Source organism: Streptomyces thermocarboxydus (assembly GCF_024760485.1).
GTDB classification, from domain to species: Bacteria; Actinomycetota; Actinomycetes; order Streptomycetales; family Streptomycetaceae; genus Streptomyces; species Streptomyces cellulosae.
In genome coordinates, this window is record NZ_CP058273.1 from 5,872,161 (window position 1) to 5,985,026 (window position 112,866).

The window sequence follows — 112,866 nt, forward strand, 5'->3', positions numbered from 1 at the left end:
TCCTCATGGGCCTGTGTCCGGTCGCCGCCTCGCTCATCGCCGTCGTGCCGCGCCCGGTGCTCGGCGGGGCCGGCGTGGTGCTCTTCGGGTCGGTCGCCGCCAGCGGCATCCAGACCCTCGCCAAGGCGGGCCTGGACAAGGACAACAACGTCCTCGTCGTCGCCGTGTCCCTCGCCGTCGGCGTCATCCCGATCAGCGCGCCCGAGTTCTACCACGCGTTCCCGGAGACGGCCCGTATCGTCCTGGACTCCGGCATCTCCACCGGCTGCGTGGTCGCGGTCCTGCTGAACCTCGTCTTCAACCACCTGGGCCGGGGCGGTCGTGAGGCCGCCGACGTCACCCACCCGATGGAGACGGGCGAGGACCTCGCCTCGCAGGGCAAGGCGCCGGCGGCCTCCTGACGGTCCGGCGGCCCGGTCAGGACCGGGCCGCCGCCACCTGCGCGCGCAACTGCGGCAGCATGTCGTGGTAGACGCCCGGGCACTCGGTCGTGCCGTAGTCCTTGTGCCCGAAGATCTGCGAGGACGCGATCCCGTACTGGTCGCAGGCGTACGCGCACAGCGCCACCAGCACCTCCCACTGCGCCTGCGGCGGCTGCGCGCCCGCGTGGTACTGGCCCTCGCAGGCGATGCCGACGGCCTGCGTGTTCTGTCCGGAGGTGTGGGCGCCCAGCACGAACGTCCGCCCGCCGTTGAGCGCCGACAGGCTGCCGGTGCGGCCCTCGGTGATCCAGCCGCCCCGGCTCACCAGGAAGTTGTAGCCGGTGTCGACCCAGCCGTTGTCGTCCATGTGCAGGTCCTGCACCCAGTGGGCGTGGGAGTGGGCCTGTGCGCGGGAGTAGTCGGTGGTGTTCGGCGACACGGTGTGGTGGACCACGAGCCGACTGGGCCGGTACTGCAGGACGCTGACGGTCCCCTGCGGGGACCGGGCGCCCCAGACCTTCGTGCCGTCGATGTCGGGCTGCACGGCGGCCGCGCCGCGCGCGTGCGCGACACCGGACACGGCGCCGGCGGCGAGTCCGGCCGCGCCGGCGAGCAGGAGACGGCGCCGGAAGAGGTTGCTGGGCTGCACGATCACTCCTCGGGAGAGGGGGTGTGGGGGGAATACGGAGAGGGGCCGGCGTCCGAGGACGTCGGCCCCTCCGCGTGGCCGCGTGCGTGAGGGCCTGTCAGCCCGTCACGTGTTGTTGGCGAGGGCCAGCAGCCGGTCGCGGGAGCCGTTGAACTTGTTGCGGTCGACGCTGCCCGAGACGCCGGAGACCGACCCGGCGTCGGTGTACTGCCACACCGTCCAGGTGGGGAAGCCGGCGGGGAGGGTGGGCGACGAGGCGGACGTCCAGTGCGCCACCCACAGCGGGCTCTTGGCCGACATGCCGGTCCAGCTGCCGGTGCAGGTGTTCCACCAGCTCGCCGTCGTGTAGATGACGACGTCCCGGCCGGTGCGGGACTTGTACGTGGTGTAGAAGTCGTTGATCCACGTGCGCATCTGCGTGGTGGACAGGCCGTAGCACATGGCCCCGTACGGGTTGTGCTCGATGTCCAGCACGCCGGGCAGCGTGAGGTTGTCGCGTGACCAGGCGCCGCCGTTGCTCGCGAAGTAGCCCGCCTGGGTGGCCCCGTTCGAGGCGTTGGGGAGCGCGAAGTGGTACGCCCCGCGGATCACGCCCGCGGAGTGCGCGGCGGGGTAGTTGGTGTTGAAGCGGTCGTCCTTGTAGTTGGTTCCCTCGGTCGCCTTGATCCAGGCGAACTGGATGCCGGCGTTGCGCACGGAGGTCCAGTTGATGCTGCCCTGCCAGTGCGACACGTCGATGCCCTGCACGCCGTCGGTGGGGGCCAGCAGCCCGCGTGACGGATCCTCGGCGGCGGGGTTGCCCTCGTGGATGCGGGCGCCGACGCCCATGTAGGCCTGGCCGGGCTTGACGGTGAGGGGCTTCGGGTCGGGCTGCGGTGCGGCGTTCGCTCCGGTGGCGGACGTGGCCGTGAGCGCGAGGGCGGCGCCGAGGACGCCGAGCGCGGTGGCCGTGCGTCTGCCGAGGCGGGAAACGTGGGGGAGTACCTGCATGGACTTGCCTCCTGAACACATGTGGGGATGAGACGGAGGTGACGTCGGCCGCTGCCACCTGGGCAGTTCCTTACTTCTTTGACGTGCGCGCGTCATTAGTTACGCACGTAGATTGACAAGATGTAAAGAGTCTCCTTGCTTCTCTGGTGGTCTGGTCCACTGTAGGAGCGGATGGCCAGGAAACTTGGGAGCCGAACGGAGGAAACTTTCATCGGATGAAAACATGAACCGGGTCCCGGAGACCCGGAACCCGGCCTTCACCTCAGGCTTTCGAACCGCCCTTCGGTCCGCGCATCCTGACGACGCGTCCGCAGCACGACCGCCGCCAGCCCCAGCGCGCCCGCCGCGATCACGGACGCCACCCGGAACGCCAGCTGGTACCCCTCCGCCGTCGCCGCCACCACTTCGGCGCCCTTGCCAGCAGGGCGCCGGTCCGACCGTCCGCGAGCACCGACAGCGCGGCGAGTCCCAGCGAACCGTGTTACCCCGCAGGCAGTGAACGCGCACGCGTGCCCGGTCCGGGAAGTTCTTGACAGGGTCGCCGGCAAGTGGAGCGTGCAGATCCTGGTGGCGGCGGCCCAGGGCCCCGTCCGCTTCACCGAACTGGAGCGCGGCATCGAGGGGATCAGCCGCCGCATGCTCACCCTGACGCTGCGCCAGCTGGAACGCGACGGCCTGGTCAGCCGCACCGTCCATCCGACCGTGCCGCCCAAGGTGGAGTACGCCCTCACCCCGGCCGCGGAGGAGCTGTACGAGACCCTGCTGCGGCTGACCGACTGGGCCGAACGCCACCGGGTCTACATCGCCGAGTCACGGGCGGCGTACGACACCGCCCACGATCCCGAGTTGGTGGACGCCTAGTCCAGGGTCTGTCCGGCGGATCGCTGATCCGGTGCCGGCAGGGCCTTCAGCGCGAGGGCTGTGCGCCGCGATGACGACGTGGCGTTTCCCTCTGGGCCGTCGCTTCCGGCTCGGAGGGGGCGATGTCGGCGATCAGGTTCTCGACCAGGGTCTTGATCTCGTCGCGGATCGGGCGGACCGCGTCGACGCCCTGTCCGGCCGGGTCGTCCAGCTTCCAGTCCAGGTAGCGTTTGCCGGGGAAGACGGGGCAGGTGTCGCCGCAGCCCATGGTGATGCACACGTCGGACTCCTTCACCGCGTCCACGGTGAGGGCCTTCGGGACCTCGGCGGAGATGTCGATGCCGACCTCGGCCATCGCGGCGACGGCGGCAGGATTGATCTGCTCGCCCGGGGTGGAGCCGGCGGAACGCACCTCGACGCGGTCCCCGGCGAGGTGGGCCAGCCAGGCAGCGGCCATCTGCGAGCGGCCTGCGTTGTGGATGCAGACGAACAGGACGGACGGCTTCCTGCCGGCGCTCTGGGGCATGAAGGGCTCTCTCGTCTCGAGGCGGCTGCACGCCACCCATGACATCGGCATCCGCTCCTGTCGGCGAACAGTGATGTGACAGTATCAGCGCATGCTGACTTCAGTCGATCCTGATGTGATCCGGGCGCTGGGTGATCCGCTCCGGCTGCGGATCGTGGCGCTGCTGGCGCGCGAGACGCTGTGCACCACGCACCTGGTGGAGGAGACCGGGGCCAGGCAGACCAACCTGTCCAACCACATGAAGGTGCTGCGCGAGGCCGGGCTGGTGGAGACCGAGCCGTGCGGCCGCTTCACCTACTACAAGCTCAAGGCCGACGTCCTGGCCGGTCTCTCGGAGCGGTTCGCCGAGCTCGCCGACTCCGCCCGCACCGCCGCAGAGAACAAGAGGGCCTGCCCGTGACCTCCGCCGATCCCGCTACCGCCCGCGCCCGGAGCACCGATGCGGCCGGGGATGAGTCGATCGTCAAGAAGCTTTCCACCCTCGACCGTTACCTCGCGGTGTGGATCCTGCTCGCCATGGCCCTCGGGCTCGGGCTCGGCAGGCTCGTCCCAGGGCTGAACGACGCGCTGGCGAAGGTGGAGACGGGCGGGGTCTCGCTGCCGATCGCGCTCGGCCTGCTGATCATGATGTATCCGGTGCTGGCGAAGGTGCGCTACGACCGGCTCGACGCCGTCACCGGTGACCGCAAGCTGATGGTCTCCTCGCTGGTCGTCAACTGGATCGTCGGCCCGGCGGTCATGTTCGCGCTCGCCTGGATCTTCCTGCCGGACCTGCCCGAGTACCGCACCGGCCTGATCGTCGTCGGCCTGGCCCGCTGCATCGCCATGGTCATCATCTGGAACGACCTCGCCTGCGGCGACCGCGAGGCCGCCGCCGTCCTCGTCGCCCTGAACTCCGTCTTCCAGGTCCTCGCCTTCGGCCTGCTCGGCTGGTTCTACCTCGACCTGCTGCCCGGTTGGCTCGGCCTCGGCGACGGCGAGCACCTCGACATCTCCATGGGGAAGATCGCGCTCAACGTCGTCGTCTTCCTCGGCGTCCCGCTCGCAGCCGGCTTCCTCACCCGCCGCCTGGGCGAGAAGAAGCTCGGCCGCACCGACTACGAGCAGCGGTTCCTGCCGAAGATCGGCCCGTGGGCGCTGTACGGGCTGCTGTTCACGATCGTCATCCTCTTCGCGTTGCAGGGGAAGACCATCACGTCGCAGCCGCTGGACGTCGTCCGGATCGCGCTGCCGCTCCTGGCGTACTTCGCCGTCATGTTCTTCGGCTCCTTCCTCCTCGGCAAGGGACTGGGCCTGGCCTACGACCGCACGGCGACGCTCGCCTTCACCGCGGCGGGCAACAACTTCGAGCTGGCCATCGCGGTCGCCGTCGCCACCTTCGGCGTCACCTCGGGCCAGGCCCTGTCCGGTGTCGTCGGCCCGCTCATCGAGGTGCCGGTGCTGATCGGCCTGGTCCACGTCGCGCTCGCCTGGCGAAGGAGGTTCGCGGCCGACACGGTGACGACGGCCTCGTGACCCGGCGCCCTCTCTCGGTCCGGCCGCCTCATGCACTTGCCGTCGGACACAGCTCGCTGCCGTGCCGGTCGTCGCAGGGGATCGGGAGGGCGGCCGGTCGTCCGGGCCGTGGGTGACCCGGTGTCGGCCTGCCGGTCCGGACGACTCGCAGAAAGTCGCTGCTTCCGGCTGGTTCCCCGAGTCGCCGCCGGGTCTCCGGGTGTGGTCACGCCGCAGTCGATGCGCCTACCAGCAGGCGGCCCATGGCAGCGAGCACGGACGGCTCGACGCGGTAGTAGACCCAGGTGCCGCGTCGCTCGGAGGTGAGCAGCCCGGCTTCCTTGAGCTTCTTCAGGTGGTGGGAGACGGTGGGCTGGGAGACACCCACGTCGGAGATGTCGCATACGCATGCCTCGCCGCCCTCATGCGAGGCCACGGCGGAGAACAGCCGCAGACGGACCGGATCACCGAGGGCCTTGAACATCCGAGCGGCGGTCTCGGCCTCGTCGGCCGTCATCGGGCGTTCGGTCAGCGGCGGGCAGCAGGGCGCCACGCCCTGGCCGTCGGCGGGTTCGAGCAGCGGCAGCACCTTCGCATTCGACATACGTCTATGTTGACACATGTCGAACCAGCGCGGGAGGCCCGTCAGCGGTGCACGAGACGGGCGGCCGGGCGCCGGGCGGCGCACGACGTCGACGTGCTCCATCGGTAACCTCCCTCAAATCGACGACTGTCTATGTTGACGCTCATCAATACAGGTGCCATGCTGGGCCGTGCAAGCCATCGACAGATGTCGAAACACGCAAGGAGTCGCCGTGAACGCGCCCGCCATCACCGAGCTGCCCGTCGTCGTGATCGGAGCCGGACCTGCCGGCCTGGCCGCCGCCGCCCACCTCATCGACCAGGGCGTCGAGCCCGTGGTTCTGGAAGCCGGGCCCACCGCGGGCGCCGCGGTGCGCGAGTGGTCCCACGTACGCCTGTTCTCCACCTGGGGGGAGGTGGTCGACCCGGCCGCCGAGAAGCTCTTGGCCCCCACCGGCTGGACGAGGCCCGACCCGGCCACCTACCCCTCCGGCGGCGACTGGGCCGACCTGTATCTGCAGCCGCTCGCGGACGTCCTCGGCGGCCGCGTCCGCACCGGCGCGCGCGTCACCGGTGTCTCCCGCGCCGGCCGGGACCGGATCGTCGACGCCGACCGCGAGGCGCAGCCGTTCGTGGTGCACATCACCCACACCGATGGCCGTCAGGAGCGCCTCTTCGCCCGGGCCGTCGTCGACGCCTCCGGCACCTGGGCCACGCCGTCCCCGGCAGGCGGCAGCGGGCTGCCCGCGCTCGGCGAGAAGGCAGCCGCGGACCGGATCACCTACCGCGTCCCGGACCTGAAGGACCCCGCCGTCCGCGCCCGGTACGCGGGCAGGCGCACGGCCGTGATCGGCTCCGGCGCCTCCGCCTTCACCGCCCTCGCCTACCTGGCCGACCTCGCCACGTCCGACGACGGCGCGGGAACGAAGGGCGTATGGATCCTGCGCCGCGGCATCTCGGGCTCCACCTTCGGCGGCGGCGAAGCCGACCAGCTCCCCGCGCGAGGCGCCCTGGGCCTGGCGGCGAAGGCCGCCGTCGACGAGGGCCACGCGGACGCGGTCACCGGCTTCCGCACCGAGGTGATCGAGCGCGGCACCGACGGCCGCCTGACCCTGGTCGGCGAGGACGGCCGCCGACTCGACCCGGTCGACGAAGTGATCGTGCTGACCGGCTTCCGCCCCGACCTGTCCTTCCTCGAGGAGCTGCGTCTGAACCTGGACGAGCGCCTCCAGGCTCCCGTCGCCCTGGCTCCGCTGATCGACCCCAACCAGCACTCCTGCGGCACCGTCTACCCGCACGGCCACCGCGAGCTCTCCCACCCCGAGCAGGGCGTGTATCTGGTCGGGATGAAGTCCTACGGCCGAGCCCCGACGTTCCTGGCGATGACCGGTTACGAGCAGGTCCGCTCCGTGGCCGCGGCGATCGCCGGCGACCTGGAGGCGGCCGACCGCGTGGAACTGACCCTGCCCGAAACCGGAGTCTGCGGCGGCGCCGGCCTGTTCGACGCCCCCGACGCAGCTGAGGGCTACGGCGGTGGCTGCTGCACGCCCACGCCGCAGCTCGTCCAGCTCGGCGTGACGGCCGCGGCCGGGACGGCGGCTGCCGAAGACTCCCCGGCGGGCGGCTGCTGCGGCTCGTGAGCGACCTGGACACCCCCGCGCGTGGGGCCGCGACCGGAACAGGGGAGCGGTCGCGGCCCCACGCCGTCCTGCCCGCCCTCTGCGTCACACAGATCGTGAGCTGGGGCATCCTCTACTACGCGTTCCCCGTCCTCAACCCCCAGATCACCGCCGCCACCGGCTGGCCGGTCCAGGTGACGACCGCGGCGTTCTCCCTCGCGCTGGTCGTCTCCGCCCTCGCCGGGATCCGAGTCGGCCGCATCCTCGACCGGCGCGGTCCCCGCGCCGTCATGACCATCGGCTCCACGCTCGGCGTCATCAGCCTGACGACCGTGTCCGCAGCCCCCGACCTCGCGGTGTTCACCGCCGGCTGGATGCTCGCCGGACTCGCGATGGCCGCCACCTTCTACCAGCCCGCGTTCGCCGCTCTGACCCGCTGGTGGGCCCCCGACCATGTGCGCGCACTGACGGTCGTCACCCTCGCCGGCGGACTGGCCTCCACCGTCTTCGCGCCCCTGACCGCGGCCCTCGCCGACCACCTGTCCTGGCGTCACACCTACCTCGTACTGGCCGGCGTACTCGCGGCCGTCACGATCCCCGTCCACGCCTTGGCCCTGGGTGCACCCTGGCCCCACGCCCCAGCCGCAGCGGCCTCGCGCGCGGGCGAAGCCGCTGCCGAGATCGGGCGCAGCAGGCCGTTCCTGCTGCTCGCCGCCGCATTCACCTTGTCGGCCTTCGCGATGTACGCCGTCGTCGTCGCTCTGGTCCCCCTCCTCCTGGAACGCGGGTACACCGCCGGCCAAGCGGCCTGGGTCCTCGGCATCGGCGGCGCCGGACAGACCCTCGGCCGTACCTTGTACGCAGCTCTCGCCCGCCGCACCACGGCAACGGCCCGCACCACAATCCTGATCGCGCTCGGCGGCCTGAGCACCGCCGCCTTCGCAGTCGTCCCCGGCCCCTACGCCCTGCTCATCGCCGTATCGGTCGCGGCCGGCATGGTGCGTGGCAACCTCACTCTGCTGCAGGCGACTGCCGTCACCGACCGCTGGGGCGCCACCCATTACGGCCGGCTCTCCGGGCTCCTCGCCGCACCGGCCACCACCGCCGCAGCCCTCGCACCCTTCGCCGGCGCCGCCCTCACCGCACCCCTGGGCGGCTACGGACCACTCTTCCTGCTCCTCGCTGCCGTCTCCATGGCGGCCGCCCTCACCGCGCCATGGACAAGCACCCCCGGACACCGCTGAAGGGCTCGCACAAGCGGGCCGTCGAGCGGCGCCCAGGGCGGGACGTGCGCAGGACGGGCCGCCAGGCAGCTGATCCAGTCGCGGGCTGCTCCGCGAGTCCAGTGCGGTGCCGCGCCGACGCTGACGACGGGGATGCCGCCGAGCGCCGACGCGGCAGGGCTGCGGCCGAGTTCCTGCACCTAGACGTCGACGTCCAGCCCGAAGAGGGCGGTGTCCTTCGTCAGTTCCCGGAACACGTCCCGCGGGTTCGGGACGAGCTTGCGCTTCTCCAGGTCCAACAGCCCGCCCACGGCGCTGATCTCCGCCGACACCGTGCCGTCCGTCTTCGTGATGGTCTGCCGGATGGTGAAGGTCTTGCCGCCGCCCCACTCGAAGACACAGCTCACGTCCACCTCGTCACCGGCGAGCAGTTCCCGCTTGTAGCGGATCGTGGTCTCCAGCGCGACCGGCCCCACCCCGTGCGCCTGAAGACGCGACTGGGTGATCCCGGCCTCCTGAAGCAGCGACCACCGCGCGTGCTCCGCGTAGTTCAGATACACGGCCTGGTTCAGATGGCCCTGCACGTCGGTCTCGTATCCGCGCACGGTCACGCGGACGGAATACGGCTCGCTCACTGCGTCCCCTTCACACCGGTTCGGTTCGTCGCCCGATCCACCGATCTTGGCACGCCCCTCAGACACGGCGCGGAGAGGCCAGGACGTAACGCCTCCGCGTCCTCGGCTCCGTGTACTCCCCGGCCTGCCAGCCAGCCCCCTCCAGCGTCTCCGCGCAGCCCCGCAGCGTGGCCGCGTCCGGCGCGTACACCGCGACGGCGTCCGGCTGCGGGGTCTCCCGCACCTGGTAGCCGTCGTCCCCGTCCGCCGCCCCCGCCGGCCGGTGCCCGGCCGCCTCCAGCGCCAGCGCGGCGGCCTGCACGAGGTGCGTACGCTCCCAGGCGCAGGGGCGGTCGGTCGACGCGTCGGGGTTGGTCATGCGGCGCAGTTCGAGCATGCCCTGCCATGCGCTGCGGACCTCCCGTGCGCGGGCGGCGCCCTCGGCGGCGGGGGGTGCGGGCTCGCCGCCGACGCGGGCGGTGAAGACACCGCCATCTCCGGTGGAGGCGGCGGCCTGCGTCTCGTCGGGCTCGGGCGGCTCGGTTACCGCCTCGCGCGCCCGGTGCCCGGCGGGGGTGAGGAAGTGGTCGTGCGGGGGCCGTGGATGCCGGAAGGCGAGGCCGCGCTTCACCAGCGCGGTGAGCTGGGCCTCGGTTCCTCTGAGACGCCCGGTCTCGGGGTCCGCGGCCTCGATCAGCCGGCGCTGGGCTGCGGTGAGCGGTCGGGTCATCGGCGTCCGGACGCGTAGGGGAGGAAGGCGGCCCATTGGGTGGGGGTGAAGGTGAGGTGGGGGCCCGGTATCCGCTTCGAGTCGCGTACGAGGACGGCGGCGGGGGCGAGGGCGACCTCCACGCACTCAGGCCCGTCGTTCGTGCTGTAGCTGCTCTTGAACCAGGTCAGTTCCATGCCGGACTTGGCGGTCATGTCTCTCCCAGCACTTTCTCGATGAAGGCCAGCGACTCACGGGGTGTGAGGGCCTGCGCCCGGATGATGCCATAGCGGATCTCCAGGATCTGGATCTCCTTCGGGTCGGAGATCAGCCGGTTGAACAGCTGAACCTCGACGTGCCCCACGGTGGGCCCCTCCTTGAGCCGCAGCAGTTGGAGGGCCCCCGCCAGGCCCGCGTGGTCCTCACGATCCGTGGGCAGCACCTGGATCTCCACGTTCCGCCGCCGACCCACCACCAACAGATGTTCGAGCTGCTCGCGCATGACCATTCTGCCCCCGAGCGGCCTGCGCAGCGTGACCTCTTCCTGGACGAAGTTGAACATCGGGGCGGGCTGCTCGGCGAAGACGCGCTGGCGTGCCAGGCGGGCCTCGACGAGACCGTCGATCTGTTCCTCGGAGTAGGCCGGCCGCCGCATCCCGTACAGCGCCCGCGCGTACTCAGCCGTCTGCAGCAGACCATGGACGACATGGTTGGCGTAGGCGCACAGCTCGACCGCCTCGGCCTCCAGCTTGGCCAGATCCCGAACCTTCTTCGGGAAACGAGCCTTCTCCACGTCCCCCTTCAGGGCGCTGATGAGGCCGTTGGCCTCAAGGGTCCGGTCGGCGGCGTCGAGGAACTCCTCCATCGGCGCCCGCCGTCCCCGCTCGACGGAGGAGACCTGCTCCTCGCTGTACCCGATCTGTGCGCCGAGGGCCGCCTGCGTCAGCCCTGCCCGCTCGCGGCACATCTTGATGACGCGGCCGACGGTCCGCAGCACGGCCGCCGACTCCTCGTCCGCCCCGTAAGGCTCCACGCTCATGTCCCCACACCTCCGAGGTGCTCAACTCACGGCGGGCGCCCGATGTCACGCGTCACGACCCGGACAGGCCCGGACCGCTTCCGTACACGACCTGCGGGTCCGGCCGTCGGGGCTGTTCACGGCGGAGCCGGCTGACCACGCTGAGTGACATGAACGTCGAGATCGCCCCGGTGGACGAACACACCGGGCCCGCCCGCCACTTCCGCATCCGCCTGTCGGCGACGGCGAGGGGAGCCCGGCTGGCCCGGCACCTCACGGCGGAGCAACTGACCAGCTGGGGCTGGCCGTACGACTCCGAGGGCAATCGCACGGCGTCCCTGCTGGTGGCCGAGCTGGCCGCGAACGCCGTACGGCACGGACAGGTGCGGGGCAGGGACTTCGCGCTGCGCCTGACGCTGTACGCGGCCCAGGCCACGCTCCGTATCGAGGTGACGGACGCCCGCCCGGACCGCAGCCCGCCCCTGCCGGGCACGCTCACGCCTGCCGACCCGGAGACGGAGTCGGGCCGGGGCCTGCTTCTGGTCGAGTCCCTGGCCACCCACTGGGGCGCGACGGCGGGGGACCCGTACACGAAGACGGTGTGGTGCGAGGTCGCGCTAGCGTGCCGTACATGACGGCGGAGGACGAGGAACTGGCCGGCGGTATGGCGAACGCGGGGGAGGTGGTCCGCCGGGGCGAGGTGGTGGACCGTCCGGCACCACCCAACGCCCGCGCCCTGCACGCGTACCTCCGTGGGCTGCGGGAGCAGGGCTTCGACGCGGCGCCGGCCCCGGTCGGTGTCAGCGAGGACGGTCGCGAACAACTCACGTATCTCCCGGGCGATGTGGCGCTTCCGCCGTTCCCGGGGTGGGCGATGACGGAGACGGCGCTCGTGTCGGTGGGCGGTCTGCTGCGGCGCCTGCACGAGGCGAGCGCGGGCGTGCCGGTGGACCGTGACACGGAGTGGCCGTCGGAGCTGGCCGACCCGGACGGGGGCACGATGGTGTGCCACAACGACGTATGCCCGGAGAACGTCGTGTTCCGGGACGGCCGGGCCGTCGCCCTGATCGACTTCGACCAGGCGGCGCCGGGCCGTCCGCTGTGGGACGTGGCGATGACGGCGCGGTACTGGGTGCCGATGCTGGACCCCAGGTCGGCGGCCGCGCTCTACCCGCACGGCCTGGACGCGCCGACCCGACTGCGCGTTCTGGCGGACGGCTACGGTCTGTCGGCGGAGGGCCGCGCCGAGCTGCCGGGTGTGATCGAGCAGGTCACGGAGGTGTGCCGGGCGTTCGTGGAGTGCCGGGTGGCCGAGGGCGACCCTGCCTATGTGCGGGTGCTGGCCGAGCGCGGCGGGTGGGACGCTGGGACCGGATGCAGGGGTGGCTCGCGGAGCACCGGGAGACGTTCACGACGGCCCTGCTGCCGAGAGGGCGTCGACCTCGGGCCTCTCGTCCGGCAGGGTGAGCACGCCGCCGACGCACGTGGCGGGGCGGGGCAGTTGGCTGAGCAGGGTGATGCGGTCGAGCAGTTCGTACCCCTCGGCGAGGGCCATCGTCTCGCCGCCGTAGGACTCGAGGTTCAGCACCACGGCCCGTACGGCCTCCGTCTCCTCCACGAGCATGGGGATCCCGTCGTGCCCGAGGGCGCGGGCGGCCCCGGCGCGCTCGGACATCGTCAGCAACAGCCAGTGCCCGCTGGCCTCGTCGACGACGTCCAGGTCTCTTTCGTGGACGTGGCGGACGAGTTGAGTGCGGGCGTGTCGGGTGATGCGTTCAAGTGTCCGCAGATCCTCGACGGTGACGGCGAAGGCCGCCCGCTGCGCAGGCATAGGCATGATGATGAAGCCCCTCCCCAGTGGCATACAACCGTGTGCTCGGAGGCGTGGGGGGGAAACCTGCGAGTAAGCCTTTTCTACCAGGAAAATCACCGGCGGGCGTCGGCCTCGGCGCGGGCGCGTTCGATGGCTGGGGGCGTGGGCCTCGGCCCACGCCCGGACGGCACGCAGGGGGATCAGGAGAGACCGTCCGAGGTCGGCGAGGGCGTGAGATCCTGGGCGGCCCGGTCACGACGACGATCGCGGTGGAGAGCCTGCCGGACGCGCTGCGGGGGAGGTACCTGTCGCTGAACCAGCTGGAGGTGAGCAGGTCGGGGGCGGTGGCACCGGCGCTGCTGTCGGCGGAGGCTGGGACGACACGGGTGAGCTTGGTGGGTGGGGTGAGTGGCGGCGCTGGCGGTGACGACCGGGAGGAAGGTGCCGGCGGCGGGGAGCCGCGTAGGGGGTGTCAGGGAGTGAGGAACGCGGAAACGGCTGTGCTGAACGCCTCGGGCGCAGCGTCGTGGATGAGATGCCCCACGGGGATGGTGAGGAGCCGCGCGCGGGGGATGCGGCGGGCCAACTCGGCGACGCCGTCCTGAGGGACGTGGCTGGGAGGGCCGCCGGCGAGGACGAGGGTGTCGGCGGTGATGCGGTCGAGCTGCGCAAGCCACTGAGGATCGGGAGTGTCGATCTCTTCCCGGACGGCAAGCACCATCTCCCAGTCGAAGGAGAGGGGGCCGTCCGGCCGGGCGGGGGTGGTCGCCTCGCGGGGCCGGGGGAGGGGAACGTCCTCGAGGACGAGCCGCCGTATGCGGTGGGGGCTGTGCTGTGCGAGGAGGTAGGCGACGACGCCGCCCATGGAGTGCCCGATGAGATCGACGGGGTTGAGCTGGAGCGCGTCGAGGAACTGGAGCACATCTGCTCGCATGAGCTGGAGGGAGTAACTCCCGGGCCAGTCACTCCGCCCGTGCCCACGGAGATCGAGGGCGTAGACGCGCCGGGTTCGGGCGAGGGCGGGCAGGACGACGTCCCAGTCGGAGGAGTCTTCGCCGAGGGCATGGAGGAGGACGAGCGGGGGAGCGGTGGCGGGCCCGGCAACTTTGTAGGCCATCCGGATCCCGCCATCGAGATCGACGGAGCGTTGATCAACCATCGCGGGAGGTCAGCGTCTTGAACATGTGCACGTCCGCGTGGCCGCCGGGAATCCCCAGGGTTCGACCGGTCTCGACGTAGCCGTGCTGCTGGTAGAAGGCGGGGGCCTGGAAGGTGAAGGACGAGACGGTCATCCGGTCACAGCCGCGCCGCCGGGCCTCGGCCTCGGCAGCCTCCAGCATCCTGCTGCCCCACCCCTCCTTGCGGTCGTTTTCCCGTACCCACAGCATCTCGATGCCGCAGAGTCCGCCCCAGGTCCAAGCAGCGAGTCCACCGATCAACTCACCAGCGTCGTCGCTGACCTTGACGGAGAACATGTCGCGATCGGCAGACCCGGTGGCGGCCGCGTTGAAGGCGACGAGCTCGGCGGTCAGGTGTTCGTTCAGCTCGACGTCGCGCGCGCCGGTGACCAGGGAAGAGCCGGGGTGGGGGTGGGTCGTCATCGCGCAGACTATGCCAGTCTGCCCGTCCGCTCGCACTCCATTACTGCAGCCTTGATCCAGGGCTGGCACCCGGTAGGGGAGGAGCTTGACCGACCTGCACGAGCCGTTGGAACCGCTGGACGGCGCTCCGTCGCGGTTCAGCCGTGGTGGGGTGTGCCGGCCCCCCGGGTGCATGGTGGCCCTCCTGGTGCCCGTCGTCCTCGTGCTGCTCGCGGCGGGAACGCTCATGCTCTGGCCCACCGCCAGACCACCGCCAACGAGCGTCATGAGCAGGAGGCGTTGGAGTGGATGACGAGGTGTGTCGAGTCGTACGCGGACGATGTGCGGGCCGAGGCGCGGAAGGCGCACCCAGCGGTGCCGCCCGCACCGCCGCATTGTCGGTGCCCTGTGCCACGCTCACCCCATGAGCGATCACCCGACGTCCCCCGTCACGCCCCCGCCCGGCCTCTGGGAGTCCATCGACGATCTGTGTGCCTGGCTCGACGCCAATCGGCCGATCGGCGGGCCCGACGGGTTCCTGCTACGGATCCTGAAGCTGTCGGAGGAGGTCGGCGAGGTCGCCCAGGCCGTGGTCGGGGCCACCGGGCAGAACCCCCGCAAGGGCACCACCCACACCTGGGACGACGTGCAGTCGGAACTGTGCGACGTCGCCGTCACTGCCCTGGTGGCCCTGCGTACGCTCACCCCGGCCGCCCCCGAGGTGTTCGCCAGACACCTGGAGGGTGTCACCCGCCGCTCGCTCGGGCCGCGCCGGCCGGATGCCTCCGAGGTCTGAGCCGACCGGGCTCAGGGCTGCTTGTCCAGCGGCCGTGACGCAGCGACGGCGCCCCCGGCATCCGCACCCCCACCCCGTTTCGCCGCCTGGACCGCCTCGTACACCCGCGTCCGCAGTTCCGTGAAGCGCGGGTCCGCCCGGGTGTGGAGCTGGTCGCGCCCGGCCGGGAGGTCGACCGTCAGCTGTTCTTGGACCACCGTGGGGGACGACGAGAGAATGACCACCCGTTCCCCGAGGTAGACGGCCTCGTCGATGTCGTGCGTGATGAACAGGACCGTCACGCCCAGCTCCTGCCACAGCCGGCGGACCAGGTCCTCCAGATCCGCACGCGTCTGGGCGTCGACCGCCGCGAACGGCTCGTCCATCAGCAGCACTTCCGGCTCGTACGCCACCGCCCGCGCGATGGCGACCCGCTGCTGCATACCGCCGGACAGCTGCCAGGGATACGCGCCTGCCGCGTCGTCCAGTCCGACGGCGTGCAGCGCGTGCCCGACCAGCTCCCGGCGGCGCGCCTTGCTCAGGTGCTTCTTCTGACGCAGCGGAAGTTCGACGTTGTCCCGCACCCGCATCCAGGGGAACAGGCTGCGCCCGTACTCCTGGAACACCACCGCCATCCCGGGCGGTGGCCCGGTGACCCGCTGCCCCCGCAGTACGACCTCACCCGAGGTGGGTTCCAGCAACCCGGCGACGCACTTCAGCAGCGTCGTCTTGCCGCACCCCGACGGCCCGACGACACACACCAGTTCACCGGCGTCCAGGGAGAACGTGAGGTCGCGCACCGCCTCGACGTGCCGGCCGTGTCCCTCGTAGACCTTCCGCAGGGCCCTCACGTCGAGCATGTGCCGTCCTTTCGTGGATGCGCCGTCCTTTCGTGGATACGCGGGGCCGCCGCCGCCCGTCATGACGCCCTCCGGGACCGGCGCAGGCCGTGGTACCAGGCCAGGGCGCGGCGTTCCACGGCCCGGAACACCAGGGCGAGGAGCACGCCGAGCAGACCGAGCAGCAGGATGCCGCTCCACATCTCCGGGATCGCGAAACTCCGCTGGAACTGGACGACGGCGAACCCCAGTCCGTTGCTCGCCGCGAACATCTCGCTGATGACCATCAGGATGACGCCGATCGACAGTGCCTGCCGCAGCCCCGCGAAGATCTGCGGCGACGCGGACGGCAGGACCAAGTGACGCAGGCGCGCCACGCCCCCGACGCCGTACGAGCGGGCGGTCTCGGCCAGCACACCGTCGACCGCCCGTACGCCCTCGACCGTGTTCAGCAGCACCGGCCAGACACAACCGGAGACGATGACCACGACCTTCATGGTGTCGCCGATCCCCGCGAACAGCATGATGACGGGCACCAGGACTGGCGGCGGCACGGCGCGCAGGAACTCCAGCACCGGTTCCATGACGGCCCGCACCCGCGGAAACGTGCCGATGACGACACCGAGCGCCACGCCGAGGACGCCCGCCGCGGTGAAGCCGGCCAGCAGCCGCGTGACGCTGGGCACCACGTCGGTGGTGATCCGCTCGGCCGTCCACACCTCGCGTCCGGTCTCCAGGATCGTGCGCAACGGCGGCCAGTAGACGTCGGTGCTGCCGGCGGAGGCGAACCACCACACCGTCGCGAGGACAACAGGCAGCCCGAGGGCGAGCAGCAGCTGCAGCAGGGCGGTACGCAGCACCTGAGGACGACCGGTGGACGCGCGCTTCACGGGGTCACCTCGCCCCGCACGGACTGGTGCCAGGCCAGCGAGCGCCGCTCCACCGCACGGGCGCCCGCGTTGATCAGGACACCGACGAGTCCGGTGACGGCGACCAGCGCGTACATGTCGGGGACGGCGTGGGAGGTCTGCGCGACGGCGATCCGGGCGCCCAACCCAGGTGTGCCGATGACGAGTTCGGCGGTGATCGCGAGGACGAGTGAGACGGCCGCGGCGAGCCGCACACCGGTCATGACGTACGGCAGGGCGGTCGGCCACAGCACATGGCGGATGCGTGCCCAGGTCCCCAGGCCGTAGGAGCGGGCGGTCTCCTCCGCCACCGGGTCGGTGTCCTGGACGCCGTACAGGACCTGGACGAGGACCTGCCAGAAGGCGGCGTAGACGACCAGCAGCAGGGTGGAGCGCAGATCGGTGCCGAACAGCAGGACGGCGAGGGGGATCAGGGCCACCGAGGGGATGGGCCGCAGAAACTCGACGGTACTGGCCGTCGCCTCCCGCAGATACGGGACGATGCTGATGACCATGCCCGCGGTGATGCCCGCGGTGGTGGCGATCAACAGGCCGAGGGCCCAGCCGGTCAGGGTGTCGCCGAGCGCCGTCCAGAAGGCGGCGTCGGACATCTCGTCCACCAGGGCGGCGGCGATGTCGGTGCTGGGCGGAAGGTGGTCGGGGGAGACGAACCCGAGCCGGGGCAGCGCCTCGACCAGGGCGAGGAAGCCGCAGAGCCCGGCGAGGCCGAGTACGGCGTTCCCCGGCCCTCGTCGGCGGACCACGGAGGGGCCGCCGTTGACCACCGCCCGGGTCACGGCAGCAGCGCGTCCAGGTCGGGGGACTTGTCGAACAGGCCGTCCTGGCGTCCGAGTTCACCCAGCCGCTCCAGGGACGCGCGGTCCGGTTGCTCGGGCCAGCGGGGGAGCGTCAGGGCCTGCACCGTCTTCTCGGGGATCTTGGTGTAGGCGGCGAGTATGTCCCGCACCTCGTCCGGGTGGCCGGCGGCATAGGCGAGGGACTCGCGGGTCGCCTCGGCGAACTTCTTCACCAAGTCCGGGTCCTGCTGAGCCAGTTTGTCGGAAGTGAAGTAAAGGGCGATGGTGAGGTCGGGCGAGACGTCGACGAAGTTGGACGCGACCACCCGGGCGCCCTGCTCCCTGGCGACCGAGAGGGACGGCTCGACGACCCAGGCGGCGTCGACCTGCCCGGCGTCCAGGGCGGCGGGCATCTGGTCGAAGGGGAGTTCCACGAACTCCACGCTTTTCGGGTCGCCGCCGGCCTTGCGTACGGACTCCCGTACGGAGGTGTCGCCGATGTTCTTCAGCGTGTTGACCGCGACCTTCTTCCCGGCCAGATCCTTGGGCGACTTGACGGGGCTGTCGCCCTTGACGACCACGCCGCCGAAGTCCGCACCCGCCTTCCCGGTGGAGGCGACCCCGTTGGCGACCGCCCGCACGGGGACGTTGCGGCTCCGGGCGACCATCAGCGACGTCGTGTTGCTGAACCCGAACTGGAACTGCCCGCTGACCACCCCCGGCACGATCGCCGCGCCGCCCTGGCTGGTCTCCAGCGTGAGGTCGAGGCCGCGCTCCTTGTAGAAGCCCTTCTTCTCGCCCAGGTAGATGGGGGCCACGTCGACGATGGGGATCACACCGACCTTCACGGTGGTGACACCGTCCGACGACTTTCCGGAGGACCCGGACGAGGACGACCCGCATGCCGTCGCCGCGACGGCGAGCAACGCGACGGCGACAAGTCCGGCTGGCAGACGACGCACAAGGCCTCCTGGCTGGTCACGGTGTAGGTGTGCGCAGGCCGTACGAACGTTGATGCGGGGAACCTAGGGGCAGGCCCTACGGGGGGTCAACCCATTGGTAGGTCAGTCTTCAACAACCACCGTCATGAGGACAGCCAAGTCCCGAAGCGTCAAAAGCGCATTACATGCGGGAGAACGGCGCCCACCGGGCCAGCCCGAACCCGCTTCCCTCCCGCCGGATCTCGAACGCACCCTGCCCCGGCAGATGAGCCGGGAACACCAGAGCGCGATGGTCGGCCGCGTACGCGAACATCCGTGCGCGGCTGGCGCGGGCGCCCTCCTCGTCCTCCTCGAAGCAGCTGTTCAGATGCGGCTCGTGGATCTGGATCGCCCCGTGCAGCAAGTCCCCGGCAAACACCGCCCGTTCACCCCCGGACTCCAGGTGGACGACCGCCGAACCCGGGGTGTGGCCGGGGGCGGGCTCCAGTCGGAGATTGCCGTCGATGACGTAGGACCCCTCCCACGTCGTGACGAGCCCCGCGTCGATCACCGGCTGCACGCTGTCCTCGTACACGTTCTGGTTGCCCCGCCCGAACTGGGTGCGGTGCAGGTTGTCGGGATGCCAGTACGTCACGTCGATCGCCGGCATCAGATACGTCGCGTTGGGGAACGTCGGCACCCAGTCACGGCCGTCGAGGCAGGTGTTCCAGCCGACGTGGTCGTCGTGCAGGTGGGTGTTCACGACGAGATCGACGTCCTCCGGGCGCACGCCGGCGGCGGCCAGATCGGCCAGGTAGCCGGTGTCCAGGTACGACCAGATCGGCTGCAGGGGACGGTACTTGCCGTTCCCCGCCCCCGTGTCGATCACGATCACCCTGCCCTCGCTGCGCAGCACCCACGACTGGGTGGCGACACGGGTCAGGTCGGTACGGGCGTCCCAGTGGTCCGGGTCCAGCAGCGCGGCGTGCCGCTGCCACTCCTCCGGCTTGCTGCCGGGGAAGAAGACGTCGGTCGTCATCGGGGAGATGTCGGAGAACTCGATGACGCGGGTGATCTCGACGTCACCCAGGCGGAGGGTGGTGACCTGGGGCGATGCGGTGCGGGCGGTGGGCATGGGTCTCCCTCGCAAGAGGTTGGCGCAGGGGTGGCGGGCCGTCTCCGCAGCGGGCGGCGCGGCCGTACGACCGACTCTGCGGCCCCCGCCCCACCCGCCACCAGCCCCGCCCTTGCCTACCCCTGACAGGTGCAGGCTCCGCCCCACCGCCCCCGCGCATACTGGCCGTATGGACGACCGCACATCACCGCTCGGCGCGTACCTGAAGGCGCGGCGGGCGCGGCTGAGCCCCGACGACGTCGGCCTGCCCCGGTACGGGGACCGGCGGCGCGTCCCCGGGCTGCGTCGCGAGGAGGTCGCCCTGCTCGCGGGCGTCAGCGCCGGCTACTACACACGGCTCGAACAGGGCCGGCAGGGCAACGCCTCACCGGAAGTCCTCGACGCGCTGGCCAGGGCGATGCACCTGTCCCCGGCCGAACGGGACCACCTGCACGACCTGTCCTCGACGGCCGCCCACCGCACCCGCCGCGCGACCGCACCCGGCGGCGCGGAGACCGTCTCCGCCGACCTGCGTACGCTCCTGACCACCATGGCCGCCCACGTCCCCGCCCTGGTCGTCGGCCGCCGCAACGACGTACTGGCCTGGAACCGCACCGGCCATGCCCTTCTCGCCCCCCACCTGGACTTCGCCGCCCCCGACGACGCCGCCGCCCGCCCCAACCTCTCCCGCCTGGTCTTCCTGGACGCCCCCACCCGCGCCCTCTACCGCGACTGGCCCGCGAAGGCCCGGGCGGTGGTCGGCAACCTGCGCATCCTGACCGCGCGCAACCCGGGGGACACCTGCCTGGCCGCACTGGTCGCCGAACTAAGCGCACAGAGCGCGGAGTTCAAGAGCTTGTGGGACGCCCACACCGTCGCCCCCTGCGGCCGTGACGTGCACGCCCTCGCCCACCCGGCCGCAGGCGAACTGACCGTCACCCAGCAGACGTTCGACGTTCCGAAGGAACCGGGCCAGTCCCTGGTCACCTTCACGGCGGAACCCGGCTCGCGCTCGGCGGCAGCCCTGGAAGCTCTGAAATCCCGTGGACGAACCACGAACGCCCCCGTAGCGTGTGCCCCCACGCCCTGACTCGGACGGAAGGAGGCGAGTGCCGTGCGGTTCACCCCATTCCAGCGCTCCCTTCCCCACCGTCCCGGCGTGCACGACGAGTTCTGACCGGGAGCGCTTCAGAAAGCACCCCGGAGGAATCCGTGACCGACCTGGTCATCCGCGCGCTCTCCGCGAGCGACGCCCACCTGTTCGACGCACTTCCCGACCCGCTGGGCGCCCGTGAGACCCACCGGCGTACGCGATTCCGCCCCGACTGGAAGCGCGTCGCCCTGCGCGACGGAGAGGTCGTGGCGCGCGGCGCGTGGTGGGGCGGGCCCGACGACCCGGAGCCGATCAACGTCAACTGGTTCGACGTGGCCGAGGGCGAGGAGGAGGCGGGGGCCGAACTCCTGCGCTGCGCGCCCCGGCAGGTCGAACTCGAGATCAACCTGCCCGCCGGCTGGCGCGACGACCCGGCCCTGAGCCGGGCCGCCGAGACCCGCTTCACCGCCGCACGCGCCGCCGGTTACGAACTCCTGGTGGAACGCTTCCGGTACCGCTGGACGCCGGACCGGGGCCTCCCCGACCGCCCCGGCCGTCTGACCTTCCGCGCCGAACCCGACGACGCCGTCTTCTTCGACGCACTGCGCCGCATCCACTCCGCGACGTTGGACGCCCACGCGCTCAAGGCGATCGAGGCGGGCGGCCTCGACCGGGCGGCCCAGGAGGAACTCGACTTCTTCCACTGGTGCCCGTCCCCACGCGAGTGGTGGCAGACCGCCCACACCCCGGACGGCGAGCTGGCCGGCATCCACATCCCGGCGCACAACCCGTCGGGCCCGACGATCGGCTTCATAGGCGTCGTCCCGGAACACCGCGGCCACGGCTACGCCTTCGACCTCCTCGTGGAATGCACCCGCCTCCTGGCCGACCAGGGCGCGGAGTACGTCGGCGCGGCCACGGACCGCGGCAACATCCCGATGGCGGCGTGCTTCGCGAAGGTCGGCTTCCCGATCGTCAGCGAACGCTTCAACTTCCACCCGGTGACGGGCCGGGACGCTTAGACCTCCGTGGGGTTCGGCGTCCAGCGAAGCGTCATGTCGGGCAGGTTCTCCATGTTGCGATCACCGTCGGCGGTGTCGAGGACGGTGAAACCGTGGCTCTCGTAGAACGCGCGGGCATCGGTGTTCTGCTGGAAGACGTGCAGGGACACCCCGTCAAGGCTGTGCCGCCTGACCTCGTCGAGCAGAAGCGTGCCGACTCCCTGCCGGCGGACGTCCGGACGCAGATAGAGGTGTTCGAGCATGTCGCCGTCGAGGGCCGCATAGCCGATGATCTCCGCGTCACGCACCGCGACCCACGTCCGGCACAGCTTGAGCAGCACGTCACGGACCCATCGGGTCACCTGCTCAGGACTGCGCTTCTGCGGGGGCAGGTACGGCATGGTGGCCGACCGAGAGGCCATGTGGATGCGCGCGATCACGGCTGCGTCGGCTTCCTGCGCGCATCGGATCCGGGTCCTGCCGTCATCACTCACGTCGGGAACCTACCCGCCGTGGCCCGTCGCCTTGTCCGCCACGGCGGCGGCCACGCGGACGAAGGCGGCCAGGGCCGGGGAGGTGGCGTGCTCGGGCCAGGCGAGGACGAGCGTGGTGGGCTCGGCATCCTCGACCGGGACGGCGACCAGGTCGTCGCGGAGCTGGTCGCGGATGGAGGAGGGCAGAACGGCGACCGTGCGGCCCAAGGCGATGAGGTGGAGAAGCTGCCCGAGGTCGTGGATTCGGTGTCCGTGCGAGCCGCCCTCGGATGCGCCCGGCCGGCGCGGCAGGGGCTCCCCGGCGAGCTCGTTCAGGCAGACCCGGGTACGGCCCGCGAGGCGATGTGAACGCGGCATCACGAGAAGTTGCGTCTCGGTCAGGAGGTCCTGGGTGTCCAGACCGGTGAGGTCGTTCCGGGGGCGGTGAAGCAGGGCGGCGTCGGCACGCCCCTCCCGCAGGAGGACCTCACGCTCGCCGAAGCTCCACACCAGCTCGACCGGCAGCGCACCCGGCTCAGCCTGATAGGCGTCGAGGATCGCGGGCAGCAGGCCACCGTCGCCGCCCGGCTTGACGGCCAGGACCAGCTGCGGTTCGGCGCGGCCGGCCCGCCGGGTGCGGCGCGCCGCGGCCGACGCGGCGTCGAGCACCCTACGGCTCTCGCGGAGCAGGACGGCCCCCGCCTCGGTCAGTGCGACCCGGCGACTGCTGCGTTCCAACAGGGTGACGCCCAGCCGTCGTTCGAGCTGCTGAATGGCGCGGGAGAGCGGCGGCTGGGCCATCCCCAGCCGGGCGGCCGCACGGCCGAAGTGCAGTTCTTCGGCGACCGCGGTGAAGTAGACGAGTTCTCGGACCTCGAGTCCTTCCATACCCGCACGGTATCGCCGCGTACCTGATCGGTGTTGGAACTCCCGGCCGGCCCCATGGTGGGCTGAACGCATGACACAAACCACGACTGCCCTGGTCACCGGCGCCAACAAGGGCATCGGGCGCGAGGTCGCAGCCCAGCTCGCCTCCCTCGGCGCGAACGTCCTGCTGGCCTCACGCGACCCGGACCGCGGCGCGGCAGCCGCAGCCGACCTGGGCCCGCGGGTGCACCCGGTCACCCTGGACGTCACCGACCGCGCGAGCGTCCTGTCCGCCGCCCGCTGGATCGACGAGCGCTTCGGCCGGCTGGACGTCCTGGTCAACAACGCCGGCATCTCCGGCGACCTCGCCGCCCAGAGCCCTGGCAGTGCCGAACTGCCCCTTGTGCGTGAGGTGTTCGAGACCAACGTGTTCGGTGTGATCAGCGTGACCACCACGATGCTGCCGCTGCTCGCCCGTTCCCCCGCCGCCCGGATCGTCAATGTCAGCAGTGGACTGGGCTCCCTCGCCCGGATGACCGATCCCGAGGACTACTTCACCACCCGGCCCCCGATGGCCGCGTACGTTCCGTCCAAGACCGCACTCAACTCGCTGACCGTGCAGTACGCCAAGGAACTGCGCAGTCGCGACATCCTGGTCAACGCCGCCGATCCGGGGCCGTGTGCGACCGACTTCACCACCGCGTTCCCCGGCCTCACCCGCACCGCGGCCGACAGCGCGGCCGTGGTCGTCCGGCTCGCCACGCTGCCCGACGACGGGCCGACCGGCGGCTTCTTCGACGAGCACGGCCCAGTTCCCTGGTGAGCCGTCTGTCAGGGAAGCGAGGGACGGGGGCCGGCCCGGACGGGACGGGCGGGCCGGAGACCGCGCCGTCGCCCGACGGGCCGCAGCGCCCGGGTCGCACGCGCGGTCCGAAGGGCAGGCCTCCGCGCCTCAGCCCACGAACAACTCCGGGCGGCGCCCGCAACGTGATGCGGGTGCCGCCCGGGGTGACGTCGGTGGCAAGGAGAGCGAAAGGACTTGCGTCAGAAGGAGTTGAGAAGGAAGCCCTTTCATGGCCTTGCCGTGAAACACGCTAGCACTCACTCCGGGATGAGGTCGCGCAGATTTTCGCGGGTGACGACGACCGAGTCCGGGTGCAGCCCCTCGGGACGTTCCAGACCGATGTACGTCACCGGCTCGTCCGGGACCGACGTGCCGTCCCACACCCCCACGGCCGTCCCACGGTCGGCCATCAGGCCGGTGAGGTACCGCACCGTCAGGTACTCCCGCTCCACCACGGCCCGCACCACCTTGGACACCGACACCTGGTTCTCCTCCACCCGGTTGGCCGAGGAGATGCCCCGCAGATACAGATGCAGCCACTTCGCGCGCCACCGCCCGTCGTCCTCCCGCCGGAACACCAGCGGCAGCGCCACCCGTCCCGCGCCGCGCAGGTCCGACTTCATCCGCACCGTGCGCGGCTCGAACGGCCGGCCCTTCTGCTCGCCGTCCCGCAGCATGAAGCCGAAGAACGACTCCTCGACCTCGTCGAAGCCCTCGCCGGCGAAGATGTTGACCTGGGGGACGATGAAGGCGCCGCGCACCCGGTCCAGGGACAGCTCGATGAACTCCGAGGCGCCGTTCGGCGCCTCGGTGACGTCCCCCGAGTGCACACCCGCGACCGTCTTGAGCGAGGTGTACGACAGCCACGAGTCGGTGGTGTAGTCGGCGCGGAGGAGCAGCGCGGAGAGGTCGTAGTCGGTGCGCTGCGCCGCCTCCTTCCAGTACACGAAGAAGCGCAGCCGTTCCCCGTCGACCGGGGAGACCGAGCCGCGCGGCAGCACGCCGAGCCCGGCCGCGGCCGCCCTGCCGCTGAGCGGGAGCGCCACGTCGAGGACGTCCGGGTCGACCAGCAGTCGGCCGGGCGCCGGCAGTCTGCGGCGCATCTCCGCGTCGAGGGCGGCGACCAGGCGGTCCCGGTCGGCGGCCGGCACCGGACGCCGGGCGTCGGGAGTGGCCCAGCCGCGGCCACGGCGGTTGACGAAGATCCGGGGTTCGCCGGTCTGCCGTTCCCGGTTCTGGAAGTGCTCACGGACGGACAGCACGACCCGCCCGGAGACCCGCGGAGCGACCCGCACCGCCGCGGCCACCACGGCGTCCCGCTCCTCCTGACCGGAGGCGATACGCAGCAGCAGGTCCAGGGCGCGGAACAGCTTGCCGGGCGCGGCCTCCAGCAGCCGTACCGCGCCGGGTACGTCGTACGCGTCGAGCAGCCGCTCGAGACGGCTGTCGAACGACCGCGCCTCCTTCTCCCCACGGGCCACCGCGAACACCTCGGCCGCGTGCGGCCACCGCGGGTACTCGTGCGGGTGGAGCCGCTCACCGAGCCGCTTGAAGGGCTCGCGGTGGGCGTGCACGTCGGCCAGCTTGGCGGGGTTCGCCGCGACGACGGCGTCCAGGCCCGCGAGCAGGGCACGGCGGACCGGCCGGGGCAGCGACCGGAACCGGGTCGGCTCCAGCAGCGTCACGTCTCCGCCCGACAGCGCGCAGACCAGCCGCAGCACGTCGGTGACGGTGTCGAGCAGCAGGTCCGCGCCGGCCATGAGGCGGGCCTCGTTGACGACCGCCCGGTTCTCCCGGACGGGGATCGACTCGGGCTGCGGGCCGAGCACGCAGTGCCGGGCGAGGATCCTGAGGTCGCTCAGGTGCTCCTCGTTCAGCGGCGTCGCGCTGCCCGCCAGGGCCAGGTACAGGTCGGTGAGTTCGTCGTCCAGGTTCCGCCCGAGGTGCAGAACGGTCACCCGGTCGCCCGCCGAGGCGATCAGCTCGTCCTGCGCCGCGAGCAGCTGCTCGTACGTGTGCTGGTAGCGGCCGTACGTCGGGAGGGTGAGCAGGTCCAGCACCCCGCGCGACAGCTGCCTCAGCACGCTCCCGCGCGCCGCGTCGTCGAGCGCCTTCCTCACGCACTCGATCCAGAACTCCTCGGTGTCCGGAACGTTGGCCGGGAAGTCGATGAAGTACGCGTTGTGCCGGACGTGGTCGCCCACCATCTCGCGCACCGTGTGCAGGGTCCGCCGTGCGGTGTGCACGACCGCGGCCCCGGACAGCCCCGACAGCCGCTCCAACAGCTCCGCCGAGAGCTTGAAGCCCACAGACATGAGTGCCGCGTCGAACTGCAGCGCCGCGGTCGCGCCGTGCCCGGCGGAGCCTTCGGGGGCGGGGACGTGGTGGGTGTGCCGGATGACCAGAGAAGTGAGGTCGTGCGCCATTCGTGGATGATCGCAGAGGTGTACGAACCGGCGCACGCGGGTTTTCGCGCGGGGCGCATGGGGGCGACACGGCTCGACCGAGTGGGTCAGTGGGCCTTCCGGAGGGCCCGGGGCGGGTACAACTCGTACCGCCCGAACGGGCCTACGCACCCCTCACCCGAGAGGCATCCTCCGTGCGCGATCTCGCCGACTCCGTCGAGTCGATGGAACAACTCGCCGCCGTCTGGCGGACCGTCGTGCTCGACCGTGACCCGGACGCCGACGTCCGCGACCTGCCCGGCATCGCCGTCCGCTGGGCCGACAGCCGGTTCGCCTTCTGGAACTGCGTCACCCTGACCGACGTCGGCGCGGACGCCGAACTCCTGGCGCGGCGCCTGAAGGAGACCGCGGAGATCATGCGGGCGAAGAGCCGCCCCGGTTTCCTCTGGCTCTTCGAGGACCTCCTCGACGACGAGGCGCGCACCGCGCTGGACGCGACCGCCGAGCAGGCCGGCCTCGCCTACGCCTTCCCCGGCACGGGCATGGCCGGAGACCTGCCACCGCTCTCCGAACCGCACCACCCCGACCTGACGTTCGAGCGTGTCACCACCGACGAACACCTCCGCGCCTACGCGGACATCAACTCCCGCGCCTACGGCTTCCCGCTCGAGGACGGCCGCGACGGACTCGCCGGCTCCATGCTGTGGAAGAACGGCATCCACGCCTATCTGGGCCTGCGCGACGGCACCCCCGTGGCCTGCGCCGCGACCATGGAGGCGCAGGGCCGTCTCTTCGTCCTGCTCGTCGCCACCGACCCGGAGTGGCAGCGCCGCGGCTACGGCGAGGCGGTGACCCGCAAGGCCCTGTACGAGGGCGCCCGCGCCACAGGAACCACCCGCGCCACCCTGCACGCGACAGCCGCCGGGGCGCCGGTCTACCCCCGCATCGGTTTCCGGCCCAACTCCCCGATGCGGTTCTACGGGCTCCAGGCCTGAGGAAGCGCCCTCAGCCTCCGGGTCCGAGGAAGCGCCCCTGGCCTCCAGGGCTGAGGAACCGCCCCTGGCCTCCAGGACTGAGGAACCGCCCCCGGCCGTCCTACTGCCGGTACCCGCTCAGGAACCGCCCGATCCGGCCGATCGCCGCCTCCAGGTCCTCCGCGTGGGGGAGCGTGAGGATGCGGAAGTGGTCGGGGGAGGGCCAGTTGAAGCCGGTGCCCTGGACCACCTGGATCTTCTCCCGGAGCAGCAGGTCCAGGACGAACTTCTCGTCGTCGTGGATCTTGTGCACCTTCGGGTCGAGACGCGGGAAGGCGTACAGCGCGCCCTTCGGCTTCACACAGCTCACGCCCGGGATCTCGTTCAGCTTCTCCCAGGCCACGTCCCGCTGTTCGCGCAGCCTGCCGCCGGGGGCGGTGAGGTCGCGGATGGACTGGCGTCCGCCCAGCGCGGCCTGGATGGCGTACTGCGCGGGCGCGTTGGCGCACAACCGCATCGACGCCAGCATGGTCAGACCCTCGAGGTAGTCCTTCGCGTGCTGCTTGGGACCGGTGACCACCAGCCAGCCCGAGCGGAAACCCGCCACGCGGTACGTCTTGGACAGGCCGCAGAAGGTCAGCACGACCAGGTCGGGGGCGAGCGCGGCGGCCGAGTGGTGCACGGCGTCGTCGTACAGGATCTGGTCGTAGATCTCGTCGGCGAACACCATCAGGCCGTGCCGGCGGGCCAGGTCGAGGATGCCCTCGACGACCTCCTTCGGATACACCGCGCCCGTCGGGTTGTTGGGGTTGATGATGACGACGGCCCTGGTGCGGTCGGTGATCTTCGCGGCCATGTCGTCGAGGTCCGGGTACCAGTCGGCCTGCTCGTCGCACAGGTAGTGCACCGCCTTGCCGCCCGCGAGGTTGGTCACCGCGGTCCACAGGGGGAAGTCCGGTGCGGGGATGAGGACTTCGTCGCCGTCCTCCAGCAGCGCCTGCACCGCCATCGACACCAGCTCGGAGACGCCGTTGCCGAGGAAGACGTCGTCGACGTCGACCTCCAGGCCGAGCGTCTGGTAGCGCTGGGCCACCGCGCGGCGGGCGGAGAGGATGCCGCGCGAGTCGGTGTAGCCGTGCGCCTGCGGGAGCATCCGGATCATGTCCTGGAGGATCTCCTCCGGCGCCTCGAAACCGAACAGGGCCGGATTGCCGGTGTTCAGACGCAGCACGCTGTGCCCCGCCTCCTCCAGCGCGTTGGCGTGCTCGATCACCGGGCCGCGGATCTCGTAACAGACCTCGCTGAGCTTGCTCGACTGCCGGAACTCCATGCGCCCCTCCGGTTTCTGGTGTTACTTGGTTTTACCAAGTGGGTGCTTGGAAAGTCCAACGACATGTCTAGACTGCGAGGCATGCCACCTCGCCGAAGCTACGACCAGTACTGCTCCGCCGCCCGCGCGCTCGACGTCGTCGGCGACCGCTGGACCCTGCTGATCGTCCGGGAACTGCTGGCCGGACCGCGCCGCTACACCGATCTGCACGCGGACCTGCCGGGCGTCAGCACGGACGTACTGGCCTCACGGCTGAAGGACATGGAACGCGACGGCCTCACCACCCGCCGCCGCCTTCCGCCTCCTGGCGCGGCGTACGTCTACGAACTCACCACCCGAGGACGTGAGTTGCTGCCTGTCCTTCAGGCGCTGGGCACCTGGGGCCAGGCGGAACTCGGCGAACGCCGGCCCACCGACGCGGTCCGCGCCCACTGGTTCGCCCTGCCGCTGCTGCGGGCGCTGGAGGGGGAGGGGCTGGTCGAAGTGCGCCTGGACGAGGGGTGCTTCCACGTCCACGCCGGCTCGACCGAAGGCCCCGTCTACGGAGACGGCCCGGCCCCCGCCGTCCCGGACGCGGTCCTCACCCTCGACACCCCGACCTGCATCGCCCTCAGCCGGGGCGACCTGCCTCTCGCGGAGGCGATCCGGGACGGCCGCGTCGAGGTGACCGGCGACAGCCCGCTCGCCAAGCAGCTCAGGGAGTCCTGACAGCGGGGCGTCACGCCTCGGCGAACCGCGCCGCGAGCTCCCGATGCCGGGCGGCGGCCTGCCTGGCCTGATCCGGGCCGACGGCGGCTCCCGGCATCCCGGCCAGCCGTTCGACCCACTCGGCGAGGCGCAGATGCTCATGCTGCGCATGCTCCCGGCAGGCGAGACAGGTGACCTTGTCCGGCCGCGGCGAGGTCATCGCGCAGGGCACGCGCACCCCGCACCCGGTGGTCACCTCACGGGGCAGGTCACCCGCGAGCCCGAACGTGGACGCCAGCGCGCCCCGGACGACCACGGCGTCCCGTCCCGCCTCGGCGGCGACATGAACATGCGGATCGCTGCCCTCCATCATCCGCCCATACTCCTCCGAACGACGACGGTTCGGCACCCGTCACCCGTGATCTCTGCCGGAGTGCGGCAATGATGGGGTGCCGGAGCCCGTGACAAGCTCCCGACCATGGGGTGGAGCTACAAGGTGCACGGGGGGATCGCGCTCGCGCTGAGCGCCCTGTTTCTGCTGTCGGCGGTGCTCGCCTGGATGCCGTGGGCCTCCTGGCCGGCCGGTATGACATGGATGGCGGCTGCGGCGTTGTCCCTCCCCGTCGCGCTGGCCGCGGTGGGGCGTGTGCTCCTTACCCGCGCCGACAGGAAGACGCTCTGGCTCTCCTTCCGCTGCCTGCCCGGTCGGCTGCAGGCCGTGCTCGGTGTGCTGGCCGTCACCGGTGTGCTGATGGCGGTGATCGGCGCGTCACAGGAGAACAACCTGCAGACGGACGGGGTGGAGGACGGCCGCCACTACGTCTACGACACGACCCCCCTCCACCGGGGACGTGCCGAGGTCTCGAGCAGTGCCTACGCGGACGTACTGCGGCGGGAGCAGCGCAGCTTGATGCCCGTCTTCGGAGCGGTCCTCGCCGGCGGCGCCTACGCGGTGTTCACCGCCGGTGAACTACGCCGAGCCGACGCCCGCGCCAAGCGCACCCCCGCGGCCTAGACGCGCGGAAGGCCCGCACAAAGGCGGGCCTTCCAACCAGCAACCGGCGCGATCCTTACGCCCCCGGCGGCACATGCCGCGGGCGTCCCGGCCCCCGCGTCAAGCGGTAGCCGAAGACGCCCGCCAGGGCCGCCAGCGCGCCGCCGGCCGCCGTCCAGACCCAGCGGTCCGACCACCAGCCCGACGTCCAGCCGTCCTCCGGCTCCAGATCCGCCAGGACGGCGGACGCGGAGTCGTCCGCGTCCTCCTCCGGACGGGACGCGATGCCCGGCACCAGCGGCTCCGACAGGGAGCCGTCCACCGCTGCCGCGCCGCCGATGTCCTTGGACTCGACGCGCAGTTCGGTCTCGACCGGCTGGCCCAGGTCGTCCGCCGACAGCTTCAGGGCGGTCAGGCGCACGTAGTACGTGCCGGGAAGCGGGTCGTTGGCCCACGGCTCCGACCAGGCGCGGACCGTGCGCAGCACGCACGCCAGCTCCACGCTCGTCGTGCCCGCGCCCGCCGTGCGGGTCTGCGCGCCGTACTGGCAGGCCTGGCGGCGGCGCAGGCCGTCGTACACGTCGACCTGCCACGTCTCGGAGGCGTGGCCCTCCGGCAGCTTCACGGTCGCGCGGACCGTGGGCCGCTGCCCGGCGTCCGCGGGGAACGACCAGTACAGGTAGTCACCCGTGGAGGCCCGCGCCGTGGCGGTCTGCCCCTGTTCGACCTCCGTCGCGGTGCGGAACGACGTTCCCGCCCGGGTGGGGCCGGCGCTGTCGCCGGAAGCCTCCGGGGACGGGGAGGAGTCCGCCGCGGCGGGCGCGACGGCCAGGCCCAGCGTCAGCAGGGCGGCACTCAATATTCGTACGGCGCGCATCAGTTCGTCCTCCAGACAGCGACCCGCCAGCGGGACAGCCAGCCCCAGACGAGACCGGCGAGGAAGCCGGCCACGACCAGCGCGCCGAGCAGCCACCAGCCCCGGCCGAGGCCGAAGGAGGCGACGTCGGACGCGTTGTCCGGGCCGTCGACGACGTCGACCGTCAGTTCCAGCGGCAGACCGGGCGTGGTCTTCACCCCGGCGTCCGCCGAGAAGGAGGTGGTCACGCCGAGGCACACCGTCTCCGCCGCGGGCTTGTCGCTGTCGTCGTCGTCACGCTCCGGCTTGGGGTAGCGCAGACCCGTGGACATCACGTCCGTACGGCCGTTGCCCGTGGCCTCGCCGCGCACGATCTCCCGGCCGTGCACGGTCACGGCGCGCAACAGCACGCCGTAGTCGGGACGCACCGCGCGGTCCGCGGCGACGCTCACCGAGGCGCGCAGCTCCTGCCCGGCGAGCAGCTCCACGCGGTACCAGCGCTGCTGGCCGAACTCCTCACGGTCGGTGTAGAGACCGGACTGCAGCACGGGCGCCTTGTCGCAGGAGCCGGCGCCCTCGGTGGCCACCGGGGTCACCACCGGCTCGGCCGCACGGTCCACCAACTCGTTGACCCGGTCGGTGAGTTCGTCCTGGTGCTCGACGGAGGTGTACGTGCCGCCGGTCGCCTCGGCGATACAGCTGAGCTGCCGGCTCAGCTTGGCGGTCGGCACCAGGCCCAGCGTGTCGATGGTCAGGCCGATGCCCTTGGCCGCGATCTCGCGGGCCACCTCGCACGGGTCGAGCGGGGCGCAGGTGTCCTCGCCGTCGCTGATCAGCACGATCCGCTTCGAGCCGTCGCCGCCGTCGAGGTCGTCGGCCGCCTGCAGCAGCGCCGGCCCGATCGGGGTCCAGCCGGTCGGGACGAGGGTCGCCACCGCCGTCTTCGCCTCGGTGCGGTCCAGCGGTCCGACCGGGTAGAGCTGCGCGGTGTCCTTGCAGCCCTCCTTGCGGTCGTCGCCGGCGTAGTCCGCGCCGAGGGTGCGGATGCCGAGCTGCACCTCCTCCGGCGTCGCGTCCAGCACCTCGTTGAACGCCTGCTTCGCCGCCGCCATGCGGGACTGGCCGTCGATGTCCTTGGCGCGCATCGAGCCGCTCACGTCGAGGACGAGGTCGACCTTGGGCGCGTCCTGGCCCGTGGGTTCACCGGCGGCCGCCCCGGCAGGGAAGGCGATCCCGGCCGTCAGGGCGGCGAGCAGGGCTATGGCGCCTGCCACCGGCCGTGTTCTTCTGATCATCGGCGGATCCTATTGATCAGGAGCGCCGCACTCCAAAACGGTCCGTCATCCGGGCCCGAAGCGAAAGGGATTGGGCAGTTCTGCCCACTGGTCGCCCGCGGTGCCCGGCGACAGCCGCATCAGCGTCAGCGCCTTCGCGGGCAGCGGCCCGTCGAGCAGCGCTGCCAGGTCCGGGGTGCGGGGCAGCTCCCGTACGGCGTCCTCCAGCGCCGCCCGCAGCGCCGTACCGGACCCCGCCGTCCCGGCCAGCGCGCCCGCCACCAGCGAGCCGAACAGCTTGCGGCGCAGCACCACGGGATCGTCCGTGACCATACGGTCCGGCACGTCCGGCACCGGGATGCCGTGCCGGGCCAGGCGCGCCGGTGAGACGCGCAGATCGGCGAGGTCCCGGTAGACCAGCCGTACCGGCTCCCCGTCCGGCGACAGCACCACGAGCAGGTTCTGCCCGTGCGCCTCCAGTGCCACCCCCAGGTCCAGCAGCCGCAGACACGCCGTGAGCGCCAGCCGGGCGAGACGGGCCAGGCGCGTGGGGGAGCGGGGCAGACCCGCGGCCTCCAGCGCCGCGATCGGTACCGCCCGCTCCCCGGGGCCCGCGTACTCCTCCGGTGACTCCCGCAGCAGCGCCGTCAGATCGGGCGACCCGGCCGCCACCGCGCCCAGCGTGCGGGTGATGCACAGCAGTCCGTCCGTGCGCTCCGCCACCGCCTGCCCGAAGTCGGAGAGGACAGCCGACGCCGCCACGGACCCCAGTGAGATGTCCCGCACCGAGGACGTCAGGCGGGCGCTCAGCGCCGTCTTCACATGCGGCCCGTCCGGCAGCGCGAGCGTGCGCAGCGCCATCAGGGGATGCGCCGCGAGCGTCCCCTCGCGCGCCGGCGCGCCCGCCCCCTTCAGCACATGCGCCGCCTGCCACGGATGCACCGGCACCAGCACCCGCTCCCCGTCCCGCAGCCACTCCGGCCACACCCCCGACACCAGGCACTCCCCGGCCGGAACCGGCAGCAGCCCCAGCTCCACCACCGGCCGGTGCTCGGGGCCGTACGCGAGCTGTTCGGCCGCCGAGAAGCCGGGCCGTGAACGGCAGTTCGGGTGGAAAGGGTGCCCGTCGGCCACCCGCTGCTCCCACTCCCAGTCCCGCTCCGGCACCCCGTCGCCCGAGCCCGCGAAGCCCCGCTGCCCCGCCCGCGACAGCGCCAACGAGGCGGTACTGTGCGCCAGTTCACCCGCGAACGAACCCGAGTGCGGCACCGCGAGGTCCGCCATCAGCCGCGCTGGATCGTCGTACTCCGTCCCGTCCAGGCGTACGGCGGTCACGCCGTCGTCCGTCGCGTACGGATCCGGCACCGGACCCTCCAGCCGCCGCCCGTCCGCCAGCCGCAGCACCACCCCCGACCGGGTGTCCTCCCGTCCGGTGACCCACGGCAGCGGGTCGTGCGTCAGCCCCCGCCACAGCCGGGTCAGCACCGCCGCCCTCGCGCCGGGCAGCGCCTGCCTGTACGCCGGGAGCAGAGCCGGCCGTACGACGGCCAACTCCTCGGCGATCTCGGCCTCGGCGGTGGCGGGACGCGGCACGGGCACACTCCTCGGATCGGCGGAAAGGAGGGACGTACAGGGGGACGATGCCAGACATACTGATCGTCTCCGCCGGACAGACGTAGGGAACCAGAACGCGTGGACCTGATGCACCCGCCCGCAGACGACGACGCGGCGAGCCGCGCCGGACCGGCCGGGCGCGCCGACGCCCACGCCGCCGTGCCGCTGCTGAACTGCCTGCTGCGTGAAGTCGCCGAACCCCTGTCCGGGCCCGCCAGCCCGGACGGCCCGCGAACCTACCGGCTGCCCCACAGCCGGCGGCTGCTGCGCGTGCGCGGCGCCCGCCGCCCCACCGCGCCCGAGGTGCACACCGCCGGGTCCTGGCACCGCCTCACCCACACCGAACTGGTCAAACTCGTCGCCGAGGAACTCCGCCGGCACACCGGCCGCTCCAACCACGAACTGCCCGCCGAGATGCTCGACAGCCGCGACGCCGTCGCCGCGCTGCTCGCCGCCCGCGACCGCGCCGACCCGCCCGACGACCTCTATCTGCGCTCCGAGCAGTCCCTGCTCACCGGCCACACCCACCACCCCGCCCCCAAGGCCCGCGGCGGCGGTCCCGCGGCCGCCTGGCTGCCGTACGCGCCCGAGGCGTACGCCCGCTTCCCGCTGGCGCTGCTGGGCGTGCGCGAGGACACCCTGCTGGACGAGGGCGACACCGCCGCCCTGGACGGCCTCGGCGCCGCCCCGCCCGGCTACCGGCTGCTTCCCGCCCACCCCTGGCAGCTCGACCTCGCCGCCGACGACCTCGCCCCCGCGTTCGCCGACGGCCGTCTGCTCCGGCTCGGCGAGACGCCCTGGCCGGTGTGGCCCACGGCCGCCGTCCGCACCGTCTACGCGCCCGCCGAGGACCTCTTCCTGAAGTTCAGCCTCGACGTGCGCATCACCAACGACATCCGCCGGCTGTGGCGGCACGACCTGGCGCGCCTGCGCGCCACCGACACGGCCGTGCGGGACGCCTTCGCCGACGCGGGCGCGGCGGGCGGGGCCTGGCTGAGCGACCGGGGGCACCGCACCGCGGACTTCGCCGTAGAACAGCTGGCCGTCGTCGTCCGCGACGGGTTCCGCGGCCGGCTGGTCCCGGGCGCCACCCCCTGCCTGGCCGCCGCCCTGGTCGAGGGCTTCGACGGCGACCCCCTCGCCGCCACCGGCCGGCCCGCCGACTGGTGGGAGGCGTACCTGGCCCATGTGGTGCCCCCGGCGCTCGCCGCCTTCCACCGGCACGGCGTCGTCCTGGAGGCGCACCTGCAGAACACGCTGATCGCCGTCGACGCCGACGGCATGCCCGTGCAGGCCCTCTACCGGGACGCGGAGGGCGTGAAGCTGCTCGCGTCCCCGCACCGCCCCGACGGCCTGCCCACGGTGACCCGGGAGGCCGGGTGGGAGCGGCTGGTGTACTGCCTGGTCGTCAACCACCTCATGGAGATCGCCGCCGCCCTCGCCGACCACCACCCCGGCCTCGACCCCTGGCCCGCGGTCCGCCGCGAACTGGCACGCAACGATCTCCCCGAGATCCCCGCCCTGCTGACCGCGCCCACCCTCCCCGCCAAGACCAACCTCCTCCTGCGCTGGACCGCCGCCGACGGCGCCGACGCCCGCTACCGGCCGCTGACCAACCCGCTGACGGGCCGGTGAGCGTCTCCCGGGCGGGCCACGGCGGGAGGCGACGGCCGCCCGGATGCCCCAGACTCGGGACAAGGGCGCCAGGCCCCGGGGGGGGGGGATCGCCGTCCGACCGCGCCCAGAGGAGGCGGGCCCGTGCATGACGTGCCGTTCTGGCTGTGGGCCGTGTTCGTCGTCATCGTCGTCGCGTCCCTCGCCGTCGACCTGTTCGCGCACCGCACCGCCCACGCCATCGGCTTCCGCGAGGCGACCGCCTGGAGCGTCGCGTGGATCTCCCTGGCCATCCTCTTCGGCGGGGTGGTCTTCCTCGTCGTCGGCACCGACGCGGGCGTGGAGTACACCACCGCGTGGCTGCTGGAGAAGAGCCTGTCCGTCGACAACCTCTTCGTCTTCGCGCTGATCTTCAGCTACTTCCAGGTGCCACGCGCCTACCAGCACCGCGTGCTCTTCCTCGGCGTCCTGGGCGCCCTGGTCTTCCGCGGTCTGTTCCTCGCCGCCGGTGTGGCCGTCGTCAGCCGCTTCACCGCCGTGCTGTACGTCTTCGCCGCGGTCCTCTTCTGGAGCACCTACAAGATCCTCAAAGGGGAGGACGAGAACTTCGACCCGGGGAAGAGCGTCGCGGTCCGGCTGCTGCGCAAGGTGATCCCTGTCCGTGACGAGTACGCGGGACCGCACTTCTTCGTGAAGGAGGCGGGCAAACGGGTGGCGACCCCGCTGTTCGCGGTCGTCGCCGCCATCGAGGCCGCCGACCTGGTCTTCGCCGTCGACAGCGTGCCCGCCGTCCTCGCCGTCAGCAGCGACGTGTTCATCGTCTACACCAGCAACGCCTTCGCCATCCTCGGCCTGCGCGCCCTGTACTTCATGCTGGCCGGCCTCCTCGACCGTTTCCACTACCTCAGTGTCGGCCTCGCGGTGATCCTCGGCTTCATCGGCGTCAAGCTGGTCCTCCAGGCGACCCACGAGACGGTCAGCACCGCCGTCCCCGAGATCCCGTCCCTGGTCAGCCTGGCCGTGATCGTCGTCGTCCTGGCCGTGTCGATCACGGTCAGCGTGCTGCGGCCACCGGCCGAGCAGGACAAAACCGGGTAAAGCGGGCGTAAAGTGGGTGTATGACAAGCGACCGCAAGCGCGACGGGACCCGGCCCACCGAGCTGCTGTGCGCCTCGTGCGGCAGGCCGGTGGAGACTGTCGTCACCCGGCACAAGACCTTCGGCATCAACGTCCCGCAGTGGCGGGCCGGCCCCTGCCACAACCCCGACTGCGCCGACTACGCCCCCGAGATGGTCCCGGCGGACAGTCTCCGCCGCCCTGAGCAGGGGGAGCGGCGGACGGAGGAACGCCGTAAGGAGGCAGGTCCGCACGCCTGACCGTCCCAGCCGCCCCACCCCGCGCGGTTAGGATTCCTGTCCGACGTCGAACGAGGATGGGGTGGCCCGGAGCATGCTGAAGCAGGTCACCGCCACCCGGTACGTCGAGCCCCTGCACTCCGGGGGTTCCGTGCCGGGCGTCGTCGAGGCGGACGACCTGGGCACGTACGTCGTCAAGTTCACCGGCTCCGCGCAGGGCCGCAAGGCGCTGGTCGCCGAGGTGATCGTCGGCGAGCTGGCGCGGGCGCTCGGACTGCGGTTCCCGGAACTGGTGCTGGTGCACTTCGACCCGGCGATCGCGGACGCCGAGCCCCACCAGGAGGTCCGCGACCTGCACGCCTCCAGCGCCGGGGTCAACCTCGGCATGGACCATCTGCCGGGCGCGCGCGACTTCACCCCCGAGGCGGCCGAGACGTTCACCGTCGATCCGCTGGAGGCCGGGCGGATCGTGTGGCTCGACGCGCTCACCGCGAACGTCGACCGCACCGTGCACAGCTCCAACCTGCTGCTGTGGCCCACCCTCGGCGTCACCCCGCCCCGGCTGTGGCTGATCGACCACGGCGCGGCGCTCGTCTTCCACCACCGCTGGGACGCCGGCGACCCCACGAAGGCGTACGACTTCCGCCACCATGCCCTCGGCCGGTACGGGCCCGACGTGCGCGCCGCCGACGCGGAGCTGGCGCCCCGGGTGACGGAGGAGCTGCTGCGGTCGATCGTGGACGAGGTGCCCGACGCCTGGCTGGACGGCGAGCCCGGGTTCGCCTCGCCCGAGGCGGTCCGCGCCGCGTACGTGGACCACCTGCACGCGCGGGCACGGGCGTCCGGTGCCTGGCTGCCCCTCGACTTCCCCACGGCCGACCAGATCGCCGCGGAGAACGCCGCCCGCGCGGCACGGACGCAACGGGGCCGCCCGGCCTGGCTCAAGCAGGTGCCCGATCTGCACGGCCGGCCGGCGGTGGAACAGGACGGGACGGTGCACCTGCGATGACGGCCGACGCGCGGCGCGTGGAGATCGAGTACTGCACCCGGTGCCGCTGGCTGCCCCGGGCGGCCTGGCTGGCGCAGGAGCTGCTGACGACCTTCGAGCAGGAGCTGACCGAGCTGGCGCTCAAGCCCGGCACCGGCGGCGTGTTCGTCGTCCGGGTCGGCGACGAGGTCGTCTGGGACCGGCGCGAGCAGGGCTTCCCGGAGCCGACGGCGGTGAAGCAGGCCGTACGCGACCGAGTGGCCCCGGGGAAACCCCTGGGCCACTCGGAGAAGTGAACCTGCTCAACAGTATTGAGGCGCGTCAGCCCTTGAGCTGCTCGTACGCCGGCAGCGTCAGGAAGTCCGCGTAGTCCTCGTCGAGGGCGACCTTCAGCAGCAGGTCGTGCGCCTGCTGCCAGTTGCCCGCCGCGAACGCCTCCTCGCCGATCTCCGCGCGGATGTTCGCCAGCTCCTCGGCGGCCACCTTCCGGGCCAGCTCGGCGGTGACCTTCTCGCCGTTGTCGAGGACGACACCCGCGTTGATCCACTGCCAGATCTGCGAGCGGGAGATCTCCGCGGTGGCCGCGTCCTCCATCAGGTTGAAGATGGCCACCGCGCCCAGGCCGCGCAGCCACGCCTCGATGTAACGGATGCCGACCTGCACGGCGTTGACCAGACCCGCGTACGTCGGCTTCGCGTCGAGCGAGTCGATCGCGATCAGGTCCTCGGCCTTGACGTCGACGTCCTCGCGCAGCCGGTCCTTCTGGTTCGGCCGGTCGCCGAGCACCCGGTCGAAGGACTCCATCGCGATCGGCACCAGGTCCGGGTGGGCGACCCACGAGCCGTCGAAGCCGTCGTCCGCCTCGCGGTCCTTGTCCGCCTTCACCTTCTCGAAGGCGACCTTGTTGACCTCCTCGTCCCGCCGGGACGGGATGAACGCCGCCATGCCGCCGATCGCGTGCGCGCCGCGCTTGTGGCAGGTACGGACGAGGAGTTCGGTGTACGCCCGCATGAACGGGGCGGTCATCGTCACCGCGTTGCGGTCCGGCAGCACGAACTTCGGCCCGCCGTCACGGAAGTTCTTGACGATGGAGAACAGGTAGTCCCAGCGGCCCGCGTTCAGCCCGGACGCGTGGTCGCGCAGCTCGTGGAGGATCTCCTCCATCTCGTACGCGGCCGTGATCGTCTCGATGAGGACCGTGGCGCGGACGGTGCCCTGGGGGATGCCCAGGTAGTCCTGCGCGAACACGAACACGTCGTTCCACAGCCGCGCCTCGAGGTGCGACTCCGTCTTCGGCAGGTAGAAGTACGGTCCCTTGCCGAGGTCGAGCAGCCGCTTGGCGTTGTGGAAGAAGTACAGGCCGAAGTCGACCAGCGCGCCGGGCACCGGGGTGCCGTCGGGGTCGGTGAGGTGGCGCTCGTCCAGGTGCCAGCCGCGCGGGCGCATGACGACCGTCGCCAGCTCCTCGTCCGGCCGCAGGGCGTACGTCTTGCCCGTGCGCTCGTCGGTGAAGTCGATGCGGCGGGTGTACGCGTCGATCAGGTTGAGCTGGCCGGTGACCACGTTCTCCCAGGTGGGCGCAGACGCGTCCTCGAAGTCCGCGAGCCACACCTTCGCACCGGAGTTGAGCGCGTTGATGGTCATCTTGCGGTCGGTCGGGCCGGTGATCTCGACGCGGCGGTCCTCCAGGGCCGGCGGGGCCGGGGCGACCTTCCAGGAGTCGTCGGCGCGGATCGCGGCCGTCTCCGGCAGGAAGTCGAGGGTGGAGGTGCGGGCGATCTCGGCGCGGCGCTCCGCGCGCCGGGCGAGCAGCTCGTCACGCCGGGGCGTGAACCGGCGGTGCAGCTCCGCCAGGAAGGCGAGGGCCGTCTCGGAGAGGACCTCCTCCTGCCGGGGCAGGGGCTCGGCGTCGACGATGGCCAGCGGGGACGGCGCTGGTGCGGACATCAGCTGTCACTTCCTTCGGCGTGCGGGGGCGCCGGATGCCGGGCGACCCGGGTACGGCGGGAGAGGCCCCTGCGCCGTGCAGAGGGCTCACAGGGCTTCTGATCAGTGGATAGTAGTTTCCTCATAGTGGAAGTTCAATGTTTTGTTGATGTCGAGAGTCCTCATTCAAGGTGCGTCAGATCGGCCTCCGTGTCGATGTCGTACGCCTCCGCGACATCACCGCACTCGACCAGCTCCACGGCGTCCGCGTGCTGCTTGAGATAGGCGCGGGCGCCTCGGTCCCCCGTGGCGGTCGCGGCGATCCCCTCCCAGTGTTCGGCGCCGAACAGCACCGGGTGCCCGCGTACGCCGTCGTACGCCGCCGAGACCAGCGAGCGCGGCGACCGGTACGCGCGCCGCACCCGGGCCACCGCCTCCGGGCCGATCCCCGGCTGGTCCACCAGCAGCACCAGTGCGGCCCGCGCGTCCGTGCCGGCGAGCGCGGTCAGCCCGGCCCGCAGGGACGTGCCCATGCCCTGCTCCCAGTCCGGGTTGTCGATGAGCGCGCAGTCCGGCAGCGTGGCGCGGGCGCGCACCTCTTCGGCGCGCGCCCCCAGCACCACGTGCACGCTCGCGCAGCCGCCCGCGCGCAGCACCTCGGCCGCGTGCTCCACGAGGAGCCGCCCCCGGTGGGGGAGCAGTGCCTTGGGGCGCCCGCCGAGCCTGCGTCCGCCGCCCGCCGCCAGCAACAGGCCGGCCACCCGGTTCTCGTCGTTCGTCATGCGTCCTGCATACCCCACTCGAAGCCGCCCGTCCGGGCGTCCGGCGGAAGGGTGCCCAGGGCCACGGTGTCACGCTCCGGAACAAGTCGATGACGCAGCGGGCTGGCGCAAAGGCCTCGGGGTGGCGTTTACTGGCGCGCACCGGTCCGCGGGGGCGCGTAGGACCGGTCAGGGGAGGCGCACGACGACCTGCCAGGGGGAGGACCGTGTTGCGAGGCGTGGACCAGAGGTGTGTGCCCGGCAGTCAGGTGGATCCGCGGGTGGCGGAGCTGCGCTCCGCGGTCGCCCGCTTACGCCGCCAACTGGCCGCACACCGTGCGGACTTCCGGGACCGGGGCATCGCGGAGGAGGCGCTCGCCACGCTGGCGGGGCTGGCCGCCGCCGATCGCCCCGACATTCCGATGCTGCGTCGCTCCCTGCTGCTGGTCGCCGGAGCGATCGGCTCGGTGAGCGCGCTGGGGGAGGGGTTGCGGCAGCTCCGTGAGGCGGTCGACCTCTTCGGGCCGTCACCGAAGGTGTGACGTACGGGTGTTCGGGGCGCCGGTCTGGCGGGTGATCTGCGGGGCGCGCCTCCGACGCGGGGTGAACGCGGTGTGCTGAGCGCGGCGTGGCCCGTGCCCGGCGCGACGGCAACACGCCCTCAGGCCGCCGGACCCCCCGGGTTCGCCAGCGCCTCGGACAGCTCGCGCGCGATCTCCTGCAGCACAGGCACGATCCTCTCCGTCGCCGACTCCGTGACCCGGCCCGCCGGGCCCGAGATGGAGATGGCCGCCGCCGTCGGCGCGTCCGGCACCGGGACCGCCAGGCAGCGCACGCCGATCTCCTGCTCGTTGTCGTCGATGGCGTACCCCTGCCGGCGCACCTCCTCCAGCGCGGCGAGGAAGCCCTCGGGGGTGGTGATGGTCTTCTCCGTGGCCGCGGGCATGCCCGTACGGCCCAGCAGCGCCCGCACCTCTTCCGGCGGGAACCCGGCCAGCAGCGCCTTGCCCACCCCGGTGGAGTGCGGCAGCACGCGGCGCCCCACCTCGGTGAACATCCGCATCGAGTGCTTCGACGGCACCTGCGCCACGTACACGATCTCGTCCCCGTCCAGCAGGGCCATGTTCGCCGTCTCGCCGGTCTCCTCCACCAGTCGCGCCAGATACGGCCGCGCCCAGGTGCCCAGCAGCCGGGACGCCGACTCGCCGAGGCGGATCAGGCGGGGGCCGAGCGCATACCGCCGGTTGGGCTGCTGGCGTACGTAACCGCAGGCGACCAGCGTGCGCATCAGACGGTGGATCGTCGGCAGGGGCAGGCCGCTGCTGGCGGACAGCTCGCTCAGGCCGACCTCGCCGCCCGCGTCCGCCATCCGCTCCAGCAGGTCAAAGGCGCGCTCGAGGGACTGCACGCCGCCACTGGCGGCGGGCCGGGCGGAGTCGGTGGTGCTGGCGCTGGACGTCGGCACGGCGCGTTCCTTTCGGGACTGGCAGGAGGTCAGAAGCCTACCCGGCGGCCGGTCGGCGGCCCGCTCGTACGGAGCTGCGTTCTGTGTGTCGGAAGTTTAATTCCGCTAGATGGAAACGTCCAGAGGTGACGGTCGCGCCGCCGTGGCGGCAGGAGCACCCTTGACGCGGTGGAGCCCCGACGGCAACACTCCTTCAACAGAACGTTGAATTTTCCGGCGGACCTGCAGGAGGCTCCGGGTGCCCGACGTCGAACTGGTGCTGCGCTCGACCCGCGTCATCACCCCCGAGGGGACGCGCGCCGCGTCCGTCGCCGTGGCCGGCGGCACCGTCACCGCCGTCCTGCCGCACGACGCGCCCGTCCCCGCCGGAGCCCGCCTGGAGGACCTCCGCGACGACGTCCTGCTGCCCGGCCTGGTAGACACCCATGTGCACGTCAACGACCCCGGCCGCACCGAGTGGGAGGGCTTCTGGACCGCCACCCGCGCGGCCGCCGCCGGCGGCATCACCACGCTGATCGACATGCCGCTCAACTCCCTCCCGCCGACCACGACGGTCGACCATCTGCGCGTCAAGCGGAAGACCGCCGCCGACAAGGCCCACATCGACGTCGGCTTCTGGGGCGGCGCCCTCCCCGACAACACGGCCGACCTGCGCCCGCTGCACGAGGCGGGGGTCTTCGGCTTCAAGGCGTTCCTGTCGCCGTCCGGCGTCGACGAGTTCCCCCACCTCGACGACGACCGGCTCGCCCGCGCACTGCGGGAGATCGCGTCCTTCGGCGGCCTGCTGATCGTGCACGCCGAGGACCCGCGCCAGCTCGACGGCGCCCCGCAGCGCGGCGGCCCCCGCTACGCCGACTTCCTCGCCTCCCGCCCCCGCCGCGCCGAGGACACGGCCATCGCGCGGCTCCTCGAACAGGCCCGGCGGTTCGACGCCCGCGTGCACGTCCTCCACCTCTCGTCCGCCGACGCGCTGCCCCTCATCGCCGAGGCCAAGGCGGACGGCGTCCGCGTCACCGTAGAGACCTGCCCCCACTACCTCACCCTCAACGCGGAGGAAGTCCCCGACGGGGCCAGCGAGTTCAAGTGCTGCCCGCCCATCCGCGAGGCCGCCAACCAGGACCTCCTCTGGCAGGCCCTGGCCGACGGCACCATCGACTGCGTCGTCACCGACCACTCCCCGTCCACCGCCGACCTCAAGACGGACGACTTCGCGACCGCCTGGGGCGGCATCTCCGGACTCCAGCTCAGCCTCCCCGCCGTCTGGACCGAGGCCCGCAGGCGCGGCCACACCCTGGAGGACGTGGTCCGCTGGACGTCCACGCGCACGGCCGAGCTGGCGGGCCTCGACGCCCGCAAGGGCGCCGTCGCGCCCGGCCACGACGCCGACTTCGCCGTCCTCGCCCCCGACGAGACCTTCACCGTCGACCCGGCCGCCCTCCAGCACCGCAACCGCGTGACCGCCTACGCCGGACGCACCCTGCACGGCGTCGTCCGGTCCACCTGGCTGCGCGGCGAACGCGTCCTGGCCGGCGGCGAGTTCACCGCACCGAAGGGCCGCCTGCTCACCCGGCCCTGACACGACACCCGAAAGCCGGCCCCTCACACGACACCCGAAAGGCAGGACCACATCACCGTGACGGCGATCGAGACCTTCACCGGCGACGCAAGCCCCTACGGCGGCGGCGACCCGTACGCGGACTACCGCACCGCCGACTTCCCCTTCACCCACCTCGCCGACCTCGCCGACCGCCGGCTCGGCGCCGGTGTCATCGCCGCCAACGACGAGTTCTTCGCCGAGCGCGAGAACCTCCTGCTGCCCGGCCGCCCCGTCTTCGACCCCGAACGCTTCGGCCACAAGGGCAAGATCATGGACGGCTGGGAGACCCGCCGGCGGCGCGGCGTCTCCGCCGGCCACCCCTGGCCGGACGACGACGACCACGACTGGGCTCTGATCCGCCTCGGCACGCCCGGCGTCGTCCGCGGCATCGTCGTCGACACCGCCCACTTCCGCGGCAACTACCCGCAGGCGGTCTCCGTCGAGGGCACCGCCGTCGACGGCTCCCCGTCGCCCGAGGACCTGCTCTCCGGAGACGTGAAGTGGACGACGCTGGTGCCCCGCACCCGCATCGGCGGCCACGCGGCCAACGGCTTCGCCGTCACCGCCGAACAGCGTTTCACCCACCTGCGCCTCAACCAGCACCCCGACGGCGGCATCGCCCGTCTGCGCGTGTACGGCGAGGTCGTCCCGGATCTCGCGTGGCTCACCGCGCTCGGCACCTTCGACGTCGTCGCCCTGGAGAACGGCGGCCGCGTCGAGGACGCCTCCGACCGCTTCTACTCGCCCGCCGCCAACACCATCCGCCCGGGCCGCTCCCAGAAGATGGACGACGGCTGGGAGACCCGGCGCCGGCGCGACCACGGCCACGACTGGATCACGTACCGCCTGGTCGCCCAGTCCCAGATCCGCGCCCTGGAGATCGACACCGCCTACCTCAAGGGCAACGCGGCCGGCTGGGCGTCGGTGTCCGTGCGGGACGGCGAGGACGGCGACTGGCGGGAGATCCTGCCCCGCACCCGTCTCCAGCCCGACACCAACCACCGCTTCGTCCTCCCGGACCCGGCGGTCGGCACCCACGCGCGCGTGGACATCCACCCCGACGGGGGCATCTCACGCCTCCGCCTCTTCGGGTCTCTGACGGACCAGGGGACGGCGGCGCTTGAGGCGCGGAGGCAGGAACTCGGGGGCTGAACGCCGGTACCGGTGCCCGTTCCCGAAGGTGCGGGCACCCAGGGCCATGGTCCGGTCAGGCCGCGTGTCCGCCGTCCACCGCCACCTCCGCGCCCGTCACGTACGCGGCGCCCGCCAGGTGGACGACCGTCTCCGCCACCTCCTCCGCCGTGCCGAACCGGCCCAGCGCGGTGGCCGCCGCCTGACCGGCCGCGTAGGGGCCGTCCGCCGGGTTCATCTCCGTGTCGGTCGGCCCCGGATGGACGATGTTCGCGGTGATCCCACGCTCGCCCAGCTCCCGCGCCAGCGCCTTGGTCAGCCCCACCAGCGCCGCCTTGCTCATCGCGTAGAGGGTCCCGCCGGGGCCGGTCACCCGCTGCGCCATGCACGAGCCGACGGTGACGATCCGTCCCCCGCGCTCCATCACCGCGGCCGCGGCGCGTGAGGTGATGAAGACACCGCGCACGTTCACCGCGAGCACCTGGTCGACGTCGGCGGGGGAGAGGGACTCCAGCGGGCCGAGCACGCCGACGCCCGCGTTGTTCACCAGCACGTCCAGGCGGCCCAGTTCCCGGACGGCCGCGGTCACCGCCGAGGCGGCCTCCTCCGGGTCGCCGGCGTCCGCGCGCAGGGCCACCGCGCGGCGCCCCTGCGCCTCGACGGCCCGTACGACGTCCTCCGCGGCCTCCTTGCCGTTCACATACGTCACCGCGACGTCCGCGCCCTCCCGGGCGAGCCGCAGCGCCGTCGCGGCGCCGATGCCGCGGCTGCCCCCGGTGATCAGGGCCGTGCGGCCGAGCAGGGTCTTCTCCGTGGTGTAAGTGGTCACGGGTCCATCCCAGCGGCCGTGACGGCGGGATGCTGGCGGCGATCGGACGTCGGCCTGCCGCGCCGTCAACCGCCCCGGCACTCCCTTGTGTTACATCACGGGAAACTCATCGGACCGGACCGAAAAATCCATGTACTTGACATTGACATGCCAGGGTCTACGCGCGTCATCATGGGGTATGCGATTCCCCCCACGAGCGGCCCGGTCCGGGGCCGCAGCAGCCCTTCTGTCCGTCCTTCTGCTGGGCGGTGGCGGTGTTCTCTCCGCCCCGGCGGCGCACGCCGCACCCGCCCTCCCCGTCGCCGCGTCCGCCGCACCGTCGGTCCTGGCCGTCGGCGACATCTGCTACGGCGACCTGCCGTCGGAGGCGCACGACACCCTCGACCTGATCGAACAGGGCGGCCCGTTCCCGTTCGAGCAGGACGGCACGGTCTTCCAGAACCGGGAGGGCATACTCCCCGACCAGGACACCGGCTACTACCACGAGTACACGGTGATCACGCCCGGTTCCCCCACCCGTGGCGCCCGCCGGATCGTGACCGGTGAGGAGTACCAGGAGGACTACTACACCGCCGACCACTACGCGTCGTTCGACCTGGTCGACTACTCCTGCTGACGGGCCGGCGGGCCGTGGCCGGGCCGGCGGTCCGTGTCCCGCCGGCTGTTCAGCTGCCGGGCTTCCGGGTCTCCGCGACGGCGAACAGGGCGACGCCCAGCACCATCAGGGCGACGCTCGCGTAGATCTCGTAGCCGTCGAGGAACCCGGCCCGCCGCACCAGGCCCCAGTGCCAGTCGGTGAACTCCGTCACCAGACCGGCCACGCCCTGCAGCACGGCCACGAACCCCAGCACTTCCAGCAGTCGTTTCATGCCACCGACTCTCGCCCCGCGGACCCCCCACCCACAACGGCCGCGGGGCGAGGCCTTCCCGACCGAAGTGGGCCTCTCTCCTCCGCCGGGACGCCGAAAGTCTGAGGGCGCGCGACTTTGGTCGACGATCCCGCCCGCGAGGCGCCGCACCGGGCGCCCAGTGCATAGATTTGCCGACTGTGACTGATGACAAGGCGGCGAGTACCGCCCCGGTGTACACGGGGCCCAGATGGTTCTTCCCGTCCGCCCTCATCCACGAGCTCGACCACGACGCGAGCCGCTCCGGCCGCCGCCCCCGGCGCACCGCCCGCGACTGGGTCGTCGACTTCTCCTGTTTCTTCCTCGCCGTCCTGATCGGACTGCTCGGCGCCGAGGCACTGCGGGACAGCACCGGCCTCCCGCACGCCGTCGCCGTCCTCGACCAGGTGTTCGGCGCGCTGTCCTGCGCGGCGGTCTGGCTGCGCCGCCGCCGGCCGTTCGGCCTGGCCGCGGCCATGGTGCCGGTCGGCTTCCTCTCCGAGACCTCGGGCGGGGTCGCGATCATCGCCCTGTTCACGCTCGCCGTGCACCGGCCGTTCCGGTACGTGGCCTGGGTGGCCGGCGCGCAGCTCGCGCTCACGCCGCTGTACTTCTGGTGGCGCCCCGACCCCGACCTGCCGTACGCCGCCGCCGTCGTCCTCCTCGTCGTGCTGACCGTCGCCACGGTCGGCTGGGGCATGTTCGTACGGTCCAAGCGGCAGCTCATGGTCAGCCTGCGGGACCGGGCCCGGCGCGCCGAGACGGAGGCGCGGCTGCGGGCCGAACAGGCGCAGCGGCTCGCCCGTGAGGCCATCGCGCGGGAGATGCACGACGTGCTCGCGCACCGGCTGACGCTGCTCAGCGTGCACGCGGGCGCGCTGGAGTTCCGGCCGGACGCTCCTCGCGACGAGATCGCGCGGGCGGCGGGCGTGATCCGGGAGAGCGCGCATGAGGCGCTCCAGGACCTGCGGGAGATCATCGGGGTGCTGCGGGCCGGCGACAGCGAGGACGCGGGGCGCCCTCAGCCGACGCTCGCGGCGCTGGACACCCTGGTCGCCGAGTCCCGCCAGGCGGGCATGAAGGTCACCTTGGACCAACGCGTCACGTCCGCCGCCTCCGTCCCGGCCTCCGTGGGCCGCACCGCCTACCGCATCGTCCAGGAGGCCCTGACCAACGCCCGCAAGCACGCTCCCGGCGCGGAGGTCAGGGTCGCGGTGGCCGGTGGCCCGGGGGAGGACCTCACCGTGCGGGTGCGCAACCCGCCCCCTGAGGGGGACGTCCCCCCGGTTCCGGGCGCGGGCCAGGGGCTGATCGGCCTGAGGGAGCGGGCCACGCTGGCGGGGGGTTCCCTGGAACACGGCCGGACCCGGGAGGGCGGCTTCGAGGTGAGGGCACGGCTGCCGTGGCGATGAACCTCGCGGCGATCGCGGACGGCACTTTTGCGCGGTCCTCGGCTGCCGTTCCGTACCTGCGGCTCAGGGGGTGCCTCGCGTTGCCGTATGCCGGGTGCGGGCCGTCGGGGGCCGGTTGCGCGGTTCCCCGTGCCCCTTGGGGTGCGCCGGCCGCGGGTGATCGTGCCGCTGGGGCGGCACGGGTGGGCGCGGGCGGCACGTTTGCAGCGCACGTCGGTGGCAGCTCCGTGTCTGCGGCTCAGGGGGTGTCTCTTATTGTGGTGCGCCGGGTGGCCCGTCGGGGGTCCGCCGCGCAGTTCCCCGCGCCGCTCGGGGCGCCCGCAAGCGCCGAGTCGCACAGACACCCCCGCCCAGCACCCACCCCAGCGCATGATTACGTACCGCCCATGACAAGAATCCGCGTGCTCCTCGTGGACGACGACCCCCTCGTCCGCGCCGGCCTCTCCTTCATGCTCGGCGGCGCCGACGACATCGAGATCGTCGGAGAAGCCGCCGACGGCGCCGAAGTCACCGCACTCGTCGACCGCACCCACCCCGACGTCGTCCTCATGGACATCCGCATGCCCACCGTCGACGGCCTCGCCGCCACCGAGGCGCTCCGCGCCCGCGCCGACGCCCCGCAGGTCGTCGTCCTCACCACCTTCCACGCCGACGACCAGGTCCTGCGCGCACTCCGCGCCGGCGCGGCCGGGTTCGTGCTGAAGGACACCCCGCCCGCCGAGATCGTCGCCGCGGTACGGCGCGTCGCGGCCGGCGACCCGGTGCTGTCGCCCGCCGTCACCCGGCAGTTGATGGCCCACGCCGCGGGCGACCCGGGCCCGGGCGACACCCGCCGCTCCCGCGCCCGCGACCGCGTCGCCGCCCTCAACGACCGCGAACGCGAGGTCGCCGTGGCCGTCGGCCGGGGTCTCGCCAACGCGGAGATCGCCGCCGAGCTGTACATGAGCGTGGCCACGGTCAAGACGCATGTCTCCCGCATCCTCGCCAAGCTCGACCTCAACAACCGTGTCCAGATCGCGCTGCTCGCCCATGACGCGGGCCTGCTGGAGGAGACCGACACCCCGTGACATCCCCCGTGTCCCCGCAGCCCGAGCCCCAGCCCGCACTCGACCTCGCCGCCGCTCGACACCTGCTGAACGCCCAGCCGTTCAGCAGACTCCTCGGCGCCCGCATCACCGCCTTCGGCGACGGAGGAGCGACCCTGGAGCTCGACATCCGCGAGGACCTGCACCAGCAGAACGGCTTCCTGCACGGCGGCGTCCTCGCCTACGCCGCCGACAACGCCCTCACCTTCGCGGCCGGCGCGGTCCTCGGCCCGTCCGTGCTGACCGGCGGCTTCTCGATCCAGTACCTGCGTCCGGCCACCGGCCGCACCCTCCGCGCCCGCGCGACCGTCGTCCACGCGGGCCGACGCCAGGCGGTCACCCGCTGCGACCTGCTCACAGTCGCGGACGACGAGGAAACCCTGTGCGCGGTGGCGCAGGGAACGGTCCTCCCGGTGACACCCCGCACGTCATGAAGCCCTGAAAGCCCGCCCGTCGTGAAGCCCAGAAAAGAGGGGGTGTCACCGACACCCCCCACGTCTCACGTCAGCGCCTCCTGCGCACTGCTCAACAGCTCCGCCGGCCGCACAGGTCTGCGCTCCCGCCGCGATCTCTCGCACGCCTCCGCGATCAGCAGCGCCCGCAGCGCCTCACGCCCGTCGCACGGGTTGGCCCGCTCGCCCCGCACCACCTCCACGAACGCGATCAGTTCGGCCTCGTACGCGGGCCCGAACCGCTCCAGGAAGCCGGTCCACGGCTTGTCCGCCGCGGGCGGCCCCGTCGGCTCGGTGGACGCGATGGGCGTACGGTCGTCGAGGCCGACGACGATCTGGTCGCGCTCCCCGGCCAGTTCCATGCGCACGTCGTAGCCGGCGCCGTTCATCCGGGTCCCGGTGACCGTGGCGAGGGTGCCGTCGTCGAGGGTGATCAGCACCGCGCCCGTGTCGACGTCGCCCGCCTCGCGGAACATCAGCGGCCCCGCGTCCGACCCGGTGGCGTACACGTCGACGACCTCGCGGCCGGTCACCCAGCGCAGGATGTCGAAGTCGTGGATGAGCGTGTCCCGGTACAACCCGCCCGACTGCTCCAGGTGGGAGGGGTCCGGCGGCTCCGCCTCGCTGGTCATCGCCCGTACCGTGTGCAGCCGCCCCAGCCTGCCCGTCCGTACCGCCTCGCGGGCGCCCGTGTAACCCCGGTCGAACCGTCGCTGGAAGCCCATCTGGAGCACCGTCCCGGCGGTCTCCACCTCCGTGATCGCCTGTAACGTGCCCGCGATGTCCAGGGCGATGGGCTTCTCGCAGAAGACCGGCAGACCCGCGCGCGCCGCCCGCGCGATCAGGTCCGCGTGGGCGGAGGTGGCCGTGGTGATCACCACGGCGTCGACCCCCCAGGTGTAGATCTCGTCCACCCCCGGCGCCGCCGTCTCGCCGAGCCGGTGGGCGAGGGCCTGGGCCCGCGCCGGATCGACGTCCGTGAGAATGAGGGACCCCACCTCGCGATGCCTGCTGAGTGTGTGGGCGTGAATGGTGCCGATACGGCCCGTACCGATGACCCCGATGCGCATGGAAACAAAGTGCGGCTCGCGCCGCTCCCTGTCAATGCGTATGTCCGGACAACCGAACTACACGACTTCCCGTCAACAGCCCGCACGGATACGCTCGCTCCGTGCCGAAACCAGAAGTGGACCCGACCGTGCAGCTGGAGCTGAGCGTGGACCGCGGCTCCCCCGTGCCGTTGTACTTCCAGCTGGCCCAGCAGCTGGAGTCCGCCATCGAGCACGGCACCCTCACCCCCGGCACCCTGCTGGGCAACGAGATCGAGCTGGCCGCACGCCTCGGCCTGTCCCGGCCGACCGTCCGCCAGGCCATCCAGTCGCTCGTCGACAAGGGCCTGCTGGTGCGCCGCCGCGGCGTCGGCACCCAGGTCGTGCACAGCAAGGTCAAGCGTCCGCTGGAGCTGAGCAGCCTTTACGACGACCTGGAGTCCGCCGGCCAGCGCCCCACCACCACCGTGCTGGTCAACACCATGGTCGCCGCGTCCGCCGAGGTCGCCGCGGCGCTCGGGGTGACCGAGGGGAGCGAGGTGCACCGCATCGAGCGGCTGCGCTCCGCGCACGGCGAGCCCATCGCGTACCTGTGCAACTACATCCCGCCCGGCCTGCTCGACCTGGACTCCGGCCAGCTCGAGGCCACCGGCCTGTACCGGCTGATGCGGGCCGCCGGGATCACCCTGCACAGCGCCCGCCAGACCATCGGCGCGCGGGCCGCCACCGCCGTCGAGGCCGAGCGGCTGCGCGAACAGCCCGGCGCGCCGCTGCTCACCATGCAGCGGGTCACCTTCGACGACACCGGCCGCGCGGTGGAGTACGGCACGCACACCTACCGGCCCTCGCGGTACTCCTTCGAGTTCCAGCTGCTCGTACGGAACTGAGCCGGGCCGCCTTCGGAACGCTCGGTCGTCGCATTGTCCGGACAATGTGACGCGATCCACAGGCGTACGGTGGGATCCCGACGGCCGGTGCGGACGCGAACGGCGGAGGGCCCGCTTCCGCCCCGTCCGCGCCCGTTGTCCACCCGCTTCCGGTGCCGGATCGGACGTACCCCGTCACCTGCCCGGTACCGCGATCGGGGCACCCGTGCGGCAGAATCGGGCCCGATGAGCACCTACCGCGACTTCACCGCCCCCATCGGCTCCCGGCGCGCGACCGTCCTGAGAACGGTCGGGACGCGGGAGCGCCGCTCCCACCTGTCGGCGCCCCGGGTGCCGACCGTGGGCATCGACATCGGCGGCACCAAAGTGATGGCGGGCGTCGTGGACGCCGACGGGAACATCCTGGAGAAGCTCCGGACCGAGACCCCGGACAAGTCCAAGAGCCCCAAGGTCGTCGAGGACACCATCTGCGAGCTCGTCCTGGACCTGTCCGACCGGCACGACGTGCACGCCGTCGGCATCGGCGCGGCCGGCTGGGTCGACGCCGACCGCAACCGGGTGCTCTTCGCCCCCCACCTGTCCTGGCGCAACGAACCCCTGCGCGACCGCCTCGCCGGCCGTCTCGCCGTCCCGGTCCTCGTCGACAACGACGCCAACTCCGCCGCCTGGGCCGAGTGGCGCTTCGGCGCCGGACGCGGCGAGGACAACCTCGTCATGATCACCCTCGGCACCGGCATCGGCGGCGCCATCCTCGAGGACGGCCAGGTCAAGCGCGGCAAGTACGGCGTCGCCGGCGAGTTCGGCCACATGCAGGTCGTCCCCGGCGGACACCGCTGCCCCTGCGGCAACCGCGGCTGCTGGGAGCAGTACAGCTCGGGCAACGCCCTGGTGCGCGAGGCCCGCGAGCTGGCCGCCGCCGACTCCCCGGTCGCCTACGGGATCATCGAGCACGTCAAGGGCAACATCGGCGACATCAGCGGCCCGATGATCACCGAGCTGGCCCGCGAGGGCGACGCCATGTGCATCGAGCTGCTCCAGGACATCGGGCAGTGGCTCGGCGTCGGCATCGCCAACCTGGCCGCCGCCCTCGACCCCTCCTGCTTCGTCATCGGCGGCGGCGTCTCCGCGGCCGACGACCTGCTCATCGGCCCCGCCCGGGACGCCTTCAAACGGCACCTCACCGGGCGCGGCTACCGCCCGGAGGCCCGCGTCGTGCGCGCCCAGCTCGGCCCCGAGGCCGGCATGGTCGGCGCCGCCGACCTGGCCCGCCTGGTCGCCCGCCGCTTCCGCCGCGCCAAGCGCCGCCGCGTCGAGCGGTACGAGCGCTTCGAGCGGTTCACGCAGGCCGCCCGCAAGGCCACCTCGGAGTCGCTGTGACGGGCGAGCTTCCCCCGCTGACGAACGACCCCGGCCGCACCGACGGGCAGGGCGGGGCGCACACCGGTGAGGACCGTCGGCACATGATCCGCCGCCGCGCCCTCACTCTGCTGATCATCGTCCTGCTCATCGGCATCCCGGCCGGCTACCTGGTGATCTCCGCCAACCAGAGCCGGGCCAGCGGCAAGGACAAGGAGGCGAAGTACTCGGCGACCGGCCTCACCGAGGGCTGGCCGTCCAAGCTCCAGCGGCGCATCTACCAGGTGCCCGTGCCGCACCCTGCCTGGTGGGTCGCCTCGTACGAGACGAACAACTGGAAGACCAGCCGCCTCTACGTCGAGTTCGAGACCAGCGACGCGGGCCTGACCGCCTTCCTGACCAGCATGGGCATGTCGGAGAAGGATCTGAAGGAGGACCGCCTGACGATCGGCGAGCGCGACCGCGACGTCACCGGCTGGACCTTCGACGGCCCCGGCACCTGGTCCGGCCTGGTGCACAAGCAGAAGAACCCGGCGCCCACGCACGACGTCGTCGTCAACCACGACAAGCCCGGCTACCCGCGCGTGTACGTCGTGGCCCGCACGGTGCCCTAGCCTGCCCGCCCCGACCGCCGGAGCCGATTGTCGGACCCCGCCCGTAGAGTCGAAGACGACTGGTCCGACGGACGGGCGGGGAGGTGACAAGACGTATGGGTGCCGCAACGGCCGACGGGCTCGTGGCGTCGTCGCTGCCTGCCGTGTTCCTGCCCGCACCGCTTCCGCGCGACGGACGGATCGCCTTCTACGACCCCGACGGCGCGGACGTGTCCGGAGGGAAGGAGGAAGACGCCCGGCGCACGGAGCTCACCGTCGTACGCCCCCACGGCGCGCGTGTGCGCCGCCGTACCGTCCCCGCGCTGTCCCTTCCCGTGGACGAGGCCCTGCCCCTGCTGGTCCGCGCCCGGCACGACCCGGCGGCCCACCCGGCCACCGTCTGCTGGGGCGCCGCCGCCCTGCACGCCCTGCGGCTCACCGCCCGGGGCCGCCTGCTGCCCGGCCTCACCACCGAGGGCTACGACGCCTGGCGCGCCGGCCCGCTCGAACCGGACGACGTGACCCACCTGCGCGCGGTGGCCGCCGCCCTTCCGTACGAGGGCCACGCGGTGCCCCTGCCCGGACCGGGCCCCCTGCGCCTGCCCCAGCCGGAGGCGCTGGTGCGCGCCTTCCTCGACGCGGTCGCCGACACCCTGCCCCGCACGCCCGCCGCGCCCTACGCCTCCGGACTGCCGTTCGCCGCCCGGCGGCCCCAGCGGCTGCCGGACGCCCGGGACTGGGCGGCGGAGGTCGCGGCCGGCATGGACGCGGGCGTACGGATCTCGCTCCGCCTGGACCTGTCCGCGCACGACCTCTTCGACGCCGACGGGACCGCGGGAGGCACGGGTGCGCGGGGAGCGGGCGCGGCGATCGTGCAGGTCCACAGCCTGTCCGACCCCACCCTGGTGGCCGACGCGGCGGCCCTCTGGTCCGGCGAGGCCGACCACGGTTTCGGCCCCCGCGCGCGGGTGGACGCCGCCCTCGCGGTGCGCCGCGCGGCCCGCGTCTGGCCCCCGCTGGACCGGCTCGCCGACCAGGAGGTGCCGGACGTCCTCGCCCTGTCCGAGGACGAACTGAGCGATCTGCTCGGCGTGGCGGCCACCCGGCTCGCGGCGGCCGGCGTCGCCGTGCACTGGCCGCGCGACCTCGCCCAGGACCTCACCGCCACAGCGGTCGTCCGCTCCGCGCCGGGCTCGGCGACCGACGGCACCGGCTTCTTCGAGAGCGAGGACCTGCTGCGGTTCGGCTGGCAGATCGCCCTCGGCGGCGAGCCGCTGTCCGAGGCCGAGATGGACGCCCTGGCCGAGGCGCACCGGCCGATCGTGCGGCTCCGCGACCAGTGGGTGCTGGTCGACCCCGCCCTCGTCCGCAAGGCCCGCAAACGCGACCTGGGGCTGCTCGACCCCGTCGACGCGCTGTCCGTCGCCCTCACCGGGGAGGCGGAGGTCGACGGCGAGACGGTGGAGGCGGTGCCCGTCGGGACGCTGGCCGCCCTCCGCGAGCGCCTCACCGCGGGCGTGCGGCCCGCCGACCCCCCGCCCGGCCTCGACGCCACCCTCCGCGACTACCAGCTGCGCGGCCTGGCCTGGCTGGACCTCATGACCTCCCTCGGCCTCGGCGGCTGCCTCGCCGACGACATGGGCCTCGGCAAGACGGTCACGCTCATCGCGCTGCACCTGAAGCGGGCCCGCCGCGAACCCACCCTGGTGGTCTGCCCGGCCTCCCTGCTCGGCAACTGGCAGCGGGAGATCACCCGGTTCGCGCCCGGCGTGCCCGTACGCCGCTTCCACGGCCCCGACCGCACCCTCGACGACCTGGCCGGCGGCTTCGTCCTCACCACCTACGGCACCATGCGCTCCGCCGCGCCCACTCTCGCGGAACAGCGGTGGGGCATGGTCGTCGCCGACGAGGCGCAGCACGTCAAGAACCCGCACTCGGCGACCGCCAAGGCCCTGCGCACCATCCCCGCCCCCGCGCGGGTGGCCCTCACCGGCACGCCCGTGGAGAACAACCTCTCCGAGCTGTGGGCCCTCCTCGACTGGACCACCCCCGGCCTCCTCGGCCCGCTCAAGTCCTTCCGCGCCCGGCACGCGCGCGCGGTGGAGACCGGCGAGGACGACCAGGCGGTCGAGCGGCTCGCCCGTCTGGTCCGCCCCTTCCTGCTCCGGCGCAAGAAGTCCGACCCGGGCATCGTCCCCGAGCTGCCGCCCAAGACGGAGACGGACCACCCGGTGCCGCTCACCCGCGAACAGGCCGCGCTGTACGAGGCGGTGGTGCGCGAGTCGATGACCGCCATCGAGACCGCGCAGGGGATGGGACGCCGCGGCCTCGTGCTGAAGCTGCTGACGTCGCTCAAGCAGATCTGCGACCACCCGGCGCTGTACCTCAAGGAGGAACACGCCCCGGCCGGCGACGGCCTCGCCGCCCGCTCCGGCAAACTCGCCCTGCTCGACGAACTGCTGGACACGGTGCTCGCGGAGGACGGCTCCGCCCTCGTCTTCACCCAGTACGTCGGCATGGCCCGCCTGATCACCCGCCACCTCGCCGAGCGCGCGGTGCCGGTCGACCTGCTGCACGGCGGGACACCGGTGCCTGAGCGGGAGCGGATGGTGGACCGCTTCCAGGCCGGCGCGGTCCCGGTGCTCGTGCTGTCCCTGAAGGCGGCGGGCACGGGCCTCAACCTCACCCGCGCCGGACACGTCGTCCACTTCGACCGCTGGTGGAACCCGGCGGTGGAGGAACAGGCCACCGACCGCGCGTACCGCATCGGCCAGACCCAGCCCGTCCAGGTCCACCGGCTCGTCACCGAGGGCACGGTGGAGGACCGCATCGCGGAGATGCTCCAGTCCAAGCGGGCCCTCGCCGACGCGATCCTCGGCTCTGGCGAGGCCGCACTGACGGAACTCTCCGACCGCGACCTGTCCGACCTGGTGTCCCTGCGGAGGACGACATGACGCCCCGGCCGTCGGAGGAGGCGAGGCAGGCGCTGCGCGCGGCGCGTGAGGGGGGTGTGGTGTCCGGGGACGCGGGGTCTTCGGAGGAGACAGCCTCTCCGGCCGCGGGGGCCGCGGGGGCCGCGGAGTCGCAGATGTCTTCGGCTGACGCGGCTCGGGAGGCGGTGCGCGGTGCACCGGCTGCGGGGGTGGGGGCTGAGGAGGGTGACTCGTCGGTTGTGGCCGACCGGGAGTCCCGTCCGGCTGACGGGGCGCGGGACGCTGTGCGCGGTGCGGCGGCTGCGGGGGTGGGGGCTGTGGAGGGTGACTCGTCGGTTGCGGCCGACCGGGAGTCCCGTCCGGCTGACGCGGCGCGCAAGGCGGTGCGCCGTGCGGGGGTTGCGGGGGAGGGGGCCGCGCAGGCCGGTGCGTCGTCCCCGGCTGGTCGGGCACCCCGGCCGTCCGACGCGGCGCGGGAGGCACTGCACCGCGCTCGGCAGGCCCGACGTGGAGCGGCGGGCGTGAACGCCGGTGAGGTGGGGGCGACTTCGGAGGCTGTCGCCGGGCCGCACGCGGAGCATGCGCCGTCGGCGAGCGGTGACGGGGCGCCGTCCCCGGACGCGGCGGGTGAGGCCTCGCACGCGGCCGCCGTGGCAGAAGCGCCCGGCGCGGCGCGTCCGCCCGCGGAGGCAGGCCCCGCCGATGCGTCGTACGGGTCCTTGGTCGACGGGCCGCGCGGCAAGGGCGCTCCTCGCGGCGACGAGGACGCGGCTGCCCCCACTCCGGCTGCGCGCGGTTCCGCCACCCCGGCGCCCGACGGGCACGAGGCGTCCGGCCCGACCGACAACACCGACGTGCACCTGTCCTCCCGCCCCGGCGACATCGCCCGGGAGGCGTTGCGCGCCGCCCGCGAGGAACGGGCGCGAGCCCTTGCCCGCGAGCAGGTGGAAGCGGCGAAGCGTCCCCGTCGCGATCCCGAGCCGCGCATCCCCCGCACCACGCGAGGTGACCGTGCCGCCGACCGTCGCGCGCGCGAGATCAGGGAAACCCTCGCCGACGCGTTCCGCATGCCCGACATGGCGGACGACCCGATGCCCGACGCCCCGAGGCGCGGCCCCACCGCTGAGCCCCCGGCAACCCTCGCCCCGGACAAGGCGACCACCACCACTGATGCGACGCGGGCCCCCACCAACCAGGGACCGGCCGAGGGGCCGCCCCATGCCCCCGACCGGGAACCCGCACCCGGCACCGAGGCCGAACCGGCCGGCGCCACGGATGAGGCACGGGCCGCCGCACGCGGCCGAGAACCGGCCTCCGCCCGCGTCCGATGGGAGCCGAGCCCCACCCTCCGCCGGGAGGCCCCCGCCACCCAGGCGGCGCACCACGCCGCCCCCCGTTCCATGGCCGCCCCGACCCGCGACGGCGACCACCGCCGTACCTTCCCCCCGTTCCCTCCCCGCCCCTCCGGGGACGGCGAACCCTTCGCCGAGACCTGGTGGGGGAGGGCGTGGGTCACCGCGTTGGAGGACGGCGCGCTGGACGCCGCCCGCCTCGCCCGCGGACGCGGCTACGCAGAGCAGGGGCACGTGGACGCCATCACCGTCACGCCGGGACTGGTCCTGGCGTACGTGCAGGGCAGCCGCCCCCGCCCCTACCGCGTACAGGTACGCCTGCGAACGTTCGACGACGCGGACTGGGACCGCTTCCTGGACGCCGCGGCCGACCGACCGGGTCACATCGCGGCCCTGCTGGACAAGGAGATGCCGCAGTCCCTGGCCGACTGCGGCATCCCCCTGCTCCCCGGCCCCGGCGACCTCGCCCCCCGTTGCAGCTGCCCCGACTCGGGTCACCCGTGCAAGCACGCGGCGGCGCTCTGCTACCAGACGGCCCGCCTGCTGGACGCCGACCCGTTCGTGCTGCTCCTCCTGCGCGGGCGCGGCGAGCGCGAGGTGATCGACGCGCTGTCCCGCCTCAGCGCGGCCCGCGCCGCACGGGCGGCCCAGGGACGGGAACCGGAGCCGCTGCCGGGCGTACGCGCCACCGACGCCGTGTCCCGCCGAGGCCCCGAACTCCCTCCGCTGCCCGCCCCGTTGCCCCCTCCGCAACACCCGGAACAGCCGCCCGTCTACCCGGCGTCCCCCGGCGGCCCGGACCCCCTCGCACTGGACCAGCTCGCCACCGACGCGGCGGCCCGCGCGCACGCCCTGCTCACCACGGGCCGCGACCCGGTCGGCCCGCTCTCCCTCTGGCACGACGCGGTGCGCCTGGCCGCCGCCCGCCCCGGCGCCGGCCATGTCGTCCGCTCCGACCTGGACCGGGAGATGCGCGCGGCCGGCCGTACGCCTGGCGACCTGGCGCGCGCGGTCGCCGCGTGGCGGCAGGGCGGCCCGACCGGGCTGGCCGTACTGGAGGAGCCGTGGGACCCTCCGGCCGGCCGCTTCGACCGCGCCCGCCCACTGCTGCTCGCGGCGGACCTCCCCGCGTTCCGCCCGTGGCGCAACCGCCTCACCCACCCCCGCGGCCACGTCCAGCTCCGCCTGGGCCACGACAACCTCTGGTACGCGTACGAGTCGGAGCCGGGCCACGACGACTGGTGGCCGCGCGGCACCCCGGACCCCGACCCGGTCGGCGCCCTCACCGGCCTGGACACCCTCGACGAGGGCTGAGGGCCCGCCCTGGTCTCAGCCGGCCGGCCGCCGCATCAACTCGGCCGTGTGCCGATCCGCCGGGAAGAACGTCTCGATGGCGATCTCGTCGAGCGTCACGTCCCGAGGCGACCCGAAGACGGTCGTCGTGTACAGCAGCGAAAGCTCCCCGTACTCGGTCGCCAGACGCAACGGCACCACCAGGTCCTGCGCCTCACCGCCCGGCCCGAGCGCGTCCGCGCCCTCCGGCACCGGGTAGCTTTCCAGCTCGGCGAGCAGCTCCGCCAGACCGGCGTCGGCCGTCCGCTCCAGCTGACGGCGGACCCGGCGCAGGACGTGCGCGCGCCACTGCGCGAGATTGAGGACGCGCCCCGCCATGCCGTCGGGACCCAGGGTCGCCTTCAGCACGTTGAACGGCGGATCCGACGGCCCGCGCCGTACGTCACCGAGGAACAGCCCCATGGCACGGTTCGCGGCCAGCAGTTCCCAGCGGACGTTCACGGCGAGGGCCGGGTTCGGCTCGTGCCCGGTGAGCACCGCCTCCACGGCGGCCCGCGCCGCCCCCAGGTCGTCGAAGGGCCGCTCCCGGTGCACGGGTGCGAAGCCCGCGGCGAGATAGATCGGGTTGCGCTCCCGCAGCGGCACGTCCAGCTCGTCGCACAGCCGCCGGATCATGTCCCGGCTCGGATTGGCGCGACCGGTCTCGACACAGCTGAGATGGCGGGTGGACGTCTCGGCCGCGAGCGCCACGTCGAGCTGGGAGCGGCGGCGGCGCTCACGCCAGCGCCGTAGCAGCACTCCGACCGGTGCGGTGGTCGTCGTCATGAGCCCCAGGCTGCCGGGCCGGCCGCACGACGGCAATGACCTCGCAGGTCATCGACTCCGCGCCCCGCCCCGCCGCACAGTCGGAACAGGAGCGCGGTCCGCCGTACTGCACCGCGCCGGACGAAGGGAACCCGCCATGACCGACACCACGACCGAGACGACGACACCGGCCGCCCAGCTGGAGCGCTACACCCGCTTCTGGAACACCGGCCCCGACGCCGAACGGGACCGCCTGGCCGCCACGGTCTTCACCGACGAGGTCGAGTACCGCGCCCTCGTCGGCTTCCTCCGGGGCGCGGCGGCCCTCGCGGACTTCCGGGACCAGTTCGTGTCCCACGTGGGCCCCGCGACGGTCCGCCGCCGCGAGGAACCCGAGGTGCACCACGGGAGGGCCCGCCTCCAGTGGGAGATCCTCACCGGCGACGGCACGTCCTTCGCCACGGGCACCGATGTGATCGAGTTCGCCGAGGACGGCCGCATCAGCGCGATCTCCGCCTTCCTCGACCGTGCGCCTGAGGGCTTCGACCCCACGGCACACGACTGACCCGGGCCCACCCGCGAGAAGCCCGCCCTACTCCTCCCCGCCCCCGGACGCCGACGGCACCGGCACGTCCACCTGCCGTAACTCCGCGAGGAGTTCGCTCTGTCCGGCCAGCAGGTCCGTGAGGATCCGCCGGGCTGCGCGGAGCAGTTCGGCCACGTCGCCGCCGGCAAGGGCGTACGTCACCGTCGAACCCTCACGTATGGAGACGACGATTCCGGACCGGCGCAGCACCGCCAACTGCTGGGAGAGACTGGACGGTTCGATGTCGATGTCGGCGAGCAGGTCCCGCACCGGCACCGGCCCGTGCTGCAACAGCTCCAGCACCCGGATGCGCACCGGGTGCCCCAGCATCCGGAAGAACTCTGCCTTGGCCTGGTAGAGGGGGACTTGCATGGGTGCGCGCTCCCTGCCGCGTCGGGGATGTTCTCCGCTGTGCGGCGGCGCCCTCAGCGGGCGCCGCCGTACAGCGTGCCGTTCTTCGCCGCCGATCCTTCTGGCTCGGTCCGGCGCCCGCCCTCGGCTTGGGACCATGTTCATGTGGCGACTTGAAGAAGTCTTCACATCATGGGCGCGCGTCGGCCGGGCCCCGGGGCTGCTCACACTTCCAGCTGTTCCTCGACCCGCTTGAGCTGGTGGCGGGCCATCGCCAGGTTCGAACGGGACTTGTCCAGCACGAGGTACAGGAACAGGCCGTTGCCGCTGCGGCCGGTGACCAGCCGGATCAGGTGGTACTGGGACTCCAGGGTGATGAGGATGTCCTCGATCTGCCCGGTGAGACCCAGCAGTTCCATCGTGCGCACCTTGGCGCGGATCACGTCGGTGTTGCCGGCCGCCGCGACGGTGAGGTCCAGGTCCTTCCCCCCGCCCAGGGTGCCCAGCGCCATGCCGCTCGAGTAGTCGACGACGGCCGCACCCAGGGCCCCCTCGACGCTGGTCATGATGTCCTTCAACGACACTTCCACAGTTGCCACGGGAGTCTCCCTCTCAGTCGATATGTCGTCAGGCGGCCTCAGGGCGCAGTCCGCCCTCGGACAGCCCTTCCGCCTGGCCGCGCTGGAACGTTAGGCGGGCAGGGCGTGTCGGAATACGGGGGTTTTCGTGGATGACTCGTGATGATCGAATACTTGCGCCAGGGAACACCCGTTTGCCCGCGCCCTGTTCGAATTAGCGCCGAACGAACGGACAACGACACACACGATCAGGTGAGTCAGGCGCCTCAGGGGGCCTGTAGGGCATCCACGGGCTCCGCCGTCAGGACGAGGTTGGCGGTGTAACCGCCGCGCTCCGGCTCGAACGGCGGGGCGCAGGTGATGAGCGTGAGCACCGGCGGCCCGGTACGGCGGAAGGCGGACGGCGGCAGTTCGTCCTTCGGGACGGTGGTGCGCGCGGTGACGCGGTAGACGACGGGCTCGGCGCCGTCCCGCCGCACCTCCACGGTGTCCCCGGCCCGTACATCCCTGAGCGCGGCGAACTCGCCCAGGTCGCCCGTCTCGCTGTCGAGGTGCCCCACCAGCACCGCCGACCCCTCAGGGCTGCCGGGCGCGGGCCCGTAGCGGTACCAGCCGGCCACGGCCGGGTCGTCCGGCACGGTCATGTCCCCCCGGGGGGTCACGCCGACGCCCTCGACCTGGGCGTCGAGCCCGACACCGGGTACGAGGACACGCGCGGGCGCGGCCTGCCGTACGGCCGCAGGCTCGGCCGCGGAGGACGGCGGCGCGGTCCCGGGCGTCCGACCGGCGTCACCGGGAGCCGCCGCCGTCGGCGCGGCACCGAAGTCGGCCGGGGAGTCGTCACGTTGTGGCCCCTGAGCCAGCCACAGCACACCGAGGACCACCGCCGTGACGGCCGCCAGAACGGCGACCGCCACGGCCGGTCCCCCGCGCCGCCGCGAGGTGTCAGCCACGCTTGCCGGCGAAGCGGCGGGCGGCCAGCACACCGGCCACGGCGACCACACCGCCGGCGGCAGCCCAACCTGGAGTCCACGCCGAGGAGTTGGCGGAGACGGCGGCACCGTCGCCGCCCGCGTGGACGGCCTTCGGCATGGAGTCCATGCCGCTGAACTTCTGCGTGGCCAGGGCGAGGTTCTTGTCCTCGGCGCTGCCCCAGGCGTACACGACGGTGCCGGCGCCCTCCGCCACGTTCACCTCGGCGGGGCCGATGGCCACGGTGTCGGTGCCGGCGAGGACCACGTCGGCGTCGACGGTGCCCGCGTCGACCACGGCGGAATCCTCGTCCGGGTTCGTCAGACCGGTGAAGACGGGCTGACCGCCGGCCCGGACGTCCACGGCGGGCGCGGCCGCGATGTGGCGTACGGTGAGCCGGCCCTTGCCCGCGTCGACCTTGGAGACGTCGTCGGCGAACGCGGTCAGCTGAGGCGTGCCGTCGGCGCCGAGATGGGCGGCGACCGTGGCGGCGTCGCCCTCGCCGACCTCGACCGTCTTCTCCAGAGCGGGCTTGCCGTCGGGACCCTGGCCCGCCTCGAAGATCTGGATGTCGTAGGAGCCGGCCTTGAGCGACTGCGGCTCGGTCACCGTACCGGGCTCGAAGCCGGAGAGCAGTTCGTCGCCGTTGGCGTACACGTCGACCGTCATACCGGGGATGCCGTGCACGACGGAGACCATCGCCGTGTCCTGCTCGGCGGAGGGGGCGGCCATGGCGGGCGCCGCGGCGCCGAGCGCGAGGGCGCAGGCGCCGGTGGAGGCGGCGAGGGCGACGGGAAAACGGGAGCGCATGGGGACCATCCCTTTCGAAGGAGTACCGCTCACTGCGGGACTGGACCCCAGTGTTGAACCGACGAATCGACGCAGACAACATGCGTCGTTTGTGCGTCGTAAGGCGTACGGTGGGTGCATGAGCGAGAGCAGGGAAGCCGAGGGCACGGGAGCGGCCGTACCCGGTGGCGGGCTGACCACCGGCGAGGTGGCGCGCCGCCTGGGCGTGGCCCCCACCACGGTGCGCACATGGGACCACCGCTACGGGCTCGGCCCCGCCCGCCGCCACACCGGCGGCCGGCACCGCCGCTGGACGCCGGAGGACGTGGCGCGCCTGGAGCGGATGTGCGCGCTGACGGCGACGGGGATCCCCCCGGCGGAGGCGGCACGGCTGGCCCGCGAGACGCCGGCACCGGATGCGCGGTCGGCGCCGGAAGCCCGACCGCGTCCCGCCCTCACCCCCTCCTCCCGGGCTGGCAGCGGCCTTCGCCTGGGCGACGCGCGCCAGGAGTGCAAGGGCATCGCCCGCGCCGCCCTCCGCCTCGATGCGGCCGCACTGGACCGGCTACTGCTGGACGCGATACGGGACCACGGTCTGATCGCGGCCTGGACGGAGGTGATCGTGCCGACGCTGCAGGCGGTGGGGCGCAAGTGGGAGACGTCGGGGGAGCGGTACGTGGAGGTGGAGCACTTCCTCTCCTGGCACGTCTCCGGCGCCCTCCGCCGCGCCGCACCGGACACGGTCCCCGACCGCCCGGGCGCGACGGTGGTCCTGGCGTGCGCCCCGGGCGAGAACCACACCCTCGCGCTGGAGGTCCTGTCGGCCGCCCTGGCCGAACGGGGCATCCCTGTACGGATGTTCGGCGGCGCGCTCCCGGTGGAATCCCTGATCGCGGCGGTCCGCCGGACGGGCCCGGCGGCGGTGGCCCTGTGGGCCCAGTCCCGCACGACCGCGAGCCGCCCGCTGGCCCAGCATGTGGCGTCGATGGAATGGGGCGTCCGAGGCGCCCGCCGCAGCCCCCTGGTCCTCACCCTCGGCCCAGGCTGGACAGGCCGTCCCGCACCGGGGACGGCGCGACCGCATGGCTTGGCAGACACGGTGCAGGCACTGGAGGGCCTGGCGTCACGCTGAGAACGGGGCGGGTCAGCCCCGCCACCCACTGCCTCCCCGCCGCCACCGCTTGCGCGGAGCGCGCTGATGATGGACATGGACGCTGCCCAGCAGGGGCTGCCGGGCAGCAGGGATCGGCGGGGAAGCAGCCGGGCGCGGCGACGGATCCGGACTTCTCGCGGGCTCCCCGGCGGACCGCTGCAGGGGCACGACGTCGACCGTCCCCCGAGCCGGCAGACGACCGAGCCGCCCCAGCAAGGGCTGCAGTTCGCCGTGGATGAGACGCCGGACCGTCCAGAGATGACGCAGCCACGGGACCCGGACGACGAACGGGAACACCGTGGGCCGCCACTCCCGGTCGAAGGTGATGAACGCCCTGACAGGCAGCACCCATTGCCGCTTGCCGCCCGGCGCCGGTACGGGGCAGTCCGGCAGATCGGGGAGGGACGCCCAGGCGCTGCCGCCCTCCTGACACCTCCGGGTGGCGTACAGCTCGGCCACTCCGCGCCGGAACGCGTCGTACTCCCCAGCTCCGCAAGCCACCATCAGCACGAGCCGCTCCGGCGCGACGGTGCGCAGGGCCTCGGTGAACTCCCACTCCGTGCCGGGTCCCGGGGCGACGGACAGGAGCACGGTGTGAGACCCCTGGAGCAGGGCGCTCACCGGCGCCTTCCAGTCGTCGAGCGGGAGATAGCCTCGCCGGGCACCGAGCAGGGGCAGTTCCTCCCCGGGCTGCCCCACCGCGACGACCTTTCCCAGCGCTGAGAACTGGCGGAGGATGAAGTCCTCAGTGGTGTGCCCGGGCATCTCGAAGGGGCTGCGCATCCCGCCGCCGGGAGCATCCGGGGGCGGCTCGGCCATCCTCCTGTCCATGCCGAAGGGCCGCAGATAGAGCAAGTACCGCTCGCCGCGCAGCTGTCCGAACGACGCGATGACGGGGGCGCGGTGCTGCTTGCCCCGCACCACCAGCCGCCGCCCGCCGGCGAACAGCAGCCACCCTGAGAACGGGACGGCCACGACCAGCAGGACGCGCACCGACCAGTGGATGTCCTGGACATCCGGCCCCGGATCGACGAAGAACGCGTGCGCCAGCCCGGAACCGGCCCCCGCCCCCAGGACGAACCCCAGAAAGCGCGTGACACGCCCCAGTCCGAGCAACACGGCCCCCACGCCCGGCCTCTGCCCCGGCCCCTTCATGGCCCCCATCGCCCCTCCCGCTTCCCGAACCCCGACCGTTCATGCTGCCCTGCCCACCACCTCCCCGAACCCTCAGGAGCCGCGCCGATCAGTTGTGCGGTCGCCGCGCCTCGAACAAGCGGTACGACGCCCGGTTGGTCTCCTGCGGTGCGTCCAGGGCGGTGACGTCCCGCACCTCCACACCGTGTTGGTCGAGCAGTGACTCCCACAGGTCCGGGGTGAGGACCCACATGTGCAGCGTGAGGGTGCCGCCGCCCGCGAGGTGCAGGAGTTCCGGGCGTGGGGTGGGCGTCGAACTGGGGGAGTGACCCTCGGAGTTGGTGTGCAGCACCGTGAAGTACAGGCGTCCGCCCGGGACCAACCCGTCGGCCAGGGCCGGAAACAGGCGGTTCGGCTCGAAGAAGTGAACCGCGCTGACGGAGTAGATCACGTCGTACGGCTCCTCCCGCCCCAGGTGGTCGACGGCGTCCGCGTGGAACAGGCGGAGCCCCGGCACGTCGGGGTACCGGGCGCGGGCCCGTTCGATCTGGCTGGGGGAGGCGTCGACGCCGTCGACCCGCGCACCGTAGGCGCGGGCCAGATGCGCGGCGTGCCGCCCGGTACCGCAGCCCAGGTCGAGGACCCGCAGGCCCTCCAGGTCCCCGAGGATCTCGTCGCCGGGTCCGTCCGGGCCGGGGCCCCAGGTGATCCGGTCCAGGTCGGGCAACGGCGTCCCGCGCCTCAAATGGTGCTGCCCGTAGGCGTCCCACGCGGTACGCGTCTGCTGTTCGATGTGCGACACGGCTACTCCTGTCCCGAGGGCGCCTCCCTGGCTCCATCGCGAGCAGTCCATCCTCAGCTCAAGGGGTGAACAGTCTCCAGTGCCCTCGGAGACGACCTCGACGCCGTCGTCGGTCACCTTGAGGGCGGTCTCGTCGTCGATCGCGTACCCCGGTCGCGGGATTCCGGAGGCCCACTTCTGCGCGTTGGCCATGGAGTTGTCCGGGAGATTCTCGTGGTCCAGGTGCGGGAAGATCGAGAAGCCGACCAGGCCCAGCGCGGTGTCGTCGCCGGTGGGCGGCTTCCAGACGTAGGACTCGCTGACGTCCTCGCCGACGCCGGGGGTCAACGCCATGCTCCCGGCGCTCGCTCCCACATAGACCGTCTCACTCAGCGACGGCAGCAGGTCGGCCAGCCCGGACTGCCGCATCCAGTGCGACAGATACAGGGCGTCGCCGCCACCTGCCAGCAGGACATCGGCCTCTCGGACCGAAGGGAGCCACAGATCCTCACCGAGGCTGGGCAGCGCGGTGAGCTCCAGCACCCCCAGCGACTTCCAGCCCATCTCGCACAGGGAGACGACGGAGCGTCCACTGATGAACCTCCACGCCGAACCGGCCCCGCCGGGCATGGCGTACGACGCTGTGGGAATGCACAGGGCGTTGGCCTCGGCGAGCGGTTTGCCCAGCAGGTCGACCAACGCCTCGTGGATGCTCGCGTTCTTGATGCCGGCGGATGTGAGAAGAAGCCGCACGGTACCTCCCAGTTGGCATGCGATGAAGCGGTCCGACGTACAGACCGGGTGTCACCGCGAAACTCATCGCCGGACGCGGTCGCTTGCATCCGGCGTCTTTACGTAGCCAGCCGGCCCGCGCGCCGCCTCCGATGCGCGTCGCGAGCCGCCCTGCCGTGCGTGCGTGCCGCCCTCCGACGAGCACCTCATGGCCGGCCCGCGCCCAGTGCCTGGCGAGCGCGTCCGCCATGGTGCCCGTCCCGAGTACGCCCATGCGTACCTTCGAACACGGCGACGACGTCCTGGCCGCCCCGGAAGCGGCCTGCACGTCCGGGGCGGGAGAGGCGCCGACGCCGTGACACCCCACCCCCGTGGGAACGGATCGTGCAGGCTCCGTGAATGTGTGATGGGCGCGCGCCCTGTCCAACGCGCCGAAAGGCGTGTCGAACACACGTGTTTCGGTCGTATCGGTAGCCGTGGGATGAAGCGTGCGCCCGATGCGCGCCGCTCGCATCCATTAGGGTTCCGCAGTGCCGGACGTGGTGTTGCGTGCAGGTGGGGGGCCACCGGCTCTTCCCCCGGCAACGGGAGATTTCGTACGACGTGAGAGGGTCTGACGGGTGAGCGAGACACCACCGAACACCCTGCAATACCGCTTCGACGGACCGGAAGACGCTCCGGTTCTGATCCTCGGACCGTCTCTCGGTACCACCTGGCACATGTGGGACCGGCAGATCCCCGAGCTGACGAAGCAGTGGCGGGTGTTCCGCTTCGACCTCCCGGGACACGGCGGCGCCCCCGCCCACCCCGCGGCCTCCGTCACCGACCTCGCCACCCGGCTGCTCGCCACCCTCGAGGGCCTCGGCGTCCACCGCTTCGGGTACGCCGGCTGCGCGCTCGGCGGCGCCGTCGGCATCGAGCTGGCCCTGCGGCACCCCGAGCGCCTCGCGTCCCTCGCGCTGATCGCCGCCTCGCCCCGCTTCGGCACCGCCGACGAGTTCCGCCAGCGCGGCGTGATCGTGCGTACCAACGGCCTCGACCCGATCGCCCGTTCGGCGCCCGAGCGCTGGTTCACCGGCGGGTTCGCCGCCGCCCAGCCCGCGATCACCGAGTGGGCCGTGCAGATGGTCCGCACCACCGACCCCGGCTGCTACATCGCCGCCTGCGAGGCCCTCGCCTCCTTCGACGTCCGGGCGGGCCTCGGCAGCGTGGGCGTCCCCACCCTCGTGCTCGTCGGCTCCGAGGACCAGGTCACCGGGCCCGCCGAGGCCCGCACCCTGGTCGCCGGCATCCCCGACGCCCGCCTCGCCGTCGTGCCCGGCGCCAGCCACCTCGTGCCGGTGGAGCAGCCCGCCGCCGTCACCGACCTGCTCGTCCGGCACTTCTCCACCGCCTGGCAGCCGCTCCCCGAGACCGCCACCGGCCATGTCGTGCTGCCCGCCGCCGCGCCCCGGCCGGCCGTGACGCCGGCCCCGCCGCAGCCCGTACCCGTCGCCGAGATCGCCCCGGCCGCCGCGCCCCCGGAGGGGCAGGGCGTCCCGGACCCGTACGACGCCGGCATCAAGGTCCGCCGGGAGGTGCTGGGCGACGCGCACGTCGACCGGATCCTGGAGGAGACCGACGCCTTCTCGGAGGACTTCCAGGAGCTCGTCACCCGGTACGCATGGGGCGAGGTCTGGGACCGCCCCGGACTCGACCGCCGCACCCGCAGCTGCGTCACCCTCACCGCCCTCGTCGCGGGCGGCCACCTCGACGAACTCGCCGTGCACACCCGTGCCGCCCTGCGCAACGGGCTCACCCCGGACGAGATCAAGGAGGTCCTGCTCCAGGCAGCCGTCTACTGCGGCGTCCCCGCCGCCAGCGGCGCCTTCCGCGTGGCGCAGCAGGTCATCCGCGAGGAGACCACCCCGCCGGAGTGAGACCGGAGTGAGCACACGGCACCTCCGGATTGCAGGATGGAGCCATGAAGCTCATCAAGATGTCGCACTCCTGCGTCCGGCTGGAGAAGGACGGACGCGTCCTCGTCGTCGACCCCGGCGGGTTCAGCGAGGAGGACGCCGCCGTCGGCGCGGACGCCGTGCTGGTCACCCACGAGCACCCCGACCACTTCGACGAGGGCCGGCTGCGCACCGCCATGGAGGCCAACCCTGCCGCCGAGATCTGGACGCTGAAGGCGGTCGCCGACCAGATCTCCGCCGCCTTCCCGGGCCGCGTGCACACCGTCGGCCACGGCGACACCTTCACCGCCGCCGGCTTCGACGTCCAGGTGCACGGCGAGCTGCACGCCGTGATCCACCCGGACATCCCGCGCATCACCAACGTCGGCTACCTGGTCGACGGCGGCAAACTGTTCCACCCCGGCGACGCGCTCACCGTCCCCGACCACCCGGTCGAGACGCTGATGCTGCCTGTCATGGCGCCCTGGAACAAGATTTCCGAGGTGATCGACTACGTCCGTGAGGTCCGCCCGCAGCGTGCCTACGACATCCACGACGCCCTGCTCACCGACCTCGCCCGCCCGATCTACGACCGCCAGATCGGCGCCCTCGGCGGCTCCGAGCACCTGCGGCTCGCTCCCCGGGACGCGGTCCAGCTCTGAGTCCCGAAGGACGTGAGGCGGCGGCCGTTCCCGGGCCCACGGCCGCCGGCCGCACGTTGTCACAGGCGGCGGGTAGGTTGTGAGGCATGCGCATCGCGACCTGGAACGTGAACTCGATCACCGCACGCCTGCCGAGGCTCCTGGCCTGGCTGGAGAGCAGCGGCACGGACGTGCTGTGCCTCCAGGAGGCCAAGGTCGCCGAGGCCCAGTTCCCGGTGGAGCCGCTGCGCGAGCTGGGCTACGAGGCGGCGGTCCACGCCACCGGCCGGTGGAACGGCGTGGCGATACTGTCCCGCGTCGGCCTGGAGGACGTCGTCAAGGGCCTCCCGGGCGACCCGGGGTACGACGGCTCCGAGGAGCCCCGCGCCGTCTCCGCGACCTGCGGCCCGGTGCGCGTCTGGTCGGTCTACGTGCCGAACGGCCGCGAGGTGGAGCACCCCCACTACGCGTACAAGCTCCAGTGGCTCGAGGCCCTGAAGGCGGCCGTCGCGGGCGACGCGGCGGGCAGCCGCCCGTTCGCCGTCCTCGGCGACTACAACATCGCGCCGACCGACGACGACGTCTACGACCGGTCCGCCTTCGAAGGCTCCACGCACGTCACCCCGGCCGAGCGCGCCGCCCTCGCCTCCCTGCGTGAGACCGGCCTGACCGACATCGTCCCGCGCCCCCTCAAGTACGACCAACCGTACACGTATTGGGACTACCGCCAGCTCTGCTTCCCCAAGAACCGCGGCATGCGCATCGACCTGGTCTACGGCAACGAGCCGTTCGCCAAGGCCGTCACCGACTCCTTCGTCGACCGTGAGGAGCGCAAGGGCAAGGGCGCCTCGGACCACGCACCGGTCGTCGTCGACCTGGACGTGTGACGGGCGCCGGCCCGGCGTCGACGGACCCCGCGCGCCTGTGGTGCGCGGGGCGGTTCGAATGACAGGCTGGCAGTATGAGGATCCCGTTCCTGGGCAGGCGGCGCCACAAGGACGAACTCCCCGGGCCCGAGGGGCTCGCGGAACTCCTCGCCGAGTGCGCGCTGTTGCGCTCCCAGGCGGAGAGGGAAGGCGTCCGGCTGGACGACAGCCCCGCCTCGCTGGAGGCGCTCGACCAGTTGGTTCCGCGCTGGCGGGACGACGAGGACGCCTCCGACTGGCTGGGGAACGACGCCGGGTTGTACCTGGGCACCGTGATCGTCCGCACCATTGAGGGCGCCGCGTGGGATCTCCGTCCCGACGTTCAGCCGGTCGTACGGCTCGTCGGCGGACGGGAGTTCGACGTCGTCGACGCGGGACACCGGTGGGCGGCGGACGGGGCGCCCGAACTGTCGCAGTGGTACGCCCAGGTCGCGGAAGGCTGACGTACGCGCCCCCGCGCGCGCCCCATCATCCGCCGTAAATACGGCTTATATCCGGTAAGTGCGTGTCGCGATGTCCTGGCGATCTTGCCCGGATACGTTGCGGCGGTCACCATGACGTACGGAAACCCGTCCGCCCGGACCTCGACTACGATGTTTCCTCCGTCCCGGTGGGGGAGGAGACTTCGCGGCGTAAGCGGGGACGCCGCCGCCGGGAAAGGACCGTCCGCCCAGCCGGGGCGGCGGATCACACAGGCCGGTCCCGTCCGGCGGCAGCCGGAGATCACTGCTCCCGGCGGCAGCGACCGAGCCACGGTCGCCCGCGGGTGAGGAGAAGGTCAGCTGCGCGCCGGACGGGTGGTGCCGACCCTTACGCGGGCCACCTCTTCGGAGGCGCCCCTCCGACACGCGGGGACGTGAATTCCGCCCACCAGGCCGGGCCGCCCGCCGAACCGCCCCCACGCGCGTCCACCAGGGCGCGTACCGTCCGCTCCGAGGGCGCATGCCTGGCCGCCCTCCGTCCGAGCAGCGCGCCTCGTCGGCCCGAGCATCGATGCTCCTGGCCCGCCCGGCCAACGCCCCCCGCGCGTCCGCCTCAGCCGTCAGGGCCCTTGCGGTCCGCGCCAAGGGCGAACATGTGCACCGCACTCCGGGTGAGCACCGCGCCGGGGGAGTGCGCCCCGCCAGCCCTTGCGGTCCGCGCCAAGGGCGAATACGTGCACCGCACTCCGGGTGAGCACCGCGCCGAGGGAGTGCGCCCCGCCGGCCCGAGTCCGCTACCGGCGGCTCGCCCGGTCAACGTCCCCTGGGCGTCGGCCGCGCATTGGCCAGGGGCGTGCGGGCCGGTCAACGTCCCCCCGGGCGTCCGCCCCGCATTGGCCAGGGTGCGTGCGGTCCAGGGCAAGCACGCGCGCGGTCCGTGCGGAGGGCGCGGGCCTCGATTCCCCGCCGGGCGAGCAGCGCGCCTGCCCCGAGGGCCTCGCGCGCCCCGGCCGTCTGAGCCCCCACGTCCAGCGGGCGTCGGTCCCCTGCCCGCGACGGGCCTTCCCACCGCCGGCGCGGCGTCGCGTGGGGTGGCGGGGTGCCCCGCCCCGCACGCCTGTGAGGACGCACCCCCCTCAGTCCGCCCGGTGCGACTTCTTGGCCCCCTTCAGCGCCTTCGGCGCCGGATCCGCCGGTTCCGGAGCCGGCAGCGGGCTCTGGGCCGGTTTGGTGACGTCCGCGACCAGTTCCACCACGTCCGGGCCGTACGCCTGCGAGTTGACGACCTTCAGCAGCAGCACGAACGACCCCGACCCGTACTTCCGGGCCAGCCGCTCGTGGTTGCGGGCGAGGTAGCGGGTCGCCGCCTGGTTGGTGATCGCCCGCTGCCCGCAGAACAGGAACACCGGCCGCGTCTCGCGCCGTTCACCCGCCGTCAGCCGCGCCAGCAGCACGTACTCGGTGACGCCCGGCTCCATGCGGTACAGGTCGGCGCCTATGCGGAAGGCGCCGCGGTCGGGGCCCGGCTCCGGGTCGACGTTGACCCGCACCCCGGGCAGCATGGCCGCCATGTGGGCGACCATCCGCCGGTTCGAGCCCGGCCCGCCCACGCAGAACTCGGTCCGCTCGCCGAACCCCTGGTGGGCCGCGTCCTGGGTGACCACCTGGACGTGCGCCCCGCAGTCCTTGATCAGCGCGGACAGTTCGAGCAGCGCGAACACGTCGAAGCGGTGCACCGCCGGTTCCGCCGTCGCCGGGTCGCGGTTGACGACGAGCAACGACTCGGCGTTCTCCGGCAGTCCGAAGAACGCCTGCTGACGGCGGAGCTTGCGATTCCAGAGGTAGGTTCGGGCGATCCAGCCCAGGGCGGCGCTGATGCCCGCGGCCACCAGGCCCAGCACGATGTTGCGCACGTCGTCATTCATGGGCGGGCATGCTAGCGGTCCCGGGCGCACCCGTGTTCGACACCCCGGAAAGGCCGGACGCCCCGCCCGCGCGCGGCGGCACGCCCGTACGGCCTCCCTGACGCGGCCATGGCGGCGAACTAAGCTGCCCGGACGGCCCTTTACTGGAGGTGCGGATGCGTCGCCCTGTCGCACGGAAATTCGCTGTCCTCGCGGTCACCACCGCCGTCGTCTCGGTGGGGGCCGCCGCGCCGCCGACCACCCACGGCGGGAAGACTCCTCCCGCCAAGACACCCGTGGCCGTCGGCCACGGCGGCGCCGTCTCCAGCGTCGACCCCGACGCCACCGCCGCCGGCATCGAGGTGCTGCGCAAGGGCGGCAACGCCGTCGACGCCGCCGTGGCCACGGCCGCCGCGCTCGGCGTCACCGAGCCCTACTCGGCCGGCATCGGCGGAGGCGGCTACTTCGTCTACTACGACGCCCGGTCCCGCACCGTGCACACCCTCGACGGCCGCGAGACCGCCCCGCTCAGCGCCGGCTCCGGCCTCTTCCTGGAGAACGGCACGCCGATCCCGTTCGCCGACGCGGTCAGCAGCGGACTGTCCGTCGGGACCCCCGGCACCGCGGCCACTTGGCAGCGCGCCCTCGACACGTGGGGCAAGCGCAGCCTCGGCACGGTCCTGAAGCCCGCCGAACGCCTTGCCCGCGACGGCTTCACCGTCGACGAGACCTTCCGCGCGCAGACCGCCGCCAACGAGACCCGCTTCCGCTACTTCCCCGACACCGCCGAGCTGTTCCTCCCCGGCGGTGAACTCCCCGCCGTCGGCTCCACCTTCAAGAACCCCGACCTGGCCCGCACCTACCGCGAGCTCAGCCGCAAGGGCGTCGACGTCCTGTACCGGGGCGACATCGCCCGCGACATCGTGAACGCGGTCACCAAGCCGCCCGTGGACCCGGCGTCCGGCTGGAACGCCCGCCCCGGCGACCTGACCGCCCGCGACCTCGCGACCTACCGCGTCAAGCTCCAGGCGCCGTCGAAGACCTCCTACCGCGGCCTCGACGTCTACTCCATGGCGCCCTCGTCCTCCGGCGGCACGACGGTCGGCGAGGCGCTCAACATCCTGGAGCGCACCGACCTGTCCAAGGCGAGCGACGTGCGCTACCTGCACCGCTTTATCGAGGCGAGCCGCATCGCGTTCGCCGACCGGGGCCGCTGGGTCGGCGACCCCGCCTTCGAGGACGTACCGACCAATGAACTGCTGTCGCAGCGGTTCGCGGACTCCCGCGCCTGCCTGATCAAGGACGACGCCGTCCTCACCAGCCCCGTCGCCCCCGCCGACCCCCGCGACCCGGCGCGGTGCGGGCAGGGCGGCACCGCCGCGCCGACGACGTACGAGGGCGAGAGCACCACGCATCTCACCACCGCCGACCGGTGGGGCAACGTCGTCGCCTACACGCTCACCATCGAGCAGACCGGCGGCAGCGGCATCACCGTGCCCGGCCGCGGCTTCCTGCTCAACAACGAGCTGACGGACTTCTCCTTCGCCCCGGCCAACCCGGCCGTCCACGACCCGAACCTGCCCGGCCCCGGCAAACGGCCCCGCTCGTCCATGGCGCCGACGATCGTCCTCGACCGGCACGACCGTCCGGTGGTGGCGCTCGGCTCGCCCGGCGGCTCGACCATCATCACCACCGTGCTGCAGACCCTCACCGGCTTCCTCGACCGCGGCCTGCCCCTCGTCGACGCGATCGCCGCACCCCGCGCCAGCCAGCGCAACGCGGCACAGACCGAACTCGAACCCGGCCTGTACGACAGCGAGCTGAGGCAGCGGCTCGAGGCGATCGGGCACTCCTTCCGGGAGAACCCGGAGATCGGCGCGACCACCGGCGTGCAGCGGCTGCCGGGCGGCGCCTGGCTCGCCGCGGCGGAGAAGGTCCGCCGGGGCGGCGGCTCGGCGATGGTCGTCCATCCGAAGTAACCCTGTACAGAAGTAACCCTGTACAGCGGTCGGCCCGGCTCCCCCGCGAGGGGAACCGGGCCGACGGGCTGTACGGCCGTCACTGCTCGGGCGTCGGACCCTCCGCAGCCGGACCCTCCGCAGCCGGACTCTCCGGGGCCGGACCCTCCGGGGCCGGACTCTCCGACGTCGGCCCCTCCGCAGCCGGACTCTCCGACGTCGGCCCCTCCGGAGCCGGACCCTCCGCAGCCGGACTCTCCGGCGTCGGCCCCTCCGGAGCCGGACTCTCCGGGGCCGGACTCTCCGAGGCCGGAGATTCAGGTGTCCGCGTCTCCCGCGCCTCCTGCGTGCGGAAGACCAGCCGCCCGTCCTCCACGTCCACCGTCACCCGGCCGCCCTCCTTCACGCGGCCGTCCAGCAGCAGCCGGGACAGCTGGTTGTCGACCTCTCGCTGAATGGTGCGGCGCAACGGCCGTGCGCCGTACTCCGGCTCGTAGCCCCGCTCGGCGAGCCAGTCCACGGCCGCGTCGGTGAAGTCGGCCGTGATGTTCTGCCCCTTCAGCCGGCGGCGGGTGCTCTCCAGCAGCAGGTCGGTGATCTGCCGCAGCTCCTCGGTGGTGAGCTGGCGGAACACCACGATCTCGTCGATCCGGTTGAGGAACTCGGGCCGGAAGTGCTCCCGCAGCGGCCGCAGGATCTGCTCCCGCCGCGCCTCCTCGTCGGCCTCCGCGCCGCCCGTCGCGAAGCCCAGGGTCGCGCCGCGCCGCGTGATGGCCTCGGAACCGAGGTTGCTGGTCATCACGATCACGCTGTTGGTGAAGTCCACCGTGCGGCCCTGCGAGTCGGTCAGCCGGCCGTCGTCCAGCACCTGCAGCAGGATGTTGAAGACGTCCGGGTGAGCCTTCTCGACCTCGTCGAGCAGCAGCAGCGAGTACGGATGCCGGCGCACCACCTCGGTGAGCTGACCGGCCTCCTCGTGGCCCACGTAGCCGGGCGGGGCGCCCACCAGACGGCTCACCGTGTGCCGCTCCTGGTACTCGCTCATGTCGAGGCGCACCATCCGGTCCTCGCTGCCGAACAGAGCCTCGGCGAGCGCCCGCGCCAGCTCCGTCTTGCCGACGCCCGTCGGACCGAGGAACAGGAAGCTGCCGATCGGCCGGTCCGGGCTGGACAGGCCCGCGCGGGAACGCAGCACGGCGTCCGAGACGACCCGTACGGCCTCCTCCTGGCCCACCACCCGCTGGTGCAGATGCTGCTCCAGGCTCAGCAGGCGGTCCTTCTCCTCCTCGGTGAGCCGGCTGACCGGGATGCCCGTCTGCCGGGCCACGACCTCGGCGATCGCCTCGGCGTCCACCCACAGGCTCTGGCCCTCGTCGACCTCGTCCCCGCCCCCGGCCTGCGCGATGCGCTCCTTCAGCTCCTGGATGCGGTCGCGCAGCTGCATGGCCTGCTCATACTGCTCGTCCGCGACCGCCTGGTCCTTGTCGCAGGTCAGCTGCTCGACCTCACGCTCCATCGCGCGGACGTCGGTGCCCTTGGTGCGGGCCCGCAGCCGCACCCGGGCGCCCGCCTGGTCGATCAGGTCGATCGCCTTGTCCGGCAGCCTGCGGTCGCTGAGGTAGCGGTCGGACAGCTCCACGGCCGCGACCAGCGCCTCGTCGGTGTAGCGGACCTGGTGGTGCGCCTCGTAGCGGTCGCGCAGACCGCGCAGGATCTCGATCGCGTCCGCCGGCGTGGGCTCCGGCACCATGATCGGCTGGAAGCGGCGGGCCAGCGCCGCGTCCTTCTCGATCCGCCGGTACTCCTCCAGGGTCGTCGCCCCGACGATGTTCAGCTCGCCGCGTGCCAGGGCCGGCTTGAGGATGTTGCCGGCGTCCATCGAGCCGCCCTCGCCGCCGCCTCCCGCGCCGACGACGGTGTGCAGCTCGTCGATGAACACGATCAGCTCGCCGGAGTGGGCGCGGATCTCGTCGACGAGGTTGTTCATCCGCTCCTCGAAGTCGCCCCGGTACCGGGTGCCGGCGACGACGCCGGTCAGGTCGAGGGCGACCACGCGGCGGCCGAGCAGGATGTCGGGCACGTCCCCCTCGGCGATCCGCTGCGCCAGCCCCTCCACCACGGCGGTCTTGCCGACGCCCGCGTCGCCGATCAGCACGGGGTTGTTCTTGCCGCGCCGGGACAGCACCTCGACGGTCTGCTCGATCTCCGTGTCCCGGCCGATCACCGGGTCGACGCGGCCCTCGCGGGCCAGCGCGGTCAGGTCACGGCCGTACTTGTCCAGGGTCGGGGTGCCCGTCGACGGCCGGGGGCGCTCCGGGCGCTGCTGCTGGGCCTCCGGCGCCTCGGGCGGGCCGGACGGGGCGAAACGGGCCGCGTTGAGGATGTGTCCCGCGGCCGAGTCGGGGTTGGCGGCGAGGGCGCTGAGCACATGCTCCGGGCCGATGTATCCGGCGCCGCTCGCCCGCGCCATCTCGTGCGCGTCCAGCAGCGCCCGTTTCACCGCGGGCGTCAGGGACAGCGACGTCGGGGGCGGCGCTTCGCCCGGCGGGTGCTGCACGGGCCCCGACCGGTCGTCGATCTGCGACGCCAGCGAGTCCGGGTCCGCGCCCGCGCGGCTGAGCAGACTCCGGGTCGGCTCGGCGGAGAGCGCGGCACGCAGCAGGTGCTGGGTGTCCAGGTCACGGCTGCCGTGCTCGGCCGCGTACTGGGCGGCGCCGCGCACGAGTTCACGGGCAGGCTGGCTCAGCAGCCTGCCGATGTCGATCTGGCGGGGGCGCTGCCCGCCGAAGAAGCGGGCGAGGAATTCTGCGAACGGGTCACCCTCCGGGCCGACGAAACCATTCGTCATCGTCATCCGTTCCTTCGCTGGGTCGACGTGCCGGTGCCGGGTAACCCGGTCGGGGCGCGCTCATGCCCACGATGACACGTTCGGTACGGGTGGGCATGTCCAGGTTCGCGCCAGCTGGGCATGCCCGCGCCAGACCCTTGTCAGTCCCGCGCCGTCAGCACGCGCGGCCCCGCCTCCGTGATCGCCACCGTGTGCTCCGTGTGGGCCGCGCGGGAGCCGTCCGTCGTACGGAGGGTCCAGCCGTCCGGGTCGGTGCGGTAGGCGTCGCCGCCGCCGGCGATCAGCATCGGCTCGATCGCCAGCACCATGCCGTGCCGCAGCGGCATCCCGCGCCCCGGACGGCCCTCGTTCGGCACCGGCGGGTCCTCGTGCATACGGCGGCCGATGCCGTGGCCGCCGTAGTCCTCCATGATCCCGTAGCCCGCCCCGCGGCACACCGTGCCGATGGCATGGGCGATGTCGCCCATACGGTTGCCGACCACGGCCGCCTCGATGCCCGCCGCCAGCGCCCGCTCGGCCGTCTCGATCAGGTGTGCGTCCGCAGGGCGCGCCCTGCCCACGACGAAGCTGATCGCCGAGTCGCCCGCCCAGCCGCCCCGTTGGGCGCCGCAGTCGATGGACACGAGGTCCCCGTCGCGCAGCCGGTACCCGGTCGGGATGCCGTGCACGATCGCGTCGTTCACCGACGCGCAGATCACCGCCGGGAACGGGGTCGGCGCGAAGGTGGGGCGGTACCCCAGGAACGGCGACGTCGCGCCGGCCGCGTCCAGCACCTCCCTCGCCGCCTCGTCCAGCTCCAGCAGGGAAACGCCCACGTCGGCGGCCTTCCGTACTGCCGTCAGTGCCTGGGCCACGACCTGGCCCGTCTCGTACATCGCATCGATCGACGCGTCGGTCTTCAGCTCCACCATGCCAATTACTATACCGGTATTAGAATGGGCGTCATGGTGCGCACCCCCTTGACCCCTGAAGAGCGCGAACGCGGTGAGCGGCTCGGCAGGCTGCTGCGCGAGGCGCGCGGAGCCCGCAGCATGACCGACGTCGCCGCGAGCGCCGGCATCTCCGCGGAGACCCTCCGCAAGATCGAGACGGGGCGGGCTCCGACGCCCGCGTTCTTCACCGTGGCCGCGCTGGCCGCGGCGCTCGGGCTGTCCATGGACGAGCTGATCGGACGCTGCGCGGTCCCGGACGTGCCGGACACCCCGGACGCGTCGATCGCCGCCTGACACGACGGCACCACGCTCGTACCGACCTGCCGCACCCCGCCGGAAAACTCTCCGTAGCCTCGCCGTAACACACCGGGTGTTATCTACGGAGTCGAGTACTCCGGGACTGGCGGGAGTTGGCTATGGCTGCGGAGCAACTCCCGGAAGCTGTCCGGGAGTTCACGGACCACCTACGGGATCTGCTGGCGCGTCTGGACCGGTACGCGGGCTGGTGCCTGGTGTTCTGGCAGCGCGACCCCGACGGCATGCGGGCGTGCCTCGAAGGGCGGGAACCGCCGCCGTGGGACGTGGTGGAGTCGCTGCTCCAGGATCTCGCCGCCGTCCACGGCCCGGCTGCCGCCGATGCGGAGCTGCCGCGGTCCCGCGCGCTGCACGCCGGGGCGACCGCCGCGTTCGACGCGCGCCCCGGGGCGCGGCAGGCGCTGAGCGACCGCCTCGACGTGATGCTCCGCGAGCAGCGGTACGCGGCGGACCGCCGGGCCGGTCTGACCCGCCGGCTCGCCGCCGCGGCCACCCGCGAGGAGGCGGAGTCCCTCGGCAACGACCTCGCCTGGGCCGAGGACGACCACCGCCGCGCGACGGCCCGCTGCGCGGAGATCACGGCCCGGATGGCCGCCCTCGACGAGCACACCCCGGGGCCGGGCCCCGCCCACACCCAGACCCGCTGGGCGGCCAGCCCGGCGGCGGACGCCCAGGCAGTCGCCGGACCGCAGGGTCCGCACATGACTTCCGCGGGGCAGGGCACCGGCCCGAACCCGGCCCCCGACGGCCGGGGCATCACCGAGTCACCGGGCCCCGCTCGGACACCGGGCGTGCCACAGGCGGGGCCGGCCCGTGAAGGCCACGGCCCGGCATCGGTCCCGGGCCACCGGTACGCCGTGGGTGGCGGCCCGAACCCGGTTGCGGAGGGACGCGGATCCGCCCGGACACCGGGCGGTCCCCACGCAGGCCTCGCCCGCGAGGGCCGCGCACCGGCCGCGGTACCGGACCACCGGAACGGGGGCGGCGCCCCGGCTTCGGCTCCGGACGGCCGAGGTGCCGCCCAGGCACCGGGCGTGCCACAGGTGGGGCCCGCCCGCCAGGGCCACGGCCCGGCCGGACCGCGGCCCGCGGTGCGGCCCGTACCCGGCCCGGGACGGCCGTGCCCTGGCCAGGCGCCGGGCGCGCCCAAGCGGGCCGGCCACGACGAAACCGCGTACCTCCACGGCGGTCCCGGAGCCAGCCACCGGCGTCCGGGGCCGGAAAACCCGGCCGCGACCGGCCGAGACCCGCTCGCGGCACCGGAGCCCACGCGCCGTCCCACAGTCCCCCTGCCCCCCGACCCGTCCCACCCGAGCTGCGCGCGGCGCAACAGCACGTCCCCCCGCCCGCCCCGCCGAGGAGACCCGCCTCCCCGCCCGCAAGCGCGACGCGGCGGTGCCCGGTTCGCCGGGTGGGAGGACGACGGGCGGCGCCTCTCGTCGCGCCGAGCGCGCCGTGCCGGAGTTGCCCGGCGCCGCCACCGTCGCCCGCGCGCGCGGTTCGCCGGGGCCGCCGCGGAGGCGGGGGCCGACGAGCCGCCGCCCGAGGAGCGCGTCGATGCCGAGGATCTCCGCGAGGTCGGGCACCTCGTGCGGACGCTGACCCGCCTGCGCCGCGAGGGCCGCAGCGGCGACGCGCACGTCCTGCTGAACGAGGCCGCGTACTGGCCCGCCGTACGGTTACCGCTGCTCGCGGCCGAGATGGAGCGGGCCGGGCTCGGCGCCGACTGGGCGACCCTGCTGTGGGAGGCGGCGGCGACGCTGCCCGCCGAGCGTCTCGTCGGCGCCGCCGACGCGCTCGCCGCGGGCGGCCGCGCGGAGGACGGCGAGCAGATCCTGCGGCAGGGCGTCGTCCGCCCGGCCGACGAGATCGGGCACGCCGCCCTCGCCCTCGCCGACGGCACCCGCCACCGCGAGCTGCGTGCCCTGCTCGACGCCTGCGTTCGGACACGCACCCCGCAGGACGCCGCCCGCACGGCCGCACCCGACCCGGGGCGCCTGGTGCCGCTGCTCCTGACGGCTGCCCGGGCCGTGTCGGAGGAACGGCACTGGGACGTCCTGCACGCCCTGCGCGTCGCGGGACTGGCCGCCTGACGGGGGGTCGGCGGTCCGTCCCGCTCACCCACAGGGGTGTCAAACACGATCGACTCCAGGGGCCGCACGACGATGGTCTTGGCAAGGCCGTCCGAGAGGCTTACGTTCGTCCCTCTACGGCCGTCTCTACGGGCGTAGAGGCGCTGACGTCGCGTCGAAGGAGCAGCAGCTCATGCCCAACGTCGTAACCGCCGCCCTGGTCCAGGCCACCTGGACCGGCGACACCGAGTCCATGCTGGCGAAACACGAGGAGCACGCCCGCGAGGCGGCCCGGCGGGGCGCGAAGGTCATCGGGTTCCAGGAGGTGTTCAACGCCCCCTACTTCTGCCAGGTCCAGGACGCCGGGCACTACCGCTGGGCCGAGGCGGTCCCCGACGGGCCGACCGTGCGCCGGATGCGGGACCTGGCCCGCGAGACCGGCATGGTCGTCGTCGCCCCCGTCTTCGAGGTCGAGCAGCCCGGCCACTACTACAACACCGCCGCCGTGATCGACGCCGACGGCACCTACCTCGGCAAGTACCGCAAGCACCACATCCCGCAGGTCAAGGGATTCTGGGAGAAGTTCTACTTCCGCCCGGGCAACCTCGGCTGGCCCGTCTTCGACACCGCCGTCGGCAGGGTCGGCGTCTACATCTGCTACGACCGCCACTTCCCCGAAGGCTGGCGGCAACTCGGTCTCAACGGCGCCCAGTTGGTGTACAACCCGTCCGCGACGCACCGCGGCCTCTCGGCGTACCTGTGGCAGTTGGAGCAGCCCGCGGCGGCCGTCGCCAACGAGTACTTCGTCGCCGCCATCAACCGCGTCGGCGTCGAGGAGTACGGCGACAACGACTTCTACGGCACGAGCTACTTCGTCGACCCGCGCGGGCAGTTCGTCGGCGACGTCGCCGGTGACACCAAGGAGGAACTGGTGGTCCGGGACCTCGACTTCGACCTCATCGACGAGGTGCGGCAGCAGTGGGCGTTCTACCGCGACCGCCGCCCCGACGCCTACGAAGGGCTGGTGCGCCCGTGACCGACGACCTGCTCGGCCGCCACCGCGCCGTCCTCCCCGACTGGCTCGCGCTCTACTACGACGAGCCGCTGGAGATCACCCACGGCGAGGGCCGCCACGTCTGGGACGCCCAGGGCAACCGCTACCTGGACTTCTTCGGCGGCATCCTCACCACCATGACCGCCCACGCCCTGCCCGAGGTCACCAAGGCGGTGACCGAGCAGGCCGGGCGGATCATCCACTCCTCCACCCTCTACCTCAACCGGCCGATGGTGGACCTCGCCGAACGGATCGCCAAGCTCAGCGGCATCCCCGACGCCCGGGTCTTCTTCACCACCTCCGGCACCGAGGCCAACGACACCGCCCTGCTGCTCGCCACCACCTACCGGCGCAGCAACACGCTCCTGGCGATGCGCAACAGCTACCACGGCCGTTCCTTCAGCGCCGTCGGCGTCACCGGCAACCGCGGCTGGTCCCCGACCTCGCTCTCCCCGCTGCAGACGCTGTACGTGCACGGCGGGGTCCGCACCCGGGGACCGTTCGCCCACCTCGACGACTACGACTTCGTCGCCGCCTGCGTCGACGACCTCAAGGACCTCCTCGGACACACCCGCCCGCCCGCCGCGCTGATCGCCGAGCCGATCCAGGGCGTCGGCGGCTTCACCTCCCCGCCCGACGGCCTCTACGCCGCCTTCCGCGAGGTGCTGCACGAGCGGGGCGTGCTGTGGATCTCCGACGAGGTGCAGACCGGCTGGGGCCGCACCGGCGAGCACTTCTGGGGCTGGCAGGCGCACGCCCGCAGCGGCCCGCCCGACATGCTGACCTTCGCCAAGGGCATCGGCAACGGCATGTCCATCGGCGGCGTCGTCGCCCGCGCCGAGATCATGAACTGCCTGGACGCCAACAGCATCTCCACGTTCGGCGGCACCCAGATCACCATGGCGGCGGGCCTCGCCAACCTCACCTACCTGCTGGAGCACGACCTCCAGGGCAACGCGCGCCGTGTCGGCGGCCTGCTCATCGAGCGGCTGCGGGCCGCCGCCGCCCACGTCCCCGCCGTACGAGAGGTGCGCGGGCGCGGCCTGATGATCGGCATCGAACTGACGAAGCCCGGCACCGACGAGGCGGACCCGGCCGCCGCGTCCGCCGTCCTGGAGGCGGCCCGCGCCGGCGGCCTGCTCATCGGCAAGGGCGGCGGCCACGACACCAGCGCCCTGCGCATCGCCCCGCCGCTGTCCCTCAACGTCGCGGAGGCCGAGGAGGGCGCCGCGATCCTCGAGGACGCCCTGAGGAGCATCCAGTAGCCGTTCACCCACCTTAAGGACGCCGCCATGACCACCTGGGAGCCACCGGTACCGGCCCTCTCGGTCCGGCAGGTCCTCGCCCTGGAGCGGGTCCTCGCCGGGGAGCCCGAGGTGGTGGCCGGCGCCGGCCGGCTGGACCGGCCGGTGCGCTGGGTGCACGTCGCCGAGGCGGCCGACGTCGGCGTGATGCTCAGCGGCGGGGAGATGGTGCTCACCACCGGGGTGCTGCTGGCCGGCGACGAGCACAAGCAGACCGAGTACGTCCGCTCCCTGCACCGCGCCGAGGCGTCCGCCGTGGTTCTTGGCCTCGGCCGGGCGTTTCCCTCCCCGCCGGAGGCGATGCGGCGGGCGGCGGAACGCTGCCAGTTGCCCCTGGTCGTGCTCCACCGCCCTTTCCCCTTCGCCCAGTTGACCGAGGAGGTGCAGTCCCGGCTGGTGCGCCGCAAGTTCGCCGCCGTCAGCCTCTCCGAGGCGGTCCGCACCGAACTCACCGTGCTGATCACCGGCGGCGCCCCGCTGCAGCGGCTGCTCGACGAGATCGCCCGGCACTGCGGCTGCCCCGTCGTCGTCACCAACCTCGCCCACCGCGTCCTCGGCACGGCGGGGGAGCGGTCCGCCGTCGACGACGTGCTGCGTGACTGGGAGCGCATCGCCCGCCAGGCCGGCCGCAGCGAGGGCGACGGCTGGATCCGCGCCGAACTGGGCGGGCGGGGCGAGCCCTGGGGCCGGCTGGTGCTGTGCGGGTACCGGGGCGACACCGAGACCGGGCGCCTCCTCGCCGACCGGGCCGCCGAGGCGCTCGTCCTGCACCGCATGCTCGGCGGCGCCGGCTGCTCCTGGGAGGAGCAGTCCGCGCTGAGCCTGCTCACCGACCTGGTCGGCGGCGCCGTACCGGCCCGCCATCTGCTGCCCCGGGCCCGCGCCGCCGGACTCCCCGTCAACCGGCGCACGTTCGTGCCGCTCGTGGTGCGCGGACGCCGGGCCGCCCCGCTGGACCGGACCCTGCGTCTGCTGGGCCTGCCCGGCATCGCGGGCGAACTGTCCGCCACCGCGACCGCCGTCCTGCTCAGCCTTGCCCGCGACCAGGACGCCGAGGTGCTCACCGCGCACTTCGCGGCCCGGCTGCGCGCCGAACCGGCCGACGAGCACGTCGTGGTGGCGGCCGCCGCAGCCCGTACCTCCTTCGACGACGTGCCCGCGGGACTGCGCGAGGCCCGGCACGTCGCCGACGCCGTCGCGGACGACGCCGCCGCCCTCGACCTGCCCCCCGTGGTGCGGCTACGGGACGTCCATCTGCGCGGTCTCGTACGGCTGTTGCGCGACGATCCGCAGGTGCAGTCGTTCGCCGAACGGGAACTGGCCGGGCTGCTCTGCGACCCCGGCGAGGACCTCCTCCCCGTACTGCGCACCTACCTGGCGACCGGACGCAACAAGTCCCGCACCGCGCAGCTGCACCACGTGTCCCGGCCGGCGCTGTACCGCCGGCTGGAGGCGATACAGGCGCGCCTCGGGGTGGACCTGGACGACTTCGAACAGGCCGCCTCGCTGCACATCGCACTCCTCGCGCACGACGCGCAACAACGCTGAAACGAGCGACCACCTGCGGCAACGGCGGTGACACATGGGATCGTCCGCGGATGACACGGTGACACGCCGCACCCCGGCAGACGTGACACGGTGCCACTCAGAGCGCGCTCGTCCTCTTCCTAGGCTCACTGCACACCGAGCGACCGGAGGTCCCGATGAGCCGAGTGATCCGAGCCGCCGTCTTCCAGACCGCCTGGACGGGCGACAAGGAATCGATGATCCAGGTCCACGAGCAGGCCGCGCGCGACGCGGCCGCGCAGGGCGCTCAAGTGCTGTGCTTCCAGGAGCTGTTCTACGGACCGTACTTCTGCCAGGTGCAGGACCCCGCCTTCTACGAGTACGCCGAGCGCATCCCCGACGGCCCCGTGGTCGAGCGCTTCCAGCGCCTCGCCCGGGAACTGAACCTCGTCCTGGTGCTGCCGATGTACGAGGAGGAGCAGCCCGGCGTCCTCTACAACACGGCCGCCGTGATCGACGCCGACGGCACCTACCTGGGCAAGTACCGCAAGACCCACATCCCGCAGGTCAAGGGGTTCTGGGAGAAGTTCTACTTCCGCCCCGGCAACAGCGGCTGGCCCGTCTTCGACACCAAGGCCGGCCGGATCGGCGTCTACATCTGCTACGACCGCCACTTCCCCGAGGGCTGGCGCGCGCTCGGACTCGCGGGCGCGGAGCTGGTGTTCAACCCGTCGGCCACCTCACGCGGCCTGTCCGGCTACCTCTGGCAGCTGGAGCAGCCGGCGGCGGCCGTCGCCAACGAGTACTTCGTGGGCGCGATCAACCGGGTGGGCGTCGAGGAGTACGGCGACAACGACTTCTACGGCACGAGCTACTTCGTCGACCCCGAGGCCCGCTTCGTCGGCGAGGTCGCCGGCGACAAGGAGACGGAACTGGTCGTCCGCGACCTGGACCTGGCGAAACTCCGAGAGGTCCGGGACCGCTGGCAGTTCTACCGCGACCGCAACCCGTCGGCCTACGGCCCCCTGACAACTCCGTAAGCCCCGGAAGGGGCCCGGGGAACTGCGCGAGAGACCACGACGAACCCGCACGCACCCACATCGAGGAGCGACCCGGACATGAGCACCCGCACAGTCATCCGCGGCGGCTTGGTCATCACCGCCTCCGACGAAGTACACGCAGACGTCCTCATGCAGGACGGCCGCATCGCGGCCATCGCCGCCTCCAACACCCCCGCCGCCGAAGCACTCTCCGCCGAGCGGACCGTCGACGCCACCGGCAAGTACGTCATCCCGGGCGGCGTGGACGCGCACACCCACATGGAGATGCCGTTCGGCGGCACCTTCGCCTCCGACACCTTCGAGACGGGCACGCGGGCCGCCGCCTGGGGCGGCACCACCACGATCGTCGACTTCGCCGTGCAGAGCGTGGGCCACGGCCTGCGCGAGGGACTGGACGCCTGGCACGCGAAGGCGGAGGGCAACTGCGCGATCGACTACGCGTTCCACATGATCGTCTCGGACGTGAACGAGGAAACGCTGAAGGAGATGGACCTCCTGGTCGAAGAAGGGGTGACGTCCTTCAAGCAGTTCATGGCCTACCCCGGCGTCTTCTACTCGGACGACGGCCAGATCCTCCGCGCCATGCAACGCGCCGCCGACAACGGCGGCCTCATCATGATGCACGCCGAGAACGGCATCGCCATCGACGTCCTCGTCGAGCAGGCCCTCGCCCGCGGCGAGACCGACCCCCGCTTCCACGGCGAGGTCCGCAAGGCCCTCCTGGAGGCGGAGGCGACCCACCGCGCCATCCGGCTCGCCCAGGTCGCCGGCGCCCCGCTCTACGTCGTGCACGTCTCCGCCACCGAGGCGGTCGCCGAACTGGCCAGGGCCCGCGACGACGGACTGCCCGTCTTCGGCGAGACCTGCCCCCAGTACCTGTTCCTGTCCACCGACAACCTCGCCGAGCCCGACTTCGAGGGCGCCAAGTACGTGTGCAGCACGCCCCTGCGCCCCAAGGAGCACCAGGCGGCCCTCTGGCGGGGCCTGCGCACCAACGACCTCCAGGTGGTCTCCACCGACCACTGCCCCTTCTGCTTCAGCGGGCAGAAGGAGCTCGGCCGCGGCGACTTCTCCAAGATCCCCAACGGGCTGCCGGGCGTGGAGAACCGTATGGACCTCCTGCACCAGGCCGTCGTCGACGGGCGCATCAGCCGCCGCCGCTGGATCGAGATCGCCTGCGCCGGCCCGGCGCGGATGTTCGGCCTGTACCCGAAGAAGGGCACGATCGCGCCGGGCGCCGACGCCGACGTCGTGATCTACGACCCGCACGCCGAGCAGGTCATGTCCGCCGACACCCACCACATGAACGTCGACTACTCGGCCTATGAGGGCAAGCGGGTCACCGGCCGCGTCGAGACCGTGTTCTCGCGCGGGGTCCCGGTCGTCACCGACCGGGAGTACACCGGGCACGCCGGACACGGCGTCTACACCCCGCGTTCCACCTGTCAGTACCTCAACTAGGAGCGGACCGCATGGACTTCGGCCTCGTCCTGCAGACCGACCCGCCGGCGTCGCGGGTGATCAGCCTGATGAAGCGCGCCGAGCGCAACGGGTTCACCCACGGGTGGACCTTCGACTCGGCCGTGCTGTGGCAGGAACCCTTCGTCATCTACAGCCAGATCCTCGCCAACACCACGACCCTCAAGATCGGCCCGATGGTCACCAACCCGGGCACCCGCACCTGGGAAGTGACCGCCTCCACCTTCGCCACCCTCAACGACATGTTCGGCAACCGCACCGTGTGCGGCATCGGCCGCGGCGACTCCGCGATGCGTGTCGCCGGACGCAAGCCCAACACCCTTGCCCGGCTCGGCGAGGCGATCGAGGTCATCCGCGACCTCGCCGAGGGACGCGAGGCCGACGTCGACGGGCGGCGGCTGCGCCTGCCGTGGGTCCGCGACGGCAAGCTCCCGGTGTGGATGGCCGCGTACGGGCCCAAGGCGCTCGCGCTTACCGGGCAGAAGGCCGACGGGTTCATCCTCCAGCTCGCCGACCCGTTCCTCACCGAGTGGATGGTGAAGGCGGTGCGCGACGCCGCCGCCGAGGCGGGCCGCGACCCCGACGCGGTCACCATCTGCGTCGCCGCCCCCGCGTACGTCGGCGACGACCTGGCGCACGCCCGCGAGCAGTGCCGCTGGTTCGGCGGGATGGTCGGCAACCACGTCGCCGACCTGGTCTCCCGCTACGGCGAGCACTCCGGCATGGTCCCCGAGGCGCTCACCGACTACATCAAGAACCGCGAGGGCTACGACTACAGCCACCACGGACGGGCCGGCAACCCGTCCACCGACTTCGTCCCCGACGAGATCGTGGACCGCTTCTGCCTGCTCGGCCCGCCCGAGGCGCACATCGAGAAGCTCCGCGCACTGCGCGACCTCGGCGTCGACCAGTTCGCGGTGTACGACATGCACGACGCACAGGAAACGACGATCGACGCGTACGGCGCGGAGATCATCCCGGCACTCGGAGACTGAACCGGCACCACCGCGAAAGGCACGCCCATGACCGCGACCGTCCCGCCCGCGCCCTCAGAGAACCCGATACCCGACCCGGCGGGACGCGTCGAGCTCCCGCCGGGCGCCGTCCTCACCGACGCCCGCTTCGTCAACGACGACCTGCTGCCGGTCCCGCTCGCCCGACGCCGCTGGACCACGTACAACTTCACCGCCCTGTGGGTGGGGATGGCGCACAACATCCCCTCCTGGCTGCTCGCGTCCGGACTGGTCGCGCTCGGCATGGACTGGAAGCAGGCCGTCTTCACCATCGCGCTGGCCAACGTCATCGTGCTCGCGCCGATGCTGCTGACCGGTCACGCGGGACCCAAGTACGGCATCCCGTTCCCGGTGCTGGCCCGCGCCTCCTTCGGGCTGCGCGGCGCCAACCTTCCCGCCATGATCCGGGCCGCGGTCGCCTGCGCCTGGTTCGGCATCCAGACCTGGATCGGCGGGCAGGGCATCTTCGTGCTGCTCGGCAAGCTGTTCGGCGGCTGGGCCGAGGCGTCCGAGGTGGGCGGCCAGCCATGGACCCTGTGGGTCTGCTTCGTGCTCTTCTGGGCGCTCGAACTGGCCATCATCTACCGGGGGATGGAGGCGCTGCGCCGGTTCGAGAACTGGGCCGCGCCGTTCGTCATCGTCGGCGCGCTGGTGCTGCTGGTGTGGGTCGCGAACAAGGCCGGCGGTTTTGGACCGCTGCTCGACCAGCCCTCCCGGCTGGGCTGGGGCGCAGACTTCTGGCCGGTGTTCTTCCCGTCCCTGATGGGCATGATCGCCTTCTGGTCGACGCTCAGCCTCAACATCCCCGACTTCACCCGCTTCGGCGCGGGACAGCGCGCCCAGGTGTGGGGGCAGACGCTCGGACTGCCCACCACCATGACCCTGTTCGCGCTGCTGTCGGTGTTCGTCACCTCCGGCTCGCAGGCCGTCTACGGGGCGGCGGTCTGGGACCCGGTGGAACTGGCCGCCAAGACCGACAACGTCTTCGGGCTGCTCTTCGCGCTCGTCACCGTGCTCGTCGCCACCATCTCCGTGAACATCGCGGCGAACGTGGTGTCACCGGCGTACGACCTGGCCAACCTGGCGCCGAAGTTCATCACCTTCCGCACGGGGGCGCTGATCACCGGGGTGGTCGGCGTGGTCATCATGCCGTGGAAGCTGACCGAGACGCCGGAGCTGTACATCTTCACCTGGCTCGGGCTGGTCGGCGGGCTGCTCGGCACGGTCGCCGGCATCCTCATCGCCGACTACTGGGTCGTGCGCCGCACCCGGCTGGACCTCGCCGACCTGTACACCCCGGGCGGGCGCTACTGGTACACGTCCGGCTGGAACGTGCACGCCGTCGTCGCCTTCGTGATCGGCGGGGTGCTCGCGGTGGGCGGCTCCCACTCGGCGCCCGGCAAGGGGCCCTTCCCCGAGGACGGGCTGATCCCGTTCCTGAAGCCTCTCGCGGACTACGGCTGGGCGGTCGGCCTCGCGGCCTCGCTCGTCGTGTACGTGGCGCTGACGGCGGGGTCGCGGCGGCGGGTGTGAGGACCCGCCGCCGCGACCCCGCGGCACACCTGAGTGGCCTCAGCGGGCGGTGCCGAAGTCCTGCGTCCAGTAGGTGCCGGACAGGCCGACGCCGATCTCCTTGAACGAGCAGTTGAGGATGTTGGCCTTGTGGCCGGGGCTGGTCATCCAGCCCTGCATCACCTGCTCCGGGGTGGAGTAGCCGTAGGCGACGTTCTCGCCGTAGGTGCTCCAGGCGTAGCCGGCGCGGGTGATGCGCTCACCGGGGTCGGAGCCGTCGGAGCCGGTGTGGGACATGGTGCCGGTCGACGCCATGTCCTCGCTGTGCCGCTGGGCGGCCGTGGTCAGCGTGGAGTTGGCCGTCACCGGGGCGCAGCCGGCCTCGGCGCGCTCCTGGTTGACCAGCTCCACGACCCGGGCGACGGCCCCGGACGCCGTGGCGGACGGCTTCGGCGCGGCGGTGGTCGGCTTCGGGGCCTCGGTGGTCGGCTTCGGCGCGGTGGTGGAGGGCGCGGGAGCGGCCGTGGAGGGCTTCGGGGACGCCGTGCTGGGCTTCGGGGCCGCCGTGGTGGCGGAGGCCGGCGTGGTGGCCTTCTTCTTCGGCTTCTGCGAGGGCTTGGCTCCGTGCTGCTTGCGGGCCTCCTTGGAGCGGCTCGCGGAGGCGCCGGGGGAGCCGGACGCCACCGGCGACGGGTCGCCCGCGTGCTGGCTGCTCCAGCGGCTGTACCAGCCGGGGCCGTCCCAGCGGTCCTCGCCGACCGACGGCACCGAGGTGGCGCGGTCCTCCCGCTGCCCGCCGTCCGGCCAGTCGGTGCAGGCCATGGCGACCGAGGGTATGCCGATGACGCCGACGGCGATCGCGGTGACGACCGTCCGCCGGTACTTCTTCTGCTGGCGATGGATTCCCATACGTGACCTCACCCCTGGGTGTGCGGAGGCTGGTCATTCTTGGGACGGCCCGGCGCGGGGCGCAAAGGGGTCACGTACTAGCCGGCTTCGTAGGCCGAGGAGGGCCTTGCGACGGGCGGGAGGCCGTGCCGACCTGGCCTCGATGGGTGCCGGGAGCGTCTGCCGTCTCGTCAGAAAGCGCCCTGCGGCGACGAAGCACGGGTCTCCGGATCCCGGCCGGCCCGCCCCCCGCACGGGCCGGGTCCGCTTTCCCGTCAAGACGGACAAGTCCCCCATGTCGCCGCGGGCTCGTCTACTAACCGACCCGGTCAGATCGGGAACAGGCTGTGACAGATGTCACGGAACCATCGGTTCCGGATGTGGGTCGGGGTCCGTCCCGCGCCTCGGCCCTGTCTCTCAGCCCCGCGACTTCTGCAGGGCGGCCACCGCTTCCTTGGCGGCCTTGATCGCGCCCTTGTTGATCTCGTCCGTGTCCGGGGCGCCCTTCGACTCGAAGTCGCTGCCGTTGTACGTGACGATCACCAGCGCGTTGGCGGCCCGCGCCACCACGACGCCCTCACGCGTGTCCTGCTTGTCCTCGGTGGTGAGGTTCACGACCGAGTACGCCGCGTTCCCGACTCCGGGGACGGCGCCCCCGCCGCTCTTCTCCGCCAGCCGCCCGTCGTACGACTTCTCCGCGGCCTCGTCGGAGTCCAGGATCTCGAAGGACACGTCGAGCCAGCGGTAGTCGTAGCCCTTGAGCGCGTTCCACGAGCAGGTGCGGCGCAGGTCGGCGTCCGTGGACGGTATCTCCTTGCCGGCCGTCTTCGCGCCCGGCACAAGGGACTTGACGGTCTTCGCGGACAGCGCGTCGCACGGCTCGGGCGCCGCGGCGTACGTCTTCACCGCCTGCGACTCGGACGGGGCGGTGGGCGACTGCTGCGAGGCGGTCTTCCCGGCCGGCTTGTCGTCGGAGGCCTCGGGCGCGGCCAGCGGGCCGGAGGACAGCGCCCATCCGGCCGCGGCGAGGACGACCACCGGCGACAGACGGGCGGTCAGGGCGATCGGCAGAGGAAAGGAACGCACGGCGCACTTCTCGTGGGGGACGGTGCGGAGGGGGTCCGCACTGCGGACGGGACGCCAGTGTCACACGCTTCGTCAAGGTGCGGAAGGGTTCAACTCGCTCCGTAGGCACGCGGTGACCGCGCGGTTCCGCATCGGCGGCCGCTTGCCGCAGTTCCTCTGCGAATAGGGGGATTTGAGCGTCAGGGCACCCGCGCGACCCATTCCGGTGCGGTGAACTTCGTCCGCGCCAGTTCCTGAGCGCGCGCCAGCTCCTCGTCCGTCACCTTGCCCTGCGTCAGTCCGTAGCGGGCGCGGAAGGAGTCGACCATCCGCCCGATGACCGCCTCGCGGGGCAGTCCGGTCTGCCGGCGCAGCGGGTCCACCCGCTTCTTCGCGCTCTTCGTGCCCTTGTCCGACAGCTTCTCCTTGCCGATGCGCAGCACCTCGAGCATCTTGTCCGCGTCGATGTCGTACGCCATCGTCACGTGGTGCAGCACCGCGCCGGGCCCGCCGTCGGGGCCCACGATCCGCTTCTGCGCCGCGCCCGCGATCTTCCCCTGCTCGCTGGCGATGTCGTTCAGTGGCTGGTACCAGGCCCGGACGCCCATGTCGCCGAGCGCGCCGAGCACCCAGTCGTCGAGGTAGGCGTAGCTGTCCTGGAAGGACAGGCCCTGCACCAGCGCCTCCGGCACCGACAGCGAGTACGTGATGGTGTTGCCCGGCTCCACGAACATCGCGCCGCCGCCGGAGATCCGGCGCACCACGTCCACGCCGTGCCGGCGCGCGCCCTCGGGGTCCACCTCGTTGCGCAGCGACTGGAAGCTGCCGATGATCACCGCGGGGGAGGCCCACTCCCACACCCGCAGCGTCGGCGGGCGCCGCCCGGCGGCCACCTCGTGGGTCAGCACCTCGTCCAGCGCCATGTGCAGCGCGGGCGGCTGCGGGCCCTCGTGCACCAGCTGCCAGTCGTAGTCGGTCCAGTCCGTGGCGTGCGCCAGCGCCCGGCGCACCGCGATCCCGACGCCCTCCGCCGTGAGCCCGTACATCACGGTCCCCTCGGGCAGGGCGGCCTCGATCCGCGCGGCCAGACCGGCGGCGTCGGTGTCGGCCGGGGCGCCCTCCAGGGCGCCGTTCACGGCGTCCAGCGCCTCGTCCGGCTCCAGGAAGAAGTCGCCCGCCACGCGCGCGTGCCGCAGCACCCCGTCCACCACGTCCACGTCCACCACGACGAGCTTGCCGCCGGGAACCTTGTACTCACCGTGCACGACTCCGCCTTTCCTCAGCCGCGCCTACCAACGCCGGGCCCGCCCGGATTGTTCCCGTTGCGGACGCGACGCCCGGATCCGCGGGTTCCGCGGGGGGTGGCATGCCGTGGCAGTACGCGCTTACCCTGCGTGCGGCAAGGGCCGAGGCCACCGGCCCGCAGCGGGTGGTGCGCTGGGCCGGACGACGCGAACACCTGGGGCAGGGGATGCAGTTCACCACCCGACCGACCCTCCAGGGCACCTTCGGCATGGTGTCCTCCACCCACTGGCTGGCCTCACAGACTGCCATGGCCGTCCTCGAGGACGGCGGCAACGCCTACGACGCGGCCGTCGCCGGAGCCTTCGTGCTGCACGTCGTCGAACCCCACCTCAACGGCCCGGCCGGCGAGGTGCCGATGATCCTCGCCCCGGCCGGGCGGGACGTCCGCGTGCTGTGCGGGCAGGGCGTCGCCCCGGCCGGCGCGACCGTCGCCCATTACAAGGGCCTCGGCCTCGACCTGGTCCCCGGCACCGGGCCCCTCGCCGCCGCCGTGCCCGGCGCCTTCGACGCCTGGATGCTCCTGCTGCGCGACCACGGCACCAAGTCCCTCGCGGACGTGCTGAAGTACGCCATCGGGTACGCCGAGGACGGTCACCCGCCCGTGGAGCGGGTCGGCGAGACCGTGGAGACCGTGCGCGAGCTGTTCGAGACGGAGTGGACCAGCTCCGCCGAGGTCTACCTGCCCGGCGGACGCCCGCCGCGCCCCGGCGAGCTGTTCCGCAACCCCGCGCTCGCCGCCACCTGGAAGCGGCTCCTCGCCGAGGTGACCGGCGCCGGCGACCGGGAGGCGCAGATCGAGGCCGCCCGCGACGTGTGGCGCACCGGCTTCGTCGCCGAGGCCCTGGTCCGGCAGGCCGCCCGCCCCACCCTCGACACCAGCGGCAGGCACCACACCGGCACCCTCACCGCCGACGACCTCGCCTCCTGGTCCGCCACGTACGAGGACCCGGTCACCTACGACTTCGACGGCTGGACCGTCTGCAAGGCCGGACCGTGGAGCCAGGGCCCGGCGCTCCTCCAGCAACTCGCGCTGCTCCCCGACGAGTTGCCGCCCTACGGCTCGGGCGCCTACGTGCACCTGCTCATCGAGAACTGCAAGCTCGCCATGGCCGACCGCGAGGCCTGGTACGGCGACGCCGCCGAGGTGCCGCTCGACGACCTGCTGTCCGCCGCGTACAACGCCGAGCGGCGCACCCTGGTCGGCCCGCGCGCCTCGCACGAGCTGCGCCCCGGCAGCCCCGGCGGCCGCACGCCGCGGCTCGCCGCCCACGCACGCGTCGTCGCCGCCGACGAGCCCGGCGCCGGCCTCATGGGCGCCGGCGAGCCGACCGTCGCCAAGAGCCCCACCTCACCCGTGCCCGGCGAACCGGAGGTCTCCGCCGACGGCGCCACCCGCGGCGACACCTGCCACCTCGACATCGTCGACCGCTGGGGCAACATGATCTCCGCCACGCCCAGCGGCGGCTGGCTCCAGTCCAACCCGGTCGTCCCCGAGCTGGGCTTCCCGCTCGGCACCCGGCTCCAGATGACCTGGCTGGAGGAGGGCCTGCCCAACAGCCTCACCCCGGGCCGCCGCCCCCGCACCACGCTCACCCCGTCCCTCGCCCTGCGCGACGGCGTGCCCGTCATGGCGTTCGGCACGCCCGGCGGCGACCAGCAGGACCAGTGGCAGCTGCACTTCTTCCTCGCCGTCGCCCTGCGCGCCAAGGTGCGCGGTGGGCTCGACCTCCAGGGCGCCATCGACGCCCCGAACTGGCACAACGACAGCTTCCCCGGCTCGTTCTACCCGCGCGGCATGCGGCCCGGCAGCGTCACCGTCGAGTCCCGCACCGCCCCGGAGGTCGTCGAGGAGCTGCGCCGCCGCGGCCACGACGTCACCGTCGGCGACGCCTGGTCCGAGGGCCGCCTCTGCGCGGTCGCCCGCGACCCGGCCACCGGCATCCTCTCGGCCGCCGCCAACCCGCGCGGGCAGCAGGGGTGCGCGGTGGGGTGCTGAGCGGATGCGGGGCGGGTTGCTCACGGGAGTACGCGAGTGGGTCGGCGGCCGGGTGTGGGCGCGCCGCCGATCGGGTCGCGGTGGCCTGCCGGCCGGGTGCGCGGTGGGGCGCTGAGGGGATACGCGGTGGGCTGCTCACGGGAGTGCGGGCCGTAGGCCGTGTGCGGGTGTTCCGTGTGCGGTGGCCCGCAGGCCGGGTGGGGCCGGCCCACCGACCGGATGGGCGGTGGCCTGGAGGCCGGGTGCGGGCGGGCCGTCGGCCGGGTGCGCCGTGGGCCGCGAAGCCCATCCCCACGGGTGCGGGCGGCCCATTTCCGTGCTGTCCGTGCCCGGGACCACCCCGGCCGGTCGGGGCTGTCGGTGCGGCGTGCTCTCATGGAGGGGTGATCGAGACCGACGCCAGCATCGACCAGTTCCTCACCCGGCACGCCCAGGACGTGGAGGCCGCGGTCCGCGAGGCCGCCGCGCGGGAGATCGTGCCGCGCTGGCGCCGTCTCGCCGCCCACGAGGTGGACCGCAAGAGCGGACCGCACGACGTGGTGACCGACGCCGACCGCGAGGCCGAGCGGTACCTCACGGCTCAGCTGCCCCGCCTGCTGCCCGGCTCCGTCGTGGTCGGCGAGGAGGGCGTGCACGCCGACCCGTCGACGTACGAGGCGCTGCGCGGTGACGCGCCGGTGTGGATCGTCGACCCCGTCGACGGCACCCGCCAGTTCGTGCGCGGCGAGACCGGCTACTGCACGCTGGTCGCCCTCGCCCTGGACGGCGTGGTCCAGGCCTCCTGGACGTACGCCCCGGCCCGCGAGCAGCTGGCCACCGCCGTGCGCGGACAGGGCGCCCGCCTCGACGGCGAGCCACTGCGCTGCGGCTCCCCGGAGCCCGGCCGGGACCTCCGCGTCGCCACGTCCCACCCGGACTTCACCACCGACGAGCAGAAGCGCGCCCTGCTCGGCCTGCGTACCGACGGCGTGGCCCCGCGCCCCTGCGGCTCCGCCGGGCTGGAGTACCTGTCGGTGGCCCGCGGCGAGCTGGACGCCACCGCGTTCAACTGGGAGCTGGCCTGGGACCACGCGGCCGGTCTGCTGCTGGTGGAGGAGGCGGGCGGCACCCACCTCACCCGCGCGGGCATACCGTTCGCGATCCGCGGCGGCAACACGCTGCCGTTCACCGCGGCGCGCGACGAGGCCACCGCGCGGCGGATCGTGGAGCTGCTGTCCGCGCCCGTCTGACCGCGCGGACGCCGCCCGGCGCCGTGCGGTTGGCCGGACGCCGTCCGGCGCCGTCGGCGGCCCGGCATATCCTGATCCTCTGTGGCCGTCGGCTGACGAAGGAGTCCGAAGGTGCCGTCGATGCTCGATGCGGTCGTGGTGGGGGCGGGGCCGAACGGGCTGACCGCCGCCGTGGAACTGGCCAGGCGCGGCTTCTCGGTGGCCCTCTTCGAGGCCAAGGGCACCGTCGGCGGCGGCGCCCGCACCGAGGAGCTGACCCTCCCCGGCTTCCGGCACGACCCCTGCTCCGCCGCCCACCCCCTCGCCGTCAGCTCGCCCGCCTTCCGCGGCCTGCCGCTGGAGCGGTACGGCCTGGAGTGGCTGCATCCCGAGCTGCCCATGGCCCACCCGTTCCCGGACGGCACGGCGGCCGTGCTGGCCCGCTCCGTCGGGGAGACGGCCGCGTCCTTCGGCCCGCGCGACGCCGGCGCGTACCGGCGGCTCGTGACGCCCTTCCTGCACCACTGGGACACCCTGGTCCGCGACTTCATGTCGCTGCCGCTGACCGCGCTGCCCCGCGACCCGGTCACCCTCGCCCGCTTCGGCCTCGTCGGCCTGCCCCCGTCGACCTGGCTGGCCCGCCGCTTCCGCGACGAGCGCGCCCGCACGCTCTTCGCCGGTCTCGTCGCCCATGTGATGGCCCCGCTCAGCGGCTTCGCCACCTCGGCCATAGGCCTGGTCTTCGCTCTCGCCGCGCACACCCGCGGCTGGCCCGTCGCCCGCGGCGGCTCCCAGGCGATCTCCGACGCACTCGCCGGGTATCTGCGCGACCTCGGCGGCAGCGTGCACACCGACTACGAGGTCAAGCGGCTCGACGACCTGCCCCCGGCGCGGGCGTACGTCTTCGACACCTCGCCCACCGCCCTGGCCCGTATCGCCGGCTTCGGCGACCACTACGCCCGCTACCGCTACGGCCCCGGCGTCTTCAAGATCGACTACGCGCTCGACGGGCCCGTCCCGTGGACCGCCCCCGAGGCGCGCAGGGCCGGGACCGTGCAGATCGGCGCGGACAGCGCGGAGATCGGCGCCGCCCTGCGCGCCGCGTCCCGGGAGAACCGCGCCCCCGACGCGCCGTTCCTCATCACCGTGCAGCCCTCCGTCGTCGACCCCACCCGCGCCCCCGACGGCAAGCACGTCTTCTGGGCCTACGGACACGTCCCGCACGGCTGGGACGGCGACCTCACCGACGCGATCGAGCGCCAGCTGGAGCGGTTCGCGCCCGGCTTCCGCGACCGCGTCCTGGCCCGCGCCACCGCCGGCCCGCCCGAACTGGCCGCGCGCAACGCCAACTACATCGGCGGCGACATCGCCACCGGCGCCGTCTCCGGACTCCAGACGCTGCTGCGCCCCAAGCTGTCGCTGTTCCCGTACCACACACCGCACCCCGCGGTGTTCATCTGCTCGCAGGCCACCCCGCCCGGCCCTGGCGTGCACGGCATGCCCGGCCACAACGCGGCCAAGGCCGTATGGAGGAGGCTGCGCCAGACATGACCCCCAGGATCACCCTCGTCCAGGGCGACATCACCCGGCAGAGCGCCGACGCGATCGTCAACGCGGCCAACTCGTCCCTGCTCGGCGGGGGCGGCGTCGACGGCGCGATCCACCGGCGGGGCGGCCCGGAGATCCTCGCCGAGTGCCGCGCCCTGCGCGCCTCCCACTACGGCAAGGGGCTCCCCACGGGGCAGGCGGTGGCCACCACGGCGGGGAAGCTGGACGCGCGCTGGGTGATCCACACGGTCGGCCCGGTGTACAGCGCGACGGAGGACCGCTCCGCGCTCCTCGCCTCCTGCTACCGCGAGTCCCTGCGCGTCGCCGACGAACTGGGCGCCCGCACGGTCGCGTTCCCCGCCATCTCCACCGGCGTCTACCGTTGGCCGCTGGACGACGCGGCCCGCATCGCCGTGGAAGCGGTCCGCGCGACGGACACGGCGGTCGAGGAAGTGACCTTCGTCCTCTTCGACGACCGGGCCTACCGGGCCTTCACTGCCCGGATGACCTGACCGGCGCGCCTGAGCCCGGTCCCGCGCTGCCGGCACCTGTCCGGGAACTGTTCTCCCTGCCGTCAGGGCCTGGGCGCTCCTCACGGACGGAAGGTGCGGCGGTAGGCGTCGGGCGGGACGCCGACGCTGCGGTGGAAGTGGCGGCGCAGGGTGGTGGCGGTGCCCATGCCGGCGGCCGCGGCGACGGCGTCCACGGTGGCGTCGGTGGTCTCCAGCAGTTCCTGGGCGTGGCGAATGCGCTGGGCGTGCAGCCATTGCAGTGGCGTGGTGCCGGTGAGGTGTCTGAAGTGGCGGCCGAGGTGACGTGAGCTCATGCCGGCTCGACGGGCCAGGTCCTCCACGGTCAGCGGCTGGTCCAGCCGCTCCAGCGCCCAGGGGAAGAGCTCTCCCAGGGGGTGGTTGCCCGGGGCGGGGAGGGGCGTGGCGATGAACTGGGCCTGGCCGCCGTCCCGGTGGGGCGGCGTGACCAGGCGTCGGGCGATCTTGTTGGCGTTGGCCGAGCCGTGGTCGAGGCGGACCAGGTGCAGGCACAGGTCCATGGCGGCGGCTTTGCCCGCGGAGGTCAGGACGTCGCCGTTGTCGACGTAGAGGACGTCCGGGTCGACGGTGGCCGCCGGGTGGCGCCGGGCCAGTTCCCGTGTGTGGGCCCAGTGCGTGGTGGCGCGCCTGCCGTCGAGCAGTCCCGCCGCGCCCAGGATGAAAGCGCCCGTGCACAGTGAGGCCACGCGGGCACCTGCCGCGTGGGCCGCACGTACCGCCTCGACCAGTTCGGCGGGCGGTTCGCGGTCGGTGTCGGCCCAGCCGGGGACGATCACGGTGTCCATGTGTACGAGGTGGTCGAGTCCTCGGTCGGGTTCCAGGCGGAAGCGGTCCACGGACACCGGACCGCTCCCGCAGAGGGAGAAGTCGTACCAGGGGTCCACGACGTGGGTCAGGTCGGCCCCGAAGACCTCCAGAGCTACGGACAGTTCGTAGTGGAGCATGCCGTCGGTGACGGCCAGCGCAACGGAGGGCATGTCCGGAACTGTACGTGACATGTCGTTTCCGACGCTCCTGCGCGGCGCTGCCGGAGGGACAGGATGGGGATGTCAGGCCGCAGCGGGTCGACCTCGCAGCGGGCGTTCGAGCACACGGGAGAGTTCCATGGGGTCAGGTCAGCTGGTGACGGTGTTCGGCGCCTACGGTCACACCGGGCGGTTCGTGGTCGCGGAGCTGGCCGCCCGCGGGTTCGTCCCGGTGCTGTCCGGGCGCAACGTGCGGACCCTGGAGGAGATGGCCCGCGAACACGGGCAGGAGGCCCGGGTGGCGTCGGTCGAGGACCCGGCCTCGCTGGACCGGGCCCTGGCGGGCACGGCGGCGGTCATCAACTGCGCCGGCCCCTTCGCATCGACCACCGGCCCTGTCGTCGAGGCCGCGCTCCGGGCGAGGATCCCCTACCTGGACGTGGCCGCCGAGCTCGAGGCCAACCTCGACACCTTCGCCCGCTACCGGGAGCGGGCCCGGGACGCGAAGGCGGTGATCGTCCCGGCCATGGCCTTCTTCGGAGGTCTCGGCGACCTGCTGACCACCACGGCGATGGGCGACTGGACCGAGGCCGACGAGGCACACATCGCCTACGCCCTCAGTGACTGGCACCCCACCGCCGGTACCCGGCTCTCGGGCGCAGTCTCCCGCGAGCGGCGCGGCGCCCACCGCCTGCGCTACAGCGGCGGACAGTGGGAGCGCCGCACCGATGCCGCGCCCACCCTGGAGTGGACCTTCCCGGAACCGATGGGATCCCGGCCGGTGATCGGGGAGTTCACGATGGCGGACGTCGTCACCGTCCCCCAGCACCTCTCCATCCCGGAGGTGACCACCTATATGAGCGCCGAGGCGGCCCGGGACGTCGCCGCCCCTCACACGCCGGCCCCCACCGCCGCCGACGGGCGCGGGCGCTCGAACCAGACCTTCCTGGTCGACGTCGTCGTCCGCTCCGGCGGAGCCGAACGCCGGGCGACGGCCAGTGGCCAGGACATCTACGCCGTCACCGCGCCCCTCGTCGCCGAGGCTCTCGAACGCGTCCTGACAGGCCGCACCAGGACCGTCGGCGTCGCCTCCGCCGGCGAGATCTTCGACGCCCCCGACTTCCTGCTCGCGCTCGACCCGCACATCACACTCGACCTGCACCCGCGGAAGCAGAACGCCTGACCCGGCCGGCCACCATGCCGGACGCGTGCCCGCAGCGAGCCGACGGACCCGGGCGGCCGTCCGCACGGTCGCGGCGCGGTCGCGTACGCAGCCGCGGCGTACGTACGGCCAACGGCGGTCTCTGCCGTGACCGGCCGGGCACCCCCGCGTGGCGGCCACGGCCCCCTGGACGGTGGACCGCACGGGCCGCGTACGGCCGGGCCCGCTCGGACAGGCCACCCGGCGCCCGCCGCGTGTGTTCAGGCCCGCGGCGGCCGCCGGTCCGCCTCTGCCGCGTCCGCCACCGCCTCGGCGGCGGCCTGGGCCGCCTCCGCCGTGTCGTCGGCGGCCTTCGCCGCGGCCTCGTCGTCGTGGGCGGGCTTGGCCCGGGTGGCCGGTGACGGCGGCAGCGACTCGCTGAACGCCTTCGACACGCCCTGCAGTGCCGTCGTGATCTCGCTGGGGATCACCCAGAAGTTGTTGCCCTGCCCCTGCGCGAGCTGGGGGAGCGCCTGGAGGTACTGGTAGGCGAGCAGCTTCGGGTCGGGGTCGTTGCGGTGGATCGCCTGGAACACCTCGTCGATCGCCCGCGACTGGCCCTCGGCCTCGAGGATCGCGGCGGTCCGGTTGCCCTCCGCGCGCAGCACGGCCGCCTGCTTGTCGCCCTCCGCCGTGAGGATCTGCGACTGGCGCTGTCCTTCGGCGCCCAGGATCGCCGCCCGCTTGTCCCGTTCGGCCCGCATCTGCTTCTGCATGGCCTCCTTGATGGACGTCGGCGGGTCGATGGCCTTGATCTCCACACGGTTGACCCGCAGCCCCCACTTGCCGGTCGCCTCGTCGAGCACCCCGCGCAGCTGGCTGTTGATGGTGTCCCGGGAGGTGAGGGTCTTCTCCAGGTCCATGGAGCCGACCACGTTGCGCAGCGTGGTGACGGTCAGCTGCTCCACCGCCTGGAGGAAGCTGGCGATCTCGTAGAAGGCCGCGCGCGGGTCGGTGACCTGGAAGTACAGCACGGTGTCGATCTCGACGACCAGGTTGTCCTCGGTGATGACGGGCTGAGGCTTGAAGGAGACGACCTGTTCACGCAGGTCGATCTGCGGGTGCACCCGGTCGATGTACGGGATGACGAGGTTGAGACCGGGCGTCAGGGTCTTGTGGTAGCGGCCCAGCCGCTCCACGTTGCGGGCGCGCGCCTGGGGCACGATGCGCACCGCTCGGATCACCGTGAAGATCGCGAACAGGGCGACGAGCAGCCCGGCGACGAGGGGGGCGGAGATGTCCATGGCTTCAGTCCCGTGGGTAGACGATCGCGGTCGCACCACTGATCTCGATGACGTCGACGGTCGTCCCCGGCGAGATCACCAGCGTTTCGTCGTAACTTCGGGCCGTCCACTCCTCTCCGTCGATACGGACCCGGCCGCCGGTGCCCGACACGGCCGTCAGCACCTGAGCGGGCTTGCCCACCAGCGCGTCCACACCGAACCGGGCGCCCGGGGGACGCTGGAGATGGCGCAGGGCGAGGGGGCGTACGAACAGCAGCGTCACGGCGGCGAGGACGGCGTACGCGACAAGCTGGACCCACAGCGGCAGGCCCACCCCCGCCACACCCGCCGTGACCAGCGCGGCCACGCTCAGCATGCCGAGGGCGGCGGTGAGGGTGAAGATCTCCGCCACGGCCAGGGCGGCCGCGACGATCAGCCAGATCAGCCAGGGGTCCATGTCGCGCCTCTTCTCACCCGGGGTGGAGGGCCTGTCCGGCGCCGGCCGGCACACGAGGGGGGAAACCGGCACCTTTGCCACCACTTTACGCGGCTGCGGTGCGGCTGCCGAGGCCCGTGCACCGGGCATTCCCGCCGTACATGTCCGGCACGCCGTCAATTGGGTGATGCCCCGTATGGCGCGGTTCCACCCTGTCGGGCGAGGGTTCGAACGGCCCCCTTGATCCCTGTGACGCCGGTGCCCGCCGGGCGTGTATGTGCGCCTGTCCCGCCCCGCCCGGTGTGATCGTGATGCACAGCGTCGTCGGACGGGACCGGGGCGCCGGTGACCGACGGACGGCCGAGGACGGTACGAGGAACTGATCGATGACCCTGCCCGAGCTGTACGTGACGCTGCTCGTCGCGGGCACGGTGCTGCTGGCCAGTATCGCCGCCGCCCGCACCGCGCACCGGGTGGGGCTGCCCAGTCTGCTGCTGTTCCTCGCGGTGGGGATCGTGGCCGGCGAGGACGGCCTCGGCCTGGCCTTCGACGACGTCCAGCTCGCGCAGGCGCTCGGCACCGCCGCCCTCGCCGTCATCCTCGTCGAAGGCGGTCTGACCACCCAGTGGAGCGACGTCCGCAGGCTGGTGGCGCCCGCCGGGGTCCTGGCCACCGTCGGGGTGTTCCTGTCCGTCCTGGTCACCGCCTCGGGCGCGCACTGGCTGCTCGGCCTGGACTGGAACGTGGCGCTGCTGCTCGGGGCGATCGTGTCCTCGACCGACTCCGCCGCCGTGTTCTCCGTGCTGCGGGCGCTGCCCCTGCCCCGGAAGCTGACCGGACTCGTCGAGGCGGAGTCCGGCTTCAACGACGCGCCCACCATCATCCTCGTGCTGGTCTTCTCCACCACCACCTCCGGCGTCCCGGAGATCGGTCCGCTGGTCGGCAACCTGCTGTTCCAGCTGGCCGTCGGCGGCGCGCTCGGGGTGCTGACCGGGCTTCTCGGCTCGGTCGCGCTGCGCCACATCGCCCTGCCCGCCACGGGGCTCTACCCGCTGGCCACGGTCGGTTTCGGCATCACCGCGTTCGCCGCCGCCGGCGCCGCCGGGGCGAGCGGCATCATCGCCGCCTATCTGTCCGGACTGGTCCTCGGCAACTCCCAGCTGCCGCACCGCGCCGCCACCCGGTCCTTCGCGGAGGGCGCCGGCTGGCTGGCGCAGATCGGCCTGTTCGTCATGCTGGGCCTGCTCGTCGACCCCAGCGAGCTGTCCGACGCGATCCTCCCGGCGTTCGTCGTCGGCCTGGTGCTGCTGCTCGTCGCCCGCCCCGTGTCCGTGCTGCTGTGCCTGCTGCCGTTCCGCATCCCCTGGCGGCAGCAGGCGTTCATCTCCTGGGCGGGCCTGCGCGGCGCGGTCCCCATCGTGCTCACCACGTTCCCGGTGGTGGAGAACGTGCCGCACGCCCGCGAGATCCTCAACATCGTGTTCGTGCTGGTGGCCCTGTTCACGCTGCTCCAGGGACCCACCCTGCCCGCCGTCGCCCGCCGCCTCGGCCTGGTGCGCACGGACGCGCTGCGCGAGATCCAGGTGGAGACCGCGCCCCTCGACGTCCTGGACGCCGACCTCCTCACCGTGACCATCCCGGAGGGCTCCCAGTTGCACGGCGTGGCCGTCTTCGAACTGCGGCTGCCGCCCCCGACCGTCGTCACCCTGATCGTCCGCGACGGCGCCACGCTGGTGCCCGACCGGGACACCGTGCTGCGCGCCGGGGACGAACTCCTCCTCATCGCCACCCCGGGGACCCGCGAGGACGCCGAACGCCGGCTGCGGGCCATCGGCCGGCGCGGCAAGCTCGCCCGCTGGCTCGGCGAACACGGCACGCCGGAACCGGAGGGCACCGTCACGAGCGGCTGAACTCCCGAAGCCGCGGAGGGCACTCCACACGGAACCACCACGACCGCACAGAGTCCGACGGCATCATTGCTTCGTTTGTGTGCGAGTCCTAGGGTGTGGCGGGCTCAGTAGTCGCACCGTCACCACCCGTCGTGGTTCTCCTCCGGAGTGACGTCGCCGCCGTGACGCCGCGCCGCCGGGGGATCCGGCGTGCCCTCAGTCCGCGCAGTGCCCTGTCGCACCGAGGAAGGCCACGGTCATGCCGCACCCGCACGCGTCGTCCGCCGCAGGTCCCGCCCACACCGCACGCCCCGTCCGTCCGGTGGTCAGCCGCCGCCGTCTCCTGGAGTCCGGCGCCGCCGTGCTCGGCGCCCTCGCGCTCACCGCCCCGTCCGGCGCCGCGCACGCGGCCGGCCCCCGCCCGCGGGCCGAGGACGGACCCCCGGAGTGGAACGACTTCGGCGTCTTCCGCCTAGGCACCGAACCCCCGCACACCACCCTCATGCCGTACGCCGGCGTCCCCCAGGCGCTCGCCGCCGACCGCACCCGCTCGCCGTACCGGCTGGACCTCGACGGCACCTGGAAGTTCGCCTACGCGGACCGGCCCGAGGACCGCGACCCCGACTTCCACCGCACCGACACCGACGACCGCGACTGGGACACCATCCCCGTCCCGTCTGTGTGGCAGCTGCACGGCCACGACTTCCCGATCTACCTGAACATCACCTACCCCTACGGGGGACCCAACGGCCGGGGCGAGGAACCCCGGCCGCCCGCCGCGCCCACCCGCTACAACCCGGTGGGCCAGTACCGCCGCACCTTCACCCTCCCGCGCGACTGGGACGGCCGCCGCGTCTTCCTGCACTTCGAGGGCGTCAAGTCCGCGCACTACGTGTGGATCAACGGCGAACTCGTCGGCTACGACGAGGACTCCTACACACCGTCCGAGTACGACGTCACCGATCACCTGCGTCCCGGCGCCAACCAGATCGCCGTCGAGGTGTACCGCTACTCCGACGGCGACTGGCTGGAGGACCAGGACATGATCCGGCTGAGCGGCATCTTCCGCTCGGTCCACCTCTACTCCACCCCGCCCGTGCACCTGCGCGACTTCAAGCTGGAGACGCCGCTGAACGACGGGTACACCGCCGCGGAGCTGGACGTCACGGCGCAGGTGCGGGCGTACGGCGACGGGGCGGGCGGCGGACGGTACACCGTCGAGACGCAGCTCTACGACGCGCGCGGGCACGCCGTCTGGCCGCGTCCGCTGCGGCGGACCGCCGACCTCGGTTCCGTCCAGGCCGGCCGGGACGTCACCGTACGGGCGTCCCGGGCCGTGCCCGAGCCGCGGCTGTGGTCGGCGGAGGACCCGTACCTCTACACGGCGGTCCTCCAGCTCCGCGACCCGTCCGGGACGGTCGTCGAGACGCTCTCCCACCGGGTCGGCATCCGCGAGTTCGCCCTGAAGGACGGGCTGATGCGGATCAACGGCCGTCCCGTCTCCTTCCGCGGCACCAACCGCCACGAGATGCACCCGGCCCGCGGCACCGCCCTCACCCGCGAGGACATGGTCCGCGACATCACGATCGTCAAGCGGCTGAACATGAACTCGGTCCGCACCTCGCACTACCCGGACAACCCGCTCTGGTACGAACTTGCCGACGAGTACGGCCTCTACCTCGTCGGCGAGACCAACCTCGAGACGCACGGCATCCGCGACCGCTACCCGGGCGACCACCCCGACTGGACCGCCGCCTGCGTCGCCCGCGCGCAGAACATGGTCCACCGCGACAAGAACCACCCGTCGGTGGTCATCTGGTCCCTCGGCAACGAGGCGGGCGGCGGCTCCACCTTCACCGCCATGCACGACTGGATCCGCTCCTACGACACCACCCGCGTCATCCAGTACGAGGGCGACGACCGGCCCGGCATCAGCGACATCCGCTCCCGGATGTACGAGAGCCCGGCCCGCGTCGAGCAGCGTGCCCTCGACACCGCGGACACCCGGCCGTACGTGATGATCGAGTACTCCCACGCGATGGGGAACTCCAACGGCAACTTCAAGAAGTACTGGGACGTCGTGCGCCGCCATGACGTCCTCCAGGGCGGCTGGATCTGGGACTTCGCCGACCAGTCCCTCCACACGCCCGTCCCGGAGCGCACCCTGCTCACCGAGTCGGGGCCCGCGGCGCTGCGCGGCGAGATCCTCGCCACCCGCGGCAGCCTCGACCGGGACACGGGCCTGTCCGGCATCACCGTCTTCGAACGGCACGACAGCCTCGACCTCACCGGTTCTCTCACCCTGGAGGCGTGGTTCACCCCGGGCGTGCCCGGCTCCCACCAGCCGATCGTCGCCAAGGGCGACACCCAGTACGCGCTCAAACAGACCGACCGCAGGGTCGAGTTCTTCATTTGCTCCGACGGCCAGTGGATCGCCGTCAACTGGACCGTGCCGGACGACTGGAGCGGCAGGGAGCACCATGCCGCGGGCGTCTTCGACGCCGACACCGGCAGCCTCACCCTGTACGTCGACGGCGCGGCCCGCGCCACCCGTACCACCGACCGCCGGCCCACCAGCAACACCGCCCCGCTGTCCCTCGCCTCCGACGCCGACAACCAGACCCGGGAGTTCGACGGCACGATCCGCCGCGCCCGCGTCTACGCCCGCGCCCTCACCGCCGCCGAACTGGCCTCCGACGACAGGGGACCCGGCGACGACGGCGTGCGCTTCTGGTTCGACGCCGCCACGGTGAGGACGGAACGGAAACGCCCCGAGGCCACGTCCTTTCTCGCGTACGGCGGGGACTGGGGCGACAACCCCAACGACGGCGCGTTCGTCGCCGACGGCATCGTCACCGCCGACCGCAAGCTCGGCGGCAAGGCGGCCGAGGTCAAACGCGTGTACCAAGCGGTCGGCGCCGTCCGCGCCCCGGACGGCGGACCGGGCGCGGTCACCCTCACCAACGAGTACCTTTTCACCAACCTCCGTGCCTTCGACGGCCGTTGGGAACTGGTCGCGGACGGCGAGGTGATCGGCCGCGGGCGCATCGGCCGGGACCAGCTCGACGTGACGCCGCTGTCCCAAAAGCGCGTCGAGCTGCCGGTCCGCCTGCCTCGCGACCCGGCCCCGGGCACGGAGTTCTTCCTCCAGCTGTCCTTCACCACCCGGGAGCGCACACCCTGGTCGGAGGCCGGCTTCGAGGTGGCCCGCCACCAGCTCCCGCTCGACGCGGACACCCCCGCGGTCGTGCCCGTCCCCCTGTCCCGCGTCCCCGCGCTGCGGCACGAGACGCGTGACCAGGACGTCCGCATCACGGGCAAGGGCTTCTCGGTCACCGTGGACCGCCGCACCGGCCTCCTCACCGACTACGAGGCCGACGGCACCCGCCTGCTCACCTCCGGACCGGCGCCCAACTTCTGGCGGGCGCCCACCGACAACGACCGTGGCAACGGCCAGCACCTGCGCAACCAGACCTGGCGCGACGCGGGCGCCCGCCGCTCGGTCACCGACGTCACCGTACGGCCGCTCGGCGACCGCGCCGTCGAGGTCCGCGTCACCGGCACCCTCCCCACCACGGTCGAGTCCGCGTACTCCACGGCGTACACCGTCTTCGGCAACGGCGAGATCAAGGTGGACCACACCCTCCACCCGGGCGCCGCGAACCTGCCGTACATCCCGGAGGTCGGCTCGCTGCTGTTCCTGCCCCGCCGCCTGGACCGGCTGCACTGGTACGGGCGCGGCCCCGAGGAGAACCACTGGGACCGCAACACCGGTAGCGACGTGGGCCGTTGGTCCTCCACCGTGGCCGAGCAGTGGACGCCGTACATCCGGCCGCAGGAGAACGGCAACAAGACCGACGTGCGCTGGGTGGCGCTGACCGACCGGGGCGGGCGCGGACTGCTCGTCACGGGCGAACCCCTCGTCGAGATCAACGCCTCGCACTTCACCCCGGAGGACCTGTCCGCCGGCGTCCGGCACGACTACCAGCTCACCCCGCGCGACGCGGTCGTGCTGCGGGTCAACCACCGGCAGATGGGCGTGGGCGGCGACAACAGCTGGGGCGCGCACACCCACGACGAGTTCAAGCTCTTCGCGGACCGCGACTACGCCTACACCTACCGGCTGCGCCCGCTCACCGACGTGGACCGGGCACACGCCCTGTCCCGCCGGCCCACCGCCGCGGACTGACGCGGCACACTCATGGGAGCCCGGGGTAACCGGGCTCCCATGAATGACATCCTGGCCGGCGCCTGCTCCTGGACGGACCGTGAACTCGTCGCGAGCGGCTGGTATCCGCGCGGACGGCGCGACACGGAGGGGCGACTGCGGCACTACGCGGAGCGGCTGCCGGTCGTCGAAGTGGACTCCGGCTACTACGCGTTGCCGCGCCGCCGCAACAGCGAACTGTGGGTGGAACGCACCCCGGACGGCTTCCGCTTCGACGTCAAGGCGTTCTCCCTGCTCACCGGCCACCCCACCCGCCCCGAGGCGCTCCCGGCCGACCTGCGTGGCCGGCTGTCCGCGCGCGGTGCCGCCGACTCGGCCCTGCTGGACGAAGTGTGGGGCCGCTTCGCGGAGGCGGTCGACCCCCTGCGGGCGGCCGGACGGCTGGGCGCCGTGCTGTTCCAGTTCCCGCCGTGGTTCACGCCCGGCGCCCCGGCCGAACGCTTCCTGGAGGACTGCGCGGAACGAACGAAAGGCTGGCCGCTCGCCGTGGAGTTCCGCCACCCGGCCTGGTGGCACGCCGAACGCGCCGACGAGACGCGGGAGTTGCTGACCTCCCTCGACGTCACGGCGGTCGGCACCGACATGGCGCAGGGCCTCACCGCCTCCCTGCCGCCCCTGCTCCCGGTCACCCGTCCCGCCCTGGCCGTCGTACGGTTCCACGGCCGCAGCACCGCGTGGGGGAGGGGCAGCAAGGAGGACCGATTCCGCCACGACTACGACGTCACGGAGCTGGCCGCATGGGTCCCGCGCCTGCGCCGGGCGGCGCGGCAGGCGGACGAGCTGCACGTCCTGTTCAACAACTGCTGCGGCGACGCGGCGGTACGGGCGGCGGAGACGATGCGCGACCTGCTGGCGCCGCCGCGGAGGCGGTGATCCGCCCAAGCGCAGGACACCGGACGTGGATGTCGGATTCCCGCCAGACCCCGGCCGTCCCCGTGCCGGATCCTTGAGGCATGCACCAGGGGATGCACACCGAGACCGAGCGCTGCGTGCGCGCCGTGCAGTCGAAGGACGCGCGGTTCGACGGCTGGTTCTACACCGCCGTCCTGACCACCGGCATCTACTGCCGGCCCAGCTGCCCGGCGGTTCCGCCCAAGCCGGAGCACATGGTGTTCCACCCGAGCGCCGCCGCCTGCCAGCAGGCCGGGTTCCGGGCGTGCAAACGCTGCCGCCCCGACACCAGCCCGGGCTCCCCCGAGTGGAACGTGCGCGCCGACCTCGTCGCCCGCGCCATGCGGCTCATCGCCGACGGCGTCGTGGACCGCGAGGGCGTCACCGGACTCGCCGCCCGCCTCGGCTACAGCACCCGGCAGATCGAACGCCAGCTCCTCGCCGAACTGGGCGCGGGCCCTCTCGCCCTGGCCCGTGCCCAGCGGGCGCAGACGGCGCGGCTGCTCGTCGAGACGACCGGCCTGCCGATGGCGGACGTCGCCTTCGCGGCCGGCTTCTCCTCCGTACGCACCTTCAACGACACCGTGCGGGAGGTGTTCGCGCTCTCCCCCAGCGAGCTGCGCGCCCGGGCGCCGAAACACGCGGCCGCCGCTACGCCCGGCGTGATCACGCTGCGCCTGCCGTTCCGCGCCCCGCTCCATCCCGACAACCTCTTCGGCCACCTCGCCGCCACCGCCGTTCCGGGAGTGGAGGAGTGGCTCCCCCACAGCCTCGAGGGCGTGGGAGGTACCCCCATCGGCGCGTACCGCCGGACCCTGCGCCTCCCGTACGGCCACGGCATCGTGGCCCTGGCCCCGCGCCCCGACCACATCGCCTGCCGGCTCGCCCTGAGCGACCCGCGGGACCTGACCGTCGCCATCAGCCGCTGCCGCCGCCTGCTGGATCTCGACGCCGACCCGGTCGCCGTCGACGAGCAGCTGCGCGCCGACCCGGCACTCGCGCCCCTGGTCGACAAGGCGCCCGGCCGCCGGGTGCCGCGCACGGTCGACGAGGCGGAGTTCGCCGTCCGCGCGGTCCTCGGACAGCAGGTGTCCACGGCCGCCGCCCGCACCCACGCGGCCCGCCTGGTCACCGCGCACGGCACCCCCGTCGACGACCCCGAGGGCGGACTCACCCACCTCTTCCCGGCACCGGAGGAACTGGCCGCGCTCGACCCGGACGCCCTCGCCATGCCCCGCACCCGCCGCACCACCCTGACCACCCTGGTCCGCCGCCTCGCGGACGGCGACCTGCGCCTCGGCGCCGACAGCGACTGGCCGGAGACCCGCGCCGCGCTCCTCGCCCTCCCCGGGTTCGGCCCCTGGACCGCCGACGTCATCGCCATGCGCGCCCTCGGCGACCCCGACGCCTTCCTTCCCACCGACCTCGGCGTCCGCCGCGCCGCCCAGGCCCTGGGTCTCCCCTCCACCCCGTCCGCTCTCACCACCCGCGCCGCCGCCTGGCGCCCCTGGCGCGCGTACGCGGTCCAGTACCTGTGGGCGACCGACGACAACCCGATCAACGTCCTGCCGGCCTGACCGGCGGGGGAGGACCGATGCGCCAGCACACCGTGACCGACAGCCCCTACGGCCCCCTGACCCTCGTCGCCGACGACGGCGTCCTGAGCGGCCTCTACATGACCGACCAGCGCCACCGCCCGCCCGAGGAGACCTTCGGCGCCCCCGACGACGCCCCCTTCACGGAGACGAAGGAACAGCTGGCCGCCTACTTCGCGGGCGACCTCAAGGAGTTCACCGTCCCCCTGCGCCTGCACGGCACGCCCTTCCAGCTCCGCGTGTGGGACGAACTCCGCCGCATCCCCTACGGCGAGACCCGCACCTACGGCGAACTCGCCGGTCTCCTCGGCAGCCCCAAGGCGTCCCGCGCCGTGGGCCTCGCCAACGGCCGCAACCCGGTCGGCATCATCGTCCCCTGCCACCGCGTCATCGGCTCCACCGGCAGCCTCACCGGCTACGGCGGCGGCCTGCCCCGCAAACAGCGCCTGCTGGACTTCGAACGCGGATCCGCCCTGTTCTGAGAGCGGCCGGGCGTCAGGCGGCGATCCGCCGCAGCAGCGCCGGCAGCGACGTGCCGATCGGTTCGCGGACGACCTCGTCCGCCAGGTCGTCGTACGGCGTCGGTTCCGCGTTGACGACGATCAGGCGGGCGCCGTGGTCGACGGCGACCTGGGCCAGGCCCGCCGCGGGGTGGACCTGGAGGCTGGTGCCGGCGGCGACGAAGAGGGTGCAGGCCTTCGTGATCGCCACCGCCTCGCCGAGCACCATCGGGTCCAGCGCCTCGCCGAACATCACCGTCGCCGGCTTGAGGACGCCGCCGCAGTCGACGCACGGCGGGTCGTCCTCGCCGGCCGCCAGACGGGCCAGGGCGTCCTCCATCGGGGTACGTGCGTGGCACTTGGTGCAGACGACCGCGCGCGCCGTGCCGTGGAGCTCCAGCACCTTGCGGTCCGGCATGCCGCCCAGCTGGTGCAGGCCGTCCACGTTCTGCGTGATCACCCGCACCGCCGTCCCGGACCGCTCCAGCTCGGCCACCGCACGGTGCGCGGCGTTCGGCTCGGGCAGCGCGGCGAAGTTCTCCTGCCGCATCCGCCACGACCGGCGGCGGATCTCCGGGTCGGCCATGTAGTACTCGTACGTCACGAGCTTCTCGGCGTCCGGGTCGCGGCGCCACAGCCCGGACGGCCCGCGGTAGTCGGGGATGCCGGAGTCCGTGCTGACGCCGGCGCCGGTCAGGAGGGCGACGAGGGGCTTGGCCATGCGGCGAGGGTAGGACGGACGGGGCGCGCCCGGCGAGCGGATATCGCGTCGACGGGCGCCGCCCGTCAGTGCACCCGGTGACCGTCCTCCAGCTCCGCCGTGCCCGAGCCGTCCGCCAGCACGTCCAGCGCGGCCAGCACCCGGCGGCCCAGGGAGCCGGGCAGGTGCGCGGTGATCTCCTCGCGCTCCACCAGCCGCCACGACAGGAGCTCTTCCTCCTGCAGCCGGATCGCCTTCAGCTCGTCCTCGCCGAGCACGCCCCCGTCGTACAGGTACGCCACCAGCGGCGGCACGCCGGGCGTGCGCACCCAGTCCACCGCGAGCAGCCGGCCCAGCGGCCGGTCCAGGCCGATCTCCTCGGCCGTCTCCCGCCGCGCCCCGTCGCGCGGGCTCTCCCCGTCGTCCGACTCGATCGTGCCGCCGGGCAGCGCCCACCCCTCCCGGTAGTTCGGCTCGACGAGCAGCACCCGGCCCGCCGCGTCCCGGAAGAGGGCGGCGGCCCCGGCGAGGACACGGGGGAGGGTGGCGACGTAGGCGGCGAAGTCCTGGGTCTCCTGCGTGGTGGTCATGCGGGAAGGGTACGGCGGCCGGGCGACCTGCCGGGGCCGTCGCCCGGCCCGCCCGCCCGGCGCACGGCAGCACACGCCGTCCCATGATCGACACGGCGGGCGCACACGCCGGAGCACGGCGCTCCCGGCGGTGCGGTCAGGTTTCCGCCTGTGCCAGCCGCAGCGTCCGCTCCGCCAGCTCGCTGATCCGCACCCCGTCGAACCCGAACACCGCACTGCGCACCGTGTCCTCCAGCGGCTCCTTCCACTGGTCCGGCACCGCCGCCGCCCCGCACATCACCCCCGCCACCGACCCGGCCGTCGCGCCGTTGGAGTCCGTGTCCAGGCCGCCCCGCACCGTCAGCGCGATGCTCCGGGAGAAGTCGCCGTCGCCGTACAGCAGCCCCGCGGTGATCACGGCCGCGTTCGGGACCGTGTGGATCCAGCCGAACCCCGCCGTCTCCTCCTCCATCGTGGCCAGCGTCTCCTCCCACGGCAGCCCGCTCTCCTGCAG

Annotated in this window: 106 protein-coding genes and 3 pseudogenes (2 of these 109 running past the window's edge); 58 read left to right on the forward strand and 51 right to left on the reverse strand. The window is 72.8% G+C overall.

Going from position 1 to position 112,866, the window contains the following annotated elements; translation table 11 throughout:
- On the forward strand, positions 1-401 hold the 3' portion of the coding sequence (locus AY578_RS26885) for a nucleobase:cation symporter-2 family protein (protein ID WP_026243375.1). It extends 988 nt beyond the left edge of the window; only the last 401 of its 1,389 coding nucleotides appear in the window; its start codon lies beyond the left edge, outside the window; it ends in the stop codon at positions 399-401.
- A 16-nt stretch (positions 402-417) separates the two neighbouring features.
- On the opposite strand, the gene AY578_RS26890 is transcribed toward AY578_RS26885, so the two are convergent.
- The 3 genes from AY578_RS26890 to AY578_RS26900 all read right to left on the reverse strand — a co-directional run bounded on the left by AY578_RS26890 (position 418) and on the right by AY578_RS26900 (position 2,465).
- A complete protein-coding gene (locus AY578_RS26890; RefSeq protein WP_020699970.1) occupies positions 418-1,077 on the reverse strand; it encodes a peptidoglycan recognition protein family protein in 660 nt (219 codons plus the stop codon).
- A 99-nt stretch (positions 1,078-1,176) separates the two neighbouring features.
- Entirely contained in the window at positions 1,177-2,061 is an 885-nt protein-coding gene (locus tag AY578_RS26895; RefSeq protein ID WP_161232264.1) for a lysozyme, read from the reverse strand.
- 257 nt (positions 2,062-2,318) lie between these two features.
- The gene (locus AY578_RS26900; protein WP_337663098.1) at positions 2,319-2,465 is read right to left on the reverse strand and encodes a hypothetical protein; all 147 of its coding nucleotides are present in this window, start codon (positions 2,463-2,465) and stop codon (positions 2,319-2,321) included.
- Positions 2,466-2,556: 91 nt separating this feature from the next.
- On the opposite strand from AY578_RS26900, the gene AY578_RS26905 reads away from it, so the two are divergent.
- Positions 2,557-2,922, forward strand: a complete 366-nt coding sequence (locus AY578_RS26905) for an HxlR-like winged helix-turn-helix transcriptional regulator (protein ID WP_137209624.1) — start codon at positions 2,557-2,559, stop codon at positions 2,920-2,922.
- A gap of 46 nt (positions 2,923-2,968) precedes the next feature.
- Here AY578_RS26905 and AY578_RS26910 read toward each other — a convergent pair whose 3' ends face one another.
- Positions 2,969-3,448: an arsenate reductase ArsC gene (locus AY578_RS26910; RefSeq protein ID WP_258905841.1), complete on the reverse strand. Its 480-nt coding sequence runs from the start codon at positions 3,446-3,448 to the stop codon at positions 2,969-2,971.
- Positions 3,449-3,539: 91 nt separating this feature from the next.
- Between AY578_RS26910 and AY578_RS26915 the strand changes: the two genes are divergently transcribed.
- Positions 3,540-3,848 (forward strand): ArsR/SmtB family transcription factor, encoded by a 309-nt coding sequence (locus tag AY578_RS26915; protein WP_258905843.1) that lies wholly within the window; start codon positions 3,540-3,542, stop codon positions 3,846-3,848.
- Complete coding sequence (gene arsB, locus AY578_RS26920; protein WP_337590487.1) at positions 3,845-4,963, forward strand: ACR3 family arsenite efflux transporter; 1,119 nt, start codon at positions 3,845-3,847, stop codon at positions 4,961-4,963. The genes AY578_RS26915 and arsB overlap by 4 nt, the downstream gene beginning before the upstream one ends.
- A 205-nt stretch (positions 4,964-5,168) precedes the next feature.
- On the opposite strand, the gene AY578_RS26925 is transcribed toward arsB, so the two are convergent.
- Positions 5,169-5,546 carry an ArsR/SmtB family transcription factor gene (locus AY578_RS26925; RefSeq protein ID WP_136238988.1) on the reverse strand — a complete coding sequence of 126 codons (378 nt, stop codon included), beginning with the start codon at positions 5,544-5,546 and terminating at the stop codon, positions 5,169-5,171.
- A gap of 211 nt (positions 5,547-5,757) precedes the next feature.
- On the opposite strand from AY578_RS26925, the gene AY578_RS26930 reads away from it, so the two are divergent.
- Both AY578_RS26930 and AY578_RS26935 read left to right on the forward strand, forming a co-directional pair.
- Positions 5,758-7,164 carry an NAD(P)-binding domain-containing protein gene (locus AY578_RS26930; protein WP_136238989.1) on the forward strand — a complete coding sequence of 469 codons (1,407 nt, stop codon included), beginning with the start codon at positions 5,758-5,760 and terminating at the stop codon, positions 7,162-7,164.
- 140 nt (positions 7,165-7,304) lie between these two features.
- A pseudogene (locus AY578_RS26935) lies at positions 7,305-8,387 on the forward strand (MFS transporter); the annotation flags it as partial.
- A gap of 179 nt (positions 8,388-8,566) precedes the next feature.
- Here AY578_RS26935 and AY578_RS26940 read toward each other — a convergent pair.
- Genes AY578_RS26940 through AY578_RS26955 form a run of 4 tightly spaced genes read right to left on the reverse strand, consistent with a single transcriptional unit; the run spans position 8,567 to position 10,728 of the window.
- Positions 8,567-9,001 (reverse strand): acyl-CoA thioesterase, encoded by a 435-nt coding sequence (locus AY578_RS26940; RefSeq protein ID WP_136238991.1) that lies wholly within the window; start codon positions 8,999-9,001, stop codon positions 8,567-8,569.
- 58 nt (positions 9,002-9,059) lie between these two features.
- Positions 9,060-9,710 carry a hypothetical protein gene (locus AY578_RS26945; RefSeq protein WP_136238992.1) on the reverse strand — a complete coding sequence of 217 codons (651 nt, stop codon included), beginning with the start codon at positions 9,708-9,710 and terminating at the stop codon, positions 9,060-9,062.
- A complete protein-coding gene (locus tag AY578_RS26950) occupies positions 9,707-9,904 on the reverse strand; it encodes a DUF397 domain-containing protein (protein ID WP_136238993.1) in 198 nt (65 codons plus the stop codon). Before AY578_RS26950 ends, AY578_RS26945 begins: the two co-directional genes overlap by 4 nt.
- Positions 9,901-10,728: a helix-turn-helix domain-containing protein gene (locus AY578_RS26955; protein WP_136238994.1), complete on the reverse strand. Its 828-nt coding sequence runs from the start codon at positions 10,726-10,728 to the stop codon at positions 9,901-9,903. The genes AY578_RS26950 and AY578_RS26955 overlap by 4 nt, the downstream gene beginning before the upstream one ends.
- A gap of 149 nt (positions 10,729-10,877) precedes the next feature.
- On the opposite strand from AY578_RS26955, the gene AY578_RS26960 reads away from it, so the two are divergent.
- Positions 10,878-11,342, forward strand: a complete 465-nt coding sequence (locus tag AY578_RS26960; RefSeq protein ID WP_136238995.1) for an ATP-binding protein — start codon at positions 10,878-10,880, stop codon at positions 11,340-11,342.
- Positions 11,339-12,174 (forward strand): annotated as a pseudogene (locus tag AY578_RS26965) (phosphotransferase). Before AY578_RS26960 ends, AY578_RS26965 begins: the two are co-directional and overlap by 4 nt.
- On the opposite strand, the gene AY578_RS26970 reads toward AY578_RS26965, so the two are convergent.
- The 3 genes from AY578_RS26970 to AY578_RS26980 form a co-directional block, all read right to left on the reverse strand.
- Complete coding sequence (locus AY578_RS26970) at positions 12,116-12,538, reverse strand: hypothetical protein (protein ID WP_136238996.1); 423 nt, start codon at positions 12,536-12,538, stop codon at positions 12,116-12,118. The pseudogene AY578_RS26965 and the gene AY578_RS26970 overlap by 59 nt on opposite strands.
- A gap of 454 nt (positions 12,539-12,992) precedes the next feature.
- The gene (locus AY578_RS26975; protein WP_258905848.1) at positions 12,993-13,637 is read right to left on the reverse strand and encodes an alpha/beta fold hydrolase; all 645 of its coding nucleotides are present in this window, start codon (positions 13,635-13,637) and stop codon (positions 12,993-12,995) included.
- Between the two features lie 34 nt (positions 13,638-13,671).
- Positions 13,672-14,121 (reverse strand): GNAT family N-acetyltransferase, encoded by a 450-nt coding sequence (locus AY578_RS26980; protein WP_258905849.1) that lies wholly within the window; start codon positions 14,119-14,121, stop codon positions 13,672-13,674.
- A gap of 403 nt (positions 14,122-14,524) precedes the next feature.
- Here AY578_RS26980 and AY578_RS26985 point away from each other — a divergent pair, with 403 nt between their 5' ends.
- On the forward strand, positions 14,525-14,896 hold the full coding sequence (locus AY578_RS26985; protein WP_258905850.1) for a MazG-like family protein: 372 nt from the start codon (positions 14,525-14,527) through the stop codon (positions 14,894-14,896).
- Positions 14,897-14,907: 11 nt separating this feature from the next.
- Here the strand turns inward: AY578_RS26985 and AY578_RS26990 are convergent, their stop codons facing one another.
- The 5 genes from AY578_RS26990 to AY578_RS27010 form a co-directional block, all read right to left on the reverse strand.
- Positions 14,908-15,735: an ABC transporter ATP-binding protein gene (locus AY578_RS26990; RefSeq protein ID WP_215189087.1), complete on the reverse strand. Its 828-nt coding sequence runs from the start codon at positions 15,733-15,735 to the stop codon at positions 14,908-14,910.
- A gap of 59 nt (positions 15,736-15,794) precedes the next feature.
- A complete protein-coding gene (locus tag AY578_RS26995; protein WP_370878982.1) occupies positions 15,795-16,604 on the reverse strand; it encodes an ABC transporter permease in 810 nt (269 codons plus the stop codon).
- Positions 16,601-17,419 (reverse strand): ABC transporter permease, encoded by an 819-nt coding sequence (locus AY578_RS27000; protein WP_370878983.1) that lies wholly within the window; start codon positions 17,417-17,419, stop codon positions 16,601-16,603. Before AY578_RS27000 ends, AY578_RS26995 begins: the two co-directional genes overlap by 4 nt.
- On the reverse strand, positions 17,416-18,381 hold the full coding sequence (locus AY578_RS27005; protein WP_215189088.1) for an ABC transporter substrate-binding protein: 966 nt from the start codon (positions 18,379-18,381) through the stop codon (positions 17,416-17,418). Before AY578_RS27005 ends, AY578_RS27000 begins: the two co-directional genes overlap by 4 nt.
- Positions 18,382-18,541: 160 nt before the next feature.
- The gene (locus tag AY578_RS27010) at positions 18,542-19,474 is read right to left on the reverse strand and encodes an MBL fold metallo-hydrolase (protein ID WP_136239000.1); all 933 of its coding nucleotides are present in this window, start codon (positions 19,472-19,474) and stop codon (positions 18,542-18,544) included.
- A 169-nt stretch (positions 19,475-19,643) separates the two neighbouring features.
- Here AY578_RS27010 and AY578_RS27015 point away from each other — a divergent pair, with 169 nt between their 5' ends.
- Positions 19,644-20,543, forward strand: a complete 900-nt coding sequence (locus AY578_RS27015) for a helix-turn-helix domain-containing protein (RefSeq protein ID WP_136239001.1) — start codon at positions 19,644-19,646, stop codon at positions 20,541-20,543.
- A 122-nt stretch (positions 20,544-20,665) separates the two neighbouring features.
- Positions 20,666-21,568: a GNAT family N-acetyltransferase gene (locus AY578_RS27020; RefSeq protein WP_215188670.1), complete on the forward strand. Its 903-nt coding sequence runs from the start codon at positions 20,666-20,668 to the stop codon at positions 21,566-21,568.
- Here the strand turns inward: AY578_RS27020 and AY578_RS27025 are convergent.
- Positions 21,565-22,041: a GNAT family N-acetyltransferase gene (locus AY578_RS27025; RefSeq protein ID WP_026243372.1), complete on the reverse strand. Its 477-nt coding sequence runs from the start codon at positions 22,039-22,041 to the stop codon at positions 21,565-21,567. The genes AY578_RS27020 and AY578_RS27025 overlap by 4 nt on opposite strands.
- A gap of 9 nt (positions 22,042-22,050) precedes the next feature.
- The gene (locus AY578_RS27030; protein WP_136239003.1) at positions 22,051-22,908 is read right to left on the reverse strand and encodes a LysR family transcriptional regulator; all 858 of its coding nucleotides are present in this window, start codon (positions 22,906-22,908) and stop codon (positions 22,051-22,053) included.
- Between the two features lie 70 nt (positions 22,909-22,978).
- Between AY578_RS27030 and AY578_RS27035 the strand changes: the two genes are divergently transcribed.
- Complete coding sequence (locus AY578_RS27035; protein WP_215188669.1) at positions 22,979-23,710, forward strand: SDR family oxidoreductase; 732 nt, start codon at positions 22,979-22,981, stop codon at positions 23,708-23,710.
- A 278-nt stretch (positions 23,711-23,988) separates the two neighbouring features.
- Here AY578_RS27035 and AY578_RS27040 read toward each other — a convergent pair whose 3' ends face one another.
- Positions 23,989-26,157 (reverse strand): TerD family protein, encoded by a 2,169-nt coding sequence (locus AY578_RS27040; RefSeq protein ID WP_161231925.1) that lies wholly within the window; start codon positions 26,155-26,157, stop codon positions 23,989-23,991.
- Between the two features lie 173 nt (positions 26,158-26,330).
- Between AY578_RS27040 and AY578_RS27045 the strand changes: the two genes are divergently transcribed.
- Positions 26,331-27,131: a GNAT family N-acetyltransferase gene (locus AY578_RS27045; protein WP_136239004.1), complete on the forward strand. Its 801-nt coding sequence runs from the start codon at positions 26,331-26,333 to the stop codon at positions 27,129-27,131.
- A gap of 100 nt (positions 27,132-27,231) precedes the next feature.
- Here the strand turns inward: AY578_RS27045 and AY578_RS27050 are convergent, their stop codons facing one another.
- The gene (locus AY578_RS27050) at positions 27,232-28,440 is read right to left on the reverse strand and encodes a pyridoxal phosphate-dependent aminotransferase (RefSeq protein ID WP_028961503.1); all 1,209 of its coding nucleotides are present in this window, start codon (positions 28,438-28,440) and stop codon (positions 27,232-27,234) included.
- Positions 28,441-28,521: 81 nt separating this feature from the next.
- On the opposite strand from AY578_RS27050, the gene AY578_RS27055 reads away from it, so the two are divergent.
- The gene (locus AY578_RS27055) at positions 28,522-29,148 is read left to right on the forward strand and encodes an HxlR-like winged helix-turn-helix transcriptional regulator (RefSeq protein WP_019521875.1); all 627 of its coding nucleotides are present in this window, start codon (positions 28,522-28,524) and stop codon (positions 29,146-29,148) included.
- Between the two features lie 10 nt (positions 29,149-29,158).
- Here the strand turns inward: AY578_RS27055 and AY578_RS27060 are convergent, their stop codons facing one another.
- Entirely contained in the window at positions 29,159-29,500 is a 342-nt protein-coding gene (locus AY578_RS27060; RefSeq protein WP_136239006.1) for a hypothetical protein, read from the reverse strand.
- Between the two features lie 105 nt (positions 29,501-29,605).
- On the opposite strand from AY578_RS27060, the gene AY578_RS27065 reads away from it, so the two are divergent.
- Positions 29,606-30,142 (forward strand): hypothetical protein, encoded by a 537-nt coding sequence (locus AY578_RS27065; protein WP_019521873.1) that lies wholly within the window; start codon positions 29,606-29,608, stop codon positions 30,140-30,142.
- A gap of 55 nt (positions 30,143-30,197) precedes the next feature.
- Here the strand turns inward: AY578_RS27065 and AY578_RS27070 are convergent, their stop codons facing one another.
- Genes AY578_RS27070 through AY578_RS27080 form a run of 3 tightly spaced genes read right to left on the reverse strand, consistent with a single transcriptional unit; the run spans position 30,198 to position 33,844 of the window.
- Positions 30,198-30,998: a hypothetical protein gene (locus AY578_RS27070; protein WP_026243370.1), complete on the reverse strand. Its 801-nt coding sequence runs from the start codon at positions 30,996-30,998 to the stop codon at positions 30,198-30,200.
- Positions 30,998-32,272: a VWA domain-containing protein gene (locus AY578_RS27075; RefSeq protein ID WP_086020080.1), complete on the reverse strand. Its 1,275-nt coding sequence runs from the start codon at positions 32,270-32,272 to the stop codon at positions 30,998-31,000. Before AY578_RS27075 ends, AY578_RS27070 begins: the two co-directional genes overlap by 1 nt.
- Before the next feature lie 45 nt (positions 32,273-32,317).
- Positions 32,318-33,844: an IucA/IucC family protein gene (locus AY578_RS27080; protein WP_258905852.1), complete on the reverse strand. Its 1,527-nt coding sequence runs from the start codon at positions 33,842-33,844 to the stop codon at positions 32,318-32,320.
- Positions 33,845-33,952: 108 nt separating this feature from the next.
- Here AY578_RS27080 and AY578_RS27085 point away from each other — a divergent pair, with 108 nt between their 5' ends.
- The 5 genes from AY578_RS27085 to AY578_RS27105 all read left to right on the forward strand — a co-directional run bounded on the left by AY578_RS27085 (position 33,953) and on the right by AY578_RS27105 (position 38,118).
- Positions 33,953-35,500, forward strand: a complete 1,548-nt coding sequence (locus AY578_RS27085; protein ID WP_258907513.1) for an IucA/IucC family protein — start codon at positions 33,953-33,955, stop codon at positions 35,498-35,500.
- A 123-nt stretch (positions 35,501-35,623) separates the two neighbouring features.
- On the forward strand, positions 35,624-36,577 hold the full coding sequence (locus AY578_RS27090; protein WP_258905853.1) for a TerC family protein: 954 nt from the start codon (positions 35,624-35,626) through the stop codon (positions 36,575-36,577).
- Between the two features lie 20 nt (positions 36,578-36,597).
- Positions 36,598-36,855 (forward strand): hypothetical protein, encoded by a 258-nt coding sequence (locus AY578_RS27095; RefSeq protein WP_019521867.1) that lies wholly within the window; start codon positions 36,598-36,600, stop codon positions 36,853-36,855.
- A 73-nt stretch (positions 36,856-36,928) separates the two neighbouring features.
- Positions 36,929-37,843, forward strand: coding sequence for a HipA family kinase (locus AY578_RS27100; protein ID WP_026243369.1), 915 nt, complete (start codon positions 36,929-36,931; stop codon positions 37,841-37,843).
- Positions 37,840-38,118 (forward strand): Rdx family protein, encoded by a 279-nt coding sequence (locus AY578_RS27105; protein ID WP_019521865.1) that lies wholly within the window; start codon positions 37,840-37,842, stop codon positions 38,116-38,118. Before AY578_RS27100 ends, AY578_RS27105 begins: the two co-directional genes overlap by 4 nt.
- A 25-nt stretch (positions 38,119-38,143) precedes the next feature.
- Here AY578_RS27105 and aceB read toward each other — a convergent pair whose 3' ends face one another.
- The gene (gene aceB / locus AY578_RS27110) at positions 38,144-39,769 is read right to left on the reverse strand and encodes a malate synthase A (protein ID WP_136239010.1); all 1,626 of its coding nucleotides are present in this window, start codon (positions 39,767-39,769) and stop codon (positions 38,144-38,146) included.
- Positions 39,770-39,930: 161 nt separating this feature from the next.
- Positions 39,931-40,530 (reverse strand): nucleotidyltransferase family protein, encoded by a 600-nt coding sequence (locus tag AY578_RS27115; protein WP_258905857.1) that lies wholly within the window; start codon positions 40,528-40,530, stop codon positions 39,931-39,933.
- Between the two features lie 206 nt (positions 40,531-40,736).
- Here AY578_RS27115 and AY578_RS27120 point away from each other — a divergent pair, with 206 nt between their 5' ends.
- On the forward strand, positions 40,737-41,051 hold the full coding sequence (locus AY578_RS27120; RefSeq protein WP_161231928.1) for a DUF5955 family protein: 315 nt from the start codon (positions 40,737-40,739) through the stop codon (positions 41,049-41,051).
- Positions 41,052-41,170: 119 nt separating this feature from the next.
- On the opposite strand, the gene AY578_RS27125 is transcribed toward AY578_RS27120, so the two are convergent.
- The gene (locus AY578_RS27125; RefSeq protein WP_019521861.1) at positions 41,171-41,974 is read right to left on the reverse strand and encodes an IclR family transcriptional regulator; all 804 of its coding nucleotides are present in this window, start codon (positions 41,972-41,974) and stop codon (positions 41,171-41,173) included.
- Positions 41,975-42,212: 238 nt separating this feature from the next.
- Here AY578_RS27125 and allB point away from each other — a divergent pair, with 238 nt between their 5' ends.
- Positions 42,213-43,550, forward strand: coding sequence for an allantoinase AllB (gene allB, locus AY578_RS27130; protein ID WP_258905860.1), 1,338 nt, complete (start codon positions 42,213-42,215; stop codon positions 43,548-43,550).
- A 57-nt stretch (positions 43,551-43,607) separates the two neighbouring features.
- Positions 43,608-44,723, forward strand: coding sequence for an allantoicase (alc, locus tag AY578_RS27135; protein ID WP_028961491.1), 1,116 nt, complete (start codon positions 43,608-43,610; stop codon positions 44,721-44,723).
- Between the two features lie 55 nt (positions 44,724-44,778).
- Here the strand turns inward: alc and AY578_RS27140 are convergent, their stop codons facing one another.
- Positions 44,779-45,531 (reverse strand): SDR family NAD(P)-dependent oxidoreductase, encoded by a 753-nt coding sequence (locus tag AY578_RS27140; protein ID WP_258905863.1) that lies wholly within the window; start codon positions 45,529-45,531, stop codon positions 44,779-44,781.
- A 178-nt stretch (positions 45,532-45,709) separates the two neighbouring features.
- Here AY578_RS27140 and AY578_RS27145 point away from each other — a divergent pair, with 178 nt between their 5' ends.
- On the forward strand, positions 45,710-46,147 hold the full coding sequence (locus AY578_RS27145; protein WP_136239014.1) for a guanyl-specific ribonuclease: 438 nt from the start codon (positions 45,710-45,712) through the stop codon (positions 46,145-46,147).
- Positions 46,148-46,196: 49 nt separating this feature from the next.
- Here the strand turns inward: AY578_RS27145 and AY578_RS27150 are convergent, their stop codons facing one another.
- On the reverse strand, positions 46,197-46,400 hold the full coding sequence (locus AY578_RS27150; protein WP_137209590.1) for a hypothetical protein: 204 nt from the start codon (positions 46,398-46,400) through the stop codon (positions 46,197-46,199).
- Between the two features lie 179 nt (positions 46,401-46,579).
- Between AY578_RS27150 and AY578_RS27155 the strand changes: the two genes are divergently transcribed.
- The 3 genes from AY578_RS27155 to AY578_RS27165 all read left to right on the forward strand — a co-directional run bounded on the left by AY578_RS27155 (position 46,580) and on the right by AY578_RS27165 (position 49,349).
- Complete coding sequence (locus tag AY578_RS27155; RefSeq protein ID WP_037954501.1) at positions 46,580-47,830, forward strand: sensor histidine kinase; 1,251 nt, start codon at positions 46,580-46,582, stop codon at positions 47,828-47,830.
- Between the two features lie 386 nt (positions 47,831-48,216).
- Positions 48,217-48,897: a response regulator gene (locus AY578_RS27160; RefSeq protein ID WP_026243367.1), complete on the forward strand. Its 681-nt coding sequence runs from the start codon at positions 48,217-48,219 to the stop codon at positions 48,895-48,897.
- 8 nt (positions 48,898-48,905) lie between these two features.
- The gene (locus AY578_RS27165; RefSeq protein ID WP_028961487.1) at positions 48,906-49,349 is read left to right on the forward strand and encodes a PaaI family thioesterase; all 444 of its coding nucleotides are present in this window, start codon (positions 48,906-48,908) and stop codon (positions 49,347-49,349) included.
- Between the two features lie 65 nt (positions 49,350-49,414).
- Here AY578_RS27165 and AY578_RS27170 read toward each other — a convergent pair whose 3' ends face one another.
- A complete protein-coding gene (locus AY578_RS27170) occupies positions 49,415-50,437 on the reverse strand; it encodes a Gfo/Idh/MocA family protein (protein WP_019521852.1) in 1,023 nt (340 codons plus the stop codon).
- Between the two features lie 128 nt (positions 50,438-50,565).
- Here AY578_RS27170 and AY578_RS27175 point away from each other — a divergent pair, with 128 nt between their 5' ends.
- The 5 genes from AY578_RS27175 to AY578_RS27195 all read left to right on the forward strand — a co-directional run bounded on the left by AY578_RS27175 (position 50,566) and on the right by AY578_RS27195 (position 58,851).
- Positions 50,566-51,303 carry a GntR family transcriptional regulator gene (locus AY578_RS27175; protein ID WP_199781998.1) on the forward strand — a complete coding sequence of 246 codons (738 nt, stop codon included), beginning with the start codon at positions 50,566-50,568 and terminating at the stop codon, positions 51,301-51,303.
- Positions 51,304-51,528: 225 nt separating this feature from the next.
- The gene (locus tag AY578_RS27180) at positions 51,529-52,680 is read left to right on the forward strand and encodes an ROK family glucokinase (protein ID WP_019521850.1); all 1,152 of its coding nucleotides are present in this window, start codon (positions 51,529-51,531) and stop codon (positions 52,678-52,680) included.
- Entirely contained in the window at positions 52,677-53,273 is a 597-nt protein-coding gene (locus tag AY578_RS27185) for a hypothetical protein (protein WP_019521849.1), read from the forward strand. Before AY578_RS27180 ends, AY578_RS27185 begins: the two co-directional genes overlap by 4 nt.
- Positions 53,274-53,368: 95 nt before the next feature.
- Entirely contained in the window at positions 53,369-56,206 is a 2,838-nt protein-coding gene (locus tag AY578_RS27190; protein WP_258905867.1) for an SCO1167/SCO6262 family helicase, read from the forward strand.
- 698 nt (positions 56,207-56,904) lie between these two features.
- The gene (locus AY578_RS27195) at positions 56,905-58,851 is read left to right on the forward strand and encodes an SWIM zinc finger family protein (protein WP_337663108.1); all 1,947 of its coding nucleotides are present in this window, start codon (positions 56,905-56,907) and stop codon (positions 58,849-58,851) included.
- 15 nt (positions 58,852-58,866) lie between these two features.
- Here AY578_RS27195 and AY578_RS27200 read toward each other — a convergent pair whose 3' ends face one another.
- The gene (locus tag AY578_RS27200; RefSeq protein WP_051101568.1) at positions 58,867-59,655 is read right to left on the reverse strand and encodes a helix-turn-helix domain-containing protein; all 789 of its coding nucleotides are present in this window, start codon (positions 59,653-59,655) and stop codon (positions 58,867-58,869) included.
- Positions 59,656-59,791: 136 nt separating this feature from the next.
- Between AY578_RS27200 and AY578_RS27205 the strand changes: the two genes are divergently transcribed.
- On the forward strand, positions 59,792-60,199 hold the full coding sequence (locus tag AY578_RS27205; RefSeq protein WP_028961484.1) for a nuclear transport factor 2 family protein: 408 nt from the start codon (positions 59,792-59,794) through the stop codon (positions 60,197-60,199).
- Positions 60,200-60,226: 27 nt separating this feature from the next.
- Here AY578_RS27205 and AY578_RS27210 read toward each other — a convergent pair whose 3' ends face one another.
- From AY578_RS27210 to AY578_RS27225, 4 genes are all read right to left on the reverse strand, one after another.
- On the reverse strand, positions 60,227-60,592 hold the full coding sequence (locus AY578_RS27210) for an ArsR/SmtB family transcription factor (protein ID WP_019521844.1): 366 nt from the start codon (positions 60,590-60,592) through the stop codon (positions 60,227-60,229).
- 203 nt (positions 60,593-60,795) lie between these two features.
- The gene (locus AY578_RS27215) at positions 60,796-61,170 is read right to left on the reverse strand and encodes a roadblock/LC7 domain-containing protein (RefSeq protein ID WP_026243364.1); all 375 of its coding nucleotides are present in this window, start codon (positions 61,168-61,170) and stop codon (positions 60,796-60,798) included.
- 245 nt (positions 61,171-61,415) lie between these two features.
- Entirely contained in the window at positions 61,416-62,102 is a 687-nt protein-coding gene (locus AY578_RS27220; RefSeq protein WP_037778078.1) for a sortase domain-containing protein, read from the reverse strand.
- Positions 62,095-62,931 (reverse strand): DUF4397 domain-containing protein, encoded by an 837-nt coding sequence (locus AY578_RS27225; protein ID WP_028961482.1) that lies wholly within the window; start codon positions 62,929-62,931, stop codon positions 62,095-62,097. Before AY578_RS27225 ends, AY578_RS27220 begins: the two co-directional genes overlap by 8 nt.
- A 118-nt stretch (positions 62,932-63,049) precedes the next feature.
- Between AY578_RS27225 and AY578_RS27230 the strand changes: the two genes are divergently transcribed.
- Complete coding sequence (locus AY578_RS27230; protein WP_258905872.1) at positions 63,050-64,042, forward strand: MerR family transcriptional regulator; 993 nt, start codon at positions 63,050-63,052, stop codon at positions 64,040-64,042.
- 12 nt (positions 64,043-64,054) lie between these two features.
- Here the strand turns inward: AY578_RS27230 and AY578_RS27235 are convergent, their stop codons facing one another.
- The 3 genes and pseudogenes from AY578_RS27235 to AY578_RS27245 form a co-directional block, all read right to left on the reverse strand.
- Positions 64,055-65,227, reverse strand: coding sequence for a hypothetical protein (locus tag AY578_RS27235; protein WP_258905874.1), 1,173 nt, complete (start codon positions 65,225-65,227; stop codon positions 64,055-64,057).
- A gap of 79 nt (positions 65,228-65,306) precedes the next feature.
- A complete protein-coding gene (locus tag AY578_RS27240) occupies positions 65,307-66,731 on the reverse strand; it encodes a Type 1 glutamine amidotransferase-like domain-containing protein (RefSeq protein WP_258905880.1) in 1,425 nt (474 codons plus the stop codon).
- Between the two features lie 91 nt (positions 66,732-66,822).
- A pseudogene (locus tag AY578_RS27245) lies at positions 66,823-66,984 on the reverse strand (NAD(P)-binding domain-containing protein); the annotation flags it as partial.
- A 346-nt stretch (positions 66,985-67,330) separates the two neighbouring features.
- On the opposite strand from AY578_RS27245, the gene pcaDC reads away from it, so the two are divergent.
- The 4 genes from pcaDC (at position 67,331) to AY578_RS27265 (ending at position 70,657) form a co-directional block, all read left to right on the forward strand.
- Positions 67,331-68,629, forward strand: a complete 1,299-nt coding sequence (gene pcaDC / locus AY578_RS27250) for a bifunctional 3-oxoadipate enol-lactonase/4-carboxymuconolactone decarboxylase PcaDC (protein WP_026243363.1) — start codon at positions 67,331-67,333, stop codon at positions 68,627-68,629.
- Positions 68,630-68,673: 44 nt separating this feature from the next.
- Positions 68,674-69,309 carry an MBL fold metallo-hydrolase gene (locus tag AY578_RS27255; RefSeq protein ID WP_137211224.1) on the forward strand — a complete coding sequence of 212 codons (636 nt, stop codon included), beginning with the start codon at positions 68,674-68,676 and terminating at the stop codon, positions 69,307-69,309.
- An 86-nt stretch (positions 69,310-69,395) separates the two neighbouring features.
- A complete protein-coding gene (locus AY578_RS27260) occupies positions 69,396-70,175 on the forward strand; it encodes an exodeoxyribonuclease III (protein ID WP_137211225.1) in 780 nt (259 codons plus the stop codon).
- A gap of 74 nt (positions 70,176-70,249) precedes the next feature.
- Positions 70,250-70,657 carry a DUF6278 family protein gene (locus AY578_RS27265; protein ID WP_258905881.1) on the forward strand — a complete coding sequence of 136 codons (408 nt, stop codon included), beginning with the start codon at positions 70,250-70,252 and terminating at the stop codon, positions 70,655-70,657.
- Positions 70,658-71,772: 1,115 nt separating this feature from the next.
- Here AY578_RS27265 and AY578_RS27270 read toward each other — a convergent pair.
- Positions 71,773-72,561: a hypothetical protein gene (locus AY578_RS27270; RefSeq protein ID WP_215048892.1), complete on the reverse strand. Its 789-nt coding sequence runs from the start codon at positions 72,559-72,561 to the stop codon at positions 71,773-71,775.
- A gap of 155 nt (positions 72,562-72,716) precedes the next feature.
- On the opposite strand from AY578_RS27270, the gene ggt reads away from it, so the two are divergent.
- Positions 72,717-74,519, forward strand: a complete 1,803-nt coding sequence (gene ggt, locus AY578_RS27275) for a gamma-glutamyltransferase (protein WP_215048893.1) — start codon at positions 72,717-72,719, stop codon at positions 74,517-74,519.
- Between the two features lie 79 nt (positions 74,520-74,598).
- Here ggt and AY578_RS27280 read toward each other — a convergent pair whose 3' ends face one another.
- Both AY578_RS27280 and map read right to left on the reverse strand, forming a co-directional pair.
- Complete coding sequence (locus AY578_RS27280; RefSeq protein WP_215188662.1) at positions 74,599-77,346, reverse strand: ATP-dependent Clp protease ATP-binding subunit; 2,748 nt, start codon at positions 77,344-77,346, stop codon at positions 74,599-74,601.
- 140 nt (positions 77,347-77,486) lie between these two features.
- Positions 77,487-78,257 carry a type I methionyl aminopeptidase gene (gene map / locus AY578_RS27285; RefSeq protein ID WP_137211229.1) on the reverse strand — a complete coding sequence of 257 codons (771 nt, stop codon included), beginning with the start codon at positions 78,255-78,257 and terminating at the stop codon, positions 77,487-77,489.
- A 33-nt stretch (positions 78,258-78,290) separates the two neighbouring features.
- On the opposite strand from map, the gene AY578_RS27290 reads away from it, so the two are divergent.
- The 9 genes from AY578_RS27290 to AY578_RS27330 all read left to right on the forward strand — a co-directional run bounded on the left by AY578_RS27290 (position 78,291) and on the right by AY578_RS27330 (position 89,615).
- Entirely contained in the window at positions 78,291-78,572 is a 282-nt protein-coding gene (locus AY578_RS27290; protein WP_026243362.1) for a helix-turn-helix domain-containing protein, read from the forward strand.
- Between the two features lie 122 nt (positions 78,573-78,694).
- Positions 78,695-80,686 carry a hypothetical protein gene (locus tag AY578_RS27295; RefSeq protein WP_258905892.1) on the forward strand — a complete coding sequence of 664 codons (1,992 nt, stop codon included), beginning with the start codon at positions 78,695-78,697 and terminating at the stop codon, positions 80,684-80,686.
- A 172-nt stretch (positions 80,687-80,858) separates the two neighbouring features.
- On the forward strand, positions 80,859-81,701 hold the full coding sequence (locus AY578_RS27300) for a nitrilase-related carbon-nitrogen hydrolase (RefSeq protein ID WP_210636580.1): 843 nt from the start codon (positions 80,859-80,861) through the stop codon (positions 81,699-81,701).
- On the forward strand, positions 81,698-82,984 hold the full coding sequence (locus AY578_RS27305) for an aspartate aminotransferase family protein (protein ID WP_019521825.1): 1,287 nt from the start codon (positions 81,698-81,700) through the stop codon (positions 82,982-82,984). The genes AY578_RS27300 and AY578_RS27305 overlap by 4 nt, the downstream gene beginning before the upstream one ends.
- Positions 82,985-83,011: 27 nt before the next feature.
- Positions 83,012-84,571: a PucR family transcriptional regulator gene (locus AY578_RS27310; RefSeq protein ID WP_019521824.1), complete on the forward strand. Its 1,560-nt coding sequence runs from the start codon at positions 83,012-83,014 to the stop codon at positions 84,569-84,571.
- 155 nt (positions 84,572-84,726) lie between these two features.
- Positions 84,727-85,569: a nitrilase-related carbon-nitrogen hydrolase gene (locus AY578_RS27315; RefSeq protein WP_026243361.1), complete on the forward strand. Its 843-nt coding sequence runs from the start codon at positions 84,727-84,729 to the stop codon at positions 85,567-85,569.
- A 78-nt stretch (positions 85,570-85,647) separates the two neighbouring features.
- Entirely contained in the window at positions 85,648-87,051 is a 1,404-nt protein-coding gene (gene hydA / locus AY578_RS27320; RefSeq protein WP_019521822.1) for a dihydropyrimidinase, read from the forward strand.
- A gap of 11 nt (positions 87,052-87,062) precedes the next feature.
- Positions 87,063-88,064: a TIGR03842 family LLM class F420-dependent oxidoreductase gene (locus AY578_RS27325; protein WP_019521821.1), complete on the forward strand. Its 1,002-nt coding sequence runs from the start codon at positions 87,063-87,065 to the stop codon at positions 88,062-88,064.
- Between the two features lie 27 nt (positions 88,065-88,091).
- Positions 88,092-89,615: an NCS1 family nucleobase:cation symporter-1 gene (locus tag AY578_RS27330; RefSeq protein ID WP_019521820.1), complete on the forward strand. Its 1,524-nt coding sequence runs from the start codon at positions 88,092-88,094 to the stop codon at positions 89,613-89,615.
- A 39-nt stretch (positions 89,616-89,654) separates the two neighbouring features.
- Here the strand turns inward: AY578_RS27330 and AY578_RS27335 are convergent, their stop codons facing one another.
- The 3 genes from AY578_RS27335 to AY578_RS27345 form a co-directional block, all read right to left on the reverse strand.
- Complete coding sequence (locus AY578_RS27335; RefSeq protein ID WP_019521819.1) at positions 89,655-90,503, reverse strand: CAP domain-containing protein; 849 nt, start codon at positions 90,501-90,503, stop codon at positions 89,655-89,657.
- 396 nt (positions 90,504-90,899) lie between these two features.
- Positions 90,900-91,568, reverse strand: coding sequence for a hypothetical protein (locus tag AY578_RS27340; RefSeq protein ID WP_019521818.1), 669 nt, complete (start codon positions 91,566-91,568; stop codon positions 90,900-90,902).
- A gap of 179 nt (positions 91,569-91,747) precedes the next feature.
- Positions 91,748-92,812, reverse strand: a complete 1,065-nt coding sequence (locus tag AY578_RS27345; RefSeq protein WP_028961468.1) for a lipoate-protein ligase LplAB — start codon at positions 92,810-92,812, stop codon at positions 91,748-91,750.
- A 206-nt stretch (positions 92,813-93,018) separates the two neighbouring features.
- Here AY578_RS27345 and AY578_RS27350 point away from each other — a divergent pair, with 206 nt between their 5' ends.
- The 4 genes from AY578_RS27350 (at position 93,019) to AY578_RS27365 (ending at position 98,116) form a co-directional block, all read left to right on the forward strand.
- Complete coding sequence (locus tag AY578_RS27350) at positions 93,019-94,848, forward strand: gamma-glutamyltransferase family protein (protein ID WP_258907519.1); 1,830 nt, start codon at positions 93,019-93,021, stop codon at positions 94,846-94,848.
- 383 nt (positions 94,849-95,231) lie between these two features.
- Positions 95,232-96,077: an inositol monophosphatase family protein gene (locus AY578_RS27355; protein WP_028961466.1), complete on the forward strand. Its 846-nt coding sequence runs from the start codon at positions 95,232-95,234 to the stop codon at positions 96,075-96,077.
- 120 nt (positions 96,078-96,197) lie between these two features.
- Positions 96,198-97,607, forward strand: a complete 1,410-nt coding sequence (locus AY578_RS27360; RefSeq protein ID WP_161232906.1) for a phytoene desaturase family protein — start codon at positions 96,198-96,200, stop codon at positions 97,605-97,607.
- The gene (locus tag AY578_RS27365) at positions 97,604-98,116 is read left to right on the forward strand and encodes an O-acetyl-ADP-ribose deacetylase (RefSeq protein ID WP_161107248.1); all 513 of its coding nucleotides are present in this window, start codon (positions 97,604-97,606) and stop codon (positions 98,114-98,116) included. Before AY578_RS27360 ends, AY578_RS27365 begins: the two co-directional genes overlap by 4 nt.
- Before the next feature lie 80 nt (positions 98,117-98,196).
- On the opposite strand, the gene AY578_RS27370 is transcribed toward AY578_RS27365, so the two are convergent.
- Complete coding sequence (locus AY578_RS27370) at positions 98,197-99,132, reverse strand: helix-turn-helix domain-containing protein (protein ID WP_161232907.1); 936 nt, start codon at positions 99,130-99,132, stop codon at positions 98,197-98,199.
- Positions 99,133-99,259: 127 nt separating this feature from the next.
- Between AY578_RS27370 and AY578_RS27375 the strand changes: the two genes are divergently transcribed.
- Positions 99,260-100,303 carry a saccharopine dehydrogenase family protein gene (locus tag AY578_RS27375; RefSeq protein WP_202503967.1) on the forward strand — a complete coding sequence of 348 codons (1,044 nt, stop codon included), beginning with the start codon at positions 99,260-99,262 and terminating at the stop codon, positions 100,301-100,303.
- Between the two features lie 239 nt (positions 100,304-100,542).
- On the opposite strand, the gene AY578_RS27380 is transcribed toward AY578_RS27375, so the two are convergent.
- Together AY578_RS27380 and AY578_RS27385 are read right to left on the reverse strand one after the other, a co-directional pair.
- On the reverse strand, positions 100,543-101,565 hold the full coding sequence (locus tag AY578_RS27380) for an SPFH domain-containing protein (protein ID WP_019521810.1): 1,023 nt from the start codon (positions 101,563-101,565) through the stop codon (positions 100,543-100,545).
- Positions 101,566-101,569: 4 nt separating this feature from the next.
- Positions 101,570-102,001, reverse strand: coding sequence for an NfeD family protein (locus AY578_RS27385; RefSeq protein ID WP_019521809.1), 432 nt, complete (start codon positions 101,999-102,001; stop codon positions 101,570-101,572).
- Between the two features lie 365 nt (positions 102,002-102,366).
- On the opposite strand from AY578_RS27385, the gene AY578_RS27390 reads away from it, so the two are divergent.
- From AY578_RS27390 to AY578_RS27410, 5 genes are all read left to right on the forward strand, one after another.
- Positions 102,367-103,890, forward strand: coding sequence for a potassium/proton antiporter (locus AY578_RS27390; RefSeq protein ID WP_019521808.1), 1,524 nt, complete (start codon positions 102,367-102,369; stop codon positions 103,888-103,890).
- Positions 103,891-104,128: 238 nt separating this feature from the next.
- Positions 104,129-108,058, forward strand: a complete 3,930-nt coding sequence (locus AY578_RS27395) for a glycoside hydrolase family 2 TIM barrel-domain containing protein (protein WP_215048868.1) — start codon at positions 104,129-104,131, stop codon at positions 108,056-108,058.
- A 39-nt stretch (positions 108,059-108,097) separates the two neighbouring features.
- Positions 108,098-108,970: a DUF72 domain-containing protein gene (locus AY578_RS27400; RefSeq protein ID WP_136239085.1), complete on the forward strand. Its 873-nt coding sequence runs from the start codon at positions 108,098-108,100 to the stop codon at positions 108,968-108,970.
- 92 nt (positions 108,971-109,062) lie between these two features.
- Positions 109,063-110,565 carry an AlkA N-terminal domain-containing protein gene (locus AY578_RS27405; RefSeq protein WP_136239126.1) on the forward strand — a complete coding sequence of 501 codons (1,503 nt, stop codon included), beginning with the start codon at positions 109,063-109,065 and terminating at the stop codon, positions 110,563-110,565.
- A gap of 17 nt (positions 110,566-110,582) precedes the next feature.
- Positions 110,583-111,065, forward strand: a complete 483-nt coding sequence (locus AY578_RS27410) for a methylated-DNA--[protein]-cysteine S-methyltransferase (protein ID WP_136239086.1) — start codon at positions 110,583-110,585, stop codon at positions 111,063-111,065.
- Between the two features lie 13 nt (positions 111,066-111,078).
- Here the strand turns inward: AY578_RS27410 and AY578_RS27415 are convergent, their stop codons facing one another.
- From AY578_RS27415 to AY578_RS27425, 3 genes are all read right to left on the reverse strand, one after another.
- Positions 111,079-111,804, reverse strand: a complete 726-nt coding sequence (locus AY578_RS27415; RefSeq protein ID WP_136239087.1) for an SIR2 family NAD-dependent protein deacylase — start codon at positions 111,802-111,804, stop codon at positions 111,079-111,081.
- 65 nt (positions 111,805-111,869) lie between these two features.
- A complete protein-coding gene (locus tag AY578_RS27420; RefSeq protein ID WP_019521802.1) occupies positions 111,870-112,373 on the reverse strand; it encodes an NUDIX domain-containing protein in 504 nt (167 codons plus the stop codon).
- 136 nt (positions 112,374-112,509) lie between these two features.
- A protein-coding gene (locus AY578_RS27425; RefSeq protein WP_028961458.1) for an ADP-ribosylglycohydrolase family protein crosses the window boundary here: on the reverse strand, positions 112,510-112,866 show its 3' portion. 729 nt of this gene lie beyond the right edge of the window; only the last 357 of its 1,086 coding nucleotides appear in the window; its start codon lies off the right edge, out of view; the stop codon is at positions 112,510-112,512.

Excerpts from the sequence above, each read along its gene's own strand:
- AY578_RS27095 (WP_019521867.1), top strand. The coding sequence starts at position 36,598 with ATGACAAGCGACCGCAAGCGCGACGGGACCCGGCCCACCGAGCTGCTG.
- AY578_RS26955 (WP_136238994.1), bottom strand. The coding sequence starts at position 10,728 with ATGAGCGTGGAGCCTTACGGGGCGGACGAGGAGTCGGCGGCCGTGCTG.
- AY578_RS27180 (WP_019521850.1), top strand. The coding sequence starts at position 51,529 with ATGAGCACCTACCGCGACTTCACCGCCCCCATCGGCTCCCGGCGCGCG.
- AY578_RS27225 (WP_028961482.1), bottom strand. The coding sequence starts at position 62,931 with ATGCGCTCCCGTTTTCCCGTCGCCCTCGCCGCCTCCACCGGCGCCTGC.
- AY578_RS27105 (WP_019521865.1), top strand. The coding sequence starts at position 37,840 with ATGACGGCCGACGCGCGGCGCGTGGAGATCGAGTACTGCACCCGGTGC.
- AY578_RS27400 (WP_136239085.1), top strand. The coding sequence starts at position 108,098 with ATGAATGACATCCTGGCCGGCGCCTGCTCCTGGACGGACCGTGAACTC.
- AY578_RS27370 (WP_161232907.1), bottom strand. The coding sequence starts at position 99,132 with ATGCCCTCCGTTGCGCTGGCCGTCACCGACGGCATGCTCCACTACGAA.
- AY578_RS27200 (WP_051101568.1), bottom strand. The coding sequence starts at position 59,655 with ATGACGACGACCACCGCACCGGTCGGAGTGCTGCTACGGCGCTGGCGT.
- AY578_RS26980 (WP_258905849.1), bottom strand. The coding sequence starts at position 14,121 with ATGACGACCCACCCCCACCCCGGCTCTTCCCTGGTCACCGGCGCGCGC.
- AY578_RS27030 (WP_136239003.1), bottom strand. The coding sequence starts at position 22,908 with ATGGAAGGACTCGAGGTCCGAGAACTCGTCTACTTCACCGCGGTCGCC.
- AY578_RS27050 (WP_028961503.1), bottom strand. The coding sequence starts at position 28,440 with ATGGAGTTCCGGCAGTCGAGCAAGCTCAGCGAGGTCTGTTACGAGATC.
- AY578_RS26910 (WP_258905841.1), bottom strand. The coding sequence starts at position 3,448 with ATGCCCCAGAGCGCCGGCAGGAAGCCGTCCGTCCTGTTCGTCTGCATC.
- AY578_RS27205 (WP_028961484.1), top strand. The coding sequence starts at position 59,792 with ATGACCGACACCACGACCGAGACGACGACACCGGCCGCCCAGCTGGAG.
- AY578_RS27365 (WP_161107248.1), top strand. The coding sequence starts at position 97,604 with ATGACCCCCAGGATCACCCTCGTCCAGGGCGACATCACCCGGCAGAGC.
- AY578_RS27390 (WP_019521808.1), top strand. The coding sequence starts at position 102,367 with ATGACCCTGCCCGAGCTGTACGTGACGCTGCTCGTCGCGGGCACGGTG.
- ggt (WP_215048893.1), top strand. The coding sequence starts at position 72,717 with ATGCGTCGCCCTGTCGCACGGAAATTCGCTGTCCTCGCGGTCACCACC.
- AY578_RS27040 (WP_161231925.1), bottom strand. The coding sequence starts at position 26,157 with ATGGCGCACGACCTCACTTCTCTGGTCATCCGGCACACCCACCACGTC.
- AY578_RS27210 (WP_019521844.1), bottom strand. The coding sequence starts at position 60,592 with ATGCAAGTCCCCCTCTACCAGGCCAAGGCAGAGTTCTTCCGGATGCTG.
- AY578_RS27170 (WP_019521852.1), bottom strand. The coding sequence starts at position 50,437 with ATGCGCATCGGGGTCATCGGTACGGGCCGTATCGGCACCATTCACGCC.
- AY578_RS27290 (WP_026243362.1), top strand. The coding sequence starts at position 78,291 with ATGGTGCGCACCCCCTTGACCCCTGAAGAGCGCGAACGCGGTGAGCGG.
- AY578_RS27150 (WP_137209590.1), bottom strand. The coding sequence starts at position 46,400 with ATGAAACGACTGCTGGAAGTGCTGGGGTTCGTGGCCGTGCTGCAGGGC.
- AY578_RS27230 (WP_258905872.1), top strand. The coding sequence starts at position 63,050 with ATGAGCGAGAGCAGGGAAGCCGAGGGCACGGGAGCGGCCGTACCCGGT.
- AY578_RS27070 (WP_026243370.1), bottom strand. The coding sequence starts at position 30,998 with ATGCGCGCCGTACGAATATTGAGTGCCGCCCTGCTGACGCTGGGCCTG.
- AY578_RS27380 (WP_019521810.1), bottom strand. The coding sequence starts at position 101,565 with ATGGACATCTCCGCCCCCCTCGTCGCCGGGCTGCTCGTCGCCCTGTTC.
- AY578_RS26975 (WP_258905848.1), bottom strand. The coding sequence starts at position 13,637 with ATGGCCTACAAAGTTGCCGGGCCCGCCACCGCTCCCCCGCTCGTCCTC.
- AY578_RS26970 (WP_136238996.1), bottom strand. The coding sequence starts at position 12,538 with ATGCCTGCGCAGCGGGCGGCCTTCGCCGTCACCGTCGAGGATCTGCGG.
- AY578_RS27410 (WP_136239086.1), top strand. The coding sequence starts at position 110,583 with ATGCGCCAGCACACCGTGACCGACAGCCCCTACGGCCCCCTGACCCTC.
- AY578_RS26925 (WP_136238988.1), bottom strand. The coding sequence starts at position 5,546 with ATGTCGAATGCGAAGGTGCTGCCGCTGCTCGAACCCGCCGACGGCCAG.
- AY578_RS27420 (WP_019521802.1), bottom strand. The coding sequence starts at position 112,373 with ATGACCACCACGCAGGAGACCCAGGACTTCGCCGCCTACGTCGCCACC.
- AY578_RS27085 (WP_258907513.1), top strand. The coding sequence starts at position 33,953 with ATGCACCCGCCCGCAGACGACGACGCGGCGAGCCGCGCCGGACCGGCC.
- AY578_RS26990 (WP_215189087.1), bottom strand. The coding sequence starts at position 15,735 with ATGCTCGACGTGAGGGCCCTGCGGAAGGTCTACGAGGGACACGGCCGG.
- AY578_RS26915 (WP_258905843.1), top strand. The coding sequence starts at position 3,540 with ATGCTGACTTCAGTCGATCCTGATGTGATCCGGGCGCTGGGTGATCCG.
- AY578_RS27395 (WP_215048868.1), top strand. The coding sequence starts at position 104,129 with ATGCCGCACCCGCACGCGTCGTCCGCCGCAGGTCCCGCCCACACCGCA.
- AY578_RS27265 (WP_258905881.1), top strand. The coding sequence starts at position 70,250 with ATGAGGATCCCGTTCCTGGGCAGGCGGCGCCACAAGGACGAACTCCCC.
- AY578_RS27325 (WP_019521821.1), top strand. The coding sequence starts at position 87,063 with ATGGACTTCGGCCTCGTCCTGCAGACCGACCCGCCGGCGTCGCGGGTG.
- AY578_RS27145 (WP_136239014.1), top strand. The coding sequence starts at position 45,710 with ATGCGATTCCCCCCACGAGCGGCCCGGTCCGGGGCCGCAGCAGCCCTT.
- AY578_RS27065 (WP_019521873.1), top strand. The coding sequence starts at position 29,606 with ATGGGGTGGAGCTACAAGGTGCACGGGGGGATCGCGCTCGCGCTGAGC.
- AY578_RS27310 (WP_019521824.1), top strand. The coding sequence starts at position 83,012 with ATGACCACCTGGGAGCCACCGGTACCGGCCCTCTCGGTCCGGCAGGTC.
- map (WP_137211229.1), bottom strand. The coding sequence starts at position 78,257 with ATGGTGGAGCTGAAGACCGACGCGTCGATCGATGCGATGTACGAGACG.
- AY578_RS26895 (WP_161232264.1), bottom strand. The coding sequence starts at position 2,061 with ATGCAGGTACTCCCCCACGTTTCCCGCCTCGGCAGACGCACGGCCACC.
- AY578_RS27375 (WP_202503967.1), top strand. The coding sequence starts at position 99,260 with ATGGGGTCAGGTCAGCTGGTGACGGTGTTCGGCGCCTACGGTCACACC.
- AY578_RS26985 (WP_258905850.1), top strand. The coding sequence starts at position 14,525 with ATGAGCGATCACCCGACGTCCCCCGTCACGCCCCCGCCCGGCCTCTGG.
- aceB (WP_136239010.1), bottom strand. The coding sequence starts at position 39,769 with ATGTCCGCACCAGCGCCGTCCCCGCTGGCCATCGTCGACGCCGAGCCC.
- AY578_RS27190 (WP_258905867.1), top strand. The coding sequence starts at position 53,369 with ATGGGTGCCGCAACGGCCGACGGGCTCGTGGCGTCGTCGCTGCCTGCC.
- AY578_RS27255 (WP_137211224.1), top strand. The coding sequence starts at position 68,674 with ATGAAGCTCATCAAGATGTCGCACTCCTGCGTCCGGCTGGAGAAGGAC.
- AY578_RS27010 (WP_136239000.1), bottom strand. The coding sequence starts at position 19,474 with ATGCCCACCGCCCGCACCGCATCGCCCCAGGTCACCACCCTCCGCCTG.
- AY578_RS27060 (WP_136239006.1), bottom strand. The coding sequence starts at position 29,500 with ATGATGGAGGGCAGCGATCCGCATGTTCATGTCGCCGCCGAGGCGGGA.
- AY578_RS27350 (WP_258907519.1), top strand. The coding sequence starts at position 93,019 with ATGCAGTTCACCACCCGACCGACCCTCCAGGGCACCTTCGGCATGGTG.
- AY578_RS27035 (WP_215188669.1), top strand. The coding sequence starts at position 22,979 with ATGACACAAACCACGACTGCCCTGGTCACCGGCGCCAACAAGGGCATC.
- AY578_RS27115 (WP_258905857.1), bottom strand. The coding sequence starts at position 40,530 with ATGACGAACGACGAGAACCGGGTGGCCGGCCTGTTGCTGGCGGCGGGC.
- AY578_RS27300 (WP_210636580.1), top strand. The coding sequence starts at position 80,859 with ATGCCCAACGTCGTAACCGCCGCCCTGGTCCAGGCCACCTGGACCGGC.
- AY578_RS27295 (WP_258905892.1), top strand. The coding sequence starts at position 78,695 with ATGGCTGCGGAGCAACTCCCGGAAGCTGTCCGGGAGTTCACGGACCAC.
- AY578_RS27335 (WP_019521819.1), bottom strand. The coding sequence starts at position 90,503 with ATGGGAATCCATCGCCAGCAGAAGAAGTACCGGCGGACGGTCGTCACC.
- AY578_RS27075 (WP_086020080.1), bottom strand. The coding sequence starts at position 32,272 with ATGATCAGAAGAACACGGCCGGTGGCAGGCGCCATAGCCCTGCTCGCC.
- AY578_RS27235 (WP_258905874.1), bottom strand. The coding sequence starts at position 65,227 with ATGGGGGCCATGAAGGGGCCGGGGCAGAGGCCGGGCGTGGGGGCCGTG.
- AY578_RS26960 (WP_136238995.1), top strand. The coding sequence starts at position 10,878 with ATGAACGTCGAGATCGCCCCGGTGGACGAACACACCGGGCCCGCCCGC.
- AY578_RS27260 (WP_137211225.1), top strand. The coding sequence starts at position 69,396 with ATGCGCATCGCGACCTGGAACGTGAACTCGATCACCGCACGCCTGCCG.
- AY578_RS27270 (WP_215048892.1), bottom strand. The coding sequence starts at position 72,561 with ATGAATGACGACGTGCGCAACATCGTGCTGGGCCTGGTGGCCGCGGGC.
- hydA (WP_019521822.1), top strand. The coding sequence starts at position 85,648 with ATGAGCACCCGCACAGTCATCCGCGGCGGCTTGGTCATCACCGCCTCC.
- AY578_RS27405 (WP_136239126.1), top strand. The coding sequence starts at position 109,063 with ATGCACACCGAGACCGAGCGCTGCGTGCGCGCCGTGCAGTCGAAGGAC.
- AY578_RS26950 (WP_136238993.1), bottom strand. The coding sequence starts at position 9,904 with ATGACCGCCAAGTCCGGCATGGAACTGACCTGGTTCAAGAGCAGCTAC.
- AY578_RS27360 (WP_161232906.1), top strand. The coding sequence starts at position 96,198 with ATGCTCGATGCGGTCGTGGTGGGGGCGGGGCCGAACGGGCTGACCGCC.
- AY578_RS27100 (WP_026243369.1), top strand. The coding sequence starts at position 36,929 with ATGCTGAAGCAGGTCACCGCCACCCGGTACGTCGAGCCCCTGCACTCC.
- AY578_RS27055 (WP_019521875.1), top strand. The coding sequence starts at position 28,522 with ATGCCACCTCGCCGAAGCTACGACCAGTACTGCTCCGCCGCCCGCGCG.
- AY578_RS27015 (WP_136239001.1), top strand. The coding sequence starts at position 19,644 with ATGGACGACCGCACATCACCGCTCGGCGCGTACCTGAAGGCGCGGCGG.
- AY578_RS27385 (WP_019521809.1), bottom strand. The coding sequence starts at position 102,001 with ATGGACCCCTGGCTGATCTGGCTGATCGTCGCGGCCGCCCTGGCCGTG.
- AY578_RS27280 (WP_215188662.1), bottom strand. The coding sequence starts at position 77,346 with ATGACGAATGGTTTCGTCGGCCCGGAGGGTGACCCGTTCGCAGAATTC.
- AY578_RS27330 (WP_019521820.1), top strand. The coding sequence starts at position 88,092 with ATGACCGCGACCGTCCCGCCCGCGCCCTCAGAGAACCCGATACCCGAC.
- AY578_RS27415 (WP_136239087.1), bottom strand. The coding sequence starts at position 111,804 with ATGGCCAAGCCCCTCGTCGCCCTCCTGACCGGCGCCGGCGTCAGCACG.
- AY578_RS26945 (WP_136238992.1), bottom strand. The coding sequence starts at position 9,710 with ATGACCCGACCGCTCACCGCAGCCCAGCGCCGGCTGATCGAGGCCGCG.
- AY578_RS27160 (WP_026243367.1), top strand. The coding sequence starts at position 48,217 with ATGACAAGAATCCGCGTGCTCCTCGTGGACGACGACCCCCTCGTCCGC.
- AY578_RS27315 (WP_026243361.1), top strand. The coding sequence starts at position 84,727 with ATGAGCCGAGTGATCCGAGCCGCCGTCTTCCAGACCGCCTGGACGGGC.